General features: G+C 66.0%; 105 protein-coding genes and 1 pseudogene (1 of these 106 cut by a window edge). 42 read left to right on the forward strand and 64 right to left on the reverse strand.

Going from position 1 to position 112882, the window contains the following annotated elements; genetic code table 11:
* The first annotated feature begins 186 nt into the window (after window positions 1-186).
* The 5 genes from ACFVWT_RS08740 to ACFVWT_RS08760 all read left to right on the forward strand — a co-directional run bounded on the left by ACFVWT_RS08740 (window position 187) and on the right by ACFVWT_RS08760 (window position 6108).
* Window positions 187-1134, forward strand: a complete 948-nt coding sequence (locus ACFVWT_RS08740) for an L-lactate dehydrogenase (protein WP_390247159.1) — start codon at window positions 187-189, stop codon at window positions 1132-1134.
* 148 nt (window positions 1135-1282) lie between these two features.
* Window positions 1283-2599, forward strand: coding sequence for an ATP-binding protein (locus tag ACFVWT_RS08745; RefSeq protein ID WP_209741953.1), 1317 nt, complete (start codon window positions 1283-1285; stop codon window positions 2597-2599).
* A gap of 17 nt (window positions 2600-2616) precedes the next feature.
* Window positions 2617-3246 carry a hypothetical protein gene (locus ACFVWT_RS08750; protein WP_390247161.1) on the forward strand — a complete coding sequence of 210 codons (630 nt, stop codon included), beginning with the start codon at window positions 2617-2619 and terminating at the stop codon, window positions 3244-3246.
* 3 nt (window positions 3247-3249) lie between these two features.
* Window positions 3250-4515 (forward strand): low temperature requirement protein A, encoded by a 1266-nt coding sequence (locus tag ACFVWT_RS08755; protein ID WP_390247163.1) that lies wholly within the window; start codon window positions 3250-3252, stop codon window positions 4513-4515.
* An 81-nt stretch (window positions 4516-4596) separates the two neighbouring features.
* Window positions 4597-6108, forward strand: a complete 1512-nt coding sequence (locus tag ACFVWT_RS08760; protein WP_390247165.1) for a carboxylesterase/lipase family protein — start codon at window positions 4597-4599, stop codon at window positions 6106-6108.
* On the opposite strand, the gene ACFVWT_RS08765 is transcribed toward ACFVWT_RS08760, so the two are convergent.
* Both ACFVWT_RS08765 and gluQRS read right to left on the reverse strand, forming a co-directional pair.
* Window positions 6105-6710 (reverse strand): phosphohydrolase, encoded by a 606-nt coding sequence (locus ACFVWT_RS08765; protein ID WP_390247167.1) that lies wholly within the window; start codon window positions 6708-6710, stop codon window positions 6105-6107. The two genes, ACFVWT_RS08760 and ACFVWT_RS08765, sit on opposite strands and share 4 nt — an antisense overlap.
* 9 nt (window positions 6711-6719) lie before the next feature.
* The gene (gene gluQRS / locus ACFVWT_RS08770) at window positions 6720-7616 is read right to left on the reverse strand and encodes a tRNA glutamyl-Q(34) synthetase GluQRS (protein WP_390247169.1); all 897 of its coding nucleotides are present in this window, start codon (window positions 7614-7616) and stop codon (window positions 6720-6722) included.
* A gap of 377 nt (window positions 7617-7993) precedes the next feature.
* On the opposite strand from gluQRS, the gene ACFVWT_RS08775 reads away from it, so the two are divergent.
* The 3 genes from ACFVWT_RS08775 (at window position 7994) to ACFVWT_RS08785 (ending at window position 10682) form a co-directional block, all read left to right on the forward strand.
* Window positions 7994-8452, forward strand: coding sequence for an Lrp/AsnC family transcriptional regulator (locus ACFVWT_RS08775; protein WP_390247833.1), 459 nt, complete (start codon window positions 7994-7996; stop codon window positions 8450-8452).
* Between the two features lie 86 nt (window positions 8453-8538).
* Entirely contained in the window at window positions 8539-10029 is a 1491-nt protein-coding gene (locus ACFVWT_RS08780; RefSeq protein ID WP_390247171.1) for a WXG100 family type VII secretion target, read from the forward strand.
* A 140-nt stretch (window positions 10030-10169) separates the two neighbouring features.
* The gene (locus tag ACFVWT_RS08785; protein ID WP_390247173.1) at window positions 10170-10682 is read left to right on the forward strand and encodes a hypothetical protein; all 513 of its coding nucleotides are present in this window, start codon (window positions 10170-10172) and stop codon (window positions 10680-10682) included.
* Window positions 10683-10697: 15 nt separating this feature from the next.
* Here ACFVWT_RS08785 and ACFVWT_RS08790 read toward each other — a convergent pair whose 3' ends face one another.
* Window positions 10698-11153: an Lrp/AsnC family transcriptional regulator gene (locus tag ACFVWT_RS08790; RefSeq protein WP_390247175.1), complete on the reverse strand. Its 456-nt coding sequence runs from the start codon at window positions 11151-11153 to the stop codon at window positions 10698-10700.
* A 104-nt stretch (window positions 11154-11257) separates the two neighbouring features.
* On the opposite strand from ACFVWT_RS08790, the gene ACFVWT_RS08795 reads away from it, so the two are divergent.
* Window positions 11258-11953, forward strand: coding sequence for a LysE family translocator (locus tag ACFVWT_RS08795; protein WP_390247177.1), 696 nt, complete (start codon window positions 11258-11260; stop codon window positions 11951-11953).
* A gap of 17 nt (window positions 11954-11970) precedes the next feature.
* Here ACFVWT_RS08795 and ACFVWT_RS08800 read toward each other — a convergent pair whose 3' ends face one another.
* From ACFVWT_RS08800 to ACFVWT_RS08825, 6 genes are all read right to left on the reverse strand, one after another.
* The gene (locus ACFVWT_RS08800; protein WP_390247179.1) at window positions 11971-12330 is read right to left on the reverse strand and encodes a YybH family protein; all 360 of its coding nucleotides are present in this window, start codon (window positions 12328-12330) and stop codon (window positions 11971-11973) included.
* Between the two features lie 91 nt (window positions 12331-12421).
* A complete protein-coding gene (locus ACFVWT_RS08805; protein WP_390247181.1) occupies window positions 12422-13387 on the reverse strand; it encodes a hypothetical protein in 966 nt (321 codons plus the stop codon).
* Window positions 13388-13429: 42 nt separating this feature from the next.
* Window positions 13430-13930: a DUF456 domain-containing protein gene (locus ACFVWT_RS08810; RefSeq protein ID WP_390247183.1), complete on the reverse strand. Its 501-nt coding sequence runs from the start codon at window positions 13928-13930 to the stop codon at window positions 13430-13432.
* A gap of 127 nt (window positions 13931-14057) precedes the next feature.
* Complete coding sequence (locus ACFVWT_RS08815) at window positions 14058-15269, reverse strand: NADP-dependent malic enzyme (RefSeq protein WP_390247185.1); 1212 nt, start codon at window positions 15267-15269, stop codon at window positions 14058-14060.
* Window positions 15270-15575: 306 nt separating this feature from the next.
* Window positions 15576-16151 (reverse strand): TetR/AcrR family transcriptional regulator, encoded by a 576-nt coding sequence (locus ACFVWT_RS08820; RefSeq protein WP_390247187.1) that lies wholly within the window; start codon window positions 16149-16151, stop codon window positions 15576-15578.
* A 139-nt stretch (window positions 16152-16290) separates the two neighbouring features.
* Entirely contained in the window at window positions 16291-17607 is a 1317-nt protein-coding gene (locus ACFVWT_RS08825) for an MFS transporter (RefSeq protein ID WP_390247189.1), read from the reverse strand.
* A gap of 100 nt (window positions 17608-17707) precedes the next feature.
* Between ACFVWT_RS08825 and rraA the strand changes: the two genes are divergently transcribed.
* The 3 genes from rraA to ACFVWT_RS08840 all read left to right on the forward strand — a co-directional run bounded on the left by rraA (window position 17708) and on the right by ACFVWT_RS08840 (window position 21637).
* Window positions 17708-18238, forward strand: coding sequence for a ribonuclease E activity regulator RraA (rraA, locus tag ACFVWT_RS08830; RefSeq protein ID WP_390247191.1), 531 nt, complete (start codon window positions 17708-17710; stop codon window positions 18236-18238).
* Between the two features lie 111 nt (window positions 18239-18349).
* Window positions 18350-20002, forward strand: coding sequence for an MDR family MFS transporter (locus ACFVWT_RS08835; RefSeq protein WP_390247193.1), 1653 nt, complete (start codon window positions 18350-18352; stop codon window positions 20000-20002).
* A 195-nt stretch (window positions 20003-20197) separates the two neighbouring features.
* Window positions 20198-21637: a sugar porter family MFS transporter gene (locus ACFVWT_RS08840; protein WP_390247195.1), complete on the forward strand. Its 1440-nt coding sequence runs from the start codon at window positions 20198-20200 to the stop codon at window positions 21635-21637.
* A 99-nt stretch (window positions 21638-21736) separates the two neighbouring features.
* On the opposite strand, the gene ACFVWT_RS08845 is transcribed toward ACFVWT_RS08840, so the two are convergent.
* The 5 genes from ACFVWT_RS08845 to ACFVWT_RS08865 form a co-directional block, all read right to left on the reverse strand.
* Complete coding sequence (locus ACFVWT_RS08845; RefSeq protein WP_209741935.1) at window positions 21737-22963, reverse strand: MFS transporter; 1227 nt, start codon at window positions 22961-22963, stop codon at window positions 21737-21739.
* Window positions 22964-22988: 25 nt separating this feature from the next.
* Entirely contained in the window at window positions 22989-23438 is a 450-nt protein-coding gene (locus ACFVWT_RS08850) for a MarR family winged helix-turn-helix transcriptional regulator (protein WP_390247197.1), read from the reverse strand.
* Between the two features lie 135 nt (window positions 23439-23573).
* Window positions 23574-24728 (reverse strand): mannitol-1-phosphate 5-dehydrogenase, encoded by a 1155-nt coding sequence (locus tag ACFVWT_RS08855; RefSeq protein WP_390247199.1) that lies wholly within the window; start codon window positions 24726-24728, stop codon window positions 23574-23576.
* Window positions 24728-26695 (reverse strand): PTS mannitol transporter subunit IICBA, encoded by a 1968-nt coding sequence (locus ACFVWT_RS08860; protein ID WP_390247201.1) that lies wholly within the window; start codon window positions 26693-26695, stop codon window positions 24728-24730. The genes ACFVWT_RS08855 and ACFVWT_RS08860 overlap by 1 nt, the downstream gene beginning before the upstream one ends.
* A gap of 58 nt (window positions 26696-26753) precedes the next feature.
* Window positions 26754-27482, reverse strand: coding sequence for a TetR/AcrR family transcriptional regulator (locus ACFVWT_RS08865; protein WP_390247203.1), 729 nt, complete (start codon window positions 27480-27482; stop codon window positions 26754-26756).
* 161 nt (window positions 27483-27643) lie between these two features.
* Between ACFVWT_RS08865 and ptsP the strand changes: the two genes are divergently transcribed.
* From ptsP to ACFVWT_RS08890, 5 genes are all read left to right on the forward strand, one after another.
* The gene (gene ptsP / locus ACFVWT_RS08870; protein ID WP_390247205.1) at window positions 27644-29329 is read left to right on the forward strand and encodes a phosphoenolpyruvate--protein phosphotransferase; all 1686 of its coding nucleotides are present in this window, start codon (window positions 27644-27646) and stop codon (window positions 29327-29329) included.
* A gap of 32 nt (window positions 29330-29361) precedes the next feature.
* A complete protein-coding gene (locus ACFVWT_RS08875; protein WP_209741930.1) occupies window positions 29362-29640 on the forward strand; it encodes an HPr family phosphocarrier protein in 279 nt (92 codons plus the stop codon).
* A gap of 61 nt (window positions 29641-29701) precedes the next feature.
* Window positions 29702-30100, forward strand: coding sequence for a helix-turn-helix domain-containing protein (locus tag ACFVWT_RS08880; RefSeq protein ID WP_390247208.1), 399 nt, complete (start codon window positions 29702-29704; stop codon window positions 30098-30100).
* 98 nt (window positions 30101-30198) lie between these two features.
* The gene (locus ACFVWT_RS08885) at window positions 30199-30429 is read left to right on the forward strand and encodes a hypothetical protein (protein ID WP_390247210.1); all 231 of its coding nucleotides are present in this window, start codon (window positions 30199-30201) and stop codon (window positions 30427-30429) included.
* A 108-nt stretch (window positions 30430-30537) separates the two neighbouring features.
* On the forward strand, window positions 30538-31890 hold the full coding sequence (locus tag ACFVWT_RS08890) for an FAD-binding protein (RefSeq protein ID WP_390247212.1): 1353 nt from the start codon (window positions 30538-30540) through the stop codon (window positions 31888-31890).
* Between the two features lie 7 nt (window positions 31891-31897).
* Here ACFVWT_RS08890 and ACFVWT_RS08895 read toward each other — a convergent pair whose 3' ends face one another.
* A complete protein-coding gene (locus ACFVWT_RS08895; RefSeq protein WP_209741928.1) occupies window positions 31898-33118 on the reverse strand; it encodes a PucR family transcriptional regulator in 1221 nt (406 codons plus the stop codon).
* 236 nt (window positions 33119-33354) lie between these two features.
* On the opposite strand from ACFVWT_RS08895, the gene ald reads away from it, so the two are divergent.
* On the forward strand, window positions 33355-34473 hold the full coding sequence (gene ald / locus ACFVWT_RS08900) for an alanine dehydrogenase (RefSeq protein WP_209741927.1): 1119 nt from the start codon (window positions 33355-33357) through the stop codon (window positions 34471-34473).
* Window positions 34474-34558: 85 nt separating this feature from the next.
* Here ald and ACFVWT_RS08905 read toward each other — a convergent pair whose 3' ends face one another.
* The 6 genes from ACFVWT_RS08905 to ACFVWT_RS08930 form a co-directional block, all read right to left on the reverse strand.
* On the reverse strand, window positions 34559-35656 hold the full coding sequence (locus ACFVWT_RS08905; protein WP_390247214.1) for a Gfo/Idh/MocA family oxidoreductase: 1098 nt from the start codon (window positions 35654-35656) through the stop codon (window positions 34559-34561).
* 107 nt (window positions 35657-35763) lie between these two features.
* On the reverse strand, window positions 35764-37473 hold the full coding sequence (locus tag ACFVWT_RS08910) for an ABC transporter family substrate-binding protein (protein WP_390247216.1): 1710 nt from the start codon (window positions 37471-37473) through the stop codon (window positions 35764-35766).
* A gap of 53 nt (window positions 37474-37526) precedes the next feature.
* On the reverse strand, window positions 37527-39782 hold the full coding sequence (locus ACFVWT_RS08915; RefSeq protein ID WP_390247218.1) for a dipeptide ABC transporter ATP-binding protein: 2256 nt from the start codon (window positions 39780-39782) through the stop codon (window positions 37527-37529).
* Window positions 39779-40765, reverse strand: a complete 987-nt coding sequence (locus ACFVWT_RS08920; RefSeq protein WP_390247220.1) for an ABC transporter permease — start codon at window positions 40763-40765, stop codon at window positions 39779-39781. Before ACFVWT_RS08920 ends, ACFVWT_RS08915 begins: the two co-directional genes overlap by 4 nt.
* A gap of 2 nt (window positions 40766-40767) precedes the next feature.
* A complete protein-coding gene (locus ACFVWT_RS08925; protein ID WP_390247222.1) occupies window positions 40768-41754 on the reverse strand; it encodes an ABC transporter permease in 987 nt (328 codons plus the stop codon).
* Between the two features lie 357 nt (window positions 41755-42111).
* Entirely contained in the window at window positions 42112-42762 is a 651-nt protein-coding gene (locus ACFVWT_RS08930) for a TetR/AcrR family transcriptional regulator (RefSeq protein ID WP_390247224.1), read from the reverse strand.
* A 125-nt stretch (window positions 42763-42887) separates the two neighbouring features.
* On the opposite strand from ACFVWT_RS08930, the gene ACFVWT_RS08935 reads away from it, so the two are divergent.
* Entirely contained in the window at window positions 42888-43454 is a 567-nt protein-coding gene (locus tag ACFVWT_RS08935) for an NAD(P)H-dependent oxidoreductase (RefSeq protein WP_390247226.1), read from the forward strand.
* A 170-nt stretch (window positions 43455-43624) separates the two neighbouring features.
* Complete coding sequence (locus ACFVWT_RS08940) at window positions 43625-44422, forward strand: GerMN domain-containing protein (RefSeq protein WP_390247228.1); 798 nt, start codon at window positions 43625-43627, stop codon at window positions 44420-44422.
* A 46-nt stretch (window positions 44423-44468) separates the two neighbouring features.
* Here the strand turns inward: ACFVWT_RS08940 and ACFVWT_RS08945 are convergent, their stop codons facing one another.
* Complete coding sequence (locus ACFVWT_RS08945; RefSeq protein ID WP_390247230.1) at window positions 44469-45314, reverse strand: isocitrate lyase/phosphoenolpyruvate mutase family protein; 846 nt, start codon at window positions 45312-45314, stop codon at window positions 44469-44471.
* A gap of 124 nt (window positions 45315-45438) precedes the next feature.
* On the opposite strand from ACFVWT_RS08945, the gene ACFVWT_RS08950 reads away from it, so the two are divergent.
* Entirely contained in the window at window positions 45439-46731 is a 1293-nt protein-coding gene (locus ACFVWT_RS08950; RefSeq protein WP_390247232.1) for a PLP-dependent aminotransferase family protein, read from the forward strand.
* 66 nt (window positions 46732-46797) lie between these two features.
* Window positions 46798-47229, forward strand: a complete 432-nt coding sequence (locus tag ACFVWT_RS08955) for a universal stress protein (protein ID WP_390247235.1) — start codon at window positions 46798-46800, stop codon at window positions 47227-47229.
* A 6-nt stretch (window positions 47230-47235) separates the two neighbouring features.
* Here ACFVWT_RS08955 and ACFVWT_RS08960 read toward each other — a convergent pair whose 3' ends face one another.
* Window positions 47236-48828, reverse strand: coding sequence for an AMP-binding protein (locus ACFVWT_RS08960; RefSeq protein ID WP_390247237.1), 1593 nt, complete (start codon window positions 48826-48828; stop codon window positions 47236-47238).
* Between the two features lie 184 nt (window positions 48829-49012).
* Between ACFVWT_RS08960 and ACFVWT_RS08965 the strand changes: the two genes are divergently transcribed.
* Window positions 49013-49393, forward strand: coding sequence for a hypothetical protein (locus tag ACFVWT_RS08965; RefSeq protein WP_390247239.1), 381 nt, complete (start codon window positions 49013-49015; stop codon window positions 49391-49393).
* Between the two features lie 81 nt (window positions 49394-49474).
* Here ACFVWT_RS08965 and ACFVWT_RS08970 read toward each other — a convergent pair whose 3' ends face one another.
* From ACFVWT_RS08970 to ACFVWT_RS08985, 4 genes are all read right to left on the reverse strand, one after another.
* Entirely contained in the window at window positions 49475-51046 is a 1572-nt protein-coding gene (locus tag ACFVWT_RS08970; RefSeq protein ID WP_390247241.1) for a dihydrolipoamide acetyltransferase family protein, read from the reverse strand.
* A 39-nt stretch (window positions 51047-51085) separates the two neighbouring features.
* Entirely contained in the window at window positions 51086-52066 is a 981-nt protein-coding gene (locus tag ACFVWT_RS08975) for an alpha-ketoacid dehydrogenase subunit beta (RefSeq protein WP_390247243.1), read from the reverse strand.
* On the reverse strand, window positions 52063-53310 hold the full coding sequence (gene pdhA, locus ACFVWT_RS08980) for a pyruvate dehydrogenase (acetyl-transferring) E1 component subunit alpha (RefSeq protein WP_390247245.1): 1248 nt from the start codon (window positions 53308-53310) through the stop codon (window positions 52063-52065). The genes ACFVWT_RS08975 and pdhA overlap by 4 nt, the downstream gene beginning before the upstream one ends.
* A 149-nt stretch (window positions 53311-53459) precedes the next feature.
* On the reverse strand, window positions 53460-54578 hold the full coding sequence (locus tag ACFVWT_RS08985; RefSeq protein WP_390247247.1) for a histidinol-phosphate transaminase: 1119 nt from the start codon (window positions 54576-54578) through the stop codon (window positions 53460-53462).
* Between the two features lie 60 nt (window positions 54579-54638).
* Between ACFVWT_RS08985 and ACFVWT_RS08990 the strand changes: the two genes are divergently transcribed.
* Window positions 54639-55064, forward strand: coding sequence for a phage holin family protein (locus ACFVWT_RS08990; protein ID WP_390247249.1), 426 nt, complete (start codon window positions 54639-54641; stop codon window positions 55062-55064).
* A 32-nt stretch (window positions 55065-55096) separates the two neighbouring features.
* On the opposite strand, the gene ACFVWT_RS08995 is transcribed toward ACFVWT_RS08990, so the two are convergent.
* Together ACFVWT_RS08995 and ACFVWT_RS09000 are read right to left on the reverse strand one after the other, a co-directional pair.
* Complete coding sequence (locus ACFVWT_RS08995; RefSeq protein WP_390247251.1) at window positions 55097-56527, reverse strand: hypothetical protein; 1431 nt, start codon at window positions 56525-56527, stop codon at window positions 55097-55099.
* Window positions 56527-56832, reverse strand: a complete 306-nt coding sequence (locus ACFVWT_RS09000; protein WP_390247253.1) for a hypothetical protein — start codon at window positions 56830-56832, stop codon at window positions 56527-56529. The genes ACFVWT_RS08995 and ACFVWT_RS09000 overlap by 1 nt, the downstream gene beginning before the upstream one ends.
* Window positions 56833-57023: 191 nt before the next feature.
* Between ACFVWT_RS09000 and purB the strand changes: the two genes are divergently transcribed.
* Window positions 57024-58466, forward strand: a complete 1443-nt coding sequence (gene purB, locus ACFVWT_RS09005) for an adenylosuccinate lyase (RefSeq protein WP_390247255.1) — start codon at window positions 57024-57026, stop codon at window positions 58464-58466.
* Window positions 58463-59134, forward strand: a complete 672-nt coding sequence (locus tag ACFVWT_RS09010; protein WP_390247257.1) for a histidine phosphatase family protein — start codon at window positions 58463-58465, stop codon at window positions 59132-59134. Before purB ends, ACFVWT_RS09010 begins: the two co-directional genes overlap by 4 nt.
* On the opposite strand, the gene ACFVWT_RS09015 is transcribed toward ACFVWT_RS09010, so the two are convergent.
* The 3 genes from ACFVWT_RS09015 to ACFVWT_RS09025 form a co-directional block, all read right to left on the reverse strand.
* Window positions 59131-60018, reverse strand: coding sequence for a serine/threonine-protein kinase (locus ACFVWT_RS09015; RefSeq protein WP_390247259.1), 888 nt, complete (start codon window positions 60016-60018; stop codon window positions 59131-59133). The two genes, ACFVWT_RS09010 and ACFVWT_RS09015, sit on opposite strands and share 4 nt — an antisense overlap.
* Window positions 60015-60257, reverse strand: coding sequence for a hypothetical protein (locus tag ACFVWT_RS09020; RefSeq protein WP_390247261.1), 243 nt, complete (start codon window positions 60255-60257; stop codon window positions 60015-60017). The genes ACFVWT_RS09015 and ACFVWT_RS09020 overlap by 4 nt, the downstream gene beginning before the upstream one ends.
* A 162-nt stretch (window positions 60258-60419) precedes the next feature.
* Window positions 60420-60938 (reverse strand): MarR family winged helix-turn-helix transcriptional regulator, encoded by a 519-nt coding sequence (locus ACFVWT_RS09025; protein WP_390247263.1) that lies wholly within the window; start codon window positions 60936-60938, stop codon window positions 60420-60422.
* A gap of 153 nt (window positions 60939-61091) precedes the next feature.
* On the opposite strand from ACFVWT_RS09025, the gene ACFVWT_RS09030 reads away from it, so the two are divergent.
* The 5 genes from ACFVWT_RS09030 (at window position 61092) to ACFVWT_RS09050 (ending at window position 66355) form a co-directional block, all read left to right on the forward strand.
* Complete coding sequence (locus ACFVWT_RS09030; RefSeq protein WP_209741905.1) at window positions 61092-61595, forward strand: GNAT family N-acetyltransferase; 504 nt, start codon at window positions 61092-61094, stop codon at window positions 61593-61595.
* An 84-nt stretch (window positions 61596-61679) separates the two neighbouring features.
* Entirely contained in the window at window positions 61680-62114 is a 435-nt protein-coding gene (locus ACFVWT_RS09035; protein ID WP_011693861.1) for an acyl-CoA thioesterase, read from the forward strand.
* A gap of 212 nt (window positions 62115-62326) precedes the next feature.
* A complete protein-coding gene (locus ACFVWT_RS09040) occupies window positions 62327-63388 on the forward strand; it encodes an extracellular solute-binding protein (RefSeq protein ID WP_390247265.1) in 1062 nt (353 codons plus the stop codon).
* 43 nt (window positions 63389-63431) lie between these two features.
* Window positions 63432-64529 carry an ABC transporter ATP-binding protein gene (locus ACFVWT_RS09045; RefSeq protein WP_390247267.1) on the forward strand — a complete coding sequence of 366 codons (1098 nt, stop codon included), beginning with the start codon at window positions 63432-63434 and terminating at the stop codon, window positions 64527-64529.
* The gene (locus tag ACFVWT_RS09050; protein ID WP_390247269.1) at window positions 64526-66355 is read left to right on the forward strand and encodes an ABC transporter permease; all 1830 of its coding nucleotides are present in this window, start codon (window positions 64526-64528) and stop codon (window positions 66353-66355) included. Before ACFVWT_RS09045 ends, ACFVWT_RS09050 begins: the two co-directional genes overlap by 4 nt.
* Window positions 66356-66410: 55 nt before the next feature.
* On the opposite strand, the gene ACFVWT_RS09055 is transcribed toward ACFVWT_RS09050, so the two are convergent.
* From ACFVWT_RS09055 to ACFVWT_RS09065, 3 genes are all read right to left on the reverse strand, one after another.
* On the reverse strand, window positions 66411-67442 hold the full coding sequence (locus ACFVWT_RS09055) for an FAD-dependent monooxygenase (protein ID WP_390247271.1): 1032 nt from the start codon (window positions 67440-67442) through the stop codon (window positions 66411-66413).
* 38 nt (window positions 67443-67480) lie between these two features.
* Window positions 67481-68671, reverse strand: a complete 1191-nt coding sequence (locus tag ACFVWT_RS09060) for a 4-hydroxybenzoate 3-monooxygenase (RefSeq protein WP_390247273.1) — start codon at window positions 68669-68671, stop codon at window positions 67481-67483.
* 124 nt (window positions 68672-68795) lie between these two features.
* A complete protein-coding gene (locus ACFVWT_RS09065) occupies window positions 68796-69563 on the reverse strand; it encodes an IclR family transcriptional regulator (RefSeq protein ID WP_390247275.1) in 768 nt (255 codons plus the stop codon).
* Window positions 69564-69698: 135 nt separating this feature from the next.
* Here ACFVWT_RS09065 and ACFVWT_RS09070 point away from each other — a divergent pair, with 135 nt between their 5' ends.
* The 3 genes from ACFVWT_RS09070 (at window position 69699) to ACFVWT_RS09080 (ending at window position 73849) form a co-directional block, all read left to right on the forward strand.
* Window positions 69699-70964, forward strand: a complete 1266-nt coding sequence (locus tag ACFVWT_RS09070) for an MFS transporter (protein WP_390247277.1) — start codon at window positions 69699-69701, stop codon at window positions 70962-70964.
* A gap of 87 nt (window positions 70965-71051) precedes the next feature.
* The gene (locus ACFVWT_RS09075; RefSeq protein ID WP_390247279.1) at window positions 71052-73391 is read left to right on the forward strand and encodes a molybdopterin oxidoreductase family protein; all 2340 of its coding nucleotides are present in this window, start codon (window positions 71052-71054) and stop codon (window positions 73389-73391) included.
* The gene (locus ACFVWT_RS09080) at window positions 73388-73849 is read left to right on the forward strand and encodes a hypothetical protein (RefSeq protein WP_390247281.1); all 462 of its coding nucleotides are present in this window, start codon (window positions 73388-73390) and stop codon (window positions 73847-73849) included. The genes ACFVWT_RS09075 and ACFVWT_RS09080 overlap by 4 nt, the downstream gene beginning before the upstream one ends.
* A gap of 4 nt (window positions 73850-73853) precedes the next feature.
* Here the strand turns inward: ACFVWT_RS09080 and ACFVWT_RS09085 are convergent, their stop codons facing one another.
* Window positions 73854-74930, reverse strand: a complete 1077-nt coding sequence (locus ACFVWT_RS09085; protein ID WP_390247834.1) for an FUSC family protein — start codon at window positions 74928-74930, stop codon at window positions 73854-73856.
* A 161-nt stretch (window positions 74931-75091) separates the two neighbouring features.
* Between ACFVWT_RS09085 and mscL the strand changes: the two genes are divergently transcribed.
* A complete protein-coding gene (gene mscL, locus ACFVWT_RS09090; RefSeq protein WP_390247283.1) occupies window positions 75092-75553 on the forward strand; it encodes a large conductance mechanosensitive channel protein MscL in 462 nt (153 codons plus the stop codon).
* A 12-nt stretch (window positions 75554-75565) separates the two neighbouring features.
* Here the strand turns inward: mscL and ACFVWT_RS09095 are convergent, their stop codons facing one another.
* The 15 genes and pseudogenes from ACFVWT_RS09095 to ACFVWT_RS09165 all read right to left on the reverse strand — a co-directional run bounded on the left by ACFVWT_RS09095 (window position 75566) and on the right by ACFVWT_RS09165 (window position 93366).
* The gene (locus ACFVWT_RS09095) at window positions 75566-76741 is read right to left on the reverse strand and encodes a DegT/DnrJ/EryC1/StrS family aminotransferase (protein WP_390247285.1); all 1176 of its coding nucleotides are present in this window, start codon (window positions 76739-76741) and stop codon (window positions 75566-75568) included.
* Between the two features lie 228 nt (window positions 76742-76969).
* Window positions 76970-77797: a chain-length determining protein gene (locus ACFVWT_RS09100; RefSeq protein ID WP_390247287.1), complete on the reverse strand. Its 828-nt coding sequence runs from the start codon at window positions 77795-77797 to the stop codon at window positions 76970-76972.
* 9 nt (window positions 77798-77806) lie between these two features.
* Window positions 77807-79171: an O-antigen ligase family protein gene (locus tag ACFVWT_RS09105; RefSeq protein ID WP_390247289.1), complete on the reverse strand. Its 1365-nt coding sequence runs from the start codon at window positions 79169-79171 to the stop codon at window positions 77807-77809.
* On the reverse strand, window positions 79171-81789 hold the full coding sequence (locus tag ACFVWT_RS09110; protein ID WP_390247291.1) for a WecB/TagA/CpsF family glycosyltransferase: 2619 nt from the start codon (window positions 81787-81789) through the stop codon (window positions 79171-79173). The genes ACFVWT_RS09105 and ACFVWT_RS09110 overlap by 1 nt, the downstream gene beginning before the upstream one ends.
* A gap of 9 nt (window positions 81790-81798) precedes the next feature.
* Window positions 81799-82395, reverse strand: coding sequence for an acyltransferase (locus ACFVWT_RS09115; RefSeq protein WP_390247835.1), 597 nt, complete (start codon window positions 82393-82395; stop codon window positions 81799-81801).
* Window positions 82396-82488: 93 nt separating this feature from the next.
* Window positions 82489-82872: pseudogene (locus tag ACFVWT_RS09120) on the reverse strand (VanZ family protein); the annotation flags it as partial.
* Window positions 82869-84140, reverse strand: coding sequence for a glycosyltransferase family 1 protein (locus ACFVWT_RS09125; protein WP_390247293.1), 1272 nt, complete (start codon window positions 84138-84140; stop codon window positions 82869-82871). The gene ACFVWT_RS09125 and the pseudogene ACFVWT_RS09120, both read right to left, overlap by 4 nt.
* A complete protein-coding gene (locus ACFVWT_RS09130; RefSeq protein WP_390247294.1) occupies window positions 84137-85267 on the reverse strand; it encodes a DegT/DnrJ/EryC1/StrS family aminotransferase in 1131 nt (376 codons plus the stop codon). The genes ACFVWT_RS09125 and ACFVWT_RS09130 overlap by 4 nt, the downstream gene beginning before the upstream one ends.
* Window positions 85264-86787, reverse strand: a complete 1524-nt coding sequence (locus tag ACFVWT_RS09135) for an oligosaccharide flippase family protein (RefSeq protein ID WP_390247296.1) — start codon at window positions 86785-86787, stop codon at window positions 85264-85266. Before ACFVWT_RS09135 ends, ACFVWT_RS09130 begins: the two co-directional genes overlap by 4 nt.
* The gene (locus ACFVWT_RS09140; protein ID WP_390247298.1) at window positions 86784-87866 is read right to left on the reverse strand and encodes a glycosyltransferase family 2 protein; all 1083 of its coding nucleotides are present in this window, start codon (window positions 87864-87866) and stop codon (window positions 86784-86786) included. Before ACFVWT_RS09140 ends, ACFVWT_RS09135 begins: the two co-directional genes overlap by 4 nt.
* Window positions 87866-88513: an acetyltransferase gene (locus tag ACFVWT_RS09145; RefSeq protein WP_390247300.1), complete on the reverse strand. Its 648-nt coding sequence runs from the start codon at window positions 88511-88513 to the stop codon at window positions 87866-87868. The genes ACFVWT_RS09140 and ACFVWT_RS09145 overlap by 1 nt, the downstream gene beginning before the upstream one ends.
* Window positions 88506-89681, reverse strand: a complete 1176-nt coding sequence (locus ACFVWT_RS09150; protein ID WP_390247302.1) for a DegT/DnrJ/EryC1/StrS family aminotransferase — start codon at window positions 89679-89681, stop codon at window positions 88506-88508. Before ACFVWT_RS09150 ends, ACFVWT_RS09145 begins: the two co-directional genes overlap by 8 nt.
* Window positions 89678-90673: an NAD-dependent epimerase/dehydratase family protein gene (locus ACFVWT_RS09155; RefSeq protein ID WP_390247303.1), complete on the reverse strand. Its 996-nt coding sequence runs from the start codon at window positions 90671-90673 to the stop codon at window positions 89678-89680. Before ACFVWT_RS09155 ends, ACFVWT_RS09150 begins: the two co-directional genes overlap by 4 nt.
* Window positions 90670-91782 carry a Gfo/Idh/MocA family protein gene (locus ACFVWT_RS09160; protein WP_390247305.1) on the reverse strand — a complete coding sequence of 371 codons (1113 nt, stop codon included), beginning with the start codon at window positions 91780-91782 and terminating at the stop codon, window positions 90670-90672. The genes ACFVWT_RS09155 and ACFVWT_RS09160 overlap by 4 nt, the downstream gene beginning before the upstream one ends.
* Before the next feature lie 15 nt (window positions 91783-91797).
* Complete coding sequence (locus ACFVWT_RS09165) at window positions 91798-93366, reverse strand: sugar transferase (RefSeq protein WP_390247307.1); 1569 nt, start codon at window positions 93364-93366, stop codon at window positions 91798-91800.
* Window positions 93367-93781: 415 nt separating this feature from the next.
* On the opposite strand from ACFVWT_RS09165, the gene ACFVWT_RS09170 reads away from it, so the two are divergent.
* From ACFVWT_RS09170 to ACFVWT_RS09195, 6 genes are all read left to right on the forward strand, one after another.
* Complete coding sequence (locus tag ACFVWT_RS09170) at window positions 93782-94621, forward strand: amino acid-binding protein (RefSeq protein WP_390247309.1); 840 nt, start codon at window positions 93782-93784, stop codon at window positions 94619-94621.
* 252 nt (window positions 94622-94873) lie between these two features.
* Window positions 94874-96232 carry an MFS transporter gene (locus tag ACFVWT_RS09175; RefSeq protein WP_390247311.1) on the forward strand — a complete coding sequence of 453 codons (1359 nt, stop codon included), beginning with the start codon at window positions 94874-94876 and terminating at the stop codon, window positions 96230-96232.
* Window positions 96233-96330: 98 nt separating this feature from the next.
* Complete coding sequence (locus ACFVWT_RS09180; protein WP_390247313.1) at window positions 96331-97014, forward strand: GntR family transcriptional regulator; 684 nt, start codon at window positions 96331-96333, stop codon at window positions 97012-97014.
* A complete protein-coding gene (locus ACFVWT_RS09185; protein ID WP_390247315.1) occupies window positions 97011-97832 on the forward strand; it encodes an aspartate/glutamate racemase family protein in 822 nt (273 codons plus the stop codon). Before ACFVWT_RS09180 ends, ACFVWT_RS09185 begins: the two co-directional genes overlap by 4 nt.
* A 10-nt stretch (window positions 97833-97842) precedes the next feature.
* Window positions 97843-99270, forward strand: coding sequence for an amidohydrolase family protein (locus ACFVWT_RS09190; protein ID WP_390247317.1), 1428 nt, complete (start codon window positions 97843-97845; stop codon window positions 99268-99270).
* 8 nt (window positions 99271-99278) lie between these two features.
* Window positions 99279-100007 carry an Asp/Glu racemase gene (locus ACFVWT_RS09195; protein WP_390247319.1) on the forward strand — a complete coding sequence of 243 codons (729 nt, stop codon included), beginning with the start codon at window positions 99279-99281 and terminating at the stop codon, window positions 100005-100007.
* Window positions 100008-100130: 123 nt separating this feature from the next.
* On the opposite strand, the gene ACFVWT_RS09200 is transcribed toward ACFVWT_RS09195, so the two are convergent.
* On the reverse strand, window positions 100131-101117 hold the full coding sequence (locus ACFVWT_RS09200; RefSeq protein WP_390247321.1) for a diacylglycerol/lipid kinase family protein: 987 nt from the start codon (window positions 101115-101117) through the stop codon (window positions 100131-100133).
* Window positions 101118-101227: 110 nt separating this feature from the next.
* Between ACFVWT_RS09200 and ACFVWT_RS09205 the strand changes: the two genes are divergently transcribed.
* The gene (locus ACFVWT_RS09205) at window positions 101228-101704 is read left to right on the forward strand and encodes a pyridoxamine 5'-phosphate oxidase family protein (RefSeq protein ID WP_390247323.1); all 477 of its coding nucleotides are present in this window, start codon (window positions 101228-101230) and stop codon (window positions 101702-101704) included.
* Here the strand turns inward: ACFVWT_RS09205 and ACFVWT_RS09210 are convergent.
* The 12 genes from ACFVWT_RS09210 to ACFVWT_RS09265 form a co-directional block, all read right to left on the reverse strand.
* Window positions 101701-102525, reverse strand: coding sequence for an IclR family transcriptional regulator C-terminal domain-containing protein (locus ACFVWT_RS09210; RefSeq protein WP_390247325.1), 825 nt, complete (start codon window positions 102523-102525; stop codon window positions 101701-101703). The two genes, ACFVWT_RS09205 and ACFVWT_RS09210, sit on opposite strands and share 4 nt — an antisense overlap.
* Before the next feature lie 140 nt (window positions 102526-102665).
* Window positions 102666-103361 (reverse strand): 3-oxoacid CoA-transferase subunit B, encoded by a 696-nt coding sequence (locus ACFVWT_RS09215; RefSeq protein WP_390247327.1) that lies wholly within the window; start codon window positions 103359-103361, stop codon window positions 102666-102668.
* 1 nt (window position 103362) lies between these two features.
* Complete coding sequence (locus ACFVWT_RS09220; RefSeq protein WP_011693895.1) at window positions 103363-104022, reverse strand: 3-oxoacid CoA-transferase subunit A; 660 nt, start codon at window positions 104020-104022, stop codon at window positions 103363-103365.
* Window positions 104023-104026: 4 nt separating this feature from the next.
* On the reverse strand, window positions 104027-105226 hold the full coding sequence (locus ACFVWT_RS09225) for a thiolase family protein (protein WP_390247329.1): 1200 nt from the start codon (window positions 105224-105226) through the stop codon (window positions 104027-104029).
* An 86-nt stretch (window positions 105227-105312) separates the two neighbouring features.
* The gene (pcaC, locus tag ACFVWT_RS09230; protein WP_390247331.1) at window positions 105313-105777 is read right to left on the reverse strand and encodes a 4-carboxymuconolactone decarboxylase; all 465 of its coding nucleotides are present in this window, start codon (window positions 105775-105777) and stop codon (window positions 105313-105315) included.
* On the reverse strand, window positions 105774-106592 hold the full coding sequence (locus ACFVWT_RS09235) for an alpha/beta fold hydrolase (RefSeq protein WP_390247333.1): 819 nt from the start codon (window positions 106590-106592) through the stop codon (window positions 105774-105776). Before ACFVWT_RS09235 ends, pcaC begins: the two co-directional genes overlap by 4 nt.
* Entirely contained in the window at window positions 106585-108072 is a 1488-nt protein-coding gene (locus ACFVWT_RS09240; RefSeq protein ID WP_390247836.1) for a lyase family protein, read from the reverse strand. The genes ACFVWT_RS09235 and ACFVWT_RS09240 overlap by 8 nt, the downstream gene beginning before the upstream one ends.
* An 11-nt stretch (window positions 108073-108083) precedes the next feature.
* On the reverse strand, window positions 108084-108659 hold the full coding sequence (gene pcaG, locus ACFVWT_RS09245) for a protocatechuate 3,4-dioxygenase subunit alpha (RefSeq protein ID WP_390247335.1): 576 nt from the start codon (window positions 108657-108659) through the stop codon (window positions 108084-108086).
* A gap of 4 nt (window positions 108660-108663) precedes the next feature.
* Window positions 108664-109569, reverse strand: coding sequence for a protocatechuate 3,4-dioxygenase subunit beta (gene pcaH, locus ACFVWT_RS09250; protein ID WP_390247337.1), 906 nt, complete (start codon window positions 109567-109569; stop codon window positions 108664-108666).
* A 51-nt stretch (window positions 109570-109620) separates the two neighbouring features.
* A complete protein-coding gene (locus tag ACFVWT_RS09255) occupies window positions 109621-111537 on the reverse strand; it encodes a bifunctional sugar phosphate isomerase/epimerase/4-hydroxyphenylpyruvate dioxygenase family protein (protein WP_390247339.1) in 1917 nt (638 codons plus the stop codon).
* Window positions 111537-112418: a shikimate dehydrogenase gene (locus tag ACFVWT_RS09260; RefSeq protein WP_390247341.1), complete on the reverse strand. Its 882-nt coding sequence runs from the start codon at window positions 112416-112418 to the stop codon at window positions 111537-111539. The genes ACFVWT_RS09255 and ACFVWT_RS09260 overlap by 1 nt, the downstream gene beginning before the upstream one ends.
* Before the next feature lie 166 nt (window positions 112419-112584).
* On the reverse strand, window positions 112585-112882 hold the 3' end of the coding sequence (locus tag ACFVWT_RS09265) for an IclR family transcriptional regulator (protein WP_390247343.1). Its footprint extends 539 nt past the window's final position; the window shows 298 of its 837 coding nt (coding positions 540-837); the start codon falls outside the window, past its right edge; the stop codon is at window positions 112585-112587.

The raw sequence follows: 112882 nt of genomic DNA on the forward strand, positions 1-112882 counted from the left end.
GGACACTTGCGGCCCTGAAATCCTCGGATTCAAGGGCCGCAAGTGTCCGTTCGCGCTTTGGTGCGGGGCCGCAAGTGTCCGTTCGCGCTGATGTGTGGATGCGGCTGAATCGGTAGCATGAAGCCATTGCGGGCAGTTGCACCATCAGCGGGTCCCGGCACTCCGGGACCGGGGAAGAGGTAGCTCATGTCAGGATCCAAACTTGCCGTGGTGGGCGCCGGGAGCGTGGGCACCTCGCTGGCCTATGCAGCCCTGATCCGCGGTTCGGCCAGCAACATCGCGTTGTTCGACGTCAATGCCCTCAAAGCAGAGGCCGAGGTCCTGGACCTCGCCCACGGCACCCAGTTCGCCGCGGCGGCCGCCTCGGTCAGCGGTGGTGGCGACATCGCGGTGACGGAAGGTGCCGACGTCGTGGTGATCACTGCCGGCGCGAAACAGGCGCCGGGCCAGACTCGCCTGGACCTGGCCGGAACGAACGTCGGCATCCTCGAACAGCTCATGCCGCAACTCCTTCAGCACGCCCCCGACGCGGTCTATGTCCTGGTCACCAACCCCTGCGACGTGCTTACGGTCGCGGCGCAAAAGATCTCGGGGCTGCCGCCGGAGCGCGTGTTCTCCTCCGGCACGGTGCTGGACACTTCGCGGCTGCGCTGGCTGCTGGCCCGCCGTGCGGGGGTCTCCGTGGCCAGCGTCCATGCCATCATGGTGGGCGAACACGGCGACACGGAATTTCCGGTGTGGTCCGGCGCCACCATCGGCCCCGTCCCGATCCTCGACTGGGAAGCGGACGGCGAACGCATCTTCACCCCGGAATACCTTGCCGAAACTGCCCGGGAGGTGACGCAGGCCGCCTACAAGGTCATCGCCGGCAAGGGTGCAACCAACTACGCCATCGGCCTCTCCGGCGCGCGGATCGTGGAAGCCCTGCTCCGGGACGAGAACGCCGTACTCCCCGTGTCCACCGTGCTGGACGGCCCTTACGGAATCTCCGGCGTGGCATTGTCCCTTCCCAGTATCGTGGGGCGCGGCGGCGTGCACCGCGTCCTTCACACGCCCATGGACGACGGCGAACTGGCGGCCCTGCAGCACTCCGCCGACACGCTGCGCAACACGATGGGAACGCTGGGAATCTAAGGTCCGCCATGCTCCTTTGAGTCTGTGGCGCGGCCGCCCCGGCGGCGTAATGCAACGCCGCCGCAACCCCGGGCGGGGTTAGGTTCGCATATGCTCAGCGGAGAAGTTCACGCTGGCTCAACGACGAACCACCACAGGAGAAACGCTCATGACCACCTGGCGGATCAGGGATTTCCATTCGGCCGATCTTGACGGCATCCTGCACCTCTGGGAGTCGCTCAAGGCCAGCAATGTGGAGCCCGTCTACGCGCTCTCCGAGGTCCTGGCCTCCTGCGAAAAGGACCACGCCGTGGTGGCGGTGCAGGGCGATATGGTGGTGGGCGCCGCCGTGGGACGCGCCGCGCACGACCAGGGCTGGATCGTCTTCCTGGCCACCCTCCCCGAATACCGCGGCCGCGGGATCGGCACCTCGCTACTGGCCGCCGTCGAGAACCGGATGGCCCCGCACGGGCTGAACAAACTGTCCGCGCTGATGCCGGAGTCCGAAACCCGGGTGGAGGCCTTCCTGAGCCGCGGCTTCGTGCTCAAAAAGAACCTGCGCTACTTCGAGCGCACCATCCCCGTGCAGCGCCAGGAGCTCGAGCCCCTGGGCCTGCTCGGCGGCCGCATCCTTGCCCGCGACCTCTGGGAAAACGTGGCCGGCATGCGCAACGAGAAGGAACTGCTGGAACGCAGGCTGGTGCTCCCCCTGGCCGAGGCGGACCTGGCGGACGAATTCGGCGTAGTGCCGCCGCGCGCCGTCGTGCTCTTTGGCCCTCCCGGCACCGGCAAGACCACGTTTGCGAAGGCGATCGCGTCCCGGCTCGAATGGCCCTTCGTGGAGGTATTCCCCTCCCGGCTCGCGGCCGATCCGAAGGGCCTCGCCGGCGCCCTCCGCGAAACCTTCCTGGAAATCGCCGAACTGGAACATGCCGTGGTGTTCATCGACGAGGTGGAAGAGATCGCGTCCCAGCGGTCCGGCGAACCGCCGTCTCCTCTGCAGGGCGTCACCAATGAGCTCCTGAAAATCATCCCGGCCTTCCGCGAACAGCCCGGGCGCCTGCTGGTGTGCGCTACCAACTTCATCCGCGCCCTGGACACCGCCTTCCTCCGCCACGGCCGGTTTGACTACGTCATCCCCATCGGCCTCCCCGACCGCCAGGCCCGCGAGGCCATGTGGCAGCGCTTCATCCCGGCCACCGTTGTGGACGACGTGGACGTTGAGCTGCTGGTGGACCGCACCGAGGGCTTCTCCCCCGCGGACATTGAGTACGCGGCCCGGAGTGCCTCCCAGCGGGCGCTGGAAAAGGCAGTGTACGACGACGGCGGGCTGGCTTCCGGTGGCGACGTATCCGTCCGCGACGCGGTCCGGAAGGGCCCCGCGACGCAGGACTACCTCGACGCTATTGCGGACACCCGCACCACGGTGAGCAAGGAGGTCCACCAGGACTTCCTTGAGGACATCGACTCACTGGGCCGGGTGTAAGTTCCCACGCGCGTTCTATGATGATCCTGTTCCTCACTGTTGTCAGCGGCGTCGCCTGGACGGCGGTGTACGTTGAGGCAATCCGGATCGGATTCCGGGACAGGACCTACGCCATCCCGGCAGCAGCCCTGGCGCTGAACTTCGCTTGGGAGGCCATTTACGCCTCGCGTTCCGTGGCGACAGTGCTTTCCGTCCAGGGCGTCATCAACATTGTGTGGGCGCTGGCGGACGTCGCCATCCTGTACACGTTCGTGAGGTTCGGCCGGGCCGAGCTTCCCGCCTGGGTGACGCGGAAGCTCTTCCTCGGCTGGGCGCTGCTCCTGGGAGTCACCGCCTTTGCCGTTCAGCTGCTGTTCGTGGTGGAGTTCGGCTGGGACCAGGCCTCCCGCTATGCGGCCTTCCTGCAGAACCTGCTGATGTCCGGGCTTTTCATCGCGATGTTCGTGGCCCGCGGCGGCCCGCGGGGTCAATCGATGCTGATCGCCGTTGGGAAGTGGATTGGCACCCTGGCACCTACGGTCGTGTTCGGCTGGTTCGGGAACTCACCGCTCATCCTGGGCCTCGGCGCCCTCTGCAGCGTCTTCGACCTCGCCTACATCTGGCTTGTGCTTCGAGCGCGAAAGTCCGCTCCCGGCGGTAATCTTTGACCCATGTCTTCCAACCCCCTCCGGCATGCCATGGCCCGCATGGGCGGCCGCGACCCGCATGAGCGGCACCGGGCAGCCACTCCGCTGGAGCTATTTTTCGACCTTACCTTCGTGATTGCGTTCGGAGTGGCCGGAAGCCAGTTCGCCCACGAGATCGCGGGGGCCCACTTCGGTGCCGGGCTGCTGGGGTTCACGTTCACGATGTTTGCCGTGATCTGGGCATGGATCAACTTCACCTGGTTCGCCAGCGCGTACGACACGGATGACTGGGTTTTCCGAGTGGTCACCATGATCCAGCTGCTTGGTGTCCTCATTCTGGCCATGGGGATCGAGCCACTGTTCCACTCGCTGGTGGAGGGCGACCATGTGGACAACGCCGTCATTGTCGGCGGCTACGTGATTATGCGCCTTGCCCTCGTCTTCCAGTGGCTGCGGGCGGCCCGGCAGGACCCGGCCCGCCGCCAGACCTGCCTGCGCTACGCAACATATTTGGGAGTGGTGCAGCTCGGCTGGGTTGCGGTGCTCCTCATCCAGGCGGACGTGCCGACCACCATCATGATGACCGTTCCCCTCTACGTGCTGGAAATGGCAACGCCGTACGTGGCCGAACGCTCCATGCGGACCCCGTGGCACGCCCACCACATCGCAGAACGCTACGGACTGCTGGCCATCATCGCCCTCGGTGAATGCCTGATCGGTGCCATCGAAACGCTCCGCGCCATCGTGGCAAACCATGGCTGGAGCGTCGACGCCGCCCTGGTGGGTTTCGGAGGCACGGCGTTGGCCTTCGCCATGTGGTGGATCTACTTCATCCTGCCCGCCGGCCGGGCCCTCCATCTTCAACGGCACCGCTCATTCTTCTTCGGCTACGGCCACATCCCCATCTTCGCTGCCATCGCCGCAACCGGCGCCGGACTGCACGTTGCGGCCTACTACATCGACCAGGAGGCGCACATCAGCGCCGCCGTGGCTGTGGCCAGCATCGCGGTCCCCGTGGCGCTGTTCAAACTTTCCCTGACATGGCTGTACAGCGTGATGATATGCGTGGACCGCATGGTCATTGCCGTTGCGGCGGGCGTCCTCGCGGCACTGGCGGGCAGCGTGGGGCTCGCCGCTGCCGGGGTCGCCATGCCCATCTGCTTGCTGGTGATCGTGCTGGCACTGGGCGTTTCGATCGTTATTGACGAGAAGCGCGGCACCCACAAGATGGCTGCAGCTCTGGAACGGATGGAGCGGGAAGTCCCGACGGGTTCGACCACCAAGGGGTGACCTTCGGCCCTTCAGCAGCACTACGGCGTGCTGCCAAGGTATCCCTATGGCCGGAAATCCTCGACCCGTGAGGTGCTAGGCATGGACACTGTAGTTAAGGGCACGCATGGCCGGGTGCGCGGCAGCATTGCCGACGGCGTGCACCGCTTCCTGGGCATTCCGTTCGCGGCGTCGACGGCGGGCATCAACCGCCTTCGACCGCCGCAGCCGCTTCAGCCGTGGAGCGGCGTCCGGGACGCAACCATGTACGGTGCAGCCCCCTTCCAGCCGGCTCCTCCGGAAAGTGCGGGTACGGAGTGGGACACAGCCCTGGCTGGCGAAGACTGCCTGAACCTCAATATCTGGACACCTGACCCGGGCAGCCGCGGCCTGCCGGTTATGGTCTGGATCCAGGGCGGCGCCTTCGAAATCAGCTCGACGGCGGCGTACAACGGCACGAACTTCGCCAGGGACGGCGTCGTTTGTGTGGTCATCAACTGGCGCGTCGGCGCCGACGGGTTCCTGGACCTTGGGGACGGGCAGGCCAACATCGGCCTCCTCGACCAGGTGGCGGCCCTGGAGTGGGTCCGCGACAACATTGCAGCCTTCGGCGGTGATCCCGCCAACGTCACCGTGTTCGGCCAGTCGGCCGGCGCCATGAGCATCGGAGTCCTCCTCTCAATGCCCCGCGCCGACGGGCTCTTCCGTCGGGCCATCCTGCAGAGCGGCGCCGCCCACCATGCCATTCCCACCGAAACCGCCCAAAGAATTGGCGGATTCCTTGCCGACAAGCTCGCGGTTCCGCAGACCCGGGAGGCGATGGCGGCGGTCCCCGTTCAGCGATTCCTCGCGGCGCAGGCGGAGATGAAGGCGGACCTGGTGGCGCGTCCGGACCCGGCACGCTGGGGACCCGAGGTGGTGGCCAGCTCGATGCTCTGGCAACCGTCAATCGACGGCGACATCATTCCCCGCAGCCCCATCGAACGGATCGCTGCCGGCGCAGGCTCCACAGTGGACGTCATGGTCGGCAGCAATACCGAAGACTGGAAGCTGTTCCTGGCCATTACCGGGGTAATTGCCAAGGTCACGGAGCGGGACCTGGCGGAGTCCAGGAGCGTGGACGGCTTCCCGCCAATTGGCGTGTACGGGCTATCCGCCGAGACGGCCCTCCGCGAGTACCGGTCCCACTTTCCGGGCAGTTCTCCGGGCGAGCTGCTTGCCGCTGTGGAAACCGACTGGTGGGTGCGGATTCCTGCACTCCGCCTGGCGGATGCCCACGCGAAGGCAGCGTCTGCGACGTCGGCGCGGACGTACATGTACGAATTTGGGTGGGCCGCCCCCGGCCTCGGCGCAGTCCACGCAGTGGAAGTACCTTTCGTTTTCGACAACCTGGACACGAATTCCAGGCTCTTCGGACCGCTGCTTGGAACAAACCCGCCGCAGGAACTGGCTGATACCATGCACGGCGCGTGGGTTTCCTTCGCCTCTTCAGGCGATCCAGGCTGGCCCGGCTACGATCTCGAGCGCCGCACCACCATGCTGTTCAATGCCGGTTCGGAAGTCGTTTACGACCCCCGGCCGTGGGAACGGGCCCTCTGGGAGGGCGTCCGCTAGGAATCGTAGGAGAGGTTCTCGTAGTCGGTGTCGTCCGCCTCGTCCAGGCGGTCGTCCAGTTCTTCCAGCAACCAGGGGTTGACGCGGGCCAGGATCAACCGGATTTCTTCAACCGGCACAGCGCCATAAAGCACCGGCCGGGCGTCGTCATAGCGGGTGACTGGCGGCTTGTCCGGCCACTTTTCTGCCAGCGCCTTGACTCGCTCGGGAAGTGAGTTGTGGGCGTTGTCGGCGATTTTGACCAAGGTGGCGTCATGGTCCTCGGCAATGAAGCGGATGCCGGCCTGGTAGTCATCCGGGTTGTCATGCAACCGTTTGGTGACACGCTCAATGATGCCGACGGCGCGTTCGGAAACGCCCATGTCCAGCAGAGCCTGCCGGGTGATGGGTGTGTCCTCGGCAATGTCATGCAAGTAGCCGGCGATCCGGATGTCGTCGTCGAAATCCGCCAGGGCGTCGCCGACGGCGAGAACATGTTCGCGGTACGGCCGCTTGAGCTTGTCCTTCTGGCGGTTGTGGGCAACTTCGGCGAGGACCTTGGCCGTCTCAACAGTGAATCGTGGCTGGGGGACGTTTGAGTCCGTGGTTCCTGTTTCTGGCATGGTTCCAGCCTACGCGCCTACGCCCGGCACGCCGGGCCACACCCACGGCTCCAGCGGCAGCGCCGAGGGATCAAAGTGCGCAAGGGAAAGCTGCAGTGGGCCGGCCGGGAGCCCCAGCGATTCCAGGATGATGTCCCGGACCCGTGCGGCATCCATCCCGGCTTCGGCCAGATCGGCCAGGGTCACGGCGCCGTCGCGCTTGGCCAGCCGGACGCCGTCGGAATTCACCACCAGCGGCACATGGACATATTCCGGAACGGGAATATGCAGCAGCGAGGCAAGGTAGGCCTGCCGGGGCGTGGAGGGCAGCAGGTCGTCCCCGCGGACCACCTGGTCGATCCCCTGCGCTGCGTCATCCACCACCACCGCCAGGTTGTAGGCAGTCACCCCGTCATTCCGGCGGATCACGAAGTCGTCCACCACTCCCGTGTAGGTGCCGTGCAACCGGTCTTCCACCGTCCAGTCGGTCACAGTCGAGCGAAGCCGGATGGCAGCGGGCCGAATGGTCCTCTTGAACTCGCGTTCCGCCGGATCCAGGTTCCGGCACGTCCCAGGGTACGCACCCTGCGGGGCATGTGGCGCGGACGGCGCTTCCTGGATTTCGCGCCGGGTGCAGAAGCATTCATAAGTCAGGCCGGCGGCAGCGAGACCGCCGATCGCTTCCGCATAGAGCGGCTCGCGTTCCGTTTGGCGCACGACGCCGTCGTCCCAGGTCACGCCGATGGCCGCCAGATCGCGGAGCTGTTCCGCCTCTGCACCCGCACGGGCCCGGTCCAGGTCCTCCACGCGCATCAGGAACCGCCGGCCGGTGGAGCGGGCGAACAGCCAGGCCAGGATCGCCGTCCGGAGGTTTCCCACGTGGAGTTCGCCGGAAGGGCTCGGAGCGAAGCGGCCGGCTGATGTCATGGCACCAGCCTAATCCGGACAACACAAGAGCCCCTCAACTACCGAACACCCCGGGTGATCCGGAGTCGGTGGCTCAGGGGCTCTTGCCGTGCCGGGCCCGGGAGCGAGGCTCCGGACCCGTCGCACTGCTGGCGGAATAAAAATTGCGGAAAGACTATGCGTGAACAAGCGTCAATCAGCGGCGGCGTCCTTGCGGGAAGCCTTGTCCAGGGACCGGGTGGTGTGCCGGGGCTCCTGTAGCCTGCGGGATCCGGCGGTAGCCTGCGTCCCTTGTTGCCACCATTTCAACAGAAGTCCTACAGTAGGTGCAACGAGCTGGTGCTTCTTTGATCAATCTGATCAATCACTGAGCGGATGGTAGGCAGGAAGTGGTCAGATTGCAGGAACTCGATCCAACCGACCGGCGGATCCTTGCAGCGCTGGACGACGATCCCCGCGTGCCCATCATGGTGCTGGCACAAAAGCTGGGACTGGCGCGCGGAACTGTACAGTCGCGCCTGGAGCGGATGACGGGGTCGGGCGCCCTCCGTCCCAACAGCAGCCGCGTGCTGCCTTCAGCGCTCGGCCGCGGCGTGGCGGCAGCGGTGAGCGCCGAACTTGACCAGAGCCACTTGAACGAGGCCATCGCCGCACTACGCAAGATCCCCGAGGTCCTGGAATGCCACGCGCCGGCCGGCGACACGGATCTCCTCATCCGCGTGGTGGCCAGGAGCCCGGACGATCTCTACCGGGTGTCCGAGGAAATCCGGCTGTGCCCCGGCATCGTCCGCACCTCCACAAGCATGTTCCTGCGCGAGGTCATCCCGTACCGAACCACCGGGCTATTGGACGCCTGACGCCGGATCCGCCACGGGGACTCCTCCCCATCGCCTCGTCCCGCCGGAGCCGTTAGGCTTGCCGTGGACTTGAACCAGGGGGAAAAGTGGCGGGGAACTTCTACGGTGCGGACGTCGCACAGCTACGCCAGCTCGCGAAGGATCTGGCGAAAGGTGCAAGCCGGCTGGAGCAGCTGGGGCAACAGTTGGGCGGCTCCATCGCATCCAGCCCTTGGAAGGGCAACGACGGCGACCGTTTCCGCAGCGACTGGAACGGCTCACACGCTAAGACACTCAGGGCTGCGGCGGCGGGCATCCACAGCGCTTCCAAAGCCCTGCTGCAAAACGCCGACCAGCAGGACCGGGCCAGCACCGCTTCAGCAGGTGGCAGCGCGGGCGGGCCCGGCGCCGGCGGCAATTCCCCGACGGACGGCGCGGCACAGGAACTGACCGCCAAGCTCAACGGCATGACGCCCGACGAACGTGATGCCTACCTGAACAGTGACGATTTCAAGAACTGGGCGCTGGCCAACCCTGACGCTGCAAAGGCCGCCCTCGACGCGGCTGCCGACTCCGGGCTGATTAACAAGAATTCGCCGGAGTATTCGGACTTCCTCACTGGCTATTGGAACCAGCAGGCCATGCGGGACATGGGCATCGACCCCGCCGACTGGGATACCTCCAAGGGCACGGAGTACAACTGGGAGACCATCAGGAAGGTCTACGATTTCTACGGCCAGGCGTACCTGTCCAACCCGGACCTGCAGTGGGCGGGCATGGCCAACATGATCGGCCCGTCATTTGCGGGCGGGTTCAAGGACATGGCCATGATGCGGGACCTCGCCCGGCAGATCGTGGACAACCCGGCGTCGGACATTCCGCTGCCCATGCTGGATCAGATCGAGCAGCTTGCAGGCATGACTGACCAGGAGATCAAGTTCTATGAGACCAGCATGCTGGACATGAACAAGGAAATCTTCCTTGACCAGGCCCGGCAGCACCAGGCCTATATGACTGGCGGACTGGACGAAATCAATCGGCTCCGGGACTCGGGTGCCATCGATCCGGAGACCGCCCGGGCGTGGGCACAGATCGATTCCGGCGAACCAGCCCGGGTGCAAGAAGGCAACACCGCACTCTTGTACCGCGAGCAAAACGAGATCATCGCCGACGACTACAACACCATGCGCAGCCACGCCGGCGGGGAGGCAGTGACGTACATGGTCACCTTGGCCGGCGAACCGTCCATCCCGGGCGCGAAAAGCTACCCCGAGGTGTTCCCCTACAAGTTCAGCGTGGAAAGCCCCGGCCCGGAGAACGTGCCATTCACCAATTGGGACAATCCCGCCCAGTTCCGCACGGACTTCACCACGGGCTTTCCGGACGGCAATATCGCCAACGCCGACCAGCGCTGGGCCCTCATCCAGCAGGACACGCTGCCTGCCTACCAGAACCTCTTGGCCACCGACCCCGCGCGTGCCCAGCAGATCATCGGCTCCGATTTCAACGACCGCGTGGACCAGTACCGCCCCACCAGCAACATTCCGGGCATCATGGACCGCTTCGTCTCAGGCTTCGACGCAGAGGTGCATCAGTGATGCCCGCGCCGCCGGCTGTGCGCCCGCGCCTTAGGCGGCAGGCCGCCGCTCTTATTGCCCTGGCCGGCTGCCTCGCCCTCACCGGCTGCCAGATCAGCAGCCCCAACGCTACCCAACCGACGCCCCAAGGGAGCAGCACCATGAGCACCTCTGAATATTCCACCCTCGATGCCGCCGGTGTGGAACAGATAAGGGCCACCAGGACCGCGCGGCTGGACATGAGTTCGGGCTCCCTGAGGAAGGCGGACGTCCGGGTTTCCGAGCAGAGCTACGGCCCGGAAATCAACACCCGCGACTCAGGCAAGATCGCGCTGACGATCGCCGCACCTAGCGGCGAGATCACTGGCGAAACGGACCGGCTCCGCTTCAAAACCACCGCCGACAACCCGGCTTTCAGCGAAGTGACGTACTTCCTCACAGCGGACTCGGCCGGGGCGTTCGCCGACCTGATCCGCGACGGCGTGGAGCGCTATGGAATCGACAGCGCTTCCGCAGAACGGTGGATTGCCTCCATGGAAGCGGACCCCGCCAAGAAAAGCGACTTCTCCATCACTCCGGGAACGTCCACCGGGCTGGAGGTCAACTACGATCTCCGGTACGACGGCGCCAAGGACACCCAAGTGATCATCGTCCATGTCAGCCCGGCTGCCTGACTGGAGGGTTCACGCCTAGACCGGCGGGCCGGCGTTCGACTTCAGGTTCTTCATCACCAGCGTTGACGTCAGCCGCTCCACGCCGGGCAATGAGGTGAGCTCGGCGTCGTAGAAGCGCTGGTAGGCGGGCAGATCCTCCGCGATCACCTTCAGGAGGTAGTCCGGCGAGCCGAACAGCCGCTGCGCCTCCACAATGTTGGGATTGTCCGCCACCCGGTTCTCGAAGATCTCCATGGTGGGCCGGTCCACCTGCCGCAGCGTCACGAAAACGATCGCCTCAAACCCGAGCCCGACGGCGGCCGGGTCGATGTCCGCGCGGTAGCCCCGGATCACCCCTGCCGACTCCAGGTCGCGCAGCCGCCGGTGGCACGGCGCCACCGTCAGACCCACCTTTGCGGCAAGAGCAGTGGCAGTCATCCGGCCATCCTCTTTGAGGTGGCGCAAGATATTTCTGTCAATATGGTCAATCACGCAATTATCTTACCGAGTAGCGGCAATTCCTGAGTAAATCAGGGAGCACTTGTGGCGGCGTTTTCCCTAGAGTTTCTCCTATCAGCACATCGTAGGAGGCCGCCGTGAATCCCCAGTTATTCCTCGCATTCCTGGTGGTTGCCGGCGCCCTGGCCTGCACCCCGGGCGTGGACTGGGCCTACTCCATCGCGGCGGGCCTGAAACAGCGAAGCTTCGTGCCCGCGGTGGCCGGGCTCTGCGGCGGCTACGTCCTGCACACGGCGCTGATGGTGGCCGGACTGGCCGCCCTGCTTGCGGGCCTCCCGGGCGTCCTCGGCTGGCTGACCGTGGCAGGAGCCGCGTATCTGCTGTGGCTGGGTTTCGGCACCATCCGGTCATGGCGCGGCGCCACCTTCGGCGCCGGTGAGGCTTCCCCCGAAAGTACGACGGCGGGAGGCCCGGCGGGCACCGCCGCGGCGCCGGCCGAGTTCAACCAGTTCCGCACCTTCCTCCAGGGCGTGGGCACTAGCGGGATTAATCCCAAGGGGCTGCTGTTCTTCGTGGCGCTGGTTCCCCAGTTCGTCAGCCCGGAGGCGTCCCTGCCCGTTCCGGTGCAGTCCGCGCTGCTGGGCCTGACATTCGTCCTGCTGGTGGCCGTTGTGTACACCTGCGTGGCGCTGCTGTCCCGGAAGCTGCTGCACTCGCGGCCCGGGGCCGCCCGGCGGGTGACCCTTGCCAGCGGGATCATCATGGTGGCGCTGGGGGCGGTGCTGCTGTCAGAGCAACTGATTCCCCTGGCAGTCCGGATCGCCTGGCTTTAGCATCCGCCAACGCCGGGCTAGACCTTGCGTTCCATGAACCATTCCGTGAAGGCGGAAGCGCGTCCGTCCGGGCCGAGCCGGACCACCCACAGGTTCTCGTAGCTGGGACGGTCACCCAGGTAGTTTGTGCGGCCTTGAACGAAATGCAGGTCGCCGTCCGAGCCCAGTGGCGACCACTCGAAGGTCCATTCGTCGGGCTCGTCCGCAGCGGTCAGCCACCGTTCCACGATCTGCTCGTGCCCGCGCCACGCATCCGGGTCGTGGGGCCGGGTGGCGTACACGGCATCCTCGGTGAAGAGCGCGCGGATGTCCTCCGGCTTATTGGTGGTCCACGCCGTGATGTACTTATCCATCCACTGCCTGATTGCATCGCCCATTGGTCCGTTGTACCGCGGCCGGCCATTGCCCACAAGGGCCCGGCTGCCAACGCCCCCTGCTGAGCGGGGAGATCAATACCGACCCTCCGGATCATTCCCGGTCCAGCTGTTTCCATTCCTGTTCCCAGAGCCTGCGCTCCTCAACGTCCTTGCGGATGACTTCAAAGGTTTCCAGTTCGGCGGGCTTTCCACGCAGCCAGTCCCGGGGGTTGAGTGATTTCCGGCCGTTGTCCAGCAGCAGAAGGGCGCGGTCCGTGAGGGCATCGTTACGCAGCGCAAGATGGGTCTTCCGCCGCCGCAGGACCTCCTTCAGGGCGGATTGGGCTGAAGCGTGGGCCCCGAGCCGCCGCAACGACCGGGCGCGGACCAGCAGCAGCGCAGCCGAGAGATCATCGGAATTGAGCAGCCCTTCAGTCCAGACCACCACTTCCTTGTCCCGTCCCAAGGCGTGCGCCAGCGAACAGCGGGCCAGTGCGGCCGGCAGCGACGGAGGCAGCGAGGAAACGGTTTGCAGCGCCGCCTCAAGGTGGCCCGTTTCGCGCAGCGAGTGCGAAAGTGCCAGGAATACGGCTTCCTCGCTGAACAGCACCGGAACGTCGATGCGTTCGGCAACTTCAACCCGGGTGACCACGCGCGTCAGGTAGCCGGACGCGAACTGGTTGGCGTCGTCGTCGTTCCTGGTGGTGAGGCCCCGCTGCAGCAGTTCGGAGGCGCGCAGGTATCCGCCCTGTATATAGGCCAGCAGCCCGGCCATGACGTAGCACAGGCCGGCCCAGCCGGGATAGGCGCGGCCGGCGGCGATCAGCCGGTTGGGGTCGGTGTTGTGGAAGACCGCGTCATAGACGGTCTTGGCGGCCTTCCCCGGGAGCCGCTTCATCCGGGGGACGGGCCCATCGACGCTGAGGAGGGCGCCGTTCCGGCCGCCCAGGGCGCTGTGCAGGATCCCGCCCACGCCGTCGGCGATGTCACGCACCGGCGTGCGGACCTGGGCGTCGCCGAACGGGGTGAGGTCGCGGTTGTCGCGATAGATCGGTCCTGAGGTCTGTCCGGCGCTCATTCTTCCATGCTAGTGGTGCACGCTTGGCGGCCGCTGGGAGGACTAGCTGACCGCCGCCACCCAGACGCCGATCACCCAGGTGCTCGCGGCAAGGCAGGCCAGGCCGAATTCCACCAGCATGCCCACGCCTGTGGCCTTCAATGCTGCCCAGCTGGTGGTCATGGCGGTCCGGAAATCGCGCGTGCGGTGGGACTCACTGAGCAGCAGGCCGGCGGCGAATCCCACGAAAAGACCCACCACCGGAATGAGGAACATGCCCACCACGCCAAAGACGAGACCCACCGCCACGCTGCGGCTGGGGATGCGGTGCTCCCTGAGCTTCCGTCCCGTCAGCACTGCGCTGGCCGCCATTCCCGCCAGCACGAAGGCCAGGCCCACCCCGAACACCACCCAGCCGGCCGTTCCGGCGCCGCCCCAGATGGCCCAGGCCAGCAGGCTGAGTCCGATGAGGATGCTGCCCGGCAGCACGGGGATAACAGTGCCGGCCACCCCCACCACGATGGCAAGGCCGCAGAGGACAGTCACGAGGATCTCGGGGTTCATGCCCCCCAGTCTAGGGTTGCCAGCGCGCGGGCCGGGGACGGCGGCCGCTGACAAAAACGACGACGGCGGCACCTCCCCAGCACGGGAGGCACCGCCGTCGAACTTCCTGGCGGAGGATACTCCGCGGTTACTCCGCCTCGACCGCTGCGGCCACGGCGGCGGAAACGGCCGGTGCGACGCGCGGATCCAGCGGGCTGGGCACGATGTAATCGGCGGACAGCTCAGGTTCGGCCAGTTCAGCGATGGCGCGGGCGGCAGCAAGCTTCATGGCGGGCGTGATCCGGCGGGCACCGGCGTCCAGCGCCCCGCGGAAGATTCCCGGGAAGGCCAGCACGTTGTTGATCTGGTTGGGGAAGTCACTGCGTCCTGTGGCCACAACGGCGGCGTAGCGTGAGGCGACCTCCGGCAGGACTTCGGGATCCGGGTTGGAGAGGGCGAACACGATGGAGCTGTGGTTCATGAGCTTGAGGTGCTCCTCGTCCAGCTTCGAAGAGGAGACTCCGATGAACACGTCGGCTCCGAGCAGCGCCTCGCCGGGACCGCCGGTGATGCCGCGCGGGTTGCTGCGCTGCGCCATCTGCGCCTTCTTGCTGGCTGGATCGGCCGCGATGTCCGCACGGTCCTTGTTGATGACGCCCCGTGAGTCGAGCAGGACGACGTCCTGGATGCCGGCGGTGAGCAGGATTTCGGCGACGGCAATGCCGGCGGCGCCTGCACCGGAAACCACTACGCGGAGGCCTTCGAGTTCGCGGCCGGTCACCTTGGCGGCGCCGGTCAGCGCCGCGAGGGCCACGACGGCGGTGCCGTGCTGGTCATCGTGCATGACGGGGCAGTCCAGGGCTTCGATGAGCTTTTCCTCAAGCTCGAAGCAGCGCGGAGCAGAGATGTCTTCAAGGTTCACGGCGCCGAAGCTGGGGCGCAGGCGGACCAGGGTCTCCACGATCTCGTCCACGTCGGTGGTGTTGAGCACCAGCGGGATGGAGTCCAGGTCACCGAAGGCTTTGAACAGCGCAGACTTGCCTTCCATGACGGGCAGGGAGGCGCTGGGGCCGATGTTGCCGAGTCCCAGCACGGCGGTGCCGTCGCTGACCACAACAACAAGCCGCTGGGCCCAGGTAAGGGTCTTGGCGAGTTCCGGCTCGGCGTGGATGGCGCGGCTGACCTGGGCGACACCCGGGGTGTAGGCAATGGACAGATCGCGCTTGCTGGACAGCGGAACCGTGCTGGAGATGGACAACTTGCCGCCCTGGTGGGCTTCGAAGATCTCCTGGTCGGTCAGCACCGTTGCTTCCTCGGAGGAAGCGGAGCTGTCAGCGGGAGTGATGGTTTCAGTGGACACGTCGTTGTCTCCTGGGGCTAGCCGTGGGCACACGGCACATGAAGGCTCAAGCACATAGGAGGCTCAAGAAGGGCTGGCTGGAAATTCTGCGGCCCAAGGGATGGCGGGACCGCGGTGAAGCTCCTGCAAGGTACGGGCTGCTAGCCACTCCGGTCCTGCAATGGTAGACAGATGCGCGACGGCTGAGTGGACACTGGGCCGACCACCATGCCTGATAAAACGTTTTATCAACGCCAGAAGTGACTCACGTCACCAATATTTACCGCAAAACCGCTCCGACTGGTCTAGACCGGTTACGGCGCACTGCTAACACCGGGTGAGCAGGGAGCAGGCTTTCTTCAGGTCTTCCTCCGCCTCGAACAGCGACAGCCGGCGGCAGCGCACGGCCTGCACCAGGCCGGAAACGGTCAGCAGCAGCACACGTGACTTGGCGGCGTCGCCACTTGCCACCGTGACGGCCTGCTCGGCAATGACGTCGATCTCCCGCAGGAGAACCGTGGTGTCCTTGTCCTTCGCATAGACGCCCTGGCTCAGGCACTGCTCCACCGCAGGCTGCATCAGCCGCATGTGGAAAATCTCCATCACCACACCGGCCATGGAATGGACACGGTTCCCGCCGGACTCCGGCCAGCTTCCCACCTGCAGCTCTCCCAACTGCTTCCGGTAGAGGCCCAGCATCAGATGGGTGGGGGAAGGAAAGTACCGGTACAGGGTTCCCAGCGGGACGTTGGCCTTAGCGGCCACCTCGGACAGGCTCACGGAATCCAGCCCTTTCCGGGCGAATCCTGCGGCGGCATCCAGGATCCTGGCGTAGCGGATCTGTTGTCTGGGCAGGGTCGGCGGCGAAGCCATGGGGGGAAGATCTGGATTGAGTTCAAGCATCAGCAGCGTTCCGGGAGTGGGTTTCGGACAGCGGTCAGGCGATCCCCATCACAGCACTGCCGCAGCAATTCGAGTCCACTATACGGCACCGGCCATGGCGCCAATTAGTCAAAACGGTGGGCGCCGCAGTCCGCCCGTTTCAGTCCACGCCTTTGATCTTCACCACGAACACTGCGCCTAGCAGCCCGATCACTGCGGCCGCGATGTACAGGGAAACGTAGCCGCCCCAGAGCGTGACGAATGGGAACGCAATGAGGGGCGCCAGGACCTGCGGGAGCGAATTGGCAATGTTAATGACCCCGAGGTCCTTGCCGCGGTCCAGCGCGCTGGGCAGGACCTGGGTGATGAGCGCGAAGTCCACTGCCAGGTAGGCGCCGAAGCCGATCCCCAGGACTGAAGCACCGGCTATGGCGCCCGCCCAGTTGGGAGCGAATGCGAGGATCAGCGACGCGACGGCGATGATCACGGACGAGGCGATGACCAGCGGCTTCCGTTTGCCCATGCGGTCGCTGAGCGGACCGCCGATGACACTGGTGATGATCACCATCACCGCGTACAGGCCGGTGAGGATCAGCACGCCGAAGGCCGGCTCGATCCCCTGCGTTTCCTTCAGGCGCACCGCGTCCGTCAGGAAGAAGAGCAGGTACAGGGTGACCATGTGGTTGCCAATGTTCACCAGCAGTCGGGTCAGCCAGGCCCAGGCAAAGTCCGGATACAGAATTGGCGAAATCCAGAACCCCCTGGCGAAGCCGGCCAGGCTGAAGGGCGGGCGCGCCTGCGCGGGCAGCGGCACGTCGTCGCTCTTGAAGAAATACAGTGCCACACCGGCAATCAGAGCCGCCGCGCAGACCAGGTACCCCACGCCGAAGTTCCCACTGACGGCCGCGGCGATCACCGCGCCGATCAGAATTCCCACCGTCTGACCCATAGCGGCGAGCCCGCCCACCGCTCCCCGCTGCGGCACCGGAACGCGGTCCGGGATGGCGGCGGTAATGGCGGCGTAGGCGCCGTTGCAGCCTGCCTGCACCAGGCACCAGAGGATGGTCATGAGGGCCACGTTCGGGGCGCCGGCCAGGGCAATGAGTGCGGCTGCGCCGAGGACCGCCCCGAATACGACCCACGGCACCCGGCGGCCCAGCCGTGACGTGGTGCGGTCGCTGAAGGCGCCAAAGAGCGGGTTGGCCACCAGGGAGACTGCCGCTCCGGCTCCGGTGACGAGTGCCAGGATGGCTTCCTTGTCGCCTTCGCTGAAATGGGCGGCCTGCTGGCCGAGCAGAACCTGGATGGGGCCGAAGAAAGCCGCATTGATTCCAACATTCACCAGCACCACGCCGGTGGTCCAGAGCGGACGAACGCGCCGCTCCGGTTCGGCGAGCGCCGCCGTCGAACCTCCCGCTGGGGGCGAAGCCACAGCGGAAGGGTCCGGGACGCGCCCCGGCAGATCGGACAGGCTCATGGCGGCTCCCCCCAGGAACTGATGATTGGTGTCCGATCAGACTATCGTGAGCATCACGGCCCGCACGCGGGTTTTCCACAGCCGCTTCCAAGGAGGACCAATGACCGCTTCCGCAGCCACCCCGGAAAGTCCCGACAACGAGGGCATCCCGGAGAGCCGCAGAATCAACACTGCCGACCTTTACGACGAACGGGGCGAGGAACTCGACTCCATCGCGCTGCAGTTCCAGTCGCTGGGCGGGCTCTCCCACTTCAGCGGACCGGCCCGCACCATCCGGTGCCTTGAGGACAACGCCCTCGTGAAGTCCACCCTGGGAACCCCGGGCGAGGGCGCCGTGCTGGTGGTGGACGGTGCCGGATCCCTGCGGACAGCGCTCATGGGGGACATGATCGCCGCGAGCGCGGTCGCCAACGGCTGGGCCGGCGTCGTCATCAACGGGGCCGTCCGGGACCGCGAGGTCCTGGCCGACCTGCCGCTCGGCGTCAAGGCGCTCGGCAGCAATCCGCGCAAGAGCACCAAAACCGGTGCGGGCGAAACGGACGTTGAACTGGAGATCGACGGCGTCACAGTGCGCCCGGGCGCCATGATCTGGTGCGATCCGGACGGCATCCTGGTGGAACGCCAAGGTTAATTCTTCATTTCGCAGCGGCTTCGCAGGACAAAGGGAACAAATCGCAAAGTAAGATAGTTACTGAAAGCAACTATCAAGCTTGATTCCCTTTTTCTTTGTAATGGAGCAGTCATGTCCAAAACCGCCGCCGGGCCCGTAGCCGGGGACGTCCTGACCAAGCGTCAGACCATCACAGTGATGGTGGGTCTCATGCTTGGCATGTTCCTTTCCTCGCTGGACCAGACCATCGTGTCCACGTCGATCTACACCATCGCCAACGATCTCGACGGACTCTCCCTCCAGGCCTGGGCCACCACGGCGTACCTCATCACGTCCACGGTGAGCACCCCCCTGTACGGCAAGCTCAGCGACATCTTCGGACGCCGCCCGCTCTACCTCGCCGCGATCGTAATCTTCCTGGCGGGCTCCCTGTATGCCGGCTCGGTGCACTCCATGACCGAACTGGCCATCGCCCGCGGCATCCAGGGCATGGGCGCCGGCGGCCTGCTGGCCCTCGCGCTGACCATCATTGGCGACATTGTGGCGCTCAAGGACCGGGCCAAGTTCCAGGGCTACTTCATGTCCGTCTTCGGCATCTCCTCGGTCCTCGGCCCCGTGGTGGGCGGCGCCTTCGCCGGGTCCGCAAACATCCTTGGCTTTGACGGCTGGCGCTGGGTGTTCTTCATCAACCTGCCCATCGGCCTCGCGGCACTGGCCGTCGTCTTCCTCTACCTGCACCTGCCCGCCAAGCACGTCAAGCAGAAGATCGACTACTGGGGCGCGGCGGCCATCACGCTGGCCATCGTTCCGCTGCTCCTGGTAGCCGAACAGGGCCGCAGCTGGGGCTGGACCTCGGCGGCATCCCTCCTGTGCATCGGACTGGGCGTGGTGGGCATCATCGCGTTCCTGTTGGCCGAGAAGCGTGCCGGCGATTATGCCCTGATTCCGCTCCGGCTCTTCCGGAACCTCACGTTCGGCCTGTCCTCATTGCTGAACTTCATCATCGGCATCGGCATGTTCGGCGCAATCGCGATGCTCCCGATGTACCTCCAGCTGGTCAAGGGCCTCACCCCCACCGAGGCCGGCCTGATGATGATCACTTTCACCGTGGGCATCCTGACCGGTTCCATCACCGCCGGACGGACCATCTCGGCGTCGGGCACCTACCGGATCTTCCCGATCCTGGGCACGGCCGTCCTGACCGCCGCAGCCCTCGTGATGGGCTTCTCGCTGGGTGTGGACACCGGGCTCTGGGTTCCGGGCGTCATCGCTGTCTTCTTCGGCCTCGGCCTGGGCTTCTGCATGCAGCCGCTCACGCTGGCCATGCAGGTGTCCGTTCCGCCGAAGGACATGGGCGTAGGAACCTCCTCCGCGGCGTTCTTCCGGTCCATGGGCGGTGCCGTGGGCACGGCGGTCTTCATCTCCATGCTGTTCAGCCTGGCCGCGGACCGCATCGCCACGGGCATGAAGGACGCCATGCAGAACGCCGACTACCTGAAGGTCCTGAAGGACCCCGCTGTGGCTGCCGATCCCGCCAACGCCAAGCTGTACGAGTTCTTCCAGAACGGCGCCACCAACGATTCCCTCAATGACACCAGCTGGCTGCACACGGCCAACCCCGTGCTCACCCGCCCGATCACCGAGGGCTTTGCGCAGTCGATCGACGCCGTGATGCTCACTGCCGCCGTGCTGACCGGGATTGCCTTCCTGATCAGTTTCGCGCTGCCGAAGAAGAAGCTGACGGACCCGAAAGCTGCTTCAAAGGAAGCGGTGGCCGCCCACTAAGCCGCTTGGCCGGGCGTACGTCACGGGAGGCAGCCTTTTAGGCTGCCTCCCGCTTCGTTTCCGCCCCTAAGTGGAACCTCACAGCGTGAAGTGGCACACTGTTTAGCGCGTGTGCGCCGGCCAACAGGGCCGGTTCCGTGGTCAACGATGTCCGCACAGCTAAAACCCAACGCATCAAAATCCCAAGGGAGATCCATGTCCACATCCAGCACCGAAGGCCGCCCTGGCGTTCCCCGCAAGGTGATCGGCCTCGCAATCGCGGGAGCGGTGGGCGGGTTCCTCTTCGGCTTTGATTCCTCCGTTGTCAACGGCGCGGTGGACGCCATCAAGGGCGAATTTGCCTTGAGCGAGGCCGTCACCGGCTTCGCCGTGGCCGTCGCCCTCCTGGGCTGCGCCGCCGGCGCCTTCCTGGCGGGCAAGGTGGCCGACAAGTACGGACGCATCCCCGCCATGAAGCTCGGCGCCATCCTGTTCCTGGTGAGTGCCGCCGGCACCGGCTTCGCGTTCGGCGTCTGGGACCTGATCTTCTGGCGCCTGGTGGGCGGCCTCGGCATTGGCCTGGCCTCCGTCATTGCCCCGGCATACATCTCGGAGATCTCGCCGCGGCACGTCCGCGGCCGGCTCGCTTCTCTGCAGCAGCTTGCCATCACCACGGGTATCTTCGCCGCCCTCCTCTCCGACGCGCTGTTCGCCAACTCGGCAGGCGGCGCGGACCAGCCGCTTTGGCTCGGACTTGAGGCCTGGCGGTGGATGTTCCTCGCCGGTGCCGTGCCGGCCGTCGTATATGGCTGGATCGCCTACACCCTGCCCGAATCCCCGCGCTTCCTGGTTTTCAAGGGCAAGGAGGACGAGGCACGCAAGGTGTTCCAGACCATCGCCCCGTCAGAGGACACCGACCGCCACATCCGCGAAATCCAGACCGCCATCGAGGAAGACAAGCTTGCCGGCCAGAAGGGATCGCTCCGCGGGAAAGTCTTCGGCCTGCAGGCCGTGGTGTGGATCGGCATCACGCTGTCAGTGCTGCAGCAGTTCGTGGGCATCAACGTGATCTTCTACTACTCCACCACCCTGTGGAAGGCCGTCGGCTTCCAGGAGAAGGACTCGCTCACCATTTCGGTGGCCACGTCCGTCACCAACATCCTGGTCACCCTCGTGGCCATCGCACTGGTGGACCGCATCGGCCGGCGCCCCATCCTGCTGGCCGGCTCTGTGGGCATGGCTGTTTCGCTGGGGGCCATGGCCCTGGCCTTCGCCTCGGCTACGGGATCCGGCGAACAGATTTCGCTGCCCGGCGCCTGGGGCCCGGTTGCCCTCGTGGCTGCGAACGTCTTCGTGGTCAGCTTCGGCGCCTCGTGGGGCCCGCTGGTGTGGGTGCTGCTGGGTGAGATCTTCCCGTCCCGGATCCGCGCCCGCGCCCTGGGCCTCGCCGCGGCTGCCCAGTGGATCGCCAACTTCGCCATCACCCTGAGCTTCCCCGTGATGGCGGCAGGTTCGCTGCCGCTGACGTACGCCATGTACGCGCTGTTCGCGGCGGCGTCGTTCTTCTTCGTGATGTTCAAGGTGCCGGAGACCAACGGCATGTCCCTGGAGCAGGCGGAAACGCTGTTCGTGCCAAAGGGCACCGTCAAGGTCTAGGTTTCCGGCTCCGCGCGAGCGTACAGATAAGGCCCATGTTGATGAAGAACATGGGCCTTATCTGTTGTCCGGGCCGGGTCCGCCGGCCGGCGGTTCCGCCTAGACCACGTGGGGTTCGTGGGCCGCCAGGTAGCGGCGTCCGCCGAAGGCAATCGCGATGGCAACCACCATGGCCAGGGCGCCGGCGAAGAACGGAACCTGCGGGCCGAAGTGCTCACCCAGCTGGGCGGCCGCGAACGGTGCCAGGGCGCCGCCCATCCAGCGCACGAAGTTGTAGCCGGCTGACGCCACCGGCCGCGGCGAGTCGGAGACGCCCATGGCCAGTTCCGTGTACACCGTGTTGTTGATGCCCAGCAGCGCACCTGAAACCACCACCAGTACGACGACGGCGGGAACCGAGTGCCCGGCGGCCAGCCCCAGCCCGGCCAGGTCCAGCATCAGGACCGCCAGGGTCCCGGTGAGCACCTTGGTGGCGCCGAAACGGTTCTGCAGCGCGGGCGCCACAAAGACCGAGAAGACCGCGACCGCCACGCCCCAGCCGAAAAACACGCCGCCGATGCCGTAAGCGTCCATGCCGAGGATGAACGGCGTGAAAGCCAGGATGGTGAAGAAACCGTAGTTGTAGAACAGGCCGCTGGCCGCCGTCGTCCGCAGCCCCTTGTGGCCCAAGGCGAGCAGCGGGTCGCGGAGCCTGACCTTCCGCTCCGGCAGCGGGGTGGTGGGGAGCAGCGCGATGAGGGCGATAAAGGCCGCTGCCATGAGCACAGCGGTGCCGAAGAACGGTGCCCGCCACTGCCAGCCGCCCAGCAGGGCACCCAGGAGCGGGCCGAGGGAGATGCCCAGGCCCAGTGCCGCCTCATAAAGGATGATCGCCGTTCCGGCGCCTCCGCTGGCGACGCCCACAATGACGGCAAGGGCGGTGGCTACAAAGAGCGCGTTGCCCAGGCCCCACCCGGCGCGGAAGCCGATCAGTTCACCCACGCTGCCCGACATTCCGGACAGCGAGGCGAAGACCACGATCACCGCCAGTCCGATCAGCAGGGTCTTCTTGCCGCCGATGCGGGACGACACAAAGCCGGTGACCAGCATGGCCACCGCCGTGACCAGGAAATAGCTCGTGAACAGCAGCGACACCTGGCTTGGGGTGGCGTCCAGGTTCTTGGCAATCGCCGGGAGGATCGGATCCACCAGGCCGATGCCCATGAACGCGAACACCGCGGCGAGGGCCGTGGCCCACACCGCCTTGGGCTGCTTGAGCAAGGAGGCCTTCTCGGCTTCCAGGGTTTCTTCTACTGCTGGCCGCGTGGCGGCGAGCTGGCCTTCCATGAAGGGCACTCCTCAGTCGTGGGTATTAGTTGTGAAGGGTTCCATTGATCTTTTCGATCACCGGGAGCGCGGCGGCGAGGGCCTGCCGGTCATCATCGGTGAGGGTTTCGAGGATTCCGGCCATGACGGCATTGCGCCGCTCATTGGCGGAGTCGACGGCGGCACGGCCTTCCGCGGTCAGCACAACCCGCACAGCGCGCGAATCGTCCGGATCGGGGTCGCGGCGCACGAGGCCGGCCTTCTCGAGCTTGATGATCTGCTCGGTGGCACTGGGCACCCGGACGCCCAGGTTCCTCGCTATTTCGCCGACCCGGACGCCGTCGCCGAGGAGCATTTTGAGTGTGCTGAGCTGTGCGGCGCTGAGCTCGCCTTCCGCGTCGAGGCGGCGGACCAGGTAGACGCTGTGGCGGAGCGCTTCCCGGAAATCCTGGGCGAGGGTCTGCAGCGGGGCAGGCGTCGACTGAACATTGTTCATAGTTAGGTACCCTAACAGTTAGGGTACCTAAAAATCAATCGGAAGCTGTCTCACTACCTGCGTCAAAAGCACAGACGCTCCCCCACCCGGCCAGGCGGGGTGAGGAAGCGTCTGCGAGGCAAAAGCGGGACAGCCCTAAGCCTTGACCTCCGCCTTGACCTCTTCCACCAGCGACTCGACGGCTGCGAAGAGCGGATGCCCGGGTGTCAGGCCAGTCACCTTTTCCGTGGCCTCAGCGGCCGTGGACGATGCCACGATCTGCGCCAGCTCAGCTGCCTCGGCGTCGGCGGGATCGTTGAAGCGCAGGGCAGCAGCAATGGCACCCAGCAGCGCCTCGGGAACGATTCCGCGTTCGGCAAGTTCCGCTGCCGGGCCGATGAACCGCTCGTGCCGGCTGAGCTTGCGCAGCGGAGCCCTGCCCACCCGGTTCACGGTGTCCGGAAGGTGCGGGTTGGTGAAGCGGCCCAGGATCTTCTCCACGTAGGCTTCCTGCTCCTCGCGGTTGAAACCGTGCTTGTGGATCAGCAGCTCCTTGGTCTCGTCCAGGACGGCGCGCACATCCGCGGCGACATCCTGGTCGGCCATGGCCTCGGAGATCTTGCCGAGCCCCGCTTCGAACCCGAAGTACGCAGCCGAGGCGTGCCCGGTGTTCACGGTGAACAGCTTCCGTTCGATGTAGGGCTCCAGGTTGTCCACAAACGTGGCGCCCGGGATGACCGGCACATTCTCCCCGAAGGGCGTGCGGTCGATGACCCACTCGTAGAACGTCTCCACCGTGACATCCAGGCCCTTGCCCGGCTCCTGGTTGGGCACGATCCGGTCCACGGCCGTGTTGGCGAACACCGCCGCGGCCTCGAGCGGTCCGGTAGCGGGGTCCCACTGCGCCGCCACTTCGTCCCGCAGGATGTCCGTGGCGTTGATGGCGTTCTCACACGCCATGACCTGCAGCGGGGCCAGCCCGGCAGCCCTCGCGGCGATGCCCTTGGCAATCACGGGAGCCACGAACTTCAGGATGTGCGGCCCCACCGCGGTGGTGACGACGTCGGCCGTCGCGATTTCCGCCACAACGTCCGCTTCCTGGGTCGCGGAGTTGAGCGCCCGGAAGTTGTCAACCGTCCGGACCGTGGGGTTGTCCCCCACCTCGTGGACGTCATAGCTGTCCGCGGCGGCGAGCTGTGAGATCAGCTCCTCCGCGACGTCGGCAAACACGAGCTCGTAGCCTGCCTGGTGCAGCAGCAGGCCCACAAAGCCTCGGCCGATGTTCCCGGCTCCAAAATGGACAGCCTTCACTATGCGTTGACCTTCCCGAACAGTTCCAGCACTTCATCAACCGTGGTGGCTGCCTCGAGCTGTGCCACCTGGGCTTTGTTGGTGAAGACCTTCGCGATGGAGGACAGGATCTGCAGGTGCTCGTTGTTGATGCCGGCGACGCCCACCACGAACTTAACCTCCTTGCCGTTCCAGTCAATGCCGTTCGGGTAACGGATCACGGACACGGCGGACTTCATGATGTGGTCCTTGGCGGCGTTGGTGCCGTGCGGAATGGCCAGGAAGCTGCCCATGTACGTCGACACGGATTCCTCGCGTTCGTGCATGGCATCGATGTAGCCGCTGTCCACGGCACCGCGGTCCAGCAGCAGCCGGCCCGCTTCGTCGATGGCGGCGTCGCGGGTGGTTGCCGTGCCGTTGAGGACAACGCTGTCAGCCACCAAGATGTCCGACGGCGTTGCGGCTTCAGCAGCTGCCGGGGCGGCGGTTGCCACCGGCGCCGCAGCGGGAGCAGCTGCGTCAGCCGTTCCTTCGGTGTTGCTGCTCTTGACCAGCTCCACGATCTCGTCGTACCTGGGGCTGTTCATGAAGTTGTCCACGGATACGTGCACGGCGCTGGCTGTAGCCGGCTTGGCCCGTTCGGTCAGGTCCTGGTGGGTGATGACCACGTCGTAGGTGTCGCTCAGGTTGGCAATCGCGGAGTTGGTGACCTTGACGTCTGGGAAGCCGGCCGCCTTGATCTTGTTCCGCAGCACCGAGGCGCCCATGGCACTCGAGCCCATGCCGGCGTCGCAGGCAAACACGATGTTCTTGATGGGTCCTGCCATCACGGCGGTGGTTGCCCCCGCACCGGTCAGGGTCGAGGAGATGGAGCTCTTCTTGCCCTTCATGGCTTCCATCCGGGAGGTGGCGGCGCCCAGGCTGTCCTCCTCGGTTTCACCGACGGGAGTCTTGCTGGCCTTCAGGATCACGGAAGCGATGAGGAAGGACACTGTGGCGGCGAGCAGCACGGACAGTGCAACCCCGAAGTAGCTGTCGCTGGCGGTCGCAGCGAAGACGGCGATGATGCTGCCCGGAGCTGCCGGGGAGCGCAGGCCGGCGCCGGTGAGCACCAGCGTGAAGATGCCGGTCATGCCGCCGCCGATTGCGGCCAGGATGATGATGGGCTTCATCAGCACGAAGGGGAAGTAGATTTCGTGGATGCCGCCGACGAACTGGATCAGGGCGGCGCCGGGGGCTGACGCCTTGGCCAGGCCCTTGCCGAAAATCATGTAGGCAAGCAGGATGCCCACGCCCGGGCCGGGGTTGGCCTCGAGCAGGAACAGGATGGACTTGCCGTTGGCGAGCGCCTGCTCCGTCCCCAGCGGCGTGAGGATGCCATGGTTGACGGCATTGTTCAGGAACAGCACCTTGGCCGGCTCGATGAAGATGCTGGTGAACGGCAGCAGCCCGTTGGTGACCAGGAATTCGACGACGGCGCTGGCGCCGTTACTGAAGGCCTTCACCACCGGACCGATCACCAGCATGCCGAAGATGGCCAGGGCCGCTGCCACGATGCCTGCGGTGAAGTTGTCGATCAACATCTCAAAGCCCGGCTTGACCCGGCCTTCCCAGACCTTGTCCAGCTTCTTCATGATCCATGCGGTCAGCGGGCCCATGATCATGGCGCCGATGAACATGGGGATGTCCGTACCGACGATCACACCCATGGTCGCGGCAGCGCCAACAACGCCGCCGCGGACGCCGTGGACCATGCGGCCGCCGGTGTAGCCGATGAGAAGCGGAAGCAGGTAGGTGATCATCGGGCCAACGAGCTTGGCCAGTTCCTCATTGGGAGTGAAGCCCGCCGGAATGAAGAAGGCCGTGACGATGCCCCAGGCGATGAAGGCGCCAATGTTGGGCATGATCATTCCGGACAGGAACGTCCCGAATTTCTGGACGCCAACCCGCAGGCTGGTGCGGGGTTTTGCAACTGCCTCTGTTGCCATGTGATTTCCTAACCGTGATTCCTGCTGCACCGCAGGATGGTCCGATATTTTCGACGACTTAGCTGGTGGAACTGGTGGAGATCCGGTGGAGCCATTCGAGAAAGAGCTTGAGTTCTGAGCTGGAGAGCTGGTCCGAGTGCGACGCCTGGAGCGCGGCATTCAAGGCGATTGCCGCCACCACCACTGATGACTTCCCGGAAGTATCCGGTCCGGCGCCGCTGGCCTGCTCCGCGGACACCGCAAAAATCATGGCGTCGCGGGTCATGGTGGACAATTCAAGGTTGCGTTCAGCAGCAGGCTCCGCGATCAGCATGAGCGTCACTCCCACATTCGCCGCCAGAATGCTCCTGGCCGCTTCCCGCGGTTGGACGTTTAGCTGACCTGCCACGGCAGCTTTGTTCAGCATTTCCTCCATGAGGGCCTCGGCATCAGCGACGATGGCCGGACGGCTCTCAGGACGAATGTTGCCAAACATGACCAAGTACAGTTCCGGCTGGTTCAGCCCGAACTGGACGTGGTTGTCCCACATCCGCCGGATGTCTTCCAGCGGGTGTCCGGACGGCGCAAAGTCGCGTTCGCCCGCCACGTACTCTTCAAACCCCGCCGCGACGACGGCGTCGAACAGCCCTTCCTTGTCACCGAAGTGGTGATAGAGGGTGGGAGCGGAGACCCCTGCCAGCTGGGTGATCTGGCGGGTGGAAACGGCCGCGCCCCCGGAGTTGGCCAGCAGTTCGGCGGCTGCACGCAGCAACCGAACTTTGGGCGGAAGCTGGCCATCGAAACTCATAACCGCTACCCTAGCACCTATAGCAACGCTATATGAAGTGCATCACATACAATTTTTTCAGGCACCGCAAAAGCCGTCGGACGTAGCCGTCGCGACGGTCCGGGCAATCGCCCGGGCAACGAATGGCGGGGCCTGCTTACGGCAGAGAACGAGGACCTTCAGTGCAGAAATTCCAAGGAGTAGGCGTCAGCCCCGGCCGGATCATCGGCACCATCCGCCAAATGCCCAAGCCCATCAGTGAGCCGCCGGCAGGCGAACAGTTGCCCGCCGGCGTCACGGCCGAGGACGCGACAGCCGCCCTCAAGGCGGCCTCCCAGGCCGTGCACGACGAACTGAAGGCCCGGGCCGCTCACGCCACGGGTGACGGCAAGGCAGTCCTGGAAGCCACGGCACTCATGGCCAAGGACACCATGCTCATCAAGGGTGCCGCCAAGCTCGTTGCCCGCGGCGTCTCGAGTGAGCGCGCCATCTGGGAGTCCGGCTCCTCCGTCTCGGAGATGCTGCACAACCTGGGCGGCTACATGGCCGAACGTGCAACAGACGTCCTGGATGTGCGCGCGCGCATCGTCGCCGAGCTGCGCGGCGTGCCCGCGCCGGGCATCCCTGCCTCCAACACGCCGTTCGTCCTGGTAGCCGAGGACCTGGCGCCCGCCGACACCGCAACCCTGGACCCGAACAAGGTCCTCGCACTCATCACCGCCGGCGGCGGCCCCCAGTCCCACACCGCAATCATCGCCCGCTCCCTCGGCCTGCCGGCCGTGGTGGCGGCGGTCGGGGTGGACGAACTCCCGGACGGCACGGAAGTTTATGTGGACGGCGCGGCCGGCAGCATTACGGCCGAGCCCGACGGATCGCTGCGTACCGCAGCGGAAGCATGGGCAGCCACTGCTTCCCTCCTGGCCGAGTTCAGCGGAACGGGCGCGACGGCGGACGGCCACCTCGTGCCCCTCCTCGCCAACGTTGGCGGCGGCAAGGATGCGGAAGCGGCCGCGAAACTGGGCGCGCAGGGCGTTGGACTCTTCCGCACCGAATTCTGCTTCCTGGAACGGGACACCGAGCCCTCCGTGGAGGAACAGGCCGCGGCCTACAAGAGCGTTTTTGATGCCTTCCCGGGTAAGAAGGTGGTGCTGCGGACGCTCGATGCCGGCGCCGACAAGCCGCTGCCGTTCCTGACCGACTCCACCGAGCCGAACCCCGCCCTGGGCGTCCGCGGCTACCGCACGGATTTCACCACGCCCGGCGTCCTGGACCGCCAGCTGGAAGCCATCGCCCTGGCCGAGAAGCAGTCCGAAGCTGACGTGTGGGTCATGGCCCCGATGATCTCCACGGCGGAAGAGGCCGCGCGCTTTGCCTCCATGTGCGCCGACGCCGGGATCAAGACACCCGGCGTGATGGTGGAGGTCCCCTCTGCCGCACTGACCGCCGAAGCCATCCTGCGCGAGGTGGGCTTCGCCAGCCTCGGCACGAACGACCTCACGCAGTACGCCATGGCGGCCGACCGGCAGCTCGGCCCGCTGGCCGCGCTGAACACTCCGTGGCAGCCCGCCGTACTGCGCCTCGTCGGCCTCACCGTTGAGGGCTCGCGCGCCGAGGGCCACAACAAACCCGTGGGTGTCTGCGGCGAGGCTGCGGCTGACCCGGCCCTCGCCGTCGTGCTGACCGGCCTTGGAGTTTCCACACTGTCCATGACCGCACGGTCCCTGGCGGCGGTAGCCGCTGTACTCAAGACCGTCACGCTGGCCGAGGCGCAGCAGCTGGCCAAGCTGGCGCTTTCCGCACCCAGTGCAACGGAAGCCCGCGCCTGGGTGCGCGAAAAGCTGCCCGTGCTCACCGAACTCGGCCTTTAACAGCCGCCCACCGAATCCCGTCAGGAGAAGCAATGCCCGAACGTACCGCAACCATCGCAAGCCGCTCCGGCCTCCACGCCCGCCCGGCCGCGCTGTTCGCCGAGGCGGCCGGCAATGCCGGCGTTGACGTCACCATTTCCATGCAGGGCGAGCCTGCGGAGGAAGCCCTCGACGCCGCCAGCATCCTTTCGCTGATGACGCTGGGCGCCGCGAAGGGAGACGTAGTGGTGCTGCGGGCCGACGGCGACGGCGCCGACCAGGCGCTGGATGCGCTGGTCACGCTCCTGGAGACGGACCTCGACGCCGTATAGCGGCATCGGTACTGGATCATCGATACCGGCCGGGTCGCGCAGGGGGCGCTAGGCTTTCCGCATGGCACTGATTGCTCCCCGCGTGACCGCCGGGCTTCCCGGCGATGAAGCCCTGAAACTGAAGCACGCCCTCAACGGCAGCCACGACATCACCGTGTTTGTGGACGGCACGGTCCACCGGCTGCCGCCCCAGGCGCGCGACGCCGTCGTGGACCTCCTGAGCCGCTTCAGCCGTGGCGAAGCGGTGACTGTCAGCAGCGTCGAGGAAATGCTGACCACGTCCCAGGCCGCTGACCTCGCCGGCATTTCGCACACGTACCTCCGCAATATGACGGACCGCGGCGAAATTCCGGTGGAGTACCGCGGCACGCACCGGCGGATCCGGCTGGCGGCCATCATGGAATGGCTGGAAACGCAGAAGAAGACCAAGGCGGCGGGCAGCAACGGCGCGCCGCTTTGATGTAGCGCCGGATGCAATTTGTGAAGCAGTGATAAGGATCAAGCAACGATCCCCGCTTACCGCCGGAACGCCGCAAAGGCCGGGGTTACCCTTTATTTGTGGGTAAGTTCAGAGGGTGGCACATTGTGGCGGGGTTCGCCGCCATGCTGCTGACTGCCGCCCTCGGAACAGCCATGGGCCTGAACAACACTGCCGCTTTTATGGCCAGTTGCGTGGCTTTTGTTGCCGTCTCCAAAGGCTTGGAGAGCCACCTCGCCCGCCGCCGGCGTGAAGCCGCTGTCCGCCTCCTCGAGCAAAGCCAGTCCCGCACGCCGATCGAGGACCGCTGACGCAGCTGAACCTTGGACGGCCGTTGACACGGGGCGCAGCGGCTCACCAAACTTGTTAGCGGTAACAGTCTGCCGATGGCCCCGATGGTCCGGCGCGAAAGGGATGCAATGCGCACTGTCAGCGAACTGCCCGGTATTAGCGGCGGCACGGGAGCCGGAAGCTCCGCTCCGGAATTGAACTGGGCCGGAAATTACCGCTATACGGCCGCTTCAATCCACCGCCCGCGGACCCTCGAAGAAGTCCAGGAGGTGGTGGCCGGCGCCTCGAATATCCGCGCCCTGGGGTCCCGGCACTCGTTCAATGCCATCGCCGACTCCCCGGGATCGCTGGTCTCGCTCGAAGACCTGGATCCCGGCATCCGCATCGATGCCGCCACGCGCACCGTCACGGTCTCCGGCGGAACCCGCTACGGAACCCTGGCGGAAAAGCTGGAATCGGACGGTTACGCGCTGCCCAACCTGGCCTCCCTCCCGCACATCTCCGTGGCCGGCGCCATCGCAACCGCAACACACGGCTCCGGCGATGCCAACGGCAACCTGGCAACGTCCGTCGCCGCGCTGGAAATCGTGGCAGCGGACGGAAGCGTCCACCACCTCAACCGCGGCAGCTCGCCCGACTTTGACGGCGCCGTCGTCGGCCTTGGCGCCCTGGGCATCGTCACCAAGGTGACGCTGGACATCGAACCAACCTTCACGGTGCGGCAGGACGTCTTTGAAGTCCTTCCCTGGGAAACGGTCCTGGGAAATTTCGACGCCGCCACCTCCAGCGCTTACAGCGTCAGCCTGTTTACGGACTGGAGCGGGGACGCCGTCGCGCAGGCCTGGCTCAAGAGCCGCGTGTCCGGGCCGGCCGCACCCGGCGCCGGCCCGGCGGCGTCCCTGGCCGGCGAGGCCTTCGCCGCCGGAATGTTCTTCGGCGGCACACGCGCCGTCCGAGCCCGGCACCCCCTGCCCGGGGTCTCGGCTGAAAACTGCACCGAACAACTCGGGGTTCCGGGGCCCTGGTCCGAGCGGCTGGCCCACTTCCGCATGGCCTTCACACCCAGCAGCGGTGAGGAACTGCAGAGCGAGTTCTTCGTCCGCCGCGAACACGCTGTGGCCGCCATCGGGGAGCTCCGCGCCCTCTCGGACCGCATCACCCCGCTGTTGCTTGTCTCCGAAATCCGCACCGTGGCGGCGGACAAGCTCTGGCTGAGCACCGCTTACGGCCAGGATTCGGTGGGGTTCCATTTCACCTGGAAGCAGCGGCAGGACGAGGTGGAGAAGGTGCTCCCCGTCATGGAGGAGGCCCTGGCGCCATTCAACGCCCGGCCGCACTGGGGCAAGCTGTTCCATGCCGGCGCCGATGCCGTGGCCGCCCTGTACCCGCGCTTTTCCGACTTCAAGGACCTTGCCGAACGGATGGATCCGGAGCACAAATTCCGCAACGAATTCCTGACCCGGAAGGTCTTCGGGGAGTAAGAGCGCGCTAGATCCTCGGCCGCCCTGCCCAGCGGCGTGCCTTGAGCGCCGCATGGAGTTCCAGCCGGACCATGCCCTTCAGCGGATCCACGCCGAGGACCTGCCGGATGCGGCCCAGCCGGTTGTAGATACTGCTCCGGTGCAGATGCAGCCTCGTGGCGACGTCCTGCACTGAACCGTCATTGTCGTACAGGAGTTCCAGTACGGGCAGGAGCTCACCGTTCCGGTCGTGGTCTTCCAGGATGCGCCAGTAGACGGATCCGGCATCGGCCCAGGCACCGGCGCCGCCACCGGCGGAGGCCAGCAATTGGTAAACACCGGTGGCCCGGCAATCCACCAGTTCGCCCAGCTGGGGATCCACGGCGGCGGCCTGCGCGGCCTGCCTGGACTGCCGGTAGGCGTCTGCCAGTTGGCGCGGCTTGGCGAAGCCTTCGCTGGTTCCGAGGATGATCCGGTGCACCGGCCGCCCGGACCGCTTGGCAAGTTCCAGCTGGTAGTGGACCAGGACCTGCGCATGCGCTGCACGCCCGGTGGATTCCCGGAACAGGACCACGGCGTGGGTTTCCGTGCCGGCACTGAAGAGCGCCGCGTCCACCCCGATGGTCGCCTGCAGGGCCGAGGACCGGTGGATCAGGGTTGAGGCGATGGGGTCGGATCCCTCGGCCCAGCCATCCGCGTCGAGCACCGTGACGAGCTGCCACGGGCCGCGGCCCTGCACTTCCTTCCAGCCGGCCACGGCGGCAACGGCATTGGCTTCGCCGCGGCAGGCACTCAGGAACTCCTGCTCCCTGCGGCGGCGGAACTCCGATTCGGCCGTGTTCGACTCCAGGAGCAGCCCGGACAGAAGCTCGAGTTCGTCCCGGACGCCGGGCAGCTGGGTGAGGATCGCCGTCGCGCTTTGGTCGTCAATGTCCTGCTGCACCCACAGGTAGCCGACGCGGAAACCGCGGACCAGCAGCGGGACGCAGACGCGTCCGAGCATGCCAAGATCCTCGTTGGCGGGTACGACGACGGGACGCACCGCCGTCGCGATGCCGTGCGATAGCTGCCACGCCTTCACATCCGCCGGCACGCGTTTGCTGAGCAGGAAGTTCACCCGGACCCGGTCCGCGTGGGACTGGTTGGAGCTGTAGGCGAGCAGGACGCCGTCGAGGTCCTCGAGCGACAATCCACGGCCGAGCTTTACGGCTACCTGCTCCACGAGCTGTTCCACGTCCTGCTGGTGCATGGTTGCCACCTTACTGCCCGCCGCCGCCGGAACGTGAACGGACAGCAGGCGACACCTGACGCTTCGCGGCTCGACAGATGTCTAGCCGACAATTCCGAAAAGCCCGGAAATAAGCGGAAGGCCGCCCGCCCGCCTGCCGCGATCCTGTCAGCTACCTCACACACGGATTTATTCTGGAAGTACCAGACTCCCCGCACGTCCGGCCCACAAAGGCCACCAACAATGGAGCCCAAGAAATGATCATCGGCGTCCCCAAAGAGATCAAGAACAACGAATTCCGCGTGGCCATCACCGCCGCCGGGGTCCACGAATTCCGCACCCACGGCCACACCGTCCTGGTGGAGCGCGGCGCAGGCCTGGGCTCCGGCATCACGGACGAGGAATACGCCATCGCCGGCGCCGAGATCGTCACCGAAGCCGATGACGTCTGGGCCCGCGCCGACATGGTCATGAAGGTCAAGGAACCCATCGCTGCGGAATACCACCGCTTCCGCAAGGGCCTGATCCTCTTCACTTACCTGCACCTGGCCGCCGAGCCGGAACTGACCCGCGAGCTCATCAACTCCGGCGTCACCGCGATCGCCTACGAAACCGTCCAGGAAGGCCGCACCCTGCCCCTGCTGGCCCCCATGTCAGAGGTTGCGGGCCGCCTGTCCGTCCAGGTCGGCGCCACCTCCCTGATGGCCCCGGCCGGCGGCAAGGGTGTCCTCCTAGGCGGCGTCCCGGGCGTCCGTCCGGCCAAGGTCGTCGTCCTCGGCGCCGGCGTGGCCGGCACCAACGCCGCAGCCATGGCCCTGGGCCTTGGCGCGGACGTCACCATCCTGGACATCAACATCAACCGCCTGCGCGAACTCGACGCCCAGTACCAGGGCCGGCTGAAGACCGTCGCGTCCAACAAGTACGAAATCGAAAAGTCCGTGGTTGACGCGGACCTGGTCATCGGCTCCGTGCTGATCCCGGGCGCCAAGGCCCCCAAGCTGGTCACCAACGAGCTCGTTTCCCGGATGAAGCCCGGCTCCGTGCTCGTGGACATCGCCGTGGACCAGGGTGGCTGCTTCGAGGACACCCACCCCACCACGCACCAGGAACCCACGTACAAGGTCCACAACACGATCTTCTACTGCGTGGCCAACATGCCCGGCGCGGTCCCGAACACGTCCACCTACGCCCTGACCAACGTGACGCTGCGGTACGGCGTGGCCCTGGCCAACCTGGGCGTGAAGGCCGCGTTCGAGAAGGACCCCGCCCTCGCAGCCGGCCTCAACATCGCCGCCGGCCACGTGGCGCACCACTCCGTCTCCGAAGCGCACAACCTGCCGCTCGTAGCTGACTGGCACGAACTGGTCTCCGCGTAACCTACGGGTTGCCGTCTGAACGGCAGTCATCCAACGCGTGCTGCTCCTTCGTCGCTTTGACGCACGCTTTCTGGATGGCTGCCGTTCAGGCGTTAACGGGGTGATGCGTCGCCAGTTCCCGTGCTTTTTCAATTAGTTTGAGGACCTCGATCGGCCCTGCCGGGTCTACCGGGAGGGGCAGCGGCGAGGTGGCGCCGCCGTCGTTGATCTTGTCCGCCAGGATCCGGTAGAACTCCGGGTACGCTCCCCGCTCGGTAGTCAGCCGGTCCAGGTGTCCGTCGCGGCCCAGGAGCCCGGCCCATTCGGCGTCCTCGACACCATAATCCTCGTCCAGAGGCCCTCCGCCGGCCACGATATAAGGCTCCTGCGGGTCGACGCCGTGCTTCGTAAAACCGCCCTGTGAGCCCAGCAACCGGTAGCGGGGTCCCTGCTGGGCGCAAAGCATGTTCATCCAGAGGTGGCTGACCACACCGGACTCATGCTGCAGGGCGAGGAAGACATCGTCGTCGGTCTTCTCGCCCGGCCTCCGGGCGCTAAGCTCCGCATGCGTCACTGTGGCGGGCCCGAACAGTTGCAGGGACTGGTCGATGAGGTGCGTCCCGAGGTCGAAAAGCACCCCGCCGCCGTCGTCCGCCGTGGCGTCCGCTTTCCACGCCTTGGAGACTTCCGGGGACCAGCGCTCAAACCGGGACTCGAACCTGGTCACGTCGCCCAGAACCCCGCCGTCCAGCAAACCCTTGACAGTGAGGTAGTCGCCGTCCCAGCGGCGGTTCTGGAAGACAGTCAGCACCCGGCCCAGCCGGGCGGCAAGCTCCAGAAGTTCCTGCCCTTCGGCGCTTCGCACCGCAAAAGGCTTGTCAACGACGACGTCGAGCCCCGCCTCCAGCGCGGCCTTCGCCAGCGGATAGTGCGTAGCCGGCGGTGTCCCCAGGACCAGCAGGTCGAGGTCGCCGGCGAGCGCGAAAACGTCTGCCGGAGTGTCCGCGAGCCGCGCGGCAGGGTAGCTGCCGGACGCGTCGGCCCGCCTCCCGGCGTCGGACGTTGCAATGACGTCCAGGGAGTAGGCCGGGTTGGCGGCGATCAACGGGGCGTGGAACACGCGGCCGGACAGTCCGAAGCCTGCCACCGCCGTCCGGATCGCGGGCCTGCCCTGGCCGGTGCCCGGAGTTGCTTCTGTGGTCATGGAACCAACGCTACCCCTGGAGGGGAGATGCGGGGACGGCGAAGGCCGGCACCCCGTGCGAAGAGTTCACGGGGTGCCGGCCTGGCGTTTCAGCGAAGCCGCTGCTGTTACTTCTTTTCCCAGCCGAGCGTGGTCCAGTCCGGAACCTGGGACAGGCTCTTGAACAGGGAGGGACCGTAGTTGGCAAGGCCGGTGCGGACGAACGAGATCTGCGGTCCGTTCATCACGACGCCCATGGAGAAGTACTTGGCCATGTGCTTCTTTTCAACTTCCATGGCTGCCTTGTTGCGCTCGGCGTTGTCCTCGATGCTGCTGAGCTTCTTAATTTCGGCATCCAGCTCGGCGTCGCCCAGCTCGTTCTCATTCGTCTTGGAGTCGTAGAACTGCTTGACGGCGTCCGTTGCGTCGGCGCCGACCGTGTAGCCGGAGACGCTCAGGAAGAAGTCGCGGCTGCCCAGCACCTTGCCGAAGTCGGCGGAAGCGCGCTGGTCGATTCCCACGTCCATGCCGCCGGCCTGGAGCTGCTTTTGCAGGGTCTGCACGAATGCCAGGGTGGTGGGGTCGTCTCCGAAGTTGCTGATCTTGAAGGCGGCCGGAACGCCGTCCTTCTCCATGATGCCCGCGGCATTGGGCTTGTAGCCGGCATCGGTCAGCACCTTCTTGGCTGCCTCTGCACCGGATTCCGTGGCCGGGTAGTTGTCCTGGTAGTACTTGGAGAACGGCAGCAGCATCATGGAGCCGGAGCTGGTTTCTTCCCAGTTCAGCCCGTTGAAGCGGACCTTGCGCAGGGCTTCGCGGTCCACGGCGGTGAAGATGGCCTTGCGGATGGCGACGTCGGTCATGGGCGCCTTCTGGGCGTTGAGGTTCAGGCCGCCGGCAAACAGGCGCTGGCCGCGGCGGATCTCGGAATCCTTGGTGCCGTCCAGCTGCTTGTACGGGGTGATGGTGTTCGCGGAAACGCCGTCGATCTCGCCGTTCTTGAAGGCGGCGATCGCAGCGCTGCTCTCCAGCTGGCGGAACACCACCTTGTCGAGGACGGGCTTGGTGCCCCACCATTTGTCGTTCTGGGCCAGGGTGACTGTCTTGGCGGCGCTGTCGTACTTGTCCAGCTTGAAGGGTCCTGCCATCCACTCCGGGTGCATGTCGCCGGTGAAGCCGGTGTTGAAGATTTCCGGGGTGTTCACGGCCGGGTGGATGAGGCCGGTGAAGAGGGCATCCAGCGGGTAGACGGGCTGGGTGGTGGTGACCACCACTTCCTTGTCACTGGAGCCGGCCTTGACGGAGTCAACGAACTCGTAGGCGCCGGAGCTGACGATGTCGATGTCCTTGTTTTCGCCCTTGAGCATGTTCCAGGTGTTCTGGAAGGCCTTGACGTCGATCGGCGTGCCGTCGTTGTACGCGGCTTTCTCGTTCACCTTGATGGTGATGGTCTGCTTGCCGTCCTTGACTTCGCTCTTGACGTCCTCGCAGAAGTCCTTGTTCGGAGTCGCCGTGCCGTCGAAGTCGAAGTTCCAGCAGCCCCACGTGCCGGCCTGGTCGATGGGGCGGTGCAGTGCGGTGTTGTCCGCGCTGTTGCCGTTGTTGGAGAAGCCGTTGAAGTCCGGACCGATGTTGCCCAGCGGAAGCGTCACGGTGCCGCCGGGTTCCAGGTCCTTGGCATCCTTGGCGTTGATGCTGATCAGCTTGGTGAGGTCGCTGCCGGCTTCCTGGCCTTTGCCTGCGTCGGGGCCCGAGGAGGTTCCGCCTCCGCCACAGCCGGTGAGCGCGAGCGCTGCCGTTACGGCGGCCACCCCGCCAATCTTGGTCAGATTCTTCATGGTTTTCCCTTCATTTTTTGGTGCGAGAGTTGGTGCTTTGGGGATCGGGCAGGTCATGGGTTTTCGTGGACAACAAGCATGTCCGCGTCGATTTCGCCGTCGGGGAAGAAGCAGGCGAACTGCTGATCCGGCGCCGGCCGGCCGGCGTCTTGGCCCGGCGCCGGGGCGGTCTGCGGAGAAGCGACCGGTTCCAGCGGCGGCTCAAGCGTGAGGCATTTTTCCTGCTTTGCAGCAGGAAGCGCAGCAAACACCGGGCAGCGGGTGGCGAAGTTGCAGCCCTTGGGCGCATCGAGCGGCGAGGGGAGGTCCCCCTGGAGGATGATGCGTTCGCGGGTCCGTTCCAGCTGCGGGTCCGGCACCGGAATCGCGGACAGAAGTGCCCTGGTGTAGGGGTGGCGCGGGTTGTCGAAGACGCTGTCGACCTCGCCGATTTCCACGATCTTGCCCAGGTACATCACCGCCACGCGGTTGGAGATGTGGCGCACCACGGAGAGATCGTGCGCCACCATGAGGTAGCTCAGGCCGAGTTCTGCGCGCAGCTTATCCAACAGGTTGATGACACCCGCCTGCACGGACACATCCAGCGCGGACACGGGTTCGTCGAGGACCACCAGCTTGGGGTTGACTGCGAGCGCGCGGGCAATGCCGATGCGCTGCCGCTGGCCGCCGGAGAACTGGTTGGGGAACCGGTTGACGTGGTCCGGCTGGAGGCCCACCAGCTCCATCAGTTCCATGATGCGTTTCCGGATCGCGGGCTTGGCCATCCCGGCATTTTCGAGCGGTTCCGCCAGGACCTCAAAGACCGTGAATCGCGGATCCAGCGCCCCGGTGGGATCCTGGAACACCATCTGGAGTTCCTTGCGCATGGCGGTCTTGGTCCGGGCATCGGAGGCCGCCTTGTTGCTCAGACCGCCGATCGTCACCTCGCCGTCCTGGTCCTTGTGGAACTCCATGATTTCCAACAAGGTAGTGGTCTTCCCGCAGCCTGACTCGCCCACGATTGAGAAGCATTCGCCTTCGCGGATATCGAAGCTCAGCCCGTCCACGGCCTTCACCGTGCCGATCCGCCGTTTGATGAGTGAACCCTTCAGCAGCGGGAAGTGCTTCCGTACATCCCTCAATTCCAGGACCGTCCTGCGCTCCAGCCGCGGAACAGCATCGAAGCGGGAGACCGGAACCGCCGGGGCCTGGAAGATCTCGTGGACATCCACTTCGGCGCCCAGCGAGTCCGTCTTGATGCAGGCCGCCTTGTGGGCTCCGCTGCCGGGCAGGCCCTTCGCGGCGGACCGCGGGCCGCTGACCGGCCACAGCTCGGGTTCGCCCTTCAGGCAGGCGTCACTCACCAGCGGGCACCGCGGCGCGAAGGAACACCCTGTGGGGGTGTGGATCAGGTTGGGCGGAATTCCCTCGATGGGCACCAGCGAGGACTTCTCCGCCACGTCCACGCGGGGCACTGCGCCGAGCAGGCCCATGGTGTAGGGCATCCGCGGGCTGTAGTAGATGTCATCCACGCTGCCGGTCTCCACCGGCTTTCCGGCGTACATCACCATGATGTCGTCCGCCATGCCGGCCACCACGCCTAGATCGTGCGTGATCATCACGACGGCGGCGCCGGTCTCCTCCTGCGCGGTGTGCAGCACCTCCAGAACCTGCGCCTGGATAGTGACGTCCAGCGCCGTCGTCGGCTCATCCGCGATGAGCACCCGCGGGTTGTTGGCAATTGCGATGGCGATCATGACGCGCTGGCGCATGCCGCCGGAAAACTCGTGCGGGAACGCCTTCAGGCGGTCCTTCGGGCTGGGGATGCCCACCATGCCGAGAAGTTCGACGGCGCGGGCCTCCTTGGCCTGTTTGCTCATCTTCGGGTGGTGGACCGTCAGCGCCTCGATGATCTGGTGCCCCACCGTGTACACGGGGGTCAAGGAAGAGAGCGGGTCCTGGAAGACCATCGCGATGTCGTTGCCGCGGAACCGGCACATGGCCTTGTCACTGAGGCCCAGCAGTTCCTTGCCGTTCAACCGCACCGAGCCGGTGACCTCGGCCGTCGCCGGGAGCAGGCCCATGATGGCCAGGGAGGTCACGGACTTCCCCGAGCCGGACTCACCCACGATGCCGAGCGTCTTGCCGGGCCGGAGATCGAAATCGACGCCGCGCACCGCGTGAACCACGCCGTTCTCCGAATTGAACCGCACGTTCAGGTCCCGGACGGACAGGACGGCGTCCGCCGGGGCATCACCCGGGGCGTGCAGCCCCGCGACGTGCAGGCGCTCGGCGATCATTTCCCTGCTGGCGGTGGTTTCGCTGCTCATTTGCTCTTCTTCGCTAAGGTCTTGGATGTCTTGCCCTTCTTGGCGCTGCCAACTGAGCTGGAGCTGGGGTCGAACGCATCGCGCAGGCCGTCATTCATCATGGCCAGCGAACCCGTCAGCAGGAACATCACCACGAGCGGAACCCAGAACATCCACGGGAACGTCTGGACCTGGGAGGTTGCCTGGTTGATCAGGACACCCAGGCTCACGTCCGGGACCTTGATGCCGATGCCGATGAACGAGAAGGCAACTTCGGCCAGGATGGCGCCGGTCACGCCGCGGGTGACGTCCAGGACCAGGAGGGAACCGATGTTCGGGACCAGGTGCCGCCAGACGATCCTGCGGGCGGGAATGCCCATGTACTGGGCTGCCTTGACGAAGTCCCGCTGCATCAGCGACATCGAGAGGGAACGGATCAGGCGTGCTGTGCCCATCCAGCTGAAGACAAGGAGCACGATGATCAGCAGGAGCCAGCTGGGCAGGTTCTCCCGCAGGCCGTTGCCTCCGCCGCTGGTGGCCACCGCCACGACCAGCAGGGCCGGCATCATAATGAGGGCCTCCAGGACGAAGAGCATGACCTTGTCCACTTTGCCGCCAAAATACGCCATGGTGCAGCCGTAGACTGCGGCGATCAGCACCGAGATCAGGCCGACCACCAGGCCGATGAGGATGGAGATCCGGGTGCCTTCCACCATCAGGGCGTAGAGGTCGATACCGGCCTGGGACGTGCCCAGCAGGTGCTCCGCGGACGGCGGCATGCCGATATTGAAGGGGTCGATAGTTTCCTTGTCCCAGGGGGACAATAAACCTCCCACAAAGGAGAAGACCGTAAGGGCGAGGAAGATGACCAGGCCGGCCACGGCTGTCTTGTTGCGCAGGAAGCGCCGCAGGATGATCGCGGACTTGGCGATCACGACGTCGTCGTTCTCGATCCGTGCTTCCTCGGCAACGGCGGCCGGGTCGATGGCGTTCAGGTTGGTCATGGCTACTGCACCCGCACTCTCGGGTCGACAAGCGTAGTGGCGAAATCCGCGAGGATGGCCCCGATCGCGAAGATCACGGAGCCGTAAGCGAGCGTGGCGGTGGCCGCGTTGACGTCCTGCAGGGCGATGGCGTCGATGCTCCACGATCCGACGCCCGGCCAGGCGAAGATCTTCTCGGCGAAGAATCCGCCGGCAAAGATGGCCGGAATGGTGAACGCAATGCTTTGCGCCACCGGGATGAACGAGACCCTAAGGGCATGGCGGGTGATGGCCTGGTTGCGGGTGAGGCCCTTGGCCCGGGCCGTCCGGACAAAGTCGGCGTTGACGTTGTCCAGCAGGTACTGGCGCTGGGCGATCTGGTAGGTGCCCCAGCCCACCAGGGTGATGGCCAGCGTGGGCACCGCATAGTGGGCCACCATGTCGACGAACTGGACCCAGCCGTTGCCCTCCAGCCCCGGAGTGGAAATGCCGGTGACGAAGAAGATCCGTTCGCCGATGGACTCGTTGATGTTGATGGCACCGAGCTGCACCAGGAAGTAGGCGATCGGAGCGGGCACGATGTAAACGAGGTAGCTGTAGGACGTAATCACCCGGTCTTGGAACTTGTACTGCCGGGCGGCGGTGTACACCCCCAGCGCCACACCGATGATCAGGGTGAGGACGATCGAAGCAAGGAACAGCCGTGTGGAGATCCACACACGGTCGCCGAACTCGGCGTTGATGAAAGCACCGTTGGGGCTGCGTCCCCAGTCCCAGCGGGTGACAACTCCCGTAAGCCAGTCAACGTAGCGCTCCCACGGGCTGAGCGTCGGGTCGAGGCCTTTGAGGCGGAAGGAGTTGGTCACCTGTTCGGGCGTCGGCCGCGGGATGCGTTCCTGTTCCAGCAGCGCGGGCTGAAGCGTGCTGACGGCGAGGAAGTACCCCGCCGTTGTGGTCAGGAAGATCATGAGCAGGTAGGTGGCTGCCCTTTTGGCGAGGTATCGGAACACGTCTGCCTAGCTCAGGATCGCCGGGACCAGTTCCGCGCCGCGCAGTGACGGCGGCGCTTCCGAGGCACCGTTGCGGGCGGGTGTCATATCAGCATTCACAGCAGTCGATCCTTCCGTCATCCCCAAACCGGCAGGGGTTCCGCCGCCGATCCGGGATCATGGCCAACGGGTGTCTGGCCGCCCGCGAGCCCTGGGGCTTTGTCCTGGTGGACTATGTTGCGGGTCACATTCCAGAGGAAACTACCACATAAGCGGGCGCCGCCACGGTGCGCCGGGACGGAAACAGGGGGGTGCTGTATCAGATCGTTATGAATAAATCATGACGATTGATTTGGCGGGGCGGTCCCGGGCTGCGGGTTAGCTTCCGCCCGAAGCGTTTTCCGTCCGGCCGGTGACGCCGCCGGGACAGCTCACCACCCGGGTGACGAGTTCGCGCCAGGACTCGGCGAGGCGCTCCGGCGTCACCTGGTGCACCCGCACGGCGTACAGCAATCGCTCCGGGTCCAGGGTGGAGCTGAGCGACATTGCCATAAGCCAGGGGTCCGCGGTCACACCGGCCGCCCGCAGGAGCATTTCGATGTGCCGGTGCCAGAGCACGGCAGCCGGCACGTCGAAGCGGTTGTAGGCAGACGAGTCCGCGGCCCGCGCCAGCTCTCCGTATTCCAGGACATAGGCAATCCGTGCGGCACCGAAGGCGGCGAGCCGATCCAGCGGCGGGGCGCCCGGGCCCAGGGGCGGGGGGCCGAACATGAACCGGCCCTGAAACTCGGCCTCCGAGTCGCTGAGCAGCGTCATCATCAGGCCCGCCCGGGAGCCGAACCGCCGGAAGACCGTTCCTTTGCCGACGCCGGCACGCTCGGCCAGCCGGTCCATGGTGAGGCCGTCCGCCCCGCACTCCTCGATGAGTTCCCGGGCAGCCCTGAGAAGCAGTTCCCGGTTGCGGGCGGCGTCGCTGCGTTCCGCTTCCCCGCCCAGTGGCGATCCGGAGCGGATTGGGATGAGGCTCACAGATTTTATTCTAGCCCGGGGAATAATATCCGGACCGTAGTCCGTTTAGCATGAGTGAAGGCACTCACCAGCCTCCATGATCAATTAGCCTGCGGACCTCCCGCGGCCGGAAACTAGGAGTTCACATGTCCAAGAGCACCGTACTCACCCTGGTCGGCAGCCTGCGCGCCGAATCCACCAACCAGAAACTCGCCGAAGCCATCCAGCTGAACGCGCCGGAGCAGGTTGAGGTTGTCATCCACGAAAGCCTGGGCAACATCCCGTTCTACAACGAGGACATTGACGTTGAGGGCCAGGTCCCCGCCGCCGCCGCAGCCCTGCGCGCCGCCGCCAACGACGCCGACGTTCTGCTGCTGGTCACGCCGGAACACAACGGAACCGTGCCTGCCTCGCTCAAGAACGCCATCGACTGGCTGTCCCGCCCGTTCGGCGCCGGCGCCCTTGCCGGCAAGCCCACCGCCGTCGTGGGGACCGCCTTCGGCCAGTTCGGCGGAGTCTGGGCACAGGACGAGGCCCGCAAGGCCGTCGGCATCGCCGGCGCCCGCGTGCTCGAGGATGCCAAGCTGGCCGTTCCCGGCTCGATGGTCCGCTTCGCCGAAGTCCACCCCAAGGACGACGCCGAAGTTGTGGAGCAGATCAAGGGTGTCTTCGAAGCCCTGGCCAACGCCGGGACTGCCGCCAAGGCTGCCTGATCCACAGCATTCACCGCACCAAACGCCTCCGGCAACCGCCGGGGGCGTTTTGCGTCACCATTCCGTGATGGAGCTGACGCAAAACCGTCACTCGGCACATATTCCGTGCACGGTTGCACCGCCGTAACGTGGAGACGGGGACGTGCGAGAGCTGGAAGTGCGGTGCGTTCATGGTGATCACGCCTGGGATCCGGGCTACTGCGGCAGCAGCCGCGTTCCTGCTTCCGCTGTGGCTCGGCTCGTGCTCGCTGCCCGTGGCTGCTCCGGAAAATTCCGCGGTCGGGCCAGGCAGCATGCCGCAGCCGCAACCGCTTCCGGCGCCGCCTCCGGCCACCCCCTCCCCGGATGCCACCCTCCCGGCGTCCGCCGCCACCCGGCCGGACATTACAGCTTCCGCCCCGGCGGCCAAACCCCGGACGGGCGGCAGCCTCACCCCGCAGGCAGGCTCCAACAGCGCCCCGGCCATTGACGGCGCCACCGCCGTATCCACGACCGGCAGCACGGGCACGGGCAGCCTGGCAGCTCCGGAGCAACCGCGCGCGGGCCGCGAGGCGGCGCCGCGAACAGGGCTCTCCGCCGGGACGCCGGTGTACTTCGTGGCACTCGACGACGGCGGCAGCACCGGGGTGCGGTTCGGCTGCAACGACAGCCTGGTGGCCGTCCTCCACAGCACGGCCGCTACGGAGGAACCGCTCCGGACGGCCTTAGGCGTCCTGCTGGGGGGCGGCAACACCCCGGACGGGCTGTACAACTCCCTGCACAACTCCGCGCTGGATTACGTTTCCGCCTACTTCGACGGCACCACAGTGGTGGTGAACCTGACGGGAACCATCCGGCCCGGCGGCACCTGCGACCTCCCCCGCGTGGAAGCCCAGCTAACGCACACGGCCGTGTCTGCCGTCGGCGCGGCCCGGGCGGAGATCTACGTGGACGGGCAGCGGCTGGCTGACGCCCTGAGCCTCAGGTGAGCCAGAGAAGGCGGCACACCGGTCCGCACCGGACACGACCAGGCAGTCAGTTGCGCCGAAATAGCCGATCCATGGCCTCGTGGCTGCGGGCGCCGGCCAGTTCGGACCAGTTGCCGTCCCCGAGAACGTCTTCGGCCACCCTGGAGACGGTGGCATACGCAGCCTTCGCCGTGTTGCCGCCGATGCTGATCCGGCGGACGCCGGCGTCGTGCAGTTCCCCCACGGAAGGTGCACCCAGGCCGGCGAGCGCATTCAGAGGCCCGTCAATCCGCCTGGACAGGTCATGAAGCACGTGCAGGTCCTGCACCCCGGGTACGAAAATTCCGTTGGCGCCGGCAGCCAGGTACGCGTCTGCCCGAAGAAGGGTTTCCGCAAAGGCAGTGTCCGCAAAACGGCCGGACAGGTAGGTGTCGGTGCGGGCGTTGATGAACAGGTCAACGCCCGCGTCCTCCGCTTCACGGCGGACGACGGCGATGCGGCGCGCCTGTTCCCGCACGTCAGTCAGCGGTTCATCCCCGGAGTCCTCCAAGTTCACGCCTACGGCCCCCGCCGCCAGGACACTGCGGATGGTTTCGCGCAGTTCTCCGTCGTCAAAGGTGCCCCCTGCGTGCGCGTACCCGGTTTCAATGTCCGCGGTGACCGGCAGTGCGGTGGAGGCTGCGATGCGGCGAAGGGCCGCCATGGCCAGTTCTCGCGGCAGGTGATTGCCGTCCGGAAAGCCGAGGCTCCATGAAAGGGCCGAGCTGGAGGTGGCCAGCGCCACTGCTCCTGCTTCCTCCACCAGGCGGGCGGAAGCCACATCCCACACATTCACCAGGACCAGCGGCGCCGCGCCCTCGTGAAGTGCATGGAAGGCTGCGGCAGGAGGTCCGAGGTGAGTGTGCGAAGTCATGGGTCTATTCCATGCCCTGCGCCGCCCAAGGTAAAGCAATTCCCGGGCCGCGCCTTGACCGGAGGGCAGACTTTTTATCAACAAACGTTTCCTCATTGACAACACATGACTGTATCCTGTGAGTGTGACCCACGAAACACTTGATGCCGCCGCCGATGTCCTGCCGGCCGAAGCAATTGACGCAATCGAACGCGCGGCAACGTCCGCCCACCGCCACGATGAACTTTTCTCGGAGCGCGCAGCCAATATCAAGCAGTCCGCCGTCCGCGACGTCTTTGACATCTCCCTGCGCCCGGGCCTGGTGTCGCTCGCCGGCGGCAGTCCCTACCTGCAGTCCCTGCCGCTGGAACGTCTGGGCCAGACGGCTGCCAAGATCATCGCCGAACAAGGCCTGACGGCCCTGCAGTACGGTAACGGCCAGGGAACGGAAGAGCTCCGCACGCAGATCTGCGAGGTGATGGCGGCAGAGGGAATCCTCGACGCGGATCCCCGCAACGTCGTGATCACTGCCGGTTCCCAGTCCGCACAGGACGTGGCCACTAAGGTGTTCTGCGACCCCGGGGATGTGGTACTGGTGGAGGACCCCACTTACGTGGGCGCCCTGAACACCTTCGAGGCCTACCAAGTGGAGGTAGCCACTGTTCCGATGGACGAACACGGACTGGTGCCGGACCTTCTGGAAGCCCGGATCGCCGCCCTGCAGACTGCCGGGAAGAACATCAAGTTCCTCTACACCATCCCCAACTTCAACAACCCCTCGGGCATCACCCTGGCCGTGGAGCGAAGGCAGGAGATCGTCGATATATGCCGCAAGGCGAATATCCTGGTCCTGGAGGACAACCCCTACGGACTGCTCCGCTTCGATGGCAAGCCCCTTGCTCCGCTGCGGGCGGCCAATCCCGACGACGTCATCTACATGGGCTCGTTCTCCAAGATCTTCGCCCCGGGGCTGCGGATTGGCTGGGCGCTCGTGCCGGCACACCTCCAGCGCCGCTATTACCTGGCGTCCGAAGCGGTGACGCTCTGCCCGTCGACGCTGAACCAGATGCTGGTCTCGGCCTACCTGCGGGATTATGACTGGAAAGGGCAGATCGAAACCTATCGCGGGCTCTACGCCGAGCGCTGCCAGGCGATGCTCGCCGCCCTGGAAGAGTACATGCCGGAGGGGCTCAGCTGGACCCGGCCCGAGGGCGGCTTTTTCGTCTGGGTAACGCTGCCCGCGGGCGTGGACACGTACCCGCTGCTGCGCAAGGCCATCGACGCCGGCGTGGTGTTCATCCCCGGAGCGGCCTTCACGCATTCGGACGAACCGTCCAACAAGCTGCGGCTCGCCTTTAGTGCCGTTCCTCCCGAGACCATCGCCGAGGGCGTGCGGCGGCTCGCGCCGGTCCTGCGGGACGCCGTCGCGGCGCTGTAGCCTGAATCAGTACCGCACGCAGCTGGGCATTATTCATTGGCTGACCGATCCCTTAGGAGCAGGACTATGACCGGAATTATTGTTGTCGGCGTTGACGGCAGTGAGACTGCCATGCGGGCCGCGGAAACAGCACAGGGGCTTGCCGCGTCCCTGGGGGCCACCCTTCACGTGGTGACGGCGTTCGACAGCGACCGCACCGAGGTTTACGGCAGCGGCAGCGACCGGTTCATCGTCTCTGATGCCGGTGAGGCCGAGAAGGTGGCCAAGGACGTTGCGGGACGGCTGAGTACGGAAGGCCTCAAGGTCACCTATTCAGCGGCCCGGGGGAAGCCGGCGGAAGCCCTTATCAAGGAAGCCGAGCGCTTCGACGCCCGCATGATCGTGGTGGGCAACCGCCGGATGCGCGGGCTCGGCCGGGTCCTGGGCAGCGTCGCAAACAGCGTGGCGCACAACGCACCGTGCGACGTCTACATCGCCAAAACGGACGTGGCCGACTAGCACTCCTCAGGCTGGCCGGGCCGTCTTGAGCATCCTGCGCAGGATCTTCCCGGAGGCGGACTTGGGCACCGCCTCGATGAACTCCACCCGGCGGATCTTCTTGAAGGGCGCAACCCTGGAGGCGACGAAGTCGATGACGCCGTCTTCATCGAGCGCTTCCCCTTGGCCGTCCGGCTGGCGCACGACGAAGGCCATCGGCACTTCCTGGCCGTCGGCATCCGGTGTTCCGATCACGGCGGCATCAGCGATGCCCGGGTGCGACAGCAGCAGCGCCTCAAGTTCGGCCGGGGCAATCTGGTAGCCCTTGTATTTGATGAGTTCCTTCAGCCGGTCCACGATGGTCACCACGCCGTCGGCCCGGACCGTCGCGATGTCCCCTGTGTGCAGGAAACCATCCTCGTCCAGGGTGTCCGCCGTTTCATCCGGACGGTTGAGGTATCCCAGCATAACGTTCGGTCCCCGGCACAGCAGGTGGCCGGGGGCACTGGTTCCTTCCGCCGGGATGTCGATTTCCTCGCCGGTGGCGGGGTCCACCAGCCGGCATTCCATGTTGGGCACCGTGAAGCCCACCGAGCTCACCGGTACGTCCCGGGCGTCCACCGGGATCAGGTGCGACACCGGACTCATCTCCGTCATCCCGTACCCTTGCAGCACACGGCAGTGGAGGCGTTCGGCGAGCGTCGCGCCGAGTTCCCCGTCCAGCGGCGCGGCGCCGGACAGCGTGGTGTGGACGGAGCTGAGATCGTAGTCGGCAACGAGCGGGTGCTTGGACAACGCCACGGCCACCGGCGGGGCGATGAACAGGTAGGTGCATTTGTGGTCCTGGATGGTGCGTAGGAACTCGGCGAGGTCGAACCGGGGCATGGTGACCAGGCACGCCCGTTCCCGCAGGGCGAGGTTCAACAGGACAGTGAGGCCATAGATGTGGAAGAACGGCAGCAGGGCAAGAAGCCGGTCCTGCGGCTGCACCTTCAGAAGCCCGCGGGACTGTTCCACGTTGGCCACCAGGTTACGGTGGCTGAGCCTCACGCCTTTGGGCCGCCCGGTGGTGCCGGAGGAGTAGGGCAGCACGGCCACATGGGTCGCCGGGTCGAACGAAACGGCAGGGGCCGGCACTCCGGCGGTGAGCAGGTCCTTCAGTGAAGGGTGGCCCGGGGCGCCGTCGAGCACCACCAGCCGGTCCGCCGGGATCCCGGCGCGCTCGGCGGCCTGCTCGGCTCCCTGAAGCAGGGCAGACACCGTGAACAGCCACGTTGCACCGGCATCCTGCAGCTGGTGCGTGATTTCATCGGCGGTATAAAGCGAGTTGACGGTGGTGATGGTGGCGCCGGCACGGAGAAGGCCGTGGAAGACGGCAGCGAACGCCGGGACGTTGGGGCAGAGGATCGCGGCAACCCCGTGCGGGCCCAGTCCCTGTGCGGAGACTGCGCCCGCCACCGCGTCGATCTGTTCCAGCAGCTGGCGGTAGGTGGTTACAGAACCGCTGCTGCCGTCCACGACGGCGGTACGCTCCAGGTCCGCTTCCGTGAGGCTCCCGAAGAGGTACTCATAAACGCTTTGGTCCGGGATGACCACATCCGAAAAGGGGCTTGAGAACACGCAACATCTCCTTTGATCCGCTCGGCCAGCTGCCGGTAAGTGACCGTAGCTGGTGCAACTCTAGTTCGGCGTGTCAAGGATGCGGCGCCCCCGGCTTGACCGGCATCACTCCCCCTGGTGGGCAGCCTCACCCGATTTTCGGCGGAATCACGCGGTTTACGGCGATAAAATTAGAAGGTGCTCGATGGTGCGGACATCCGGCTACCGACGACCTCAGGGGAACATCATTCTTACGCTTCAGCGCCGCCAACTGGTGGGCCACGACATCCTTCTTGCCCGCCACGGGAACCACATCAGCACCATGCGCGTGGACCGCGCCAATGACCGGGTGATCGCGTTCCTCGACGACGGCTCAACGGACACCGCTCCCAACCTGATCGCCCCCGGCCTGAATCTTCCGGAGACCATCCGCAGCGTTATGCGCGATGACTGGAAGTTCTTTGCGGTGGTTACTGCCTGCGTCACCGGCTTCTCCGGCGCGATGATCGCAGCGGCCGTCGCCCTCAGCGGAATGACGTCCGATCCGGCCCTGGCCCAGATGCTCGCGAACTACCCCGCCTACTAGGCCGCTCGGCACAAAGGAACCCCGACGCTGAATTCAGCCTCGGGGTTCCTTTTATCTTTGGCCATCCGTCTCCTGGACGCCCTAATCCAGCAGGAGCGCCGGCTCCTCAAGGATGGCCGCGACGTCGGCCATGAAGCGCGCCGAGAGGTCCCCGTCCACCACGCGGTGGTCGAATGAACCACCAAGGGTGGTGATCCACCGCGGAATGACTTCGCCGTCGAGGACCCACGGCTTCTGCTTGATGGTGCCGAATGCCACGATGGCCACCTCGCCGGGATTGATGATCGGGGTGCCGGTGTCGATGCCCAGGGCGCCGATGTTGGTGACCGTCAGGGTGCCGCCCTGCATCTGCGCGGGCTGGGTCTTGCCTGCACGGGCGGTGGTGGCCAGGTCATTGAGTGCCAGGGCCAGTTCCTTGAGCGAGAGGTCCTGGGCGTTCTTGATGTTGGGCACCATCAGGCCGCGCGGGGTTGCCGCCGCGATGCCCAGGTTCATGAAGTGCTTGACGTGGATCTCGGCCGTGTCGCTGCCGTCGGCGTTGTCCACCCACGTGGCGTTGACGCTGGGGTTGCGGGCAGCCGCCCAGATCACGGCTTTGGCCAGGATCAGCAGCGGGGAAACCTTGATGCCTTCGAAGTCACGCGATACCTTGAGCCGCTTGACGAACTCCATGGTACGGCTGGCGTCGACGTCCACGAAGATGCTCACGTGCGGGGCGGCAAACGCAGACTCCACCATGGCCTTGGCCGTGGCTTTGCGGACACCCTTGACAGGAATCCGCTCGATGCGCTGGTCCTGGGGGCGGCCGGACTTGCCCCAGAAGGTGTCCGCCTTGTCGACCTCGGCGTCACGCTGGGCCTGGTAGCTCACCAGGTCCTCCCTGGTCACTTCCCCGCGCGCGCCCGTGGCGACGACGTCAGCGAGGTCGATCCCGAGGTCACGGGCGATCTTGCGCACCGGCGGCTTTGCCAGGACCCGGTTCACGAGGCCGCTGATGGTGCCTCCCAGGGTGGCGCGCCCGGGGACTTCGGCGGATGCCGCCGTGGCGTCGGAGGCGGAGGGTGCACCGGCGTTGATCCAGATACCCTGGGCCTCGACGGGCTCGGCCAGGGGCGCGGGCTCAACTGCCGCGGAGCTCGCGGGGACCGATGCCGGCCGTACCCCCGCGGACGGCGGGGCCTTGCGCGGGCGCCGCTTGACGGCGTCTGCCTTGGGGCCGGAACCCACCAGGGGACCGACGGCCTTCCCGGCGGCGGGAGCAGCCGGTGCGGCTGGCGCGCCGCCCTCTTGCCCGTCGTGGTCCTCGGACAGTTTCCCGTACATCGGGGCGTCAGCGGTGGGAGCCGCGGGCGCCGGTGCAGCTGCGGGGGCCGCCGGTACTGGCGCCTCCGCGGGCGTGGGGTCGCCGGACACGGCGTCGCTCACGCTGATGATCGGAGTGCCGACGTCGACTGTCACCCCGACGGGAACGAGCAGTTCGGTGACTGTGCCCGCGAACGGCGAAGGCAGTTCCACGAGCGACTTGGCCGTTTCGATTTCGCACAGGATGTCATTGATGGCAACGCTGTCACCAGGCTTGACGTTCCACGAAACGATCTCGGCCTCGGTCAGCCCTTCGCCCACATCGGGGAGGTTGAACTTGTTTACAGTCATGGGTTCCTCGGTTTGGAAAGCATCGTCAGCAGGCGGTCGTCAGTAGGCAAGGGCGCGGTCCAGCGCCTCGAGGATGCGATCGATGTCCGGCAGGTAGTCCTCTTCCACCTTGGCCACGGGGTACGGCATGTGGAAGCCGCCCACCCGGATCACCGGCGCTTCCAGGGACAGGAACGCACGCTCACTCACACGGGCCGCGATTTCGCCGCCGATGCCCCCGAATGTCGGTGCCTCATGGGCCACGATCAGGCGGCCCGTCTTCTTGACGGAGTCGGTGACGGTGTCGAAATCGATCGGAGAGATGGACCGCAGGTCGATCACCTCCACGCTGTGGCCGTCCTCGGCAGCGGCACCGGCCGCAGCGAGTGCCACCGGAACCAGCGGACCGTAAGCGACGACGGTGGCGTCGGTGCCTTCGCGCAGCACGTGGGCCTTGAACGGATCCGCCGACGCGCCGGGCGATTCGGTATCTACGTCACCTTTGAGCCAGTAGCGACGCTTCGGCTCAAAGACGATCACCGGGTCCTGGCAGTCGACGGCCTGCTGGATCATCCAGTAGGCGTCATGCGGGTTGGACGGGGTGATGATTCGCAGGCCGGCCGTGTGCGCGAACAGCGCCTCCGGAGACTCCGAGTGGTGTTCAATCGAGCCGATGCCGCCGCCGTACGGGATGCGGATCACCACCGGCACGGTGAGGTTTCCGTTGCTGCGTGCGTGCATCTTGGCCAGTTGGGTTGTGATCTGGTTGAAACCCGGAAAAACGAAGCCATCGAACTGGATCTCGCAGACCGGCAGGTAGCCGCTCAGGGCAAGCCCGATCGCGGTTCCGATGATTCCGGACTCTGCCAGCGGGGTATCCACGACGCGGTCGGCGCCGAATTCACCGATCAGACCGTCAGTGACGCGGTAGACGCCTCCGAGCGGACCGATGTCCTCGCCCATGAGCAGCGTGCGGGGGTTGTTGTTCAACGTCGCGCGGAGGCCCTCGTTGATGGCCTTGGCGATGGTCATGGTGGTCATCGGTTGGCTGCCCCGTCCGTATCTGCCTCGTCTGTACTTGCTTCGTCAACGAAGCCCGCGCTGTACTCCTCAAACCAGGCCAGCTCTTCGGCCACCAGGGGGTGGGCCTCGGCGTAAGTGTTCGCGAATGCCGTCCGGATGTCCGGGGTTTCGAGGTCGTGGGTCGTCTTGCGGACATAGGCGGCGAGCTCGTCGCCGTCGGCCTTCACCTTTGCAAAGAAGGCGTCATCAGCAAGGTTCCCGGCGCGGAGGTACTTCTCCAGCCGTTCGAGGGGGTCCTTCGCCCGCCACTGTGCCTCTTCGTCGGTGCCGCGGTATTTGGTGGGATCGTCCGCCGTGGTGTGGGCACCGACCCGGTACGTGAAGGCCTCGATCAGCACCGGGCTCTTTCCTTCACGGGCACGCTCCAAGGCCCACTCCGTGACGGCGTGCACTGCGATGACGTCATTTCCATCCACCCGGATCCCGGGGAAACCGTAGCCTTTGGCGCGGTCGGCGAGAGGGACCCGGGTTTGCACGGTGCTGGGTACCGAGATCGCCCAATGGTTGTTCTGGCAGAAAAAGACCACAGGCGCCTTGTACGACGACGCAAAGACCATAGACTCATGCACGTCACCTTCGGAGCTGGCGCCGTCGCCGAAGTAGACCATGACGGCGGCCTTCGGCTCCTGCGGCTGGCCCGGGGTGGCGTTGGCGGCCGCGAGCTTCTGGTCCCGCTGGATGCCCATGGCATAGCCAACGGCATGCGGAGTCTGCGCCGCGAGGACCAGGGTGTAAAGGTGGAAGTTGGTGTCCTTGGGGTTCCAACCACCATTGGACACACCCCGGAACTGGCGCAGCAGCTCGGCCAGGTCAACGTTGCGGGTCAGGGCAACCCCGTGTTCACGGTAGGTGGGGAAAATGTAATCCTGCGGCTGGCTGGCGCGTCCCGACCCGATCTGCGCGGCCTCCTGGCCGGTCAGGGGTACCCACAGGGCCAGCTGGCCTTGGCGCTGGAGCGCGGTTGCCTCTTGGTCGAACCGTCGGATGGCTGCCATGTCCGCATAGAACCCGCGCAGCTTTTCGGCGTCGAGGCGGTTGGCGTATGCGGAGAAGACCGGATCCTCGCCCAAGGTGCCGTCCGGTCCCAGGAGCTGCACCATCCGGGTGGGAGGTTCACCCAGTGCGGCCTCGGCTTCCGCCTCAAGCTGGTCGTCTACCCCGGTTCCGTCGAACTCGGTAGCGGGCAGATGTGTGGCGCCCATACCGTCTCCTTGCTTGCCGCATCTGAATGCGTCGCAATCTCGCTGGGATATATGCCGAATGTGGAATATATTCCAGATCGGGCATATATTTTGGCTTACTGTCCCTTACTTTATCCGCAGTAAGCGGACGCAGGGCGTTATGTTAAGCGCTAGGAACGCCGTGGCGGCTTTGTATAGTTCGCACAGAGCTCGAGGAAGCGGGTGTTCGCTTCCTCCTCGCCGATGCTCACCCTGACGCCCTCGTTACCGAAGGCACGCACGGACAAGGCGCGCTCTCCCGCCAGTGCTGCGAACTCAGCACTGTTTTCCCCGAGATTGAGCCACACGAAGTTGCCCTGGGCGTCCGGCACAAACCAGCCGAGCTCCCGCAACCCGGCCGTGACGCGGTCGCGCTCATCCACCAGGCTTTGTACCCTTTCTACAACCTGGCTGAAGTTTTCCAAGGAAGTGACAGCGGCCCGCTCGGCGATCTGGGATACGGCGAAAGGCGTGGCAGCGACCCGGAGGTGCTGGGTAAGGTCCGGGTGGGAGACGCTGTACCCCACACGAAGGCCGGCCAGTCCGTGCGCCTTGGAGAAGGTCCGCAGGACCACCACGTTGGGGAATTTGCGGTACATCCCGATGCCGTCCACCGCCTGCGGAGCGCGCACGAACTCCTGGTAGGCCTCGTCGATGACGACGACGACATCAGATGGGACAGCGCGAATAAACCGCTCGGTTTCTGCCGTTTCAAGGATGGGACCGGTCGGATTGTTCGGTGTGCACAGCAGGATCACTTTGGTCCGCGCGGTCACGGCTGCTGCCATGGCTTCGAGATCGTGGCGGCCTTCGGGAGTCAGCGGGATCCTGACGCTTTCAGCCCCCGCGAGCCCCACGCAGATGGGGTAGGCCTCAAAGGACCGCCAGGCGTAGATGACTTCATCGGCTTTGCCATCGTCGTTCTGCCCGGCGAAGGTCGCGAGGAGCTGGTTAAGGGCACCCAGGCTGCCGGCACCGGTGACGATATCCTCGGACGGGACCTGCAGGAAGTCCGCGAGCGCCCCCCGCAGCTTGGTGCTGAGCGGGTCCGGGTAGCGGTTGAAATCGGTCTGGTCCGCAATGGCCTGCAACACTGCAGGGATGGGCGGAAGCGGGTTCTCGTTTGAGGACAGCTTGTAGCTGGCAAGGCCCTCGACGACCGCGGGAGGTTTGCCGGCGGCATAGCGGGGAAGCCTGTCCACCACCGGACGCGGCCTGATTCCCCCGGCGGGATTCTCTGGTGAAGTCATGCCCACTAGCCTACTTCTCCGCTTCTGCCGCTTTCCTCAGCCATGTGAAAGCATGGGGCCATGTTTTCTTTCATCGTGCGGGTTCTCATCAACGGCCTGGCTCTCTGGATTGCGAGCTGGATCCTGCCCGGTATGGACATCTCCACCACCGCAACGACGGAAGCCGTTGCCCAAGGAGGCGTCACGCAGGGAACGGATCCGCTTGGCGTAGTCCTTGCCTACCTGTTCATCGGCCTGATTTTCGGCCTGGTCAATGCACTGGTGCGGCCGATCGTCAGCCTGTTGTCCCTGCCGATCACCATCCTGACGCTTGGCCTTTTCACGATCGTCATCAATGCCGCCATGCTGTTCCTGACGTCCTGGCTGAGCAGCTACACCCCCGTCCACTTCACCATTGACTCGTTCTTCTGGACTGCTGTGCTGGCGGCGATCATCATCACGGTGGTCTCCCTTGTAGCGGGCAGGATCACCGGCGTCCGACGCTAAGGTGCGCGTTGCGCGCTCCAGCACATGCCCGCCTAGCGGCCGACCCATCTGGCTGCGCCTCGGGGCAGCCTTTCCTGCTGGCGTGCCGGCGTGGCCGTCGGTTCCCGGTTGACCGCAAAGCGGGTGGCTGTCCCGGCCCCTCCCGCGCCAACAATCCCGGCGAGGACCGCCGTGTTCGCGACCAGGGACGGGTTTTCGCTTGCGGAGACCCGTCTGGCCGCTGCCTCGTAATTTTCGAGGTTGTGGCCGGGCCCGAGCCCGGTTTCCTTGCCTTCCGGCGTGACCACCCGGTCCGTTAGCGTGACAGTGACCCTGTCCCTTGTGTCCGGGTTTGGGGTTCCGTCACCGCCGGGAACCCAGTCCTGGCGGTGTTCGAGGTGGAGGGACGTGATTCCGGGTGCCGGGGTAATACCGCCCACGGGTGAACCGGCCGTCAGGACGTACTTCAGGTCGAATTCGGCGAGGAACGCGTTGTCGCTGCTGAGGTTCATGGCATGCGCCCCGCCCTGGCTGTAGCCGACGGCCACTACCTGGTCCCCCTTGACTGCGCCGGCCTGGTGCAGCGCGGACAAAACGGCGGCATTGAGCTGTTCGGAGCCATAGCCCAGGGCCTCCGCAATCCCGGCCTCATCCAGCGGGTTCGCTCCCCCGGGCGGATCCGTGGGCTGAGTGCCGGGGACGATAACGATGAAAGCCTTGCGCCCGCTATTCTCGACCTGGACCACCTCTATTGTGCCGTGCCCGTCCGCGTCCAGCTCGCGGAGCCGGGCGAGCAGGCCGGCAGGGGAGGTGTCTACGTCGACGTCCCGCGCCAGTTCCTCCACCGCGGTGACCGGGCGGGGCTTCAACCGCGGGAAATAGTTTTCCACTAACCTGCGAACGGAAGGGCCTGCGGCCGAGATAGACCGGCCGGCGGCCAGCTCTGCGGCCAATGCCCGAACGAGGTCCTCTTTCGGTGCAATGGTGGCCAGCAGCCCGATGGACAACGGCACCGCAAGGGCCTCGGCGGCGTCACGGCTCGGGTAGTTGGTTTGAGTCAGATCCACGAACAACAAGGGCAGGAAGCCCCAGCCGTCGTCCGGCACTCGGATCCCCGCGGCGACCATTGACTCGGCCGTTTCGTAATCGCGCTGGCTCGCCCGGACCTGACTGCTGAGGTGCTGGAGTTCTTCCCTGACGGCGCGAACTGCCTGGCACCCTTCACCCACCGCAATCAGTGCGGCCGTGCCGCTGGCACGGGGATCGTTCTCGTACGGACATAGCTCCTCCCAGACCCGGCGAACCCCAACTTCAACCGCGGCAAGTTCGTCAGCCATACCTTCAAGTTCAGCCACACCGGCCATGAGTTCTTCCAGCTGGAAGCTGATTCCGCCGACTCCGCCGCGGATCCGCATGCTGCCGTCCGTTGCCGGTTCCAACGCTCCCAGCTGGCCTCCGCTTCCGGAAGGCGTGACCTCTGCCATCAGTACCCTCCCCCGGGCGTCCGCTGGGAGGAGACCGAAACATGCTGCGCGTGGCGGAGCACCGCTTCATAGGCCGACATCAGCCGCTCTCGGGCCCGGCCCAGCGCGGCGGCCTGCAACGAAATGGCGGTCCGGTACGCCTGTCCGGCCGGCGACTGCCACTCCGACAGCTGAACCCGGCGGAACGCGAGCATCGAAGTATCGAGGCTGTGCGCAAACCCCGCGACGCGCCAGGCCAGCTGCTGCACCTCAAAGCTTCGCGACCCGCAGGTGTTGGCATCCGCTGCAGTGATGCTCCCGCTCATTCCTGTCCCCCTGACTTCTGTTGTTCCGCATGGTCGGTAATAACGACGCTAAGGACCGGTGGAGCGGCGTGGAACTGCCGGGGCCGGCTATGTGGAAAACGGCGGACACCGCGGAATCCGGGGCCCGGCGTGGAGAAGTCATACGGACACCGCGCTTAAGGGGCAGCGCTACTTAATGAAAGAATCAGCACATGCCTGAAACTGCCGCCACAGCTGAGACCCGTACGCCCTCCGGACGCCTGGCCCTTGCCGCCTCGCCGGAGAAGATCGCTTTAGGCCCGCTGGACGGCCGGTACCAGTCCGCCGTCGCACCGCTGGTGGATTACCTGTCCGAGGCGGCCCTCAACCGGGACCGCGTGGCCGTCGAAGTTGAGTGGCTCATCCATCTGACGAGCAACAACGTCCTCCCGGGCGCCGGCCCGCTGACGTCCGAACAGCAGGACCAGCTCCGCGCCATCGTCACGGAATTCGACTCTGCCTCCGTCACCGAGCTGGCCGACATCGAAGCCGTCACGGTGCACGACGTCAAGGCAGTTGAGTACTACATCGGCCGCAGGCTGCCGGCCATCGGCATTGAGCGGCTGACCGCCATGGTGCACTTCGGCTGCACCTCGGAAGACATCAACAACCTCTCCTACGCGCTGGGCGTCAAGGGCGCCGTGGAGGACGTGTGGCTGCCCGCCGCCAGGGCGCTGGTGGCCCAGATCAGCACGATGGCGGACGACAACCGCAGCGTCGCCATGCTTTCCCGCACGCACGGCCAGCCGGCCACGCCCACCACGCTGGGCAAGGAACTGGCTGTCATAGCCCACCGCCTGAACCGCCAGCTGGACCGGATCGCCAAGACGGAATACCTGGGCAAAATCAACGGTGCCACCGGCACCTACGCCGCCCACGTTGCTTCCGTTCCCGGCGCTGACTGGCAGCACGTCGCGAAGTCATTCGTTGAGGGCCTGGGCCTGACCTGGAACCCGCTGACCACCCAGATCGAAAGCCACGACTGGCAGGCGGAACTATACGCCGACGTCGCCCGCTTCAACCGGATCCTGCACAACGTGTGCACCGACATCTGGAGCTACATTTCCATCGGTTACTTCGCGCAGATCCCGGTGGCGGGCGCCACGGGTTCCTCCACCATGCCGCACAAGGTCAACCCGATCCGCTTTGAGAACGCCGAAGCCAACCTGGAGATCTCCTCCGGCCTGCTGGACGTGCTGGGCTCCACGCTGGTCACCTCGCGCTGGCAGCGTGACCTCACCGACTCCTCCAGCCAGCGCAACATCGGTGTCGCCTTCGGCCACTCCCTGCTGGCCATCTCGAACGTGGTCAAGGGCCTGGAGCGCCTGGACGTGGCCGAGGACGTCCTCGCGGGCGACCTCGACACCAACTGGGAAGTTCTGGGCGAGGCCATCCAGATGGTGATGCGCGCTGAGGCAATTGCCGGCGTCGAGGGGATGGAAAACCCCTACGAGCGACTCAAGGACCTGACCCGCGGGCAGCGCGTGGATGCCGCCCGGATGCAGGAATTCGTCCAGGGGCTGGGCCTCTCAGCAGAAGCCGAAGCCCGGCTGCTGGCCCTGACCCCGGGGAAGTACACGGGCATCGCGGACAAGCTGGTGGATCACCTCAAATGAGGCTCCTGCTCATCCGCCACGGCCAGACCCCCGGCAACGTCCTGGGCCAGCTGGACACCGCGCACCCGGGACCGGGGCTGACGGAACTCGGCGAACGCCAGGCCGAAGCGTTGTCCCGTGCTCTGGCGAATGAGCGGATCCACGCCCTCTACGCCTCCACCCTGGTCCGGACCCAAATCACGGCCGCGCCGCTGGCGCGGCTGCACGGGCTGGACACGGAGGTGATCGAGGGCATCCACGAGATCGAAGCCGGTGCGCTCGAAAAGCTGACGGACCACGAATCGCACAAGCGGTACCTGGGCACCATATTCTCCTGGGCCGACGGCGACCTGGACCGTCGGATGCCTGCAGGTCCCAGCGGCCGGGACTTCTTCGACCGCTATGACGCCGCGATCGCCGCAGTGGCGGAGCGTGCGAACGGAAACGGGGATTCCGGATCCGTTGCCGTGGTCAGCCACGGGGCGGCCATCCGGGTGTGGGCAGGACTGCGGGCCGGCAACATTGAGCCGGACTTTGCCGCGAAGCATGTACTGAACAACACCGGCATTGTGGCGCTGGAGGGCGACCCCGACGGCGGCTGGAAGCTCATCCACTGGGATGACAGCCCCGTGGGCGGCCTGGCTCTGGCCGATCCGACCGCGGGAGACCCCGCCGGGAGACCGGCCTAGCAGTAGCTCCCGGAGCGCGCCTCCACCCGGCGGCGCAGGGGATGCGGACGCTGCAGGAGCATCGCGGCCTCTGCCGTGGCTTCGAGTGCCGTGGGGCGCTCCGCCGCCCGCATGGCTGTCATCGATCCCAGCAGCGACTCCCATTGCGGACTGAGATGCCGCGGTATCCCGGGGCTCCTCAGCGTCCTTGCGACCAGGGATTCGACAGCGGTCCCGGGGAAGGCTTTGACACCCGTCAGGCATTCGAGAAGGACCAGCCCCAGGGCATAGATGTCGTCAGCCGGGCGGACCGTCTCACCGTTGGCCTGCTCCGGGCTCATGTACTGAACGGTGCCGGAAGACGTCCCGGGCTCCGGCTCGGTTCCCGCCGGCGCAGCTATGCCGAAGTCGATGATCCGGACGGGGCATTGGCGCAGGCTGCTTAGCAGCAGGTTCGCCGGCTTGATGTCTCTGTGCACGATTCCGCGCGCATGCAGGTGCCGCAATCCGGACAGGAGACCCACCGCCCAAGGAGCTACTTCATTCCCGGGCACTGGCCCCCGCCGGATTGTTTCCGCTAGGCTCCTGCCGTAAACAAGTTCCTGGACCAGGAAGGGGCGGCCCGCCCAGCAAGAATCCGCTGCCGCGGTGCCCTTGTCAACAAATTGCACGAGCGCCGGATGACGCAATCCCTCCATCAGGACAGCTTCAGCGGCGATGCGTTCACCATTCCGCTCGTCCGCCAGCGCAGCCACTTTAATGGCGACTGGGCGGCCGTCACGGCGGGCGGTACCGCGGAACACCTGGGCGGTGGCACCGATGCCTACCCGTTCATGCATCACATACCGCGTGTCCGCACCGGCATCCCATATCTCGGGAGGCTGGCAGCCGCCGTCGCCGGTCATGACAGGCGGATATCGGCCAGAAGGCTGGCCGCGGGTGCCACGTTTACCCAGGAGTCCAGCTGGAAGCCGCATCGGCACCGCCACAATTCGGGCAGGTCGGCCAGGGCGTCACCGGCATCGTATGAGTAGGCCGACATGGTCCGCGCGGCCGGTTTGGACCACTCCATGGCCACACCGCAGTGCCTGGGCGGGTAACCGCCCGGGCCGGATCCGTCCGAAACACGGGCTGGCTCGGTCATGGTGCCTGATTGTGCCGTAGCCGTTTCCGTCCGCTGGCCCCGTCCGTCAAATCGTGTGAACGTCACCAAGCGAACCCAACTCCCTATGCCAAGCGTCAAACTACCAACGGTCAACCCATTAATAGTAAGCATACATATAAATAGTCAATATAACTAGCTTGTCTAACTATCTAAATCAGGCTTGACGTGGTTTTCGGGATCGATCGCCTCGCGCATGCGCTGGAGGAAAGCGATCACGACGCCGGCCTCCTCCGCGGTCAGCTCCTCCGCCACCGCCATCATCCGGCGATGCATGGCTCCGAGAGTGGCCCGGACTTCCGTATCGGATTCGGTCGTCGGGACAACGATCAGCGACCGCCTGTCCGTGGGATGGGGTTCGCGCCGCACATGACCGCTGCCCACCAGGCGGTCAATCAGCGAGGTGGTGGATGCGCTCGTGATGCCTAGGAAATTGCTGAGGTCCTTGGGTACCACAGCTTTGTTCGAAGCCCGGGCGCGGAGGAGGAAGCGCAGGGCGAGGATGTCCGTCTCCCCCATGCCCATCGAATCCCTGGTGGACCGGCGCGTCGCCACTTCAGCGTTGCGATAGTCACGCAAGGACTGCAACACGGCTGCGCTATGGTCGAACTGCCCGTCGGCGCCGTACCAATAGCCGGACCCGGTACTGCTGTTCAAAGCCATTGAATAATACTAGCCGATCTGATAACTAGATCAGCTTGCTAGTTTTTGGGGCGCCCGTCCCCTGTTCTTCGGACGCTTACCCGCAGGAAACACCGCGGAAACGGCCCCCTCTTAGGCTTATTTTGCATAACCCTCCGGCGAATTGAGGCAGTGATGCAGACCAACCCCCGTCTCAACATCAGGCAGGTCACTTGGGCCAACCCCGTGGGCGCCGACCTGCGTGCAGCACAGCAGGCGGAACTGGACGCCCGCTTCGGTACGAAGGACCACGAACCCGGGCCGCCGCCGTCGGAAGCGGATACCGCAGTGTTCCTGGTGGCCTACGAGAAGAGCTCCGGCCAGCCGGTGGGCTGCGGCGGGCTGAGGATGCTGGACTCCACGACGGCGGAAATCAAGCGGCTGTATGTGTTGCCCTACACGCGGGGTTCGGGCGTGGCGAGCTCGATCCTCGCAGCGCTGGAGGCGCACGCGTACGGCATGGGCGTCACCTCCATCACCGCCGAGGCGGGCTCCGCACAGCCGGACGGCAGGAATTTCTACCAGAGCTGCGGCTTTGACGAAGTACCGAATTTCGGCCCGTACATCGGCGTCGAGCACTCCTACTGCTACGCCAAGAAGATAGATTCCCACAGCGCCGCCCACACTGCCATGGCCTGACGGCGGCAGGCGCCTGCCGCCGTCGCCGCCTGGTAAGCGCCGTCACACTGCGGCCGGCGGGGTGCCGTCGGCTAACCTCGCTGTATGGAATCGGCAGACATTACTTTCCGTACGCGCAAATGGGTGCGCCCCGAAGACCTCAACGCGAACGGCACACTGTTCGGCGGAAGCCTGCTGAAATGGATCGACGAGGAAGCGGCCATCTACGCCATCCTGCAGCTCGGCAACGGCCGGGCCGTCACCAAATACATTTCCGAAATCAACTTCGTCAGCTCCGCGGTACAGGGCGACCTGATTGAGATGGGGCTGACCGCCACGCGCTTCGGCCGCACATCGCTGACCATGCGCGCCGAAGTGCGGAACATGATCACCCGGCAGAGCATCCTCACCATCGAGGAAATCGTGTTCGTGAACCTCGACCCGCACGGCAAGCCCGAACCCCACGGCTATACCGAGATCACGTACGACCGCGACCGCATCCCCACCCACCACCTGACCGAGACCCTGGAACAGGACTGACCCTTCCGGGGTACCCCGGATGTTCACGGTGCGTTAAAGCCACGGGCGCGCGCTGTTGGGGCGCCTGGACAAGACTCGAACGCCGGGGCCGGGTAGTTTATCGAATCGATAGCTATAAACGGCCCGAATCGGCGTTAGCCGCTATAGGCTTGCCGGACAATGCTCCGGTTCCAGTTCAGAAATGGGTCTCAATCGTGCACAAACTCAAAACAATGGTTGCCGCCGCTGTCGCCGTCACCCTTCTAGCCGGTTGCGGTGCCGGCACCGCAGCCCCCGAAACTTCCGGAAATTCCTCCGCGGCCGGGGCCTCGGGTGACACCTTGGTTGTGTACACCAACTCCAACGGAGAGGGCCGCGGGGAGTGGCTGACGAAAAAGGCATCGGACGCCGGCTTCAAGATTGAGATTGTGGGTGCCGGCGGCGCCGACGCGACCAACAAACTGATCGCCGAGAAGAACAACCCCATTGCGGACGTTGCCTTCGGCCTCAACAACATGTACTTCGCCCAGGTAAAAGCAGCCGGTGCGATCGAGGCCTATGAGCCTGCCTGGGCGGGCGAAGTGGATGCTTCCCTCGCCGACAGCGACGACGACAAGGCCTACTGGCCGCTGGTCAAGCAGGCCATCCTGCTCGGCTACAACTCGGACAAGTTCGCCCCGGAGAAGGCACCGAAGGATTGGACCGACCTGTGGTCCAAAGACGAGTTCAAAACGCGCTATGAGCGCGTCACCGGGCTTGGTACCGCCACCGCGCAGCTGGTATTCGCCGGTATCCTCTCCCGCTACAAGGACGATTCAGGCGATCTGGGCATCTCCGATGAAGGCTGGAAGCAGGTGGAGCAGTACTTCAAGAACGGCAGCCCCGCCGTAGCGAAAACCGATCTCTTCGCCCGTATCGCGTCAGGGGAAGTGGACATGGGGCAGATGCCGTCGTCGATCGTGGCTGAACGCGAGAAGTCCTTCAAGGTGAACGTTGAAACGGTGGTTCCGCCCGTCGGCGTCCCCCTCGCGGTGGAGCAGATCGCCCTGGTGAAGGGGACCGACAAAAAGGAACAGGCCCAAAAGTTCATCGACTGGTTTGGCAGTGCCGACGTCCAGGGCGAGTTTGCACAGCAGTTCAACTCAATGCCTGTGAACAAGTCCGCCGCAGCCAAGGCCAAGCCGGAGGTGGTGGAGTTCTTCAACGGACTCAAGCAGCAGGACATTGACTGGAACTTCGTCCAGGAAAACATGGGCTCGTGGGTGGAAAAGATCGAGCTCGAGTACATGACGTAACCCTGCCCTACCACCTTCCGCAGTCCCACCAGACAGGTTTCCCATGATCCGCTTGGACAACATCGAAGTTTCCTTCGGCGATTTTATTGCCATCCCGCACCTGGACCTCCACGTCCGGCCCGGCGAGTTCTTCACGCTGCTGGGCCCGTCAGGGTGCGGCAAAACGACGGCGCTCCGGACGCTGGCAGGCTTCATCGAGCCGACCGCGGGAACGGTCCATGTGGATGGCAAGAACGTCACGCGCCTGCCCAGCGACAAGCGCCAAGTGGGGATGGTTTTCCAGAATTACGCTCTTTTCCCGAGCATGAGCGTGTGGGAAAACATCGCCTTCGGCCTGCGGGTGCGAAAGGAAAAGTCCGCCGAGAGTGACCGCCTGGTGCGCGACATCGCGCGCCGGGTGGAGCTCAGCGATGAGCAACTGGACAAGAACGTGGCGGAGCTTTCGGGTGGCCAGCAGCAACGGGTGGCCGTTGCCCGCGCGTTGGTGCTTCGCCCCAAGATCCTGCTCCTCGACGAACCGCTGTCCAATCTCGACGCCAAGCTGCGGCATCAGCTTCGGCAGCAACTCAAGGACCTGCAGAGCGAATTCGGCATCACCACCGTTTACGTGACCCACGACCAGGACGAAGCCCTTGCCATGAGCGACCGCGTGGCCGTCTTCAACAAGGGCGTGGTGGAGCAGGTGGGAACTCCGCAGGAGATTTACGACCAGGCGGCCACCGAGTTTGTCTGCAATTTCATTGGTGACAGTTCCACCCTGACCGCGGAGTTCGTCGCTGAACTCAACCGGCTCTCGGGCGCGGGACTCAGCACGGCGGCAAATTCCTACCTCAGGGTGGAAAAAGCGTCGCTGACACCGCCGGCAACCGGCGGTTCAGCAGCCGGCGGCACCGCCGTCGGGGTTTCCGGGGAGGTGGTGTCCCGCACCTATCACGGCCTCCACAGCCGCTACGTGGTGCGGAGCCACGGCGCCGACATCCGGCTGCTGGTGAAGGAGGACGGCGGCGTCCACCCCGAGGCGGGAGCGGACACCACTATCTACGTGCAACCAGGCCACGTGCTGCAGTACCATTCCGGCACCGGGTCGGCGCTGGCCGCGCAGGACCTGGCCACGCAGGACCAGGCAGCGTCCCTCCGATGAGCAGCGGCACTTCGGCCAGGAGCATGCTCCGTTCCCCGTTCATCATCATTGTGGGGACGGTCCTGACCTGGTTCATCGCGGCGTTCCTCGTCTGGCCGAACGCGAACGTGCTGATCGAAACCTTTTTCCCCGAGGGAAACTTCTCCGGCCGGGCAGCGGAGAAGCTCTTTTCCTCCCAGCGCGCCATGAAATCCCTGGGCAACAGCTTCCTGCTGGCAGTGGCGCTCTCCATCACGGTGAACGTTGTGGGAATCTTCATCGTCCTGGTCACCCATTACTTCCGGATCCGCGGATCCAAGATCCTGTTCCTGGGATACGCCACCACCTTCATTTACGGGGGCATCGTGCTGGCGGCGGGCTACAAGTTCATCTACGGCGACAAGGGAATCGTCACAGCTTTCCTGCTGAACGTCTTTCCGGGGATGGATCCGGGCTGGTTTTCGGGCTTCTTCGCCGTCTTGGCGGTGATGACCTTCGCCACCACCACCAACCACATGCTCTTTGTCGCGAACGCCCTCAAAGGCGTCGACTACCAGACCATCGAAGCGGCCAGGAACCTTGGCGCTTCCACTTGGACCATCCTTCGCCGCATCGTCCTGCCGATGCTGAAACCCACGCTCTTTGCCGTCACCATCCTGTCCTTCCTGACCGGCCTCGGGGCACTCAGCGCGCCGCAGGTCCTCGGCGGACGCGACTTCCAGACCATCACCCCGATGATCCTCACGTTCACGAACAGCCCCACGTCCCGCGACCTGGCGGCGCTGCTCGCCGTCATCCTCGGTGCGGCCACCATCCTGATGCTCGCGGTCATGTCGCGCCTGGAAAAGGGCGGCACCTACTTTTCCGTGTCCAAGGTTTCCTCCGCGCTGCAGAAGCAGAAAATTTCCAACCCGGCAGCCAACATTGCCGTCCATGCGGCGGCCTACCTGCTGTTTGCGGTGTACACCCTGCCCGTGGTCCTGATTGTGTTGTTCTCCTTCGCGGACGGCGCCGCCATCCAGACCGGACAGCTCTCGCCGGGCAGCCTTACCTTCGACAATTATGTGCGTGTGCTGACCCAGCCTTCAGGCCTGCGGCCTTTTGTCATCAGCGTTGCCTACAGCGCGCTTGCCGCGGTTATCGCCGTGGGCGGCCTGCTCTTCGTGGCGCGGATTCTGCAGAAACACAAGAACTGGGTTACGGCCATCTTCGAGTACCTGTTGCACATCCCGTGGATCCTGCCGTCGGCCTTGCTGGCCCTGGGGTTGATCATCAGCTACGACCACCCGAATCCGCTGGTGGGCGGCGCCGTCCTCACCGGTACCACCGTCATCCTCCTGATCGCATTTGTCACGGTTAAAATTCCCTTCACGCTGAGGATGCTCAAGGCGTCGTTTGCGTCGGTGAATTCGTCGCTGGAGGAGGCGGCAACCATCATGGGGGCAAAAACCCTGTACGTCTTCCGGCGCATCCTGCTGCCGCTGGTCCTTCCGGCCGCTGCGGCCATTGCCGCCCTCAACTTCAACAGCATGCTGGACGATTACGACACCGCCATCTTCCTGGCGCATCCGCTGGTCCAGCCGCTGGGCCTGGTCATCAAGGCCAACACGGACGGCGCCGAAGGCGTGGACGGCGTGTCCAACACCTTCGTCTACACGGTGCTGCTGATGGTCATCACCGGACTGACAATGTATCTCGTCTACGGAAGATCGGGCGGAGGGCCCGGCAGGCGCCGGCGCTCGAAGCGCGGCGGACCCGGTGTTGCGGCAGGCGTGGCTGCTCCCGCTGCACCGCCCGTTGTGGAGATGGCGGACGCCAAGGCATCCGCACCGAGCCGGGTGCCTTAATACACCCCCGAAAGACCGCACCCGACGGCGGTGCGCGCCAGGAGGTCTGCGCCCGCTACGTGGAGCGGTCCAGCCGTCCGGCCACGCTGAGGATCCGGTCCCGGAGGGGTTGGGCGGACTCGGCAAGCACCAGCCGGGTCATGGCGGACGACGCCACCCGTAAGGCCTGACTTCGCACTACGCGCCGTTTGTTATACGCCCTGAGCGCCTCCGGAAGCGGCCGCGAGTTGAGCAACCCCGCGAGGACAACAGAATCAACCAGGGCTTCGCAGGCCCCGCGCCCCAGGTTCGGTGTCATGCCGTGCGCAGCGTCTCCCACCAGCACGGTGCCGTCCCGCGTGTAGCGCCGGAGGGCCGGCACGGTCCAGATCCGCTGGGCGAGTGTTGCTTCGGGGGCCGCCCCGGCAAGAACGCGGCCGATTCCCGGAGCCTTGCCTGAAAAGCGGCGGCGGGTGAGATCCAGTGCCGCCGCAACATCGACGCCGCCGGGCCCCAGGTCCGACCGGTAGGAGGCATACCAGTACGTCCGCTGCCGCGAGGCCGGAGCGATGCCGAACAATTCGCCGCGGCCCCAGTATTCGCCGCCCTCATCCACAGGAACAGGTTCATCGATGATCCCGCGCAAGGCGAGGTAGGGACTGAGTCGCTCCAGGGACCGCGGACCCCACCGCTCCCGGCGAACCACGCTGTGGACGCCGTCGGCTCCCACCACCAGCCCAGGACCTGGAAGCGAGGTCACCGCCCCGAACACCCGGGCAACAGTCTCCGGCACGGCAGCGTCCAGGAGCCGAAGCAGGTCGGCGCGCGAAACGCCGATCACGCCTGCAACCTCGGCCCTGAACCATGCCTTCCCTGACACGTCCCGCAGTGCCATGGCCTCAAATGCGGAGCCTGCCGCCTGAATTTCCGGCAGGATCCCCACGGTGGCGAGTGCCTGTTGGGCCTCCGGCCACATGGCCAGGGACGTCTCCACTGTTGGCAGCGTGTTCCGCTGCTCGTGCACAGTGACGTGGAAGCGTCCGGAGTCGAGCGTCGCGGCAAGGGCCAGACCGGCAATGCCCCCGCCAACGATCGTTATGCCGTGCATTCCCTGAGTCTAAGGCCGGCGCTGCTTCCGAGGACTGCCTAGCGGGCCCCCGGCCAGCCGGTGTAGGCCTCGGCCAGATAGGCCCTGCCGTGGCGGGAGGAAACCACTGAGTTGAGCTCACCCAGCTGCCGGGCCCGGGAGAAATCGTCAGCATCCGCCGGCGTGTGGAGCATCGAGGTCATCCAGTAGGAGAACTGCTGCGCCTTCCAGACACGTTCCAGGGCGCGGTCGCTGTAGGCGTCCAACAGCACCGTGGAACCGGTCCTGTAGTAGCTCTCCAGCCCTTCGAACAGGACCTTGACGTCGTGGATTGCCAGGTTCAGGCCCTTTGCGCCGGTGGGCGGTACAGTGTGGGCGGCGTCTCCGGCCAGGAAGAGCTTTCCGTGGCGCATGGGGGCGTGGACAAAGCTGCGGAACTTCAGGACCATCTTGTCGATGACCGGGCCTTCCTTGAGCTCGAAGCCGTTGCCGTTGACCCGGCTGCGGAAGGCGTCCCAGATGCGGTCCTCGCTCCAGTTGTCCACGTCTTCGTTGGGATCGCACTGGAAGTACATGCGCTGCACGGTTTCGGTCCGCTGGCTGATCAGGGCAAAGCCGTTGTCCGAGTTGGCGTAGATCAGCTCTTCGGAGCTGCGGGGTGCTTCGGCCAGGATGCCGAACCAAGCGAAGGGGTACTCGTGGAAGTACCACTTGCGGTCCGCCTCCGGGATCTGGAAGCGGCAGTGGCTGCGGGAACCGTCCGCACCGGTGATGAAGTCGGCCTGCAGCTCATATTCGACACCGTCGGCGTCCGTGAACCAGACCTTTGGGGATCCTTCGATGTCGTGGATGGTGGTGTCCGTAACGCTGTACCGGACGTCTCCACCGTCGGCCTCGCGGCGTGCGGCAAGGTCCATGAACACGTCAGTCTGCGGGTAGAGCCACACCGACTCCCCCACCAGGTCCTGGAAGTCGATCCGGTGGCTTTCGCCGTTGAAGCGCAGCTCGATGCCGTCGTGCCTGTCGCCGTCCCGCAGCACGCGGTCCGAGACGCCGCTGTCCACCAGCATGTTCACGGTGCCGTGCTCCAGGATGCCGGCGCGGACTGTCTCCTGGATTTCCTGGCGGCTCCGGATTTCGATGACGGTGGATTCTATGCCGGACTTGGCGAGCAGATGCGAGAGCATCAGGCCTGCCGGGCCTGCGCCCAGGATGGCTACCTGGGTGGTGATCACTTTGCGGGCTGCCATGGTGTTTCCTCGCTTCGTTGCGGGGCCCGGCGGGAGTGCCCGGGGCCTGTTGGATCGTCTGGAAACAGTGTGCGCTCCGACGCGTGATCCGCGTTACAGCGATTCCGTTGAACGGAATTCAGGTCTAGTCGCGTAACTCTGCAGGGCTCTGCGATTCAGCGAGGCGGCGGCCGATGCCGCGGGCTGCCGTCTGCAGGGCCGGGACCAGCGCCTGCAGGCGCACCTCGCGCAGGGGAACCACGACGCCGATCGCGGCCACTGTCCGTTTCTTGCGGTTCATCACGGGAACGGCAATGCCCCAGGTGTCCGGATCCACCACGCCGGCCAGCTGGGCGTAACCCTGGCGCGCAGCCTCCCCGAGCTGGAGGCGCAATTCCTCCACTGTCAGGCTGCCGGCAGGATCGGTGAAACCCGCAAGGTAGTCCGCTTGGACCGCGTGCGGCTGGTTGGCCATCAGGACCATCCCCGCAGAGGAAACGTGTACGGGCATGCGGCCGGCAACCTGCGCCCGGTTGGCTACCGAACCGCGCCGCGAAAGCCGCTCGACGAACAAGGCTTCCCAGCCGTCCAGCACCGCAAGGTTCACGTTCTGGTTGAGCACCTGCTGGATGTCCTCCATGAACGGCATGGCGGCCTGGCGCAGTTCCAGTGTGGGCGAATTGCGGTTGACGAGCTCCCAGAGCCGCAGCCCCAGCTGCACCGAACCGCCAGCGCCGACGTCGAGCAGCCCGTGTCCGGCCAGCTGGCGCACCAGCCGGTGGGCCGTGGTCAGCGGCAGCCCCGCCCGCTCGGCGAGTTCGGAAAGGGCCAGCACGTTCACGCCCTCCGGAAAAGCGGCAATGACGCGGACCACGCGGTCCACCACAGAGTCCCCGGAAACCGAGTTTGCCACACGTCTCCTTCCATTGAATGGTTCGAAGTGTCCCACATAACACTGCCAAGTGGTACAAATCTCAGGGTGGGGACCCTTTGGTCCCGACTTGTTTCACACGGAAACAGAGCGCACTAATCAACTCTTGAGGTAGCAATGTCAACGACGTCGTTGGAAAACAAATCACGCTGGCCCGTCTGGCTCTGCTGGCTGGCCATGGTCCTGGACGGCTTTGACCTGGTGGTGCTTGGCACCGTCATCCCCACGCTCATCAAGACCCACGACCTTGGCTTCGACGCCGTGGGCGCCACCTTTGCTGCGACCATCTCCCTGGTGGGCGTCGGCCTCGGAGCACTGTTCATCGCGCCGCTTTCTGACCGGTTCGGCCGGCGGAACCTGTTGGTTGCCTGCGTTACGTGGTTCTCCATCTTCACCATTGCCGTGGTCTTTGCCCCCAACGTGGCAGTCTTCAGCGCCTTCAGGCTGCTGGCGGGCCTGGGGCTGGGCGCCTGTCTCCCCGCCGCTTTGGCCTACATGAACGATTACGCTCCCGCAGGATCCGCCGGCAAGTCCACCACCCGGACCATGACCGGCTACCACGCAGGCGCAGTGGCCACCGCCTTCCTGGCGCTCATGGTCATCCCGGACTGGCGCATCATGTTCGTGGTTGGCGGCGTTGCGGGCTTCGCGCTGGTGCCGTTCCTGTGGTTCAAGCTGCCGGAAACGCTGCCCGCCGTCATCTCCCTTCCGGCCCCCGGCAACGCCGCCGCGAAAGAACCAGCTCCTGCGGTGGAGGACCGCGCCAGCTTCAAGGACCTCGGGCGGAAGCCGTACCCGCTCGTGGCCGCCGGTGTTGCCGTGGCTTCGTTCATGGGCCTGCTGCTGGTGTACGGATTGAACACCTGGCTGCCGCAGCTCATGTCGTCCGCCGGTTACTCGCTCAGCGCCGGGCTCTCGCTCCTGCTGGTTCTGAACGTGGGCGCCGTGGCGGGCCTGGTCGTGGCCGGCATCTTGGCGGACAAGCACGGAACCAAGAAGATCGTGCTTCTCTGGTTCGGACTCTCCGCCGTGTTCCTGGCAGTACTCAGCGTGAAAATCCAGAACGAGCTGATCCTGAACGCGGCCGTCTTCGTTACGGGCGTCTTCGTCTTCAGCTCCCAGGTGCTGGTGTACGCCTGGGTGAGCCAGCTGTTCCCGCCGCGGTTGCGTGGCACCGCGCTGGGCTTCGCTGCAGGGGTCGGGCGCCTTGGCGCCATCCTCGGTCCGGCCGTCACGGGCACGCTGGTGGCCGCCGGCATCGCCTACCCCTGGGGCTTCTACGTCTTCGCCGGCGCGGCCGTTCTCGCCGTGGCAGCCCTCGTCATGGTCCCGCAGGCCGTCCCCGCAGCAGCTGGCAAGCGGACCGCCGTCGGGCCTTCCTAAACCCGGCGCCGCAGCGGGTTATCAATCCGGCCCGACGAGAGTACCCTTTGCAGGAAGTAAGCCTACTTATTTCCTCGAGGTGAGCTCATGGTTGACCGTATTACCGACATCTGGGGCGCCCGCACGCCCTACGCCCGCGGCGCGCTTTGGCCTGACCGCATCGACATGGCGTTGCAGGCGGGCATCGCGGCAGGTGATGTCGACGAGTGGGTGCAGTCCGCCTGTGTTCTCTGCAGCAACGGCTGCGGATGCGACATCGCCGTCAAGGACGGCCGGATGGTGGGCATCCGGGGACGGGCGTCGGACCGGGTCAACCATGGCAGGCTTGGGCCCAAGGGCCTGTTTGGCAGCTGGCAGGGAATGCAGCACCAGGACCGCCTGACCAGGCCGCTGATCCGCGAGAATGGCAAGCTGGTCGAAACCGACTGGAATACGGCGATGGAACGCATCGTGGTGCGCAGCAAGGAGCTGCTTGCTGCGAAGGGGCCGTTGAGCCACGGGTTCTATACCAGCGGCCAGTTGTTCCTCGAGGAATACTACGCACTGGGCATCATCGGCAAAGCCGGTATCGGCACCCCGCACATGGACGGCAACACGCGCCTGTGCACCGCAACGGCGGCCGCATCGCTGAAGGAAAGCTTCGGCGCGGACGGACAGCCCGGCAGCTATACGGACATCGACGAATGCGACGCCGCGTTCCTCTACGGACACAACATGGCGGAGACGCAAACCGTCCTCTGGAGCCGCCTCCTGGACCGTCTGTCCGGGCCCAACCCGCCGCGGCTCGTCTGTGTGGATCCCCGCGAAACGGAGGTTGCCAGGGCCGCGGACGTCCACCTGCCCGTCAGGCCGGGCACCAACCTGGCGCTCATGAACGGCCTGATCCGCGAACTGTTCATCAACGGCTGGATAGACCAGGAGTACATCGACGCGCACACCCTCAACGTGGAGCAGCTGCGCAGCGTGGTGGACAGGTGGACACCTGAACGGGTGGCCGAAGTCTGCGGCGTGGACGCCTCGGACGTCCGCAGGGCCGCGGCAATCTTTGGCACCAGTGAACGGGTCCTTTCCACGGTCCTGCAGGGGTTCTACCAGTCCGCCCACGCCACGGCCTCAGCCTGCCAGGTGAACAACCTTCACCTGCTCCGCGGCCAGCTGGGCAGGCCGGGGTGCGGAATCCTGCAAATGAACGGCCAGCCCACCGCCCAGAACAACCGGGAATGCGGGGCCGACGGCGACCTCCCGGGCTTCCGGAACTGGGAGAATCCGGAGCACGTAAAGGACCTGGCGCGCATCTGGAACGTCGATCCGGCCATCATTCCGGACTGGTCGCCGCCCACCCATGCGATGCAGATCTTCCGCTATGCGGAGCAGGGATCCATCGGCTTCCTCTGGATATCGGCCACCAACCCGGCCGTCTCAATGCCCCAGCTCGCCAGGATCCGCGACATTTTGCGGCAGGAGAGCCTGTTCCTGGTGGTGCAGGACATCTACCTCTCCGAGACGGCGCAATATGCCGACGTCGTTCTTCCGTGCGCGGGCTGGGGGGAAAAGACCGGGACTTTCACGAATGTGGACCGCACGGTCCACCTCTCGGAAAAGGCAGTAGACCCGCCGGGCGAAGCGCGCAGCGACCTGGACGTGTTCCTCGACTACGCCCGGCGCATGGATTTCAGGGACAAGGACGGCCGCCCGCTGCTGGACTGGACCGGCCCCCACGACGGCTTTGAGGCCTGGAAGGAATGCTCCCGCGGCCGCCCCTGCGACTACACCGGCTTGAGCTACGATCTACTGCGCGGCGCCAGCGGCATCCAATGGCCGTGCAATGACGAACACCCGGACGGTACCGATCGGCTGTACGCCGACGGCGTCTTTCCCACCGATCCCGCCTACTGCGAATCGTTCGGCCACGACCTGCTCACAGGGGCCACCGTGGGTTCCACGAATTACAAGGCCAGCGTCCAGTCCGGCAAGGCCTGGTTCAAGGCGCTGGACTACACACCCCCGCACGAAGATCCTGATGAAGAGTACCCGTTCCGATACACCACCGGCCGTACGGTCTACCACTTCCATACCCGGACCAAAACCGGACGCAGCAAGCCATTGAACGATGCCGCCCCGGAACCGTGGCTGGAAGTCTCCGGGGAGGACGCCGGAAAGCTCGGCGTGGCGGGGGGCGACATGGTCCGCGTCTTCTCGCGCCGGGGCATGCTGGAACTGCCCGTGCGGGTGGCGGACATCCGGCCGGGGTCCGTTTTTGCCCCGTTCCATTACGGGTATTGGGATACCGCCGGCCCCGACGACGGCGGGCGGCCACGTGCCGCCAATGAACTGACACTGACGGAGTGGGATCCGGTGTCCAAACAGCCCGTCTTCAAGAACGCAGCCGTACGAATTGAGAAGATCCCAGGGAAGGGGCCGGCATGAAACTCCCCGTCTACCTCGGCCTGCTGCAGGAAGCTGAAGCCACCCTGGCAAACTCCTTTCGAGTAGTCGCGCACGGCCACGGCGAGGAGCCCGACGTGCACTTCCTGCTCGAAACACTCGCCAAGCAGTGCGACGCCCACCGCGAGGCGCTGGGACCAGTGATAGAACGCTACGGCGAGGAAACCGAAGGCGAGGAGGAACACCGGCTGACAGCCAACGGAATCCAGGAAGTGCGTTCCGGGCCCCTGGCCCTGCTCCTGGACCTGCAGGACCTGTACGTGCTCGTGAACCACATCGATGCCACCTGGATGATGGTGGGGCAGGCAGCGAAGGGCGACCGCGACAAACAGCTCTGGGACGTAGTATCGCGGTGCGAAGGGGACACCGAACTCCAGCTCCGTTGGCTCAGGACGCGCATGAAGCAGGCCGCACCCCAGGCCCTGCTGGTGGCCGAATAGGCCGCTACGCTGATAGGCGCTGCGCGCCGCTTCGGGCCCGCATCCGCCGCCACACGGCGGGGGCAACCACCACGGCAATGCCGACAGCGGCGCCGATAACCGTCTCCACGATTCTGTCCCGCAGCAGCACCTGCGGGACAGTGGGCGCAGCCAGCAACGTGGCGCTGAGGGCCAGCGGTGTAACGAATATCTGCGCCAGGACGTACTGGCGCGCAATGAACATCTCGGCGCCGAACTGGCACGCGGCGATCACCAGCACCATCTGCCACGGTGCAGGATCCAGCAGGAGCACACCGGCAAGCACGATCAGGCCCAGAACGGTGCCAATGATCCTCTGGATGCCCCTGGCTACACGGTGGCGGGTGGTGCGGCCCACCAGCGGAACAACGGCAGCCACCATGGCCCAGTAGTTGTGGCCGAAGCCCAGCCGCTGGCCCACAATGGTGGCCAGTGTGCCGGCCAGACCCGCAGCCACGATGTAGCCCACAGCCTCGAGCCAGGCGGCACGCTTTTCATCGGGCGTCAGTCGGGCAGGTTCAGGCATGGACCACGGCGTCCGCCGGCTCCGCACGAGGCGGGAGGAAATGCCGATCAGCAGGCAGAACACGGTGGTGAGGACGGCGACAAACATGCATTGCCAGAGCGGCGGCTGGTTGGGAATCGACGCGATGGCAGCGAAGGCAAAGATATGGAACAGCGAGCCCGCCGGCCGGTGCCGCCACAAGGCAATCACCAGCGAACACGCCCCGGCCACCACGGTGGTGGCAGCCACCTGCGCCCAGGTGCTCGCGGCATCCGACAGCCCCAGGGCCTGGCCGGCGCGGGCGGACAGGGTCGCCAGCAGTATGACGAGCAGCATAAGCGAACCGGCGCGCATCTGGATGAAGAGCCGCTTCCGGTGCATCTCCCCGCGGCCGTAGATTCCGGTGAAGGCGCCAAAGGAGGCAAAGATTGCCAGGTCGCTGCGGCCTATCAGGACAAGGATGATCAGCGGAACAAAGACACCAACTGCGCACCGGATCGCGACCTGATGGTCCTTATTGCCGGGGGCAATCGTGAACATCTCGGCGAACAGCTTCACGGGGGTCACGCCTTTCCATACGGTGCCAGTCTGATGGCGGCAGCGTCGGCGTCCACCCCAAATCCTACGGCCTCGGGCGCGGTCACGACGGCGGGCGCGAAGGCGCGGGCTGGTATTGTCAATCGGTTAAATCACCGACTGAACCGCATACCGGAGGACCCATGCTCAAAGGATTCAAGGATTTCATCCTTCGTGGCAACGTGATCGAACTGTCCATCGCCGTCGTCGTCGGCACGGCGTTCACGGCACTGGTCACAGCCTTCACTACCAACATTGTGAACCCGATCATCGCAGCTGCCGGCGGCGTCCAGACCGAAGGGCTGGGCTTCCACATCTGGCCCGGCAATGACAAGACGTTCGTCAACATCGGCGGTGTCATCACCGCTTTCGTGACCTTTCTCATCACCGCGGCCGTGGTCTATTTCATCTTCGTGGCGCCCATGAACAAGATCAACTCGCTGGTCAAGAGCCGGCTGGCCACGGCGGAACCCGAAGAAGAGCCCATACCGGCGGACACCGCACTGCTGGCCGAGATCCGGGACCTGCTGACCCAGCTCGCTGGCAACGGCAGGGAACTCACCGGCGCCGCAACGTCGTCGAAAGAACCCGAAAACTCGCGGTGACGCCGGGGGCGGTCAGGCGCTGGCGGCGTCCGCCCGCCGGAACCCGCCATTCCATCTGCCCCGCCGCACGGTGGTGGGAATCCCCGCAGCAGCGAGCCGGACGGAGCGGAGCACCCGCGACTGCTCGCCGGGGGTCAGCTCGTGGTAAACCGGCAGGACCACCAGCCGGTCCGCCAGCCGTTCGGTGACCGACAGGTCAGCCGTGCCGGTGTCCCGGTTCCTGTAGGCCGGCTCCCGGTGGACCGCCGCGATCCCGGTGCCGGCCGTAATGCCGTCGCGCGACAAGCGCTCCAGAAGCTCGTTGCGGGCAACGGCGAATGACGGCAGCACTTCAAGCCAGAAGGATTGGAAATTACTGGTGCCGTAGTCGGGATCCTTGATGAACCGCAGCCCGCCGATCCGCGCGAGCGCCAGCTGGTAGCTGGCCACGATTTCCCGGCGATGGGCGACGGCTTCCTGCAGCCGCCCGAGCTGGACCAGGCCGATGGCAGCCTGCAGGTCAGTCATCCGGTGATCGGGTCCCGCACCGCTCCCCGCGATATCACGAAGGTGCCGGGCTGCGCTTGCCCACTCCTCATTCCGGGTGGTCAGCATTCCTCCCTCGCCGGTGGTCAAGACCTCACAGGAATCGAAGGACCACACGGTCAGTTCTGCGCCGACCCCCACAGGCTGTCCCTGGTATGTGGAGCCCACACCGCAGGAAGCGTCCTCGATGACCGTAACGCCAAGCGGGTCACACAGGTCCCGGATAGGTTCCAGGTCCACAGGCATGCCGCCCTGGTCGGCCACGATCACCGCCCGGGTCGAAGGCGTCAGGGCCGCCTCAATGGTCCCGCGGGACACATTGCCGGTTCCTGCCTCGACATCGGCAAAGACGGTCCGGGCACCCAGGCGACTGACGGCGTCGGCGTTCGTTGCTGAGCAGAACGACGGCAGCACCACGTCGTCCTGCGGTTCGACCCCGGCCACGCTGAGCGCCAGGTGGACTGCCACGGTGCCGCTGGACACGGCGACGGCGTGCGGCGACTGTTGCGCAGAGCCGAACGCCTCTTCGAACTGCCCCACGCGTGGCCCCTGAACCATCCGGCCAGAAGAAAGCACCTGCACGACGGCGTCCGCTTCTTCCTGTCCGAGCCATGGCCTCATCACTCCGATGTGGCTAACCGCACGGTCTTCGCTGATGGTCACCGGGTCCTCCCGATCGTCAAAAGAAATGGGTATGCCCTTCCATTCAACGCGCCACCACTCGGCGTGGTCACGAGAGTCGCGTACGCGCATTTTCGCGCGGGGCACCGCTGTGGCAGCGCGCAATACCCGCTTGGGAACCGCGGTACTGCCCGTAGAGCAGGGAAGTACTTGGTTTGCTTGGCGCCGGACACCCCCCGTGTTACCTGCCGTGGTTCAGACGGCGACGGCTCAGGTGCGGCGCTCCCTGTCAGGGACGGGGATGCGGAGGGAGCCGTCCAGGATGGCAAGGTCATCGCGGGGCGGATGGACGTCGACCCTTTCCTGTCGACGCTCCGTTCCCGAAACAGGCCCTGGCAGCTCACGGGTTTCCACGTCGGGAGCTGCCGCTCGCTTTGCCGGCTTTTCCCTGACCCGCCGGCCAGCGCTGGCCAGCTCGAGGGAACGGGCGGTTGAGACTGCTCCGAACACCAGCACCACACCGCCGAGAGCCACGATAATCAGGGTCCTCAGCCGGCTGGAGAACATCTCCTCGGCCTGTCCCGGCCCCTCCACCGGAAGCGCGGAAAACAGATAGCTTTCGTCTGCGCCGTTGATCTTTTGCACGTCGTGCAGGGTGGTGGTGAGCCGGTTGCCCAATGCGACTGCGGTGTCTACCGCCTGCTCGGGCGACGTGCCGGAAGCGCGGAGCTCAAGCAGCATGCCGGAGCCGAAGCTGCTGGCCTGGGACACCGTGTATTCGGTTCCCAGGCCCCGCTCCCGCAGGCTCTTGGCTGTTTCCTGCGCACCCAATTTGGTGATCACCACCTGGGACAGCAGGCTGCTGTCCGGGCTCCGGAGATAGGGGTTGTCCCCGTTGACCTTTGCCAACTCGGGACTGTTCTGCAATTCAAGGGCCGTGGGCACCTTTGGGGTGACCAGTGCATAGGTCATGGTGGCCTGATATGTCCGCTGCCCGATAAACATGACGTAGACACAGGCCGCGATGGTAAGCACCACCACCGGCATCGCCACCCACTTATGCCGCCAGAGCGTTTTAATGACGGAAATCGGATCCATGGTTTCTTCCTACCCCCAGGGGACCTTGCCGGCATCGACCCGGGAGGGATCGGTCCGGCGCGGGTCCAGTTGATTTTTAACCATCAGCCAGGATGCCCCTGACAGACCTATGAAAAACGGAACCAGCAACGCGAAGGTCTGGAAGGACAACGAGTCGAAGGTTCCTGAAGCAACAGTTGCTATGAACCCGGCTGCGGCCGTAGCAGCCGCCAGCAGTCCGAGCTGTCTGTCCGCGGCGTTCCTGGCAGCGCCCAGCGCCGCAAGAGCGGGTACCAGCAGGTAGGCAATCAAGCCCACCAGGCCGATGACGCCCATCGTCACGGCCACCAGCAGATATTCGTTGTCGAAGACGTCTATCGCCTTGACCGGCATCCAGGTACCGGGTCCTGTGCCGAACCACGGGCGGTCGGCCACCAGCCGCAGTACCAGCGGGTAGTCCTCTGTCCGGTACGCGATGGATGAATCGGAACTGCCGGCTGTGCTGGTATTGAAAAGGGTCCCGATCAGCCCGGGCACCGCCACGAAAAGGCCGGCGGCACCCAGGGGTGCCAGAACAAGCGACCACCGCTTGGCTACCGGGGGCAGGAAGGGCACGGTGATCACCAGGGCGATCACGAGGCCGATCAGGCCCGACCGGGAGACTGTCATTGCATTCGTAAGGACAAACAGCCCAACTACCAGCCAGTGCAGCCGTTTCCAGCCCTGACGGTCATAAAGCGCCCGCCAGATGGACAGTGGAAGGAGCATGGCGGAAACCACGCCCAGTTCGATGGGGTGCATTGTGGTGCCGGAGACGCGCATCAGGGAGGCGCGTCCCTGGAAAGCAATGCCGGAGTTGTTATCGGTGAAGCCCACCATGATCGGCTTCAGCCAGTCGACAGGATTCGTGTGCGTGGTGAACTGGATCAGGGCGACGAGGCAACAGACCGTGCCGCCGGCCAGTACCCAGCGGACCAGCACCATGGCGTCCTTGAGCGTGCGCACGGATTCGGTGGTCACAAAGGCGATACCCGCCGCGGCAACCATCAGCAGCATCCACCTGTCCGCCGCGGCCCGCCCACCGACCGTGCTGGCACCGCTCAGACCCGCAAAGAGATGCGCATAGCTCACGCATGATGCCAGCAACAGCAGCAGCAGCGCTGCGCGCCCGGGGTGCCGGAACACCACGGGGTCGTGCAGCCCCAGGAGCGTGCAGATGGTCCAGAGCCCGAAGAGGCCTAAGGCGAGCAACTCCGGGAGGTTGGCACTGGCCCCGATGGGCTCCAGAACCAGGTAGGCCGGAACCGCCATGACCGAGAACACGGTTGCCTTAAGCAGCCATGGCGGCCCGGCGGGTGCCAGACCCGCTACCGGATGCAGCTCTGTGTGGTTCATCAGCGCCGCGGCCCGTCTGCTGTTGACCGCCGGCTGCTGCTGTCCCGTTCCCATCCCGGGCTCGGCACGCCTGCACCCTTCCGGCCCGCAATTGCGAAGCCCGCGTAGATCAGGGCGTCCGCTGCCGAAAGGGGTCCCCGGACCGAACGAATCAATTCCGAAACGGTTCTTGCAGTGCTGCTGTGTTGTCCCTCCATCCTGTTGACCTGGGCGTTGGCGCGGCAAACGCGGCGCATCACAGCCATGTGGTCCTTCAGGCTCCGCGGTGGACGCACCACCACGGGGTCGACGTCGAGAACGGCCTTTTCTGCCGGCCCAAAAAGCCTGTCCACGAAAAGGTCGTCCGCCAGCACCTCCGGGAATTCCTCCAGGCGGAGATGCCCTTCCTTGGACAGCGCGAAGGCCCCGGCAGCGTAGAGGCTCGTGGCATTGGAAGGCAGCCGCATCCTTGCCCGGTATTGCGCGCGGATGAGCGGATGCGCGCCGTGCAGGTCATAGCGGGCAGCGGGACGCCCGGCCAGGAGGCCCCCGGGGGCCAGGGCAAGGAACAGCTCCCGCAGGGCGCTGGCCGTGATTTCGACGTCGGCATCCAGATAGAGCCTGGGCCATTCCGACGCCGCGGCGTCCCCGGCGTTCATGGCAGACGGTTTGGATGCGGCTGTGGACTCCAGCACCGTGACCCCGTCGAATCGCCGGGCAATCTCCGCAGTGTTGTCGGTGCAGCCGTTGCAGACCACGATGACTTCCACCTGCCGGGCAGCAGCCAATGGCGCGAGCGGGGCGAGCGCACGGGCGATCACGTTGGCCTCATTGTGGGCAGGCATAATCACCGAGCCCCTCGGAAAGTAGCCCGCGTCCGGGTCTTTGCTGGGGCCCGGCAGCTCAGACCAGCTGCCTTCGTTGAGGACTGTCCGGAGGACACCCCGCCTGTCCGCCTTCCAGCAGCGCAGCACCTCGGACAGAACAACGGTGCCCTGGAAGACTGCCGAGTACGCAGTTGAGTGGTATTTGCGGATATAGCGCACCCGGTTGACGGCAAGGAGGGCGTTCAGCCGGGCGGAACTTCCGGAACCGCCGCCCGCATGCGTCATGGCCGCGGCCGGCTCGTACCAGACAGTTTCGCCGATCGTCCTCAGGCTGCGGAAGAAGTCCGTCTCCTCCCAATAAAGGAAGTAGGACTCGTCCCAGGCCAACGAATCGGCCAGGTCGCGCCGAACCATCAGCGCGGCTCCCGTGGCCCACTGAACGGTGTGCGCGTGGGCGTAGCTCTCCGGATTGAAGTCCGTGCCGGCAAGCCAGCCCGGACGGCCGGCGCCCCGGCGCCCAAGTATCGCGTCACCGAGGGCATTGGTGATGCTTGGTTCGCGGTACAGGGAGGGGCTGAGTGACCCGCGCTCATCGAGGAGCCGGGGGACAACGGCTCCGGCCCGCGAAGCATTCAGTCGATGCATCATCGTGGCCAGGCTGCCTCGCCCCACGGTGACGTCCGGATTGAGAATCACTACTGTGGCGCTTTCCCCGGCCTTTCGCATGGCGGCATTGATCCCGCCGGAATACCCCAGGTTCCCCCCGGTGGTAAATGCGATCACGTCAGGATGGGCGCTGCGCACAAACCCCAGCGAGCCGTCAGTGGAGGCGTTGTCCGCCACCACTACACGCAGCGTGAGGTCGGCTGTTTCGGCCCGCAGGCTCTCCAGCAGGGAGCCAATTCCCTGAGTGCTGTTGTACGTGACCACGACGACGACCACGTCCGCCAAGCCCTCCGGTCCGGTGAACCGTCCGGGAATCCGCGGCGCGGGAACGGCCGAGGACAGGCGCTCCGGCACCACCGGCGGCACGGTGCAGGAAGCTGTCCGCAGCTTGAGGTAGGCAGGCGGCCCGTCGATCAGGTAGCGGCCGGCGAGCCGTTTCGGTTCAAGCGCGAGCCGGTAGCCCCACTCCAGCCCGTGTTCGCTTGCCCATTGCGGGGCACGATTGACCCGGCCGGCCAGGAAGTCGACGGCTGCGCCAAAAGCCAAGAGGACCGCCGCCCCGGTCAAAGCGCCATAGTGGTCAATCCAGAGCTCCTGGCGGGGCTTGCCGAGCCCGACGTAGAGAATCTGGGCGCCGGCTCCGGCGATCTCGGCGGCGATCCGTTCTGATTGTTCCGCAGACGCAAGTTCGTCCCGCTCCGGCGACCACATGCCTGCCACCAGGAGCCTGGGGTGTTCTTCCTCGATTTTCCGGGCCAGCAGCCGCTGGTTCTCCGCCGAGCCGCCGAGGAAACCCACCCTGAGTCCCAGCTGCTCAGCCCGGGCCAGGAGCGGGGAGGCGAGGTCGCTGCCGGCCAGCCGGGGCCAGCGGTGCCCGGTCAGCCGCTGCGACTGCGACACCAGCGGGGCGCCGTCGAGGAGGTAGAGCCAGTCCACGGGGCTGGCGGGATCTGCGTGCAGCGTGCCGGCCCAGCGGCCGCCGGTGCCGAAATGATGCAGGTGGTCAAGGTTGACGGACGCCACCCCCAATGGCGGCAACCCTTGGCGGCCGGCCCGGGTGACGATGAGTTCCAGGGCCGGCTCGGGGTCCATCAGGTCAACCGGCGTGCCGCCCAGGATTACCTTGTTACTGTCCAACTTTTCCATGGCGCGTCCTCAGTTCGTCTGCGCGGGCACAAGCTGCCCATTGGTCTCGAAGTACCGGCGCCCGGTGACCGGGCAGAGCCAGCTGCCGCCGTCGTCCTGTTTGAGCGGGTGGCCCGCTTCGCCCACCCATCCCATGTGCCGGGCCGGCACGCCAGCCACCACGGCATAGGAGGGGACGTCACGGGTCACGACGGCGCCAGCGGCCACTGTGGCCCACTCGCCGATGGTGAGGGGCGCTATGCAGACGGCTCGCGCTCCGACGGAGGCGCCCTTGCCGACTGTGACGCCGACGGCGACCCAGTCGTCGGCACCTTTGAGTGTTCCGTCCGGAGTGATGGCCCGCGGGTGCAGGTCATTGGTGAGCACCGCGGCGGGCCCGATGAAGACACCGTCAGACAGCCGCGCCGGTTCATAGACCAGGGCGTAATTTTGGACCTTGCAGTTGTCGCCCAGGCGGACGGCAGGCCCCACATAGGCGCCACGGCCAATGTTGCAGTTGCTGCCCAACTCGGCGTCTTCCCTGATCTGCGCCAAATGCCAGATCCGGGATCCGTCTCCGATTCTGGCGGACTCTGCAACGTCCGCCGAGGTGGCGATGGTAATCATGCTGTTCCTCCCAGGGATGGTGTTGCCGGAGACCGGCGTTGGTAGTGGTGCGCCGCGTCCGTGACCTGCCCGCCGGACAGCCAACGCAACGCATACGGCACCCGTCAGGGCACCGAGTGTGTTGGCGGCCAGGTCAGCGACGCTGGCCTGGCGCTGGCTGAGAAATGTGTACTGGACAGCCTCTATGGCCGCGGAAGCCAGGAGTCCGGTCGCGGCCGCCAACCACCAGCGGCGTGGCGGCAGCAGCAACGCGACCAGGACACCCAGCGGGACAAAGAGAACCACGTTCGCAGCAGCCTCCACATGCCCGTAGCGGATTCCGGACGTCAGGGCATTCCCGCGCAGTGCTGCGAGGATTTCGTTGAGGAAGCCGGCCAGGGGACGGTCCACGGGGGACGGCCAGAAACCGATAACCGCGAGGGCGGACAGATACAGTCCCAGCAGGGCGGCAAGGGTCCACCGGCGGCCGCCCATCATCCGTGGCTTCCGGTTTCGGCGCCGCGGGTGCCCGCGGCGTAGTGCCAGGTTTCCTGGCTGGACGTGGACGGCCGGGCGGGGAGGCCCGCCACGGCGTCGCTGATGAGGTTGGAGACCGCAGCCTGGGTCCCGTCCCAGCCTTGCCGGACTCCGGCTGAGCACTCGATGCTGCGGGATCCTGACGTCATTTCCACGACAGCGGACAGCGCGTCTGCCAGCCCTCCCGGTGTTGCAGGCGCCCATGCGACCCCTGGATTGGGCAGGTCCAGGCGAGCGTACCGGTGGTCGTTGACGACGGGAGTCAGTCCCGCTGCGAGCATTTCCTCGGCCACGAGGGAGATGTTGGTGAACGACATGGCGAGACCGGCCGCAGACGTGTTGTACAAGGTGTTCAGCTGGACCGGAGTCAGCTTTCCGTGATGGACGTGGGGGACGGTCCAACGCCCCATCGGGTCCCCGTATACATGGATCGGTTGCCCGGGATGGCGGCTGTGGAAGTCTTCCAGTGCCAAGCGCGCCAGCAGGAAGCCGCGCCGGTCCACCGCCTCGCGGGCGTAGAAGACCACTCCCCGCCGGGGTCCCACGTTGTCCAGCCTGTAGGTCCCGGTGTCACAGCCGAAGGAGACCATCGAGGAATCGACCCCCACGTTTTCCAGGAGTGTCGCTGCGACCATGCCGCCGAGGGCGATGTGGCGAAAACCGAAGCGGTAGGTGTCCTCGGCCAGGCTGTAAAGACTTCCGCGGGGATAGAAGAAGGGCTCGAAGTCCTGAACGAGATAGAAACGGTGAGTGCCTTTGTTGCTTCGGCGGGCAAGAACGTGGGCCGTATCCCAGGAAGTGGCCACGCACGCGTCATAGCCCTCGATGGCTTGGGGCACGATTCTGATGTCGGCCTTCAGATGGGGCCAGTATTGGCGGATAATCGCCGTGTTCCGCACCGGATCGGAATCGTGCCGGTTGTACAGCAGCACCGTGCAGCGGTGTCCGCGGTCCTCCATCCCCGCAACCATGCGGAAGAGCGTTGTGTGACCGCCGGATCCGGGGCTGGGCGGGGTACACAGCCAGGCAACGCTTAGCTTCTTCCTGGTGCTTCCGGCGGGCGGCGGTTCCAACTGCAGCCGCGTGGAATCCGCGATGTCCTCCGGAAGCAGCGGGAAATCCAGACCGGCCGCATCGAAGCGGCTCGCCAGGCTGCCCGCAACACGCCGGGCAACACGCCGGCCCGCGTCCCGGGGTCCCATGGTGAGGAGCCGTTTCAGGACGCTCATGCTCCACCCCCGACGGCGTTGCGAAGGCTTTCCACGACGTGCTCCTGCTGGCTCGCCGTGATGTGCGGGTAAATGGGCAGGGACAGGATCCGGCGGGACGCCGCCTCGGCAACCGGGAAGCTTCCGGCTTCCAGTCCCAGCTTCCGCCAAGCCTCGGTGCGGTGGACGGGAACCGGGTAGTGGACGCCGGTGGACACTCCGGACTGCTGCATATCGGCCGCAATCCGGTCCCGGTCCTCCAGCCGGACCACGAAGAGGTGCCATACGTCAGAGTTCCCCGGCGCGGACCGCGGCAGCCGGACAGCTTCCACATCCGCCAGCAGCCCCTGATAGCGTGCAGCAGCCTGGCTGCGCATGTCGTTCCAGTCCCGGAGCCGCTTGAGTTTCGTCAGCAGCACGGCGGCCTGGATGGTGTCCAGCCTCGAGTTGCACCCCATGACTTCGTGCTCGTACTTGCGTTCGCTACCGTGTGCGCCGAGCAGCCGGACCAGGCGCGCAACGTCGTCGTCGTCGGTTATGACGGCGCCTGCGTCACCAGCAGCACCGAGGTTCTTCCCCGGGTAGAAGCTTGTGGCCGCGATGCGGCCCAGGGTGCCCGCGGACCGGCCGAACCGTAACGCGCCCTGTGCCTGCGCGGCATCCTCAATGATCACGGCGCCGCATAGTTCGGCAATGGGAGTCAGCCGCTCCACAGGGGCCACCTGGCCAAAAAGGTGAACCGGGAGGATGGCTGCGGTCCGGTCGGTCACGCGGTGCCGGACCGATTCCGGATCCAGCAGCAGATACTCCTCGTCCACATCCGCAAGGACGGGTACGGCGCCCACCCTCACCACTGCTTCCACGCTCGCGATGAATGTGTTGGCCGGCACGATGACTTCCTGCCCGGGCCCTACGCCTGCGCCCAGCAGCGCGAGTTCCAGGGCATCCGTGCCGTTTCCGACGCCTATGCAGTGGCGCGCTCCGAGAAAATCGGCGTACTGCTGCTCGAAGAGCTCAACCTCTTTCCCGCCGATGAAGGCCGCACGCTGCAGGATGTCCTGCAGGTGGGGCTCCAGTTCTTCATGGATTTCCGCCTGCTGGGCGACGAGGTCCACCAGGGGGACCCGAAGTTGCGCCGGAAAGTTCATGGTGCGCTCCTTAGACTCAGCGTGTCGGCCGCGTTTGCCGGCGCGGGGACTCCCGCTGCTTCGGCGGCATTCAGTGATTTCAGGCTCGCGAGTGCCTGGAGGACATACCGCCCGATGAGCAGCACGTAGAGCGCGGCTCCGGTGAGGCCGCCGGCCACGACAGCTGCGAAGGGCTCACGAACGGCCCCCGCCACAATCCAGGCCGCCACCCCGGCCAGGACGGCCGCTGCGGCGGGCGGCGCGCACTGCAGCAGCATCGCGCCGATCCCGGCCCCCACGGTGCGACGGACCATGAGGAAGAAGACCGGGAGCACCACGAGCCAGATCACGACCGCCTGCCCCGCGCCGACGCCGGCGAGGCCGCCAAGCCGGGCCCCGGCCAGGAGCGCGGGGAGCAGGCTGACGAACCACACCACCTGGACCCAGAACAGGCCCACCGTGCGGCCGGCCCCGACACACAGGTCCGCGAGCATCTCCGTGAGGATTCGGCCCGCCCCAAAAATTCCCAGTCCGATCATGGCTCCGGCCGCTCCGGTCCACGCCTGGCCGTAAAGGACCTTGATCAGCGGGCCGGCCAGACCCACCAGGAGCGCGGAGACGGGTAGGGCCAGGCAGGCCGCGGCTCCAAGCGCTGCCGGAGCGGCTTCTGCCAGCATGCCTGCTTTGTGCAGCCGGCCGAACGTCGGGATGGCCACGGTGCGGATCACGGCGGTAATGAGGCTGCTGGGGAGGCTGGCAAGGTTGAACGCCAGCAGGTAGATGCCCAGTTCCGCCGTCCCGAGGTTCCTGCCCACGATGACGTAGTCCAGGTTCAGGGTGGCAAAAACAACGAGGTTTGCCAAAGCCAGAGGCATGCCCAGGCGCAGCACGTATGCAGCCTCGGCCCGCCGGAACCCGGGCAGGAACCGCTGGGGCGTAACCCGCCAGTACCCGATGGTGGTGAGCAGTTGCCCGGCAAGCCTGGACCAGGCGAGGGCGAAGGCTCCCCAGCCATCAAGTGCCATGGGGATGACGAGGGCCAGGCTGCACAGCGCGCCGGCGATTTCCACGAGGGCCCGGGGGCGTTGGAGGTAGTTCCGCCACACCATGGCGGCGGGGACCCCGGACAGGCCGGACAGAAGGATGGTGAAGGCCATGATCTGCACGATTGGCGCGGCAGAGGGATCGCCCATGGCCGCTGCAAGAACGGGCGCGCCGGCGAACACTGCGGCCGTGATGACCGTGCTGGTTACCAGGCCGATGGTGAAGATGGTCGGCGCGATCTCCGCGGGGTCGCGGTCCCCGCGCCCGAGTGCGGCCGTGGCTCCCAGCTCAGTGACGTTCATGGCAATGGTCTGCACCACCAGGGCGATGGCGAGGGCGCCAAAGTGTTCCGGGGCGAGGATGCGGGCAAGGATCAAGGTGGTGACAAATTGCAGCACACGGCCTGAGCCGACTCCTACTGCGCCCCACAAAAGGCCGCCCCTGAACCCGGTCCTCACCGTTTCAAGGCCCGCCTCCGGGTCTCCTTGGGTCCTCACGATATGCCTGCTTTTCGCCAGGCAGTCCAGCGGACCCTGTCCACTTGGCGCCGGTAGCCTTCGATCATGCTTTGGACACCTGTCGGTGCAGCACGCCGGCCTGCGCGGACCAGCCTGTGTCGCAATGCTCTGCCGCGCAGCGTGGACGCCGCCGACGGGAAGGCTGACTTGGCCACGTCCAGCAGTGACAGGGATACGGAAACGGCGCCTCCGGCGTCGAGGTTCCGTTCCGCCAGCAGGAGCGATTCCCGGCCGACTCCTCGCCGGGCCATCCGGTGCAACCGTGCAGCATCGGGCAGTTCCGCTGCCAGTTCGGCAGTGGCAAGCACCTCGAAGGCGTCCAGCCGGTGCTTGAGATCCACCTGGATGGTGTCAAAGCTGGTCAGGTGCATGTTGTTTCCGTGCACGCGGTAGTACGCCTGCACTGGGCCGTTGATCCGGCCCACATCCCAACGCGCAGCAGTCCTGACCCAGTATTCCAGGTCCCCGGAGTGCGGCAGTTCGGCGTTATAGGGTCCTACCTGGCGCATGGCGTCCGTGCGCATGACGACTTCCGGGGAGAGGATGAAACACCGGCCCCGCCAGCATGCCCACCGCAGCCACTCCCTGCCGGACCAGACGGTCCAGCTGCTCTTCCGTCCGTCGGCCGGGATGTCCGGCACGCCCTGGGCGTCGTCGAACTCCAGGGGCATCCCGTACACCATGCCCACGCCCGGGTGCGCCTTCATGAGGTCCGTGGCCCGGCCCAAGGCACCCGGTGCCAGCAGGTCATCTGCGGAAACGAGTGCCACGAATTCGGTCTCCACGCGGGCAAGGCCGTCGTTATACGTGGCGATGTGGCCCTGGTTCACCTCATGGCATAGGAGCGTTATCCGCGGATCCGCCGCCGCCAGCTCCCGGGCAACATCAGCGGACCCGTCCGGGGAAGCATCGTCCACGATGATCACCCTGGTTGACACGCGTTCCTGGGACAGCGCGCTGTGCACCACTTCAGCCAGGAAATGCCCGTAGTTGTAGCAGGGCACAACCACGGTGACACCGGTGGTGCCGGCAAATGGGACAGGCCTGGCGCGTCGCATCAGAGCACCGCCATCGCGCGCCTGATGGCCCGCGCCGGAACACCGGCCCAGGTTTCTCCGGCCGGAACGTCGGACAGGACTACGGCACCCATCCCCACGGTGGCGCCGGCGCCGACGGCCGTCCGTTCCCGCACGCAGGAGTTCATGCCCAGGTAGGCGGCCCGTCCCACCCTGACACCGCCGCCCAGCGAAACACCGGCCGCGAACGTGGCGAAATCCTCCACAGTGTCGTCGTGGGTGAGGGTCACTCCCGGCATCACCACCACATGGTTGCCGATGGTGACGTCGGCTGTCAGGGTGACATGGCCCAGCAGGATGTTGCCGTGGCCGATCCGGCACCCTTCCGGGAGCCGCACCGAGGCGTCAATCACGGTGGCGTAGCGCCGCTCCGGGAACCCGAGGCCGGCAAGCCTCGCCACTATCCCGGCACGAGCGTTGCCGGCGCCCACACAGACCACCATCTTCGCGTCCGGGTAGTTGAGCGCGTGGCTGACCGGACCCAGGATGTGCGATCCGTCCATCGTGGTGCCCGCCCTGCCGGCATCGTCGTCGAGGATTCCCACGACGTCGAACTGGCCGCTATCGCGTACCGTGGCGAGCACTTCGCGGGCAAGCCCGCTCGCAGCGATGAGAATAAGGTCAGCCACGGGTTCCCTCACCGCCCGCCAGCCGGATGGACCGGAGTACCCGGGACTGCTCGCCCGGCGTCAGCTGGTGGTAGACCGGCAGGATCAGGGTGTTGTCCGTCAGCCGTTCCGTAACGGAGAGGTCGGCTGCGCCGGTATCCCGTCCGGCGTAGGCGGGCTGCCGGTGCGCAGCCATGATCCCGCGGCGGGCCGAGATGCCGTCACGTGCCAGGCGCTCCAGGAGTTCCTCCCGATTGAGGGGGAATGACGGCAGGACCTCCACCCAGAAGGACTGGAAATTGCTGGTGCCGTAGGCCGGGTCGCGGACCAGCCGCAGGCCCACAACGCCGTCCAGACCAGACTGGTAGCCGGCCACGATTTCGCGGCGTCGGGCCACGGCCTCCGCCAGCCGCCCCAGCTGGACGAGTCCCACGGCGGCCTGCATGTCCGTCATCCGGAAGTTGAACCCGGCTTCCAGGTACTCCTCCGCCGGCGCCAGGAGAGCGGCATGGCGGTCGTTGGCCGAAACGCTCATGGCGTGTTCGCGCAGCCTTCGTGCCCGGCCGGCCCACTCGGGATTCCGGGTAGTCAGCATGCCACCCTCCCCGGTGGTCAGAATCTTGCGCGGGTGGAAGGACCACGCGGCCAGCTCCGCGCCCGCCCCCACGGGCCTGCCTTGGTAGGTGGACCCGGCTCCGCACGCCGAATCCTCGACCACCGTGATGCCCAGGGGGTCGCACAGCGCCCGGATCGGATCCAGGTCCACCGGCATTCCGCCCTGGTCCACCACGATCACGGCCTTGGTGGCCGGCGTCAGCGCGGCGGCGATGGTCCCTGCGGAGACGTTGCCGGTTTCCTCTTCAACATCGCAAAACACCGTCCTCGCTCCCACGTAGCCGGCAGCGTTTGCGGTGGCAATGAAGGAGAAGGACGGCACCACCACGTCGTCGCCGGGCCCGATGCCGGCCACTTTGAGCGCCAGGTGCAGGGCGGTGGTGCAGTTGGAAACGGCGACGGCGAACATCGCCTGTTGGGCGGCGGCGAAGGCTTCCTCGAACTGCGCAACACGGGGACCCTGGGCCACCCAGCCGGACGCAATCACCTCGGCGACGGCCTCAGCTTCTTCGATTCCAAGCCATGGCTTCATGACATTGATCCGGCTCAGCGTCTGGTCCTGGCTGATGGTCACCGCACGCCTCCGACCCTGGCGGCGGCAATTTCGCCGCGAAGCGGACGCCACCAGTCCACGAGTTCCCGGAGCCCGTCCTCAAGCCCGGTTTCAGCCGCGAAGCCAAGGTCAAGCCGCGCAGCGGAAGTGTCCGCGAGGCGACGGACCACGCCGTTGATGGCGCGGTCCGGGCCGTGCTCCACGTGCAGTTCGGAATCCATGGCCCGCAATAACGCCTCGGCAAGTTTCAGGAGGCTGGTTTCTTCCCCGCTGGCCACGTTGTAGACGCCCTCACGCGCCCCGCTTCCGGCGGCCAGGACATTGGCGCGGGCAACGTCACGGGTGTGGATGAAATCCATGGTCTGCCGTCCGTCACCAAAGATCAGCGGCGGCTGTCCGTCCGCGATGCGCTCCATCCATCGCACCAGGACTTCCGTGTAGAGGCCGTGCACATCCATCCGCGGCCCGTAGACGTTGAAGTAGCGCAGCAGGACGTAGTCCAGGCCGGTCATCGCGCGGAAGCTTCGTGCCATTCCCTCGTTGAAGGACTTCGCTGCGCCATAGAACGTGTCGTTGTTGTGGTGGTGGTGCCGTTCGGTGGTGGGGAATTCCTCCGCCATTCCGTAGACCGATGCGCTCGACGCTGCCACCAGCTTGCCCACACCGTGCTCGGCTGCCGCCTCGAAGACATTGAACGTGCCATCCACCAGCACTTCGAGGGCGAGCCGCGGCTCCTCGGCGCACTGGGTGATCCTGATGGCCGCCTGATGGAAAACGATGTCCTTGCCGCGGGTGAGGTCGTGGACCAGGTCCCGGTCGCGCAGGTCCCCTTCGACGAGTTCCACCCTGCCGGTGGCCACGGCGTCATCCAGGTTGGCCCGGCGGCCCCGGACAAGGTTGTCCAGGACGGTTATCCGCTCAACGCCGGCGGTGACCAGGTGGTCGACAATCGTGGATCCGATGGTGCCGGCTCCGCCGGTGACCAGGACCCGCGCACCCTGGAGCATGCTCATCGCCGTCCCTCCAACTGGGTTTCGTTGCCCGTGACGGCGACAGACGCCCCGTCCCCGCTGAGGCTGCGGCTGACCGCTTCCAGAACGGAGAGCACCCGCAAACCGGACGTCCCGCTGGTCCGCGCCGGGCGATGATGCCAGATGCTGCTGGCGAATTCCGCCACCATCTGGCCGAGGGCCTCGTGTTCCGGAAGTGCGGGGGCCCAGGTGTCGCCCAGCCGGTATGAAATGGCGAATGCCTTCTTCTCCGCGGGCGAACGGTATTTCCGGTCCAGGCTGACCCCGCGGTCGTAGACACTGAGCCGTTGCTGCGGATTCAGGTCGTCCCAGACGAGGGTCCGCTGGGAACCGCCCACCACCATCTGGCGGATCTTGGTAGGGCTGAGCCAATTCACGTGCACGTGCGCCATGGCATCGTTCGGCAGCGCAAACGTCAGGTGCCCCACGCAGTCCCTTCCGGTGCCCAGCGGATCGGCTCCGTGGGCCGCCACTTCAGCGGGACGGAGGCCGCCGGGCAGGATGAAATCGATGATGGCAAGATCGTGCGGTGCCAGGTCCCAGAACACGTCAACATCCGGCTGGACGAGCCCCAGGTTGATGCGCACCGAGTCGATGAACAGGATCTCGCCCAGCGAACCCTCCGCGATCAGTTCGCGGATCTTCAGGACGGCGGGGGTGTAACAGTACGTATGGTCGGCCATCAGGACCAGCCCGCGACTCTCTGCTTCTTCGACCATCTCCACGCCTTTGGCCCTGCTGTCAGCCAGTGGCTTTTCGACGAGCACGTGCTTTCCCGCGCGCAAAGCCGTCAGGGCGATCCCGTGGTGGGTGTGCGCCGGGGTGGCGATGGCTACTGCGTCGACGTCAACCGTATCCAGCAGTTCGTCGATTGATTCGCAGACCGGCACGCCGCCATGGGCTGCGGCGAGCTTAGCGGCGCGGTCGCGGTCCATGTCCACGATGGCGGCCAGTTGCCAGTCCGGGCTGGCCTTGAAGTTCCGGGCGAGGTTTGGCCCCCAGTAGCCAGCCCCGATAACGGCGGCCCGCAGCGGTGCGGCGGATGCCATAAGGTCAAGGTCCCGGCGGTAGGACTCCTGTGACGATTCCATATCTGTCCCCTCCACTTAATACGCGCCCGCAGGCATGCACATTGCTTTGAAGGTCCGCCACATGATGATGACGTCCCCCATGATCGACCAGTTTTCGACGTAGTAGAGATCGAGGCGGACGGCCTCATCCCAGGGCAGGTCCGAGCGGCCGTTGACCTGCCAGAGCCCGGTGATTCCGGGCTTGATGAGCAGCCGCCGGTGGGTGTGCCGTTCGTAGGCCTCCACTTCGCGCTGCAGCGGTGGCCGGGGGCCCACCAGGCTCATTTCGCCGGTGAGCACGTTCCAGAACTGCGGAAGTTCGTCGAGTGAGTAACGGCGCATCCAGCGCCCGCAGCTGGTCACCCGCGGATCGTTCTGCATCTTGAACAGCACGCCCGCACCTTCGTTGCGGGCCATCAGCGCCACGAGTGACGCCTCCGCGTCGGTGACCATGGAACGGAACTTGATCATCCGGAACGGCCGGCCGGCTTTGCCCACCCGCTCCTGCTTGAAGAACACGGGTCCGGGGCCGTTCCGCTTGACGATCACGGCCAGGACCAGGAACAGCGGAGACAGCAGGACGAGGGCCACGGAGGCGACCACAATGTCCAGCAGCCGCTTGAGCACATGCTTGCCGCCGCTGTACTGCGGGACGTCCACGTGCATCAGCGGCAGTCCTTCCACCGGCCGCCAGTGGATCCGCGGCCCGGCGACATTCGTGAGCGTTGAAGCAAGGACCAATTCGGCGGAATGCTCTTCCAGCCGCCAGCCCAGCTCCCGGATGTACTGGTTGCCCCCCGGCACAGGACCCGCCACGATGACGGCCTCGGCGCCGTACCTTCCCACGGTCCGGACAACGTCGTCGGTGGAGGACAGCACCGGAACGCGGCGTCCGTCGACGTCGAGCGTCATTCCCCGGCGGGCACCAGGCAGTGACACCCCCAGGATTTCGTAGGCTGCACCCGTCTTCTTGGCGATCCGGCCGAGCACATAGCGGACATCTTCGGGCTGGCCAATGACGATCGCCTTCACCAGGAACTGGCCGTCGGCCTGTTTCCGGTTATACCAGCGGCGCGCGAGCCAGCGGTTCCCCACCAGAGCCAAGAGCCCCAGCGGGAACGACCCGACGTAAAAGGCCCAGGCCGGTTCCAGCCGGAATACCACCAGGAAGACCGCCAGCAGGCCAAACACCCGGGTGGTGGCAACGGCAACGCGTTTGTATTCGCTGGAACCGACTCCGAGAACTTTGGGGTCCCTCGTCCGGTAAAAGTGGAGGGCGCCTGTCCATAACACCACGAGGCCTGCGGCCAGGACGGCGCCCAGTGCATTGTCGCGGCTTTCCGCAAAGGATCGGCCGCCGTCGAACCGGATCACATATCCGAGCAGCACCGAAAAGACCACCAACAGCGTGTCGGTCAGGCGGAGGAAGCGGGCCAGGAAGCGCGCCCATTCACGGCCGGAGAGCCTGCGCTCGGGCGGCTGCCCCTCCGGGCCTCCAAGGGAATGCCCGACGGCGGAACGCGGCGGGCTGGCGACCCTCCCGGAACTCACTCCGGGACTAATGAACTTCAGCACGAACGGGCTTGTTTTACCCAGTTGGCTCATTTCAGCCCCCGCATATTGAGAGCGATATGCCTGCAGACGAGGTCGCCATTTGCCTATCCCCCGACCATTGGTAGGCGGCACCGGTTGATGCCTTCCCCAATACAAGCCGTGGGGCCCTGCCTCCGTCACGAGGGCCACCTACCCGGCTTTCTATGCAGGTATCCGGTGCTTTATGCGGGTACTACTCGGTCGTCTTACGGACCGTTAGGTGGACGGGCGGAAACTACGTGCAGGTCTTAAGGCCCGGGACACCCGGGCCTACCTGCTCGAGCATCTAGGCGGCCTGCGGCCGGCCCCGGACGGCCGCAGCCTCCGCGCGGGGCAAGTACTCCAAAAATCCGCGCCATTCCAAGGATGTTGGCGATCGTGACGCGGTCGCAACGCCATTGAAACAGGGCCCCGACATGATGTGAGTATGAAGCGCAAGGCACAGTCCCCCGAACCTGTCGACCTGAGCTGCGAAGTTTGCGGTCAGATGCCGGAGCCCACCAAAGCACGGCTAACCCTGGCGAACATCGCCGTCATGCTGCCCATTGAGCTCCTGGTGCACGCGGCCGTAGTGGAGACCCACCTCCCCTACGTGGCCAAGGTCCTGGTCCTTACCCTGACGGCAACAGTCCTGGTGATCTGGGTGGCTGAGCCATCCGCAGCCCGGATGCTGAGGAGTTGGCTGCACGCTCCCGCACTGCGGCACCGGAAACGGCTGAACACCGCACCTGCCCTCTGGCGGGCACGCACCGTGCTGCGCGACCAGCCAGGGTCGCTTCAGAAAATCACCCTGGCGCTGGCCCGGCTGGACACCAACATCCTCAGCATCCACATCCATCCGGTGGCGGGCGGCGTACTCGACGAGTTCGTCCTCTCCGCGCCCGGGAATCTCGGCGAACGTGAGCTCCTGGACGCCCTGCGCGACGGCGGCGGCAGGCACCCGCACGTCTGGCCCACCACGGCCCTGGCCATGGCAGACGGCCAGACCAGGGCACTCAGCCTCGCCGCCCGGATTGCGGGCAACCCGGATGAGCTTCCGCTGGCCGTCGCCGAGCTGCTTTCCGCCAGGATTGTTCCCGACGCTGCTGAGGGGCGCCAGGAACTCCTGGCCACAGCCGACGCCGGGACGGTGCTGAAGATCCCGACGGCGTGGCACGGCCCCGTCACCTTCTACCGCCCCGGCGAACCCTTCACTCCAGCGGAATCAGCGCGCGCCCACCGGCTGGCGGAGCTCGCGGAGATCCTGGCGCACAGCGACAGCCCGTAGTCACAATCGGTAAATAGGCTGCCCGGCGGGCTGCGCGCGGAAAACCCTTGACAGTGGCGGGGCTCACTTCTATCTTTAATTTTGGGATCCCAAAACGGGATCCCAAAAGTGACCACTATCCCGGACCCTGGCGCCCCGAGCGGCGTACCCAGAGCCAGCCCTGGACAGTAAGGCCCCGCCGGATCCGGCCGCGGCCAGCCATAACACCAGAGTCTTTCCCCTGCCCGCAATCTTCCCCGTGAAGGAGAAGCTGTGTCTCTTCCAAGTACCGAAACTTCCAGCACCGATCCAACCGCAGTTCAATCCCCTGAGAGCCAGACCGGCAAGGACGGCGTGCAACGGCGCACCAACGTCCGCTGGAAGCTTTTCCTGCTGCTCCTCGTCCTGGTGGCCGTCAATTACATCGACCGCGGCTCCATCTCGGTGGCGCTCCCCATCATCCAAAAGGAATTCAACCTCGCCCCCGAACTCGTGGGCCTGCTGCTCTCCGCCTTCTTCTGGACCTATGCCCTGATGCAGATCCCGGTCGGCCTGCTGATCGACAAGTTCGGCCCGCGGAAGGTCATGACCGCTTCCTGCGTGGGCTGGGGCGCCGCAACGGCGGCCTCCGGCATGGCCGGCGGCTTCCTCAGCATGTTCATCGCCCGCCTCGGCATCGGCGTCACCGAAGCCGGCGTCATGCCGGCCGGCGGCAAGCTCAACGCCATCTGGATGCACAAGTCGGAACGCGGCCGCGGCGCCACCATCCTGGACGCCGGCGCTCCACTGGGAGCCGGGCTCGGCGGCATCCTCATCGCCGGCCTCATCGCCGCCACCGGCAGCTGGCGCAGTTCATTCGTCATCGCCGGCGCCGCCACGGTCCTGATGGGCCTGGCCGTCTGGTGGTACGTCCGGGACAACCCCCGCCAGCACCGCGGAGTCAACGCCGCCGAGGCCGAATACATCGAAGCCTCCCACGCGGCCGAGGACGCCGAGGCCGAGCTGGACGGCAGCAAGGGCAAGCGGGCCCTGCTCCCCTACCTGAAATTCCGTTCCTTCTGGGCCATGTGCTTCGGCTGGCTGGGCTTCAACGGAGTGTTCTACGGCTTGCTCACCTGGGGCCCGCTGTACCTCGCCCAGGCCAAGGGCTTCGACCTGAAGACCATCGGCTGGTCCACGTTCGTGATCTTCGGTGCGGGCTTCGTCGGGGAAATCCTGGGCGGCACCATCGCCGACAAATGGCGGGCAGCCGGCGCCTCCGCCAACCGCGTCATGCGCACGCTGCTGGGCATCTCCAGCGTGGTTGTGGTGGGCGGCCTCGTCGGGGTGACCGTCGTGGCAGACCCGACCACCGCCGTCGTACTCCTCTCCGTGGTGATGTTCTTCCTCCGCTGGGTTGGCCTGTTCTGGAGCATTCCCTCCATCCTGGGCGGCCGGACCAACGCCGGCGTCCTCGGCGGAGCGATGAACTTCAGCGGCAACATCTCCGGCTTCGTCACCCCCATCGCGGTGGGCCTGATCGTTGGCGCCACCGGCTCCTACACCTGGGCGCTGCTGTACTTCGTCGGGTCCGCGATCATCATGGGCGTGTCCGTCCTGGTGCTGGACTACAACAAGCGCCTCCCTGTCTAGGCGGTCGGCTCTAAGCTGGCAGCCCTAAGCTAGGCACCGCAGCACCACCTCCCTGTGCCGGGAGCGCACTACCCGTCAAGAAACCCGAATGGAGCACCATGCTTACCGCAGAAGAAACCCAGGACAAGGAACGCCCCCTCCGCGAGACCGTCCGGGACACGCTCCGTACCAGGATCTTCGAAGGGCACTACGCTCCCGGCACCCGGCTGGTGGAACGGGACCTGGCAGCCGAGTTCAACGTCTCGCGGCTGCCGGTCCGGGAAGCGCTGCGGATGCTGCGCCAGGAAGGCCTGCTCAGCGACCGGGGGGCCCGCGGTGCCGAGGTCAGCTCGCTCAGCCCCAAGGATGTGGAGGACCTCTTCGACGTCCGCCAGTCGCTGGAGGTACTGGCCTGCCGGCTGGCTGCCGTCCGCGCCACCGGCGAGGACCTTGAGTACCTTGCCGGACTGCTGGACGAGGCCGAACGCTGCCTCGCCAAGGGCGCCGTCATGGAGGCCCACCGCGCCAACAGCGAATTCCACGACGCCATCACCCGGATCGCGGACAACGGCTTCCTGAGGTCTGCCCTGGAGCCGCTTCAGGGCCGGATGCACTGGCTGTTCCGGCACGTGAGCGACCTGCCCGAATTGATCCGGGAGCACCAGGAACTCTACGCCGCCATCGCCAGCGGCGACCCGGACCGCGCCGCGGCCCAGTCGGCGTCGCACATCGGCAAATACCGCGAACAGTTCCCCGACGACTTCCAGAAAACTGAACCCGCCCTTCACCGGAAGAAAAAATGAAACTTCTCGTCATCAACCCCAATATCAGCGACGACGTCACGGCGCTGATCGAATCGGAAGCCCTGCGCTCCGCCTCGCCGGACACCGAACTGGTGGTCCGCACCGCCGCGCACGGCGTCGAATACATCGAAACCCGCTTCGAGTCCCTGATCGCCGCCGGCGCGGTGGCTGAGGTGATCGCCGAATACACCGCGGAAACGTCCGACGGCGGCCCATCTGTCGGCGCCGACCGCATCGACGCGGCACCCATCGACGGGGTCGTCGTCGCGGCCTTCGGGGATCCGGGAATGCCCGCCCTGAAGGAGCTCACGGACGTCCCCGTCATCGGCATCACGGAGGCCGCGCTGTGCGCCGCCGCCCTGCAGGGCCACCGCTTCTCCATCATCGCCATCTCCGACCGGATCCGGCCCTGGTACCTGGACTGCGTGGAGCGCTTCGGCCTCGGCGGCCGGCTGGCCTCCATCCGCTCCATCAATGAGGCGCTGAACGGCATCGGCTCCGTGCAGCAGGACTTCAAGGAAACCCTGCTGGCCCTCAGCCGGCAGGCCGTCGCGGAGGACGGGGCCGACGTCGTGATCCTCGCCGGCGCGCCCCTCGCCGGCCTGGCCCGCGAACTAAGCGGCCAGATCCCGGTTCCGGTGGTGGACGGCATCTCCGCCGGCATCCGCATGGCGGAGGCCGTCGTCGGACTTCAATCCGGCCCGCACCGCGCCGGTGCCTTCGCGCCGCCGCCCGTCAAGGCCCGCAAGGGACTCTCCGAAAACCTCGACGCCGCCCTGGCCGCCGCACAGACAGAACGCACCGCTTCAAAGAACTAGGAGGACAAAGATGTCCCGCATTCCCGACCTCGTCATCGCCCACGGCACCGTGGTCAACAGCTCCGGCCGACAGACCGCCCACGTGGTGGTCCGCGACGGCCGCGTGGAGCAGCTCATCGACGCCGCGGAACCCGTCCCCGCCGCAGTCCGCACCATCGACGCCACCGGACAACTGGTGATTCCGGGCGGCGTGGACGGCCACTGCCATGTGGCCCAGGTAACCGGCCGCTTCCGCACCCTGGACGACTACCGCACCACCTCCACCGCGGCACTGTGGGGCGGCACCACCACCATCATCGACTTCGGCATTCCCCGCGACGCGCAGGAAACCCCGCTGGCCGCCGTCCTGCACAAGAAGGAGCTGGCGCTGGAATCCCGCTGCGACGTCGCCCTGCACGGCTCCGTGGTCAGCTGGGACGAGACCGTGCCCTGGCAGCTGGAACAGCTCGCCGCCGAGGGGGTGCGCTCAGTGAAGATGTACACCACCAACCGCGGCACCACCATGGCGGACGGCGATACCATCCTGAAAGTGATGCGCGAGATGGTCCGGCTGGACGGCCTCACCTACATCCACGCCGAACACGACCCCATCATCAGCGACTGCACGCAGCAGCACGCCGACGACGGCAGGATCGGCATCGAACACCTGCACCGGACCCGCCCTGAACTGGCCGAGGAAATCTCGGTCAAGGAAACCCTGGCCATGGCCGAATACACCAAGGCACCGGTGTACTTCGTGCATCAGTCCACGCCGGGCGCCGTCGACCTGGTCACTGAGGCCCGGGCCCGCGGCCAGGAAGCCTACTCCGAGACCTGCCCGCATTACCTCACCCTGGATGACACGGTGTACGGCTCCGCCTTCCCGGAGTGGTACGCCTGCTGCCCGCCCATGCGCAGCCCCGAAACCGTGGCCGCTTTGAAGGAACGGCTGGCCGACGGCGCCATCCACACCGTTTCCTCGGACCACTCCTGTTACGACCTCTCACAGAAGCGCGAACGCACGGACGACATCCGCGCCATGCCGCACGGCCTGCCCGGCGTGGAAACCCGGATGCCCGTCACTTTCACGGCCATGGCGTCCGCCGGCTCGTCGGTGGAGGACTTCGTGGAAGTCTTCTCCACCGGGCCGGCCCGCATCAACGCCGTTCCCGGCAAGGGAACCATTGCCGAGGGCTTCGACGCCGACCTGGTGATCTTCGATCCCGCCGAGGAACGGATAGTCGACGGCGGCGCGCTGCACATGGGCACTGACTTCTCACCGTTCGACGGCCGGTCGCTCACCGGCTGGCCGGCCGTCGTAGTGTCAGCGGGAAGGGTGGTGCTCGACGGCGGCGGCTTCCACGATCCCGGCGCCGTGGGACGTTTCGTGGCCCGGAACGGCTTCCGCGAACACATCCCGTCCGCCGCTACTCCCGCCACCCTCTCCGCAGCAAAGTAGGAGCACCCATGCCTTCTGAAGTACGCAAGACCCGCATCGGCATGATCGTGCCGTCCTCCAACACCTGCCTGGAGCCGCAGAGCTACCGCATCCTGGGCGACCGGGACGACGTCACCATCCATTTCACCCGGATCCCGGTCACCCGGATCGCCCTGGACGATTCCTCGGACAAGCAGTTTGATCCCGCCGTCATGAGGGCTGCCGCCGAGCTCCTGGCGACGGCGGACGTGGACGTCATCGCCTGGAACGGGACGTCAGGCTCCTGGCTCGGCGCCGAACATGACCGCCAACTGGTCCGCGAGATCGTTGACGCGACGGGCATCCCGGCCACCACGTCCACGCTCGTCTACCTGGCGGCTTTCGAGTCCTTCGGAACGGAACGGATCGGACTCTTCACGCCGTACACGGCAGACGTCAACCACGCCATCATGGCCTCCTACGAGCGGGACGGCATCAAGACCATCGACCACCGAGCCCTGGGGCTGAGCGACAACGAGTCCTTCGCCAGGGTCACGGACGACGAAATGCGGCCGGGGTCGCTGGAGCTCGCGGCAACACGGCCCGACGCCCTCGTCTACCTCTGCACCAACCTGTACGGCGCCAACATCGCAGCGGAAGTGGAGGCGGAAACCGGCGTCCCGGTGCTGGACTCCGTGGCCGTGACCCTGTGGCAGTGCCTCAAACTTGCCGGGTCCCCCTTGCTCGCACCGAGGTGGGGCAGGCTGCTGGCCGGCTGAACGCCGGGCAGGCTGCATATCAACCAGCCCGCAGTTCCAGCAGCCCAGGCAAGAACCGACGGCGGCCCACCCACTGGGAGTGGACCGCCGTCGAACCTTTTTGACGCTGTTGCGCGCTGCCGTCTAAGCGCCAGCCGGCGCGTTCATCCTGACCGTCAGCGCTCCGGGAAGCATGGTCATGCGGACGTGCTTCCCGTCGCCCTCATGGTCCCCGTCAAGCTGGTAGTCGTCGGCGTGTTCAAGGGTGATCTCCACGTCCTTGCCCTGGAAGTACTCCACGGAGGTGTCCTTGCCTTTGCCTTTGCCGAGCATCCCGGCCACGACCGAGAACCAGCCGAGCTTGCCCCGGGGCGCCAGGACCACAACATCCAGCAGGCCGTCATCCACCTTCGCGTCCGGGAAGATTTCCAGGCCGCCCTGGACCTTGCCGCAGTTCCCCACCATGACGCTGCGGACCCGGCGGTGGACCACTGGTTTGCCGTCGATGACAATGCTCGCCTTCACCGGTTTGCCCGGAAGGTTCCGGATGCCCGCATCGACGTAGGCCAACCAGCCCACCTTGTCCTTCAGGTCTTCGTTGGTGTCCGCCATGATGGTGGCGTCGTACCCCACGCCGGCCATCACCAGGAAGTGCTGCTCCTTGTCAGGATCGCTCCGGACTGCACGGACCACGTCGATCTTGCGGTCCTCGCCCGTCAGGGCGCCCGCCATGGCACCTTCGATATCGGTGACATCCATGCCGAGGTTGCGGGCCAGCAGGTTTCCCGTGCCCAGCGGTAGCAGCCCCATGGGCGTGGACGTGCCGGAAAGGACCTCAGCCACGCACCGGACGGTGCCGTCGCCGCCGGCGGCAATGACGACGTCGGCGCCCCGCTCCAGCGCTTCCTTCGCCTGGCCGACGCCGGGGTCGTCCTTGCTGGTTTCGATCCACAGGGGCTCATCCCAGCCCGCATCTGCACAGTGCTTGGCCATCAGGCCGCGAACATCGAAGTCCACGGGCTTGGCCGGGTTGATGATGACGGCGGCGCGCCTGGGACCGGAACCGGCCTGCGCCGCGGTGCTGCCTTCCGGAGCGTTCGTGTTCTCCGGCTCATTGTTGTGCTGGGTCATGGCATCCTTCACGGGCAAATGGTCGGGGGTTCTCACTAAGGTGAAGCGTAACTGAAAACAGGGTCTTACTGCCTTGCCGCAACGCGGACCGGACGCCTAGGCTCAGCACCATGAACACCTCTGGGCCGGGGCCGGAAATAACAGAACTCACCGTCCGTGAATGCTGGCGGCACCTTCGCTCCGCCTCCGTGGGACGGCTGGCGGTGATCAGCAACGCCGCGCCGGAAATCTTTCCGGTGAACTACCTGCCGGATGAAGGCACGGTGATCTTCCGGACCGGCCCCGGGACCAAGCTGGACGCTGTGCTCGCCGGGGAGCCGGTGGTCCTTGAAGCCGACGGACTGAACGTCTATGGAACCATCGCGTGGAGCGTGGTGGTCAAGGGGGTCGCCGAGGCCGTGCAGCCGGGCGAGGACGCTCCTGCCGAAACGCCGTCACCCTGGCAGGAGGGGGCCAAGGACATTCTGGTCCGGATCACGCCCAGCGAACTGACCGGGCGCCGCTTTGTCATCGGCCCGCCCACCAAGTGGTGGCCGCCAGTGGAGCCGATCACTCCAGGGAAAGACGGAATGACCCAAACGGACTAATGCTTGGCTGAAAGGTCCGCCGAAATCAGCCGGGCCGTCTCAACAGTTTCCTTCCGCACCATCTCCAGGTAGGCCTTGGGATCCGGTTTCGCGGCCACCGACTGGGCCTGCAGTGACACGTTGATCGCCGCCACCACCTTCGTAGGGCCGTGGTGCACCGGCGCCGCGATGGACATCAGGCCGAGTTCGAGTTCCTGGTCCAGCAGGCACCAGCCCTGCGCGCGGACCGTGTCCAGCGCGGCCACGAGGTCTTTCGTGGTCCCGATGGCCCGGGGCGTGAGCGGCTTGATCTCAGCCTCCGCGAGGTACTGATTCAGTGCGGCCGGCGGCAGCGCCGCGAGCAGCACGCGGCCCATGGAGGTGGCGTAGGCCGGGAACCGGGTCCCCACGGTGATGCCCACGTTCATGATCCGTCGGGTGGTGACCCGGGCGATGTAGGCGATGTCCTTGCCGTCCAGGACAGCGGCCGACGTCGACTCCCCCAGGCGCAGCGAAAGTTCCTCCAGGTGCGGCTGGGCGAGCTGGGGCAGCGACAATCCGGAAAGGTAGGCGTAGCCGAGCTGCAGCACCTGCGCGGTGAGGGCGAAGGTCTTCCCGTCCGTGCGCACGTAGCCCAGTTCCACAAGGGTGTGCAGGAACCGGCGCGCGGTGGCACGGGTCAGGTCCGTCCGTGCAGCAACTTCGGTGAGTGTCATCACCGGGTGGTCGGTATCGAAGGCGCGGATCACCGCCAGCCCGCGGGCAAGCGATTGAACGTATTGGTCACTGGCCTGGGGCGCAGAGGAAGGCCTGGGCGCGGTCTCGGCTGCTGCGTCGGTCATGGTTACCAATCCTATTAGCCCGCAGCTACTCCCCCGAGCGCGAACGGACACTTCCGGCCCCGCCCCGGAGCGCGAACGGACACTTCCGGCCCGGCCGTCACGCCTGGCGGGGGCCGTAAGTGTCCGTTCGCGCTGGCGGATCAGCGTTCGACGGCGGGGGCTGCCGTGAGGGGGACGGGCACCAGGGCCTGAAGCTCCTCGAGGGTGCAGCCGAACGTTTCGCGGACCTGGACGCCGTCCGGGCCCGTGAGGAACACGGCCTTGTCCGTGTACACGCGGGTCACGCAGCCCACGCCGGTGAGCGGGTAGGTGCAGGCCTCCACGATCTTGGACACACCGTCGCGGGTCAGGAGCGTCATCATCACAAAGACGTCCTTGGCCCCGGTGGCAAGGTCCATGGCGCCGCCCACCGCGGGGATGGCATCCGGGGCGCCGGTGTGCCAGTTGGCGAGGTCACCGGTGGCCGAGACCTGGAATGCGCCGAGGACGCAGATGTCCAGGTGCCCGCCGCGCATGATCGCGAAGGAATCGGCGTGGTGGAAGTAGGACGCCCCCGGCAGTTCGGTCACGGGGATCTTCCCGGCGTTGATGAGGTCTTCGTCAATCTCATCGCCCTTGGCTTCCGGCCCCATGCCCAGCATCCCGTTCTCGGTGTGGAGCGTGATGTTCTGCTCCGGCTCGAGGTAGTTGGACACCAGGGTGGGCTGGCCGATGCCAAGGTTCACGAACGAACCGGGCTTGATATCGCGGGCCACCAACCGGGCGAGGTCGTCGCGGCCGAGGGGCTTGTCGCTGCTCTGGATCGAGCCGGTCTCGCTGCTTGTCTGTGCGCTCATGTCAGGCCACCTTCACAATGCTGTTCACGTAGATGCCGGGGGTCACGACGTTCTCCGGGTCGAGTCCGCCGGTGGGCACAATCTCCGAAACCTGGACAATGGTGTGCTTGGCCGCAGCGGCCATGATCGGGCCGAAGTTCCGGGCGGTCTTGCGGTACACCAGGTTTCCGACGCCGTCCGCCTTGAGGGCCTTGATGAGCGCCACGTCCGCGTGGATGGGAGTCTCGAAGACCTGTCCGCGGCCGTCCAGGATGCGGGTTTCCTTGCCCTCGGCCAGCATGGTTCCGTAGCCGGTGGGCGTGAAGAAGCCGCCGATGCCGGCGCCGGCGGCCCTGATGCGCTCAGCAAGGTTGCCCTGCGGGACGAGTTCCAGTTCGATCTCGCCGGCCTTGTATTTGGCGTCGAAGTGCCAGGAGTCGGACTGCCGCGGGAAGGAGCAGATCATCTTCTTCACGCGGCCTTCCTTGATGAGCAGGGCCAGGCCCTGGTCACCCTGGCCGGCGTTGTTGTTGACCACCGTGAGCTCGCGGGCGCCGCAGTCCAGCAGCGCATCGATCAGTTCGAACGGCTGGCCGGCGTTGCCGAAGCCGCCGATCATCACGGTGGAACCGTCCTTGATGCCTGCGACGGCCTCGCCGACAGTGTCAATGAAATTCAGCATGTTCTTAGCCCTTAGCTCCCGAGGTGACGTTTTCGAGGACGACGGCGAGGCCCTGGCCGACGCCGATGCAGATCGCGGCGACGCCCCAGCGTTCCCCGGAGGCCTGCAGGGACCGGGCCAGGGTGCCCAGGATGCGTCCGCCGGAGGCACCCAGCGGGTGGCCCATCGCGATCGCACCGCCGTGCCGGTTCACAATTGCGTGGTCGATGCCCCAGGCGTTGATGCAGGCCAGGGACTGCGCGGCGAACGCTTCGTTCAGTTCGACGGCGCCCACCTGCTCCCAGCTGATGCCCGCCTTCGCGAGGGCCTTGTTCGCGGCCTCCACCGGGGCGTAGCCGAAGAACTGCGGATCGTTCGCGTGCGCGCCGCGGCCCGCGATCCGGGCCAACGGCTCCATCCCGAGGATCCCGGCGGCGTTCTCCGACCCGATCCAGGCCGCGGACGCGCCGTCTGAAAGCGGGGACGCGTTGCCCGCGGTGACCGTGCCGTTCTCGGCCCGGAACACGGTCTTGAGCCCGGCGAGCTTCTCCGCCGAGGACCCGGCCCGGATGCCCTCGTCACGGACCAGGTCCGTGCCCGGCACCGGAGCCACGAGGTTGTCATAGAAGCCCTCGTCCCAGGCTGCGGCGGCAAGGTTGTGGGAGTTCGCGGAGAACTCGTCCTGCTGCTCGCGGGTGACGCCGTACTTCTCGCGCAGGCGTTCGGTGGCCTCGCCCAGGGAAATGGTCCAGTCCTTCGGCATCGCCTTGTTCACCAAACGCCAGCCCAGCGTGGTGGAGGCCAGGTTCAGGTCCCCGGCGGGGTACGGCTTCTCGGTCTTCGGCAGCACCCAAGGGGCACGGGACATCGACTCGGCACCGCCGATCAGCATCAGCTCCGCGTCCCCGGCGTTCACCTGGCGCGAGGCAATGATCGCCGCGTCCAGCGAGGACCCGCAGAGCCGGTTGACCGTGGTGCCCGGAATCGACACGGGCAGTCCGGCCAGCAGGGTGCCCATCCGGGCAACGTTGCGGTTCTCCTCACCGGCGCCGTTCGCGTTGCCGAAGACCACCTCGTCGATTCGCTCGACGTCGAGCTTCGGGGCCCGCTTGACGATCTCACCGATCACGTGCGCGGCCAGATCGTCCGGGCGGACAGCGGCGAGGCCGGAGCCGAACTTGCCGAAAGGCGTGCGCACGGCGTCGTACACAAAAGCTTCATTCATAACTATTCCTCTAATTTCCGGCTGATAGTCCCAACTAGGTCGCAGTTAATGTCTTTATGAGGGCTCATAACGACATCTACTGCCACCTAGTTGGGCGGGGCGGCGGCGTCCAGGTCCCTAAACACTTGTTGGGCTGTCTTGAAAGCAGTGTTGGCGGAGGGAACCCCGCAGTAAATGGCGGTCTGCAGCAGGATTTCCTTGATCTCGTCCCTGCTCAGGCCGTTGGTGATGGCTGCGCGGATGTGCATGGCCAGTTCTTCCCAGTGCCCGTGCGCCACCATGGCGGTGATGGTGACGGCCGAACGCATCTGCCGGGTCAGGCCCGGCCGCGTCCAGATGCCACCCCAGGCGATGCGGGTGATCATGTCCTGGAAGTCTTCGGTGAAGGAGTCCTTGTTGGCGTTGGCGCGGTCAACATGCGCGGCCCCCAGCACCTCGCGACGGACCACCATCCCGCCGTCGTAGATTTCCTGGCTGGTGGCGTCCGGCTGGACCACCCCGTGCCGTTCAGGGCCGGCGGGCGCCCCGCCAGCGGTCTCCGGGCCGCTCATTTGGCTGCCCCGCTGGTTTCGCTCCAGGTGATGAGGCTGCGCAGCAGTTCGGCAACATGGGCAGGTGCCTCGAACGGAGCCAGGTGTGCCACCCCCTCCAGTGTCACGGCGTTTGCCGTCCCGCCGCCGGCGGTGATTCCGTCCACGATCTCCTTGGCAAACGACGGCGGCGCAACCGTGTCTTCCGCGCCGGCCACCGCCTGGGTGGGAACACGGATGCTGCCCAGCTCGGCGCGGACGTCGAAGCCGGCAAGGGCTTCGCAGCAGAAGGCGTAGCTGAAACGGTCGGTATCGCGAAGGGAGTGCAGGAGCCGGCCGCTAAGCTCCGGCTCACGATCCATGAAGCCGGGCGCGAACCAGCGCTCGGCTGAACCCTGGATCATCACCGGCGTGCCCTGGGTCCGGACGGTCTCCGCGCGCTCCAGCCAGCCTTCGGGCGTGCCGATCTTGGCGCCGGTGCACTGCACCGACAAGCTCTTCAGCCGTTCGCCGTGCTTGATTCCCAGCTGCAGCCCGGTGGCCCCGCCGAGGGACACGCCGGCGTAATGGAACCTCTCGCCCGGGGCAATCGAGTCAACGAGGTCGACGACGGCGTCGGCCAGTTCGGCGACGTCGAACGTTTCCGTTGCGGCCGGTGACACGCCGTGCCCGGGCAGGTCCCAGGCGACGACGTCGTAGTCGGTCCCGAGCAGGGCGCCGGCCTGGGCCCACAGCAGCGAGGACGTCCCCAGTGACGGCCCCACCACCAGCAGGGGCTTGTCCCCCAGCGGGCGCTGGGGGGAGAGCAGTACTGCCTTGACTGTTGGTCTAGCCACGGGTGACTCCGTTCAGGTCTGTTTCGGTGGTTGTTCCGGCGGGAAGGGCCCGGCCTGCGCCGGCCGATTCGTCGTAGCCGGCAAAGTCGGGGAAAGCGGCCAGGATGCGGCGGGAAATTTCAGTGGCCTGCCCCACGTAGCTGGCAGGATCCAGGAGTTCCTCCAGCCGTTCGTTGGACAGGGCTTCGGCGGGAACGGCCTCCCGCAGCAGTCGGCGGTATGTTCCGGGCTGCTCCGGGGACGGAGCCTGGAGCGTCCGGTCCACCATGTCCTGGAGCTGCTGCTTGCCGTTCCGTCCGTCCCGCTCATCAAGGAGCGGCGCCACGGCGGCGGACACTCCTTCGCTGAGCAGCAGCGGCCCGGACAGTTCCAGGTTGCGGCGCATGGCATCCGGAAAGACCTGCAGGCCCTCCGCGAGTTCCCGCAGGTGCCCGGCCGCGCCGAGTGCCAGCCGAAGGAGCTGGCGAAAGGCCTGCCATTCGCTGTGCCAGGCGCCGTCGGGACGTTCATCGTTGAAGTTGGCCGCTGCCAGGTGCAGCTGCGCGGCCAGGTTCGGTGCCTGCAGTGCAGCGCTGCGGACCAGCACGGACAGTACGGGGTTCTGCTTCTGCGGCATGGCTGACGAAACCCCGCGCCCGGCGGCCCGGGGTTCGGCGAGCTCTCCCACTTCCGGACGGCTGAGGAACAGCACATCGCCGGCGATCTTGCCCAGCGCGTCCGTCACCGCAGCCAGCGCATCGCCCAGGGAGGTGACGGCCAGCCGGTTGGTGTGCCATGGCCCCGGGGCTGACGCCAGCCCGAGGTGTGCGGCCAGGTTGCCCGAGAGGTCGAAGGGTGTGTCCACCGAACCCTTGGTCAGCACTGTCCCGGCGGCCAGCGTTCCAGCGGCGCCGCCCGTCTGCAGCGGCAGCTCGACGGCCTCCAGGCGCCGGCCCGCAGCGGCCAGTCCATGGAACCACTGCGCCGCCTTGAGCCCGAACGTAAACGGCAGCGAGTGCTGCGTCAGGCTCCTGCCGACGCACAACGTGTCCGCATGCTGCTCCGCAAAGGCCGCCAGCGCCGTCGTGATTCCGCGAAGGTCGGCGAGGAGCATGGCAACGGCGTTCCTGGCCAGCAGCATCAGCGCCGAGTCCAGCACGTCCTGGCTGGTCAGCGAGGTGTGCACGGCCCCCAGAGCGCCCAGATTGTCTGTGTCCAGGGCCTTGACCTGGGCCCGGAGGTCAGCCAGGAGCGGGATGACCGGGTTAGCGCCGCCCTGTGCGCGGACGGCGATGCCGGCCACGTCGTAGCGGTCCGCGTCCGCTGCGGAAGCCACCACGGCGGCAGAGCCGGCCGGCGCGAGGCCGGCCTTCTCCAAAACCGACGCCCAGCCGGCCTCAACGGCGAGAATCGCCGCCAGGACCGCCCGGTCCCCCGTCAGCGCCGCCACCAAAGGCGACGCCGACACGGGACTGAGGAGTCCGACGTCGCCGCCGAACACGTCAGGATCATTCACTTGGAGGCATCCTCAAAGTCGAGGAAGACCGTTTCCCCTTCGCCCTGCAGCCGGATGTCCCAGGTGAGTCCGCCATCGGCGTCGCGGCGCGCAATCAGCGTGCTGCGGCGCTCCGGGTCCAGGGAGGAGAGCAGCGGATCCGCCGCCAGGGCTTCCTCATTCTCCGGCAGGTACACACGCGTGAAGAGCCGGTTCATCAGGCCGCGGGCAAACACGGCGACCGAAATGAAGGCCGCTGCGCCGGGCTCGGTGGGGCCGGGATTAACCGTGGTGAAGGTGTACACGCCGGTGTTGCCCACCGCGCTCCGGCCGAATCCGGTGAACGTGTAGCCGTCCCGGACCAGCGAACCGGTCCGGCGTACGACCTTGCCCTCGGAATCCGGCTGCCAGATTTCCAGGATTGCGTCCGGGATGGGGTGGCCGGCACCGTCGTAGACAGTGCCTTGCAGGCGGATGGAGCCCGGTGAACCCGGAGCCAGCAGTTCACGGTCCTTTTCGTACGGCAGTGCGTAGCCGTAGAAGGGGCCAACGGTCTGGCCGGGGGTGGGGGTCAGCTTGGTGGGGTTACTCATCCGACTACTCCTCGTCGCCATCTGTGCCAAATGCTTCGTTTTCGGTCCAGGTCCGCTTGGAGCCCGTCAGGACAATGTCCCACCTGTAGCCGATCGCCCACTCAGGCTTGGTGAGGTCGTGGTCGTAGGTGGCCACCAGCCGGTCGCGGGCGTCCTGGTCCACGATGGACTGGTAGATGGGGTCCAGCGGGAAGAGCTGGTCACCGGGGAAGTACATCTGGGTGACGATGCGCTGGGTGAATTCCTGCCCGAAGAGGGAGAAGTGGATGTGCGCCGGCCGCCAGGCGTTGAGGTGGTTCTTCCACGGGTACGCGCCGGGCTTGATGGTGGTGAAGCTGTAGGAACCGTCGGCGCCGGTGATGCAGCGGCCCACGCCGGTGAAGTTGGGGTCGAGCGGTGCCGGGTGCTGGTCCCGCTTGTGGATGTAGCGCCCGGCCGAGTTGGCCTGCCAGATCTCTACGAGCTGTCCGGCCACGGGACGGCCGTCGCCGTCGAGCACGCGGCCTGAGACCAGGATGCGTTCGCCCAGGGGCTCACCGTTGTGCTGGATGGTCAGGTCCGATTCCAGCGCGTGCACGTCCATGTGCCCGAAGGCCGGTGAGTACAGTTCGATGGTTTCCGGATCGGCGTGGTGCAGGTCCTTGGTCGGGTGGCGGAGGACGCTGCTGCGGTACGGTGCGTAGTCCAGCCGGGGCTGGATTTCCGCCTTGGCTCCGTTCTTGAGCGCCTCCGCATATGCTTCGCCGATCGATTTCATTTCGGCGCTGAGGTCCGCCTGCGATTCCGCAGCGGCATCGAGCGGCGCATAGGTCTTCGGTGCGGCTTCGGTTCCGGCCTGGGGCGCCGCGTCCGACACGTCTTCGGTGATCGGGTCGGCATTGAAAATTTCAAGGTTGATGTCTTCAGGCACAGCAGCCTCCTTTCACTTGTTGTTGATGGTTGGTGACGATGGGTGGTGGGTTCAGGCGGTGCGGCCCAGCTGGTGCAGGTGGTCGTACTGGACGGCGTGCCGCACCGGCGCGTTGGGTGCACCGTAGCCGTCATAGCCGCCGCGGCGCTCCACCATTTCGAAGAACACGCTGCCCACGGTGGCGGTGTAGAAGTGCAGGAACTCGCCGTCGGCGTCGCGGTCGTACAGGAGGTTGAGCTCCCGGAGCGTGGCCAGGAACGCAGGGTCGAGGTCGAACCGCGCGTCCAGGTCCTCGTAGTAGTTGGCCGGGATCTGCAGGAAATCCAGGCCCCGGTCCCGGGCTGCGCGGGCCGTCTCCACGAGGTCGTCCACGGCGAAGGCGATGTGCTCCTGGTAGGTCTTCCGGTGCGCGGTGCCCGAATCCGCGCCGTCCTGCTGGATCACCGGTGCAAGGTTGAGCACCAGGCGCACGGCACGGTCCGCCGTCAACATCACCTGGGAGCGCACCAGTCCGCTGGGGCTGGGCACCTCCGCGAACGGCTGCGGCTCCAGGGCCAGCGCGCTGGTGTAGAACAGCACGGCTTCGTCAAAGTGCTGCCACGGCTGGGCGAGGTTCACGTGGTCGATCACCGCGCCGCGTCCGCCGGCGGCCGGGAACTCCAGCCCTTCGCCGAACTCGCGGGTCCAGGCTGCCGTGCCGTCCGGGCTGCCCTGGCAGAGGAAGATCTCTGTGGAGTCCGGCGCGGCGAAGCCCTGGAACACTTCTTCGTCGGCCTGGCTCTTGCGGGGCACGGCGGGCGCCTTGAGCTGCTGGGCGCGGGCCGCGGCGATCACGGGAGAGTCGACGTCGAACCCGAGGGCGGCAATTGCCGGTGAGGAGTCCCCGGCGCCCACCGAAGCCTCATTGATGATCACGCGTGCGTGGCCCATGCTCCACAATTGCACGTCCTTGGTGCGGTGTCTGCCGTTGAATTCAAAGCCCAGCTGTCCCAGCACCTTCTCGAGGCCTGCGGTGTCAGCGGCTTTGACCTCGGCGAAGTTGAAGCCGGCCGGTTCTGCCACCTGCGGGAGGGTGGCCAGTTCCATGGGATAACGACGGCGGCCTTTTGCTTGAGTGCCTGCGGCACCCGCACCCGCCGGGGCGTTTGCCTCCAGCCACTTGGCGCTCTGCTCCTCCAGCCAGATCAGCGACCGCATGGCGTCCACGGCGGTGCGTTCGACGTCGGACTGGCGGAAGACGTCGTTGAAGACCTCCAGCGACACCGGTCCGGTGTAGCCGGCGCGGACCACGTGGCCCATGAACTTGGCCAGTTCAAACTGGCCCTCGCCCGGGAAGACGCGGTAGTGGCGGCTCCAGGACAGGACGTCCATAGAAAGCTTCGGGGCGTCCGCCACCTGCACGAAGAAGATCTTGTCCGCGCTGAACGATTCAATCGGTGCGGTGTCCCAGTCGCGGGACAGGATGTGGAAGGAGTCCAGGCAGGTGCCCAGGTTCGGATGGTCCACGGTTTCCACCAGGCGGTGGGCGTGCTCGTAGTCGTTGACGTACTTGCCCCAGGCGAGTGCCTCGTAGGCCACCTTCACGCCGTGGTCGGCGGCGAGCCCCGCCAGCCGGGCCAGCTGTTCGGCGCGCAGGGAGTCGTCGTCGATGGTGGCCGTGCCCACGTTGGAGCAGACCAGGATGGTGTCCATGCCCAGGCGGGACATCAGCTTGAACTTTGCCTCGGCCCGGCGGAGGTTGGCGGCGAGGAGATCCTCCGGAACACTGTCGAAGTCACGGAACGGCTGGTAGAGGTCCAGCGTCAGGCCCAGGTCCGCGGCCGTCTTCCGGATGTCCTCCGGGCTCAGTGAGGACGTCACCAGGTCCTGCTCGAAGATCTCGATTCCGTCGAAGCCGGCGATGGCGCACGCCTGCATTTTCTCCTTCAGCGTGCCGGACAGGCATACTGTGGCGATTCCGGTGCGCATCAGGCGGTCACCTCTTCGGCGGCAACGAGTTCCAGGAAGTGGGCACGCATGCGGTCCGCGTCCGCCTCGAGGCCGGTGAAGATCCGGAAGGCATCGGCTGCCTGGCCCACGGCCATGCGTCCGCCGTCCAGTACCTCGCAGCCCTTGGCACGGGCTTCGCGGACCAGCTCGGTGTCGATCGGGCGGTAGACAATGTCCGCCACCCAGTGCCGGGATTCCAGCAGCGAAAGGTCCAGCGGAACGCCCGGGTGTGCTGCCATGCCCACAGGGGTGCAGTGCACCAGGCCGTCGGCGAGGGGCATCACCTGCGGCAGCTCCGCCGTCGTGCGGGCCCTCACGGTGCTGTCCGGGAAGAACCCGGCCAGTTCGGCGGCACGCGCGGCGCAGCGGGCGGCATCCGTATCCACGAGGTCAAGGTGGCGGACGCCGGCGGTGAGCAGGGCGTACGCGACGGCGGAACCGGCGCCGCCGGCACCCAACTGGACCACGCGGTCAAGCTTTGCGTCAGGCAGCCCGGAGGCGAGGGCGGCCGCGAAGCCTGAGAAGTCGGTGTTGTGGCCGATGAAGCGGCCGTCCCGGATGGTGACGGTGTTGACGGCGCCGAGGCGGCGGGCGTCCGGCGACACTTCGTCGAGGTGGTCCAGGACCAGCTGCTTGCACGGATGCGTGATGTTCAGTCCGTTGAAGCCGAGGCGGTGGGCGCTCTGCAGGAGCTCGCCCACCGATTCACCGGGCAGGCCCAGCTCCAGCAGGTCGATGGGGCGGTAGAGGTACCGCAGGCCCTGCACATCGCCTTCGCGTTCGTGCATGTGGGGCGTGAGCGACGGCATCACGCCATCACCCACGAGGCCCACCAGAAAGGACTCTGCTCGATTGCTCATCCGTATAGCTCCTTTGACAACGGCATCCGGCGGACCGGGGCGCACTGGGCGCCGGCGGTGTGCCGGGTGATAGGGATTACAGTACAGGAAAAGTTCACATATTGCACTGATGTTCTTATGACGAACAAATGACGACGCCGACGCCTGCCACTGCGGGCGGGGCGGCTCATCGCTGCGGCAGCCTTGCGGCCAGTTCCGCGGCGGCTTCCTGGAGCACGGGGACAAGGGCCACCAGCTCCTCCATGCTGAGCCGGAAGACGGGAACTGCCGTTGCCAGGGATGCGAAGGCGTAGCCCTGGGCATTGAAGACAGGAACGGCCACGGCGCGCATACCGAGCTCATTTTCCTCATCCATGACCGCGTAGCCGAGGCGGCGGACCTGCTCGATCTCGGACCGGAAGGCCTCACGGTCCGTGATGGAATATTCCGTCAGCGGCTCAAGTTCCAGCTCCTCCACCAGGCGC

This window comes from Arthrobacter sp. NPDC058288, from assembly GCF_042880995.1.
Classification (GTDB): Bacteria; Actinomycetota; Actinomycetes; order Actinomycetales; family Micrococcaceae; genus Arthrobacter.

What these genes read in the sequence shown, in the direction of transcription:
- ACFVWT_RS08740 (WP_390247159.1), top strand. Translation starts at nt 187, where the DNA reads ATGTCAGGATCCAAACTTGCCGTGGTGGGCGCCGGGAGCGTGGGCACC.
- ACFVWT_RS08745 (WP_209741953.1), top strand. Translation starts at nt 1,283, where the DNA reads ATGACCACCTGGCGGATCAGGGATTTCCATTCGGCCGATCTTGACGGC.
- ACFVWT_RS08750 (WP_390247161.1), top strand. Translation starts at nt 2,617, where the DNA reads ATGATGATCCTGTTCCTCACTGTTGTCAGCGGCGTCGCCTGGACGGCG.
- ACFVWT_RS08755 (WP_390247163.1), top strand. Translation starts at nt 3,250, where the DNA reads ATGTCTTCCAACCCCCTCCGGCATGCCATGGCCCGCATGGGCGGCCGC.
- ACFVWT_RS08760 (WP_390247165.1), top strand. Translation starts at nt 4,597, where the DNA reads ATGGACACTGTAGTTAAGGGCACGCATGGCCGGGTGCGCGGCAGCATT.
- ACFVWT_RS08765 (WP_390247167.1), bottom strand. Translation starts at nt 6,710, where the DNA reads ATGCCAGAAACAGGAACCACGGACTCAAACGTCCCCCAGCCACGATTC.
- gluQRS (WP_390247169.1), bottom strand. Translation starts at nt 7,616, where the DNA reads ATGACATCAGCCGGCCGCTTCGCTCCGAGCCCTTCCGGCGAACTCCAC.
- ACFVWT_RS08785 (WP_390247173.1), top strand. Translation starts at nt 10,170, where the DNA reads ATGAGCACCTCTGAATATTCCACCCTCGATGCCGCCGGTGTGGAACAG.
- ACFVWT_RS08800 (WP_390247179.1), bottom strand. Translation starts at nt 12,330, where the DNA reads ATGGGCGATGCAATCAGGCAGTGGATGGATAAGTACATCACGGCGTGG.
- ACFVWT_RS08805 (WP_390247181.1), bottom strand. Translation starts at nt 13,387, where the DNA reads ATGAGCGCCGGACAGACCTCAGGACCGATCTATCGCGACAACCGCGAC.
- ACFVWT_RS08810 (WP_390247183.1), bottom strand. Translation starts at nt 13,930, where the DNA reads ATGAACCCCGAGATCCTCGTGACTGTCCTCTGCGGCCTTGCCATCGTG.
- ACFVWT_RS08820 (WP_390247187.1), bottom strand. Translation starts at nt 16,151, where the DNA reads ATGCTTGAACTCAATCCAGATCTTCCCCCCATGGCTTCGCCGCCGACC.
- ACFVWT_RS08825 (WP_390247189.1), bottom strand. Translation starts at nt 17,607, where the DNA reads ATGAGCCTGTCCGATCTGCCGGGGCGCGTCCCGGACCCTTCCGCTGTG.
- rraA (WP_390247191.1), top strand. Translation starts at nt 17,708, where the DNA reads ATGACCGCTTCCGCAGCCACCCCGGAAAGTCCCGACAACGAGGGCATC.
- ACFVWT_RS08835 (WP_390247193.1), top strand. Translation starts at nt 18,350, where the DNA reads ATGTCCAAAACCGCCGCCGGGCCCGTAGCCGGGGACGTCCTGACCAAG.
- ACFVWT_RS08840 (WP_390247195.1), top strand. Translation starts at nt 20,198, where the DNA reads ATGTCCACATCCAGCACCGAAGGCCGCCCTGGCGTTCCCCGCAAGGTG.
- ACFVWT_RS08845 (WP_209741935.1), bottom strand. Translation starts at nt 22,963, where the DNA reads ATGGAAGGCCAGCTCGCCGCCACGCGGCCAGCAGTAGAAGAAACCCTG.
- ACFVWT_RS08850 (WP_390247197.1), bottom strand. Translation starts at nt 23,438, where the DNA reads ATGAACAATGTTCAGTCGACGCCTGCCCCGCTGCAGACCCTCGCCCAG.
- ACFVWT_RS08860 (WP_390247201.1), bottom strand. Translation starts at nt 26,695, where the DNA reads ATGGCAACAGAGGCAGTTGCAAAACCCCGCACCAGCCTGCGGGTTGGC.
- ACFVWT_RS08865 (WP_390247203.1), bottom strand. Translation starts at nt 27,482, where the DNA reads ATGAGTTTCGATGGCCAGCTTCCGCCCAAAGTTCGGTTGCTGCGTGCA.
- ACFVWT_RS08875 (WP_209741930.1), top strand. Translation starts at nt 29,362, where the DNA reads ATGCCCGAACGTACCGCAACCATCGCAAGCCGCTCCGGCCTCCACGCC.
- ACFVWT_RS08880 (WP_390247208.1), top strand. Translation starts at nt 29,702, where the DNA reads ATGGCACTGATTGCTCCCCGCGTGACCGCCGGGCTTCCCGGCGATGAA.
- ACFVWT_RS08890 (WP_390247212.1), top strand. Translation starts at nt 30,538, where the DNA reads ATGCGCACTGTCAGCGAACTGCCCGGTATTAGCGGCGGCACGGGAGCC.
- ACFVWT_RS08895 (WP_209741928.1), bottom strand. Translation starts at nt 33,118, where the DNA reads ATGCACCAGCAGGACGTGGAACAGCTCGTGGAGCAGGTAGCCGTAAAG.
- ald (WP_209741927.1), top strand. Translation starts at nt 33,355, where the DNA reads ATGATCATCGGCGTCCCCAAAGAGATCAAGAACAACGAATTCCGCGTG.
- ACFVWT_RS08905 (WP_390247214.1), bottom strand. Translation starts at nt 35,656, where the DNA reads ATGACCACAGAAGCAACTCCGGGCACCGGCCAGGGCAGGCCCGCGATC.
- ACFVWT_RS08910 (WP_390247216.1), bottom strand. Translation starts at nt 37,473, where the DNA reads ATGAAGAATCTGACCAAGATTGGCGGGGTGGCCGCCGTAACGGCAGCG.
- ACFVWT_RS08915 (WP_390247218.1), bottom strand. Translation starts at nt 39,782, where the DNA reads ATGAGCAGCGAAACCACCGCCAGCAGGGAAATGATCGCCGAGCGCCTG.
- ACFVWT_RS08920 (WP_390247220.1), bottom strand. Translation starts at nt 40,765, where the DNA reads ATGACCAACCTGAACGCCATCGACCCGGCCGCCGTTGCCGAGGAAGCA.
- ACFVWT_RS08935 (WP_390247226.1), top strand. Translation starts at nt 42,888, where the DNA reads ATGTCCAAGAGCACCGTACTCACCCTGGTCGGCAGCCTGCGCGCCGAA.
- ACFVWT_RS08940 (WP_390247228.1), top strand. Translation starts at nt 43,625, where the DNA reads ATGGTGATCACGCCTGGGATCCGGGCTACTGCGGCAGCAGCCGCGTTC.
- ACFVWT_RS08945 (WP_390247230.1), bottom strand. Translation starts at nt 45,314, where the DNA reads ATGACTTCGCACACTCACCTCGGACCTCCTGCCGCAGCCTTCCATGCA.
- ACFVWT_RS08955 (WP_390247235.1), top strand. Translation starts at nt 46,798, where the DNA reads ATGACCGGAATTATTGTTGTCGGCGTTGACGGCAGTGAGACTGCCATG.
- ACFVWT_RS08965 (WP_390247239.1), top strand. Translation starts at nt 49,013, where the DNA reads ATGGTGCGGACATCCGGCTACCGACGACCTCAGGGGAACATCATTCTT.
- ACFVWT_RS08970 (WP_390247241.1), bottom strand. Translation starts at nt 51,046, where the DNA reads ATGACTGTAAACAAGTTCAACCTCCCCGATGTGGGCGAAGGGCTGACC.
- ACFVWT_RS08975 (WP_390247243.1), bottom strand. Translation starts at nt 52,066, where the DNA reads ATGACCACCATGACCATCGCCAAGGCCATCAACGAGGGCCTCCGCGCG.
- pdhA (WP_390247245.1), bottom strand. Translation starts at nt 53,310, where the DNA reads ATGGGCGCCACACATCTGCCCGCTACCGAGTTCGACGGAACCGGGGTA.
- ACFVWT_RS08985 (WP_390247247.1), bottom strand. Translation starts at nt 54,578, where the DNA reads ATGACTTCACCAGAGAATCCCGCCGGGGGAATCAGGCCGCGTCCGGTG.
- ACFVWT_RS08990 (WP_390247249.1), top strand. Translation starts at nt 54,639, where the DNA reads ATGTTTTCTTTCATCGTGCGGGTTCTCATCAACGGCCTGGCTCTCTGG.
- ACFVWT_RS08995 (WP_390247251.1), bottom strand. Translation starts at nt 56,527, where the DNA reads ATGGCAGAGGTCACGCCTTCCGGAAGCGGAGGCCAGCTGGGAGCGTTG.
- ACFVWT_RS09000 (WP_390247253.1), bottom strand. Translation starts at nt 56,832, where the DNA reads ATGAGCGGGAGCATCACTGCAGCGGATGCCAACACCTGCGGGTCGCGA.
- purB (WP_390247255.1), top strand. Translation starts at nt 57,024, where the DNA reads ATGCCTGAAACTGCCGCCACAGCTGAGACCCGTACGCCCTCCGGACGC.
- ACFVWT_RS09010 (WP_390247257.1), top strand. Translation starts at nt 58,463, where the DNA reads ATGAGGCTCCTGCTCATCCGCCACGGCCAGACCCCCGGCAACGTCCTG.
- ACFVWT_RS09015 (WP_390247259.1), bottom strand. Translation starts at nt 60,018, where the DNA reads ATGACCGGCGACGGCGGCTGCCAGCCTCCCGAGATATGGGATGCCGGT.
- ACFVWT_RS09020 (WP_390247261.1), bottom strand. Translation starts at nt 60,257, where the DNA reads ATGACCGAGCCAGCCCGTGTTTCGGACGGATCCGGCCCGGGCGGTTAC.
- ACFVWT_RS09025 (WP_390247263.1), bottom strand. Translation starts at nt 60,938, where the DNA reads ATGGCTTTGAACAGCAGTACCGGGTCCGGCTATTGGTACGGCGCCGAC.
- ACFVWT_RS09030 (WP_209741905.1), top strand. Translation starts at nt 61,092, where the DNA reads ATGCAGACCAACCCCCGTCTCAACATCAGGCAGGTCACTTGGGCCAAC.
- ACFVWT_RS09035 (WP_011693861.1), top strand. Translation starts at nt 61,680, where the DNA reads ATGGAATCGGCAGACATTACTTTCCGTACGCGCAAATGGGTGCGCCCC.
- ACFVWT_RS09040 (WP_390247265.1), top strand. Translation starts at nt 62,327, where the DNA reads ATGGTTGCCGCCGCTGTCGCCGTCACCCTTCTAGCCGGTTGCGGTGCC.
- ACFVWT_RS09045 (WP_390247267.1), top strand. Translation starts at nt 63,432, where the DNA reads ATGATCCGCTTGGACAACATCGAAGTTTCCTTCGGCGATTTTATTGCC.
- ACFVWT_RS09050 (WP_390247269.1), top strand. Translation starts at nt 64,526, where the DNA reads ATGAGCAGCGGCACTTCGGCCAGGAGCATGCTCCGTTCCCCGTTCATC.
- ACFVWT_RS09055 (WP_390247271.1), bottom strand. Translation starts at nt 67,442, where the DNA reads ATGCACGGCATAACGATCGTTGGCGGGGGCATTGCCGGTCTGGCCCTT.
- ACFVWT_RS09060 (WP_390247273.1), bottom strand. Translation starts at nt 68,671, where the DNA reads ATGGCAGCCCGCAAAGTGATCACCACCCAGGTAGCCATCCTGGGCGCA.
- ACFVWT_RS09070 (WP_390247277.1), top strand. Translation starts at nt 69,699, where the DNA reads ATGTCAACGACGTCGTTGGAAAACAAATCACGCTGGCCCGTCTGGCTC.
- ACFVWT_RS09075 (WP_390247279.1), top strand. Translation starts at nt 71,052, where the DNA reads ATGGTTGACCGTATTACCGACATCTGGGGCGCCCGCACGCCCTACGCC.
- ACFVWT_RS09080 (WP_390247281.1), top strand. Translation starts at nt 73,388, where the DNA reads ATGAAACTCCCCGTCTACCTCGGCCTGCTGCAGGAAGCTGAAGCCACC.
- mscL (WP_390247283.1), top strand. Translation starts at nt 75,092, where the DNA reads ATGCTCAAAGGATTCAAGGATTTCATCCTTCGTGGCAACGTGATCGAA.
- ACFVWT_RS09100 (WP_390247287.1), bottom strand. Translation starts at nt 77,797, where the DNA reads ATGGATCCGATTTCCGTCATTAAAACGCTCTGGCGGCATAAGTGGGTG.
- ACFVWT_RS09105 (WP_390247289.1), bottom strand. Translation starts at nt 79,171, where the DNA reads ATGAACCACACAGAGCTGCATCCGGTAGCGGGTCTGGCACCCGCCGGG.
- ACFVWT_RS09110 (WP_390247291.1), bottom strand. Translation starts at nt 81,789, where the DNA reads ATGGAAAAGTTGGACAGTAACAAGGTAATCCTGGGCGGCACGCCGGTT.
- ACFVWT_RS09115 (WP_390247835.1), bottom strand. Translation starts at nt 82,395, where the DNA reads ATGATTACCATCGCCACCTCGGCGGACGTTGCAGAGTCCGCCAGAATC.
- ACFVWT_RS09125 (WP_390247293.1), bottom strand. Translation starts at nt 84,140, where the DNA reads ATGAGCGTCCTGAAACGGCTCCTCACCATGGGACCCCGGGACGCGGGC.
- ACFVWT_RS09130 (WP_390247294.1), bottom strand. Translation starts at nt 85,267, where the DNA reads ATGAACTTTCCGGCGCAACTTCGGGTCCCCCTGGTGGACCTCGTCGCC.
- ACFVWT_RS09140 (WP_390247298.1), bottom strand. Translation starts at nt 87,866, where the DNA reads ATGCGACGCGCCAGGCCTGTCCCATTTGCCGGCACCACCGGTGTCACC.
- ACFVWT_RS09155 (WP_390247303.1), bottom strand. Translation starts at nt 90,673, where the DNA reads ATGAGCATGCTCCAGGGTGCGCGGGTCCTGGTCACCGGCGGAGCCGGC.
- ACFVWT_RS09160 (WP_390247305.1), bottom strand. Translation starts at nt 91,782, where the DNA reads ATGGAATCGTCACAGGAGTCCTACCGCCGGGACCTTGACCTTATGGCA.
- ACFVWT_RS09165 (WP_390247307.1), bottom strand. Translation starts at nt 93,366, where the DNA reads ATGAGCCAACTGGGTAAAACAAGCCCGTTCGTGCTGAAGTTCATTAGT.
- ACFVWT_RS09170 (WP_390247309.1), top strand. Translation starts at nt 93,782, where the DNA reads ATGAAGCGCAAGGCACAGTCCCCCGAACCTGTCGACCTGAGCTGCGAA.
- ACFVWT_RS09180 (WP_390247313.1), top strand. Translation starts at nt 96,331, where the DNA reads ATGCTTACCGCAGAAGAAACCCAGGACAAGGAACGCCCCCTCCGCGAG.
- ACFVWT_RS09185 (WP_390247315.1), top strand. Translation starts at nt 97,011, where the DNA reads ATGAAACTTCTCGTCATCAACCCCAATATCAGCGACGACGTCACGGCG.
- ACFVWT_RS09190 (WP_390247317.1), top strand. Translation starts at nt 97,843, where the DNA reads ATGTCCCGCATTCCCGACCTCGTCATCGCCCACGGCACCGTGGTCAAC.
- ACFVWT_RS09195 (WP_390247319.1), top strand. Translation starts at nt 99,279, where the DNA reads ATGCCTTCTGAAGTACGCAAGACCCGCATCGGCATGATCGTGCCGTCC.
- ACFVWT_RS09200 (WP_390247321.1), bottom strand. Translation starts at nt 101,117, where the DNA reads ATGACCCAGCACAACAATGAGCCGGAGAACACGAACGCTCCGGAAGGC.
- ACFVWT_RS09205 (WP_390247323.1), top strand. Translation starts at nt 101,228, where the DNA reads ATGAACACCTCTGGGCCGGGGCCGGAAATAACAGAACTCACCGTCCGT.
- ACFVWT_RS09210 (WP_390247325.1), bottom strand. Translation starts at nt 102,525, where the DNA reads ATGACCGACGCAGCAGCCGAGACCGCGCCCAGGCCTTCCTCTGCGCCC.
- ACFVWT_RS09215 (WP_390247327.1), bottom strand. Translation starts at nt 103,361, where the DNA reads ATGAGCGCACAGACAAGCAGCGAGACCGGCTCGATCCAGAGCAGCGAC.
- ACFVWT_RS09220 (WP_011693895.1), bottom strand. Translation starts at nt 104,022, where the DNA reads ATGCTGAATTTCATTGACACTGTCGGCGAGGCCGTCGCAGGCATCAAG.
- ACFVWT_RS09225 (WP_390247329.1), bottom strand. Translation starts at nt 105,226, where the DNA reads ATGAATGAAGCTTTTGTGTACGACGCCGTGCGCACGCCTTTCGGCAAG.
- pcaC (WP_390247331.1), bottom strand. Translation starts at nt 105,777, where the DNA reads ATGAGCGGCCCGGAGACCGCTGGCGGGGCGCCCGCCGGCCCTGAACGG.
- pcaG (WP_390247335.1), bottom strand. Translation starts at nt 108,659, where the DNA reads ATGAGTAACCCCACCAAGCTGACCCCCACCCCCGGCCAGACCGTTGGC.
- ACFVWT_RS09255 (WP_390247339.1), bottom strand. Translation starts at nt 111,537, where the DNA reads ATGCGCACCGGAATCGCCACAGTATGCCTGTCCGGCACGCTGAAGGAG.
- ACFVWT_RS09260 (WP_390247341.1), bottom strand. Translation starts at nt 112,418, where the DNA reads ATGAGCAATCGAGCAGAGTCCTTTCTGGTGGGCCTCGTGGGTGATGGC.